This is a genomic window from Vibrio sp. 10N.286.51.B11 (assembly GCF_041469245.1).
In the GTDB taxonomy this organism is placed as follows: Bacteria; Pseudomonadota; Gammaproteobacteria; order Enterobacterales; family Vibrionaceae; genus Vibrio; species Vibrio crassostreae_C.
In genome coordinates this window covers 115,343-198,845 of the sequence record NZ_JBFRKI010000002.1, presented here as the reverse complement: position 1 = coordinate 198,845, position 83,503 = coordinate 115,343, and the positions used below count along the sequence as shown (strand labels likewise).

Genomic DNA, 83,503 nt, shown 5'->3' with positions numbered 1-83,503 from the left:
TCCGACCGCACCATTATTTCTCTTTCATTAGAGAACAAATAGTGAATCGATTAGATTTATTATTGGCTACTTAGCTCAGTTGGTTAGAGCACATCACTCATAATGATGGGGTCGCAGGTTCAAATCCCGCAGTAGCCACCACTTATACAACGTTTTATTGAATCACCAATATTCAGTATGACTATAAAGATTTGCTGCGGTCGTGGCGGAATTGGTAGACGCACCAGATTTAGGTTCTGGCGCCGAGAGGTGTGAGAGTTCAAGTCTCTCCGACCGCACCATTATTAAATAGAACCCAGCTTTTTAGCTGGGCTTTGTTTTATCTGGAATATGCAAATCTGCTAGCCAAGTCACCAAGTATTCTCTTCTATAACCTCACTTTTAATACGATTTTATAAGACAATGTCAGCTCCATTTTCTAATTGAGTATGACTAGCCTATGAAACCCCTCCCCTTAACGATCGGTTGCTACACAGATACACCAAGTAAAAGCCAAGGTGTTTATCAAACTCAGTTAGATCTAGAAACAGGAAAACTATTACCTCTAGAGCTGATCATCAAATGTACTAACCCCTCTTTTATTACTGTAACAAAGACTGGGATCTACACTGCATCGGAAGTGGACCAGCAAAAACAGCCCCAGCTCATTCATATACCTAATGTTGATTCACAGCTAACACACAATACAAGCCTCATCTCGGGAGATCACCCTTGTCACGTCGCGATAGATCCACACAATAAGTTTGCTATCACGTCGCAATACTCATCAGGCACATTCGATATTTTTAGCTTAAGTATCAACGGCAGCATCGATAAACGACTCAAAACAATCCAGATGGTTGGTTCCGGGCCAAACAAAGAGAGACAAACTAGCCCACACGCCCATCAATGCCTGTTCTTACAAAACTCACCACAGTTTGTGACTGTCGATCTCGGCACCGATCGCATCAACTTCTATTGCTTTGATGAAGAGCAAGAAGAGTTCCTTGATGAGCCAATGCAGTCTATTAAGGTGCCCGCCGGCAATGGACCTCGTCATTTAATCTTTAACAAAGCTGAAGACAGAGCCTATGTGGTCTGTGAACTCTCTGAAACGTTGCTGACTTTGGAAAAGGTTTTAGGCATTTGGAATGTAGTGGAAGAGATTGATGCATTGCCTAATATGGAGAAGGGAGAAGCCGCAGCTGCGATTAAGCTATCGCCTGATGAGCAATTCCTTTATGTGTCATGTCGACACCAATCAAGAATCAGTAGCTTCAAAATCGACTCTGAGACTCAAAGGCTGACTTTCATTGATAGCTACGACACTGAAGGCAAATTCCCAAGAGACTTCCATATAACGAACGATGGGAAATGGCTTATCGCCGCCAACCAGCACTCCAACAACATCACCTCATTCAAGCGAGATAATGAAGATGGGTCTTTGGTTTATACAGGGTACTCTTTAGAGATCGATGCACCGGTTTGTGTGACGCAACAGCGATAGTAGTCATCTGATACAAAAAAGGAGAGCATTCGCTCTCCTTCTTTTCATAAGCAGTCTTAAACGCTCAATTAGAGACCCAAAGCGTATTTCAATACTTGAGCTTTAATCGGGCCTGAATTTTCAGCTAGTTTTAGAGCAGCATTACGTACAAATTTCAGTGGGCCAATGTCGTTGCTGAATGTCTTGTAGAAGAAATCCATGCCACTTTGCATCATTAGATTGTCGCCTCTTCTTATCACTTCATAGCGTCTTGCTACAGACTGGTTCAATTCACCCTTTTCTTTGGTGACATCCAGCAGTACTGATACATCTTTGAAGCCTAAGTTAACACCCTGCCCAGCCAAAGGGTTGATGGTATGCGCAGAGTCTCCGACCAAAATACAGTTATTCTTCGAGTATGATTGAGCATGACGTCGTGTCAGAGGAAAAGAACCCGAATTCAAGACTTTGATATCACCTAACTCTTTAGGAAAGTGAGTAAGTACTTCGTTACGTAGTTTTTCAGGGGCCATTGCTGACAGTTGCTTAATACGCAGTGGAGAATCATACCAAACTAACGAGCCCAGCCCGACTTCTTGACCGTCAGAGGTTAGAGAACACAAAGGCAAAAATGAACGAGGGCCACTTGGTAGAAATTGCTGCCAAGTAATATCTTGCTGAGGTTGTTCTGTTTCTACATTGATAAGCATACAGTGTTGTCGATAATCCCAAGCCGTGATGCCAATTCCAGCTTGTTGGCGAACGGCTGAATTCGCACCATCAGCACCAACCACCCACTTCGCAGACAACTCAGCCCCTGATTGAAGCTTTACGATATTGATTTCACCAAACTCAATCACATCGAGCTTTTCTGGGCATAACAGTTCGAGATTGTCGTAGGCATCAAATTGAGACCATAAACCTAATTGAATGAGTCTGTTCTCAACGATATAGCCCAAACGAGGAAGGTCTAGTGAGGCAGCATCAAATCGAGTACGACACTCTGGGTGCTCCCACGTCTCTAAACGTTTATAAGAACACACTCGCATTGCTGCAATACTTTGCCATGCACCAAGATTTTCAAGCAAATCGACCGATGCTTGAGAAATCGCTGACACACGAATGTCCATCGCTTGCGATTCATCAAAAGCTTGTGGGGCAAAACCTTCGATCACCGCAACACTCAGACCTTGCTTTGCAAAACCGATTGCTGTTGCTGCGCCAACCATGCCGCCACCGACTACTACAATATCGTAACTGTTCATATTTCGTACTTATCAGTTTGATTCTTTGACTGTTTTTGATTGTACTTTTTCATAACTAACTTGTAACCAAAAACCTTATTCGAAAAAAGGGTTATCCCTTATGGCATATGGCGTTAACGATAATAAAAACCACTACATAAGAGATTTGTTCAGACTACTAGTCAGTCGGTTTTGAAACCAGTACAATACGCCGCTTGCCGCTAGAGCCTGTCATAAAATTGAATACCGAATTATGACAAACGGGGCTAGCGGATGAATAATGGGCGATTTGCTCCCTTAAATTAAACTAACGATCGAGCGAACATATAATGAGTAAGAAACTGCTAATTAAAACTTGGGGCTGTCAGATGAATGAATATGATTCATCAAAAATGGCCGACCTGCTTAACGCTGCAAATGGCTATGAGCTAACTGAAGTACCTGAGGAAGCAGACGTACTACTATTGAATACTTGTTCTATCCGCGAAAAAGCGCAAGAAAAAGTATTCCACCAGCTTGGTCGTTGGAAAACGCTTAAAGATAAAAAAGAAGGTGTGGTGATCGGTGTGGGTGGCTGTGTAGCGACTCAAGAAGGTGATCACATTCGTCAACGTGCACCTTACGTAGACGTTATCTTTGGCCCACAAACATTACACCGTTTGCCAGAGATGATTAAATCATCACTGTCTAACGAAAAGCCAGTAATGGATATCTCTTTCCCAGAGATCGAAAAGTTCGATAACCTGCCAGAGCCAAAAGCTGAAGGCGCGACGGCGTTCGTTTCTATCATGGAAGGTTGTTCTAAATACTGTACTTACTGCGTTGTACCATACACACGTGGCGAAGAAGTTAGCCGTCCAATGGATGATGTACTTTTCGAAGTTGCTCAACTTGCAGAGCAAGGCGTACGTGAAGTTAACCTGCTAGGTCAAAACGTAAACGCATACCGCGGTCCAACACACGAAGGCGATATCTGTTCATTCGCAGAACTGCTTCGTCTTGTTGCTTCTATCGACGGTATCGACCGTATTCGTTTCACAACAAGCCACCCGCTTGAGTTTGGTGACGACATCATTGAAGTTTACAAAGACACACCAGAGCTAGTGAGCTTCCTTCACCTACCAGTACAAAGTGGTAGTGACCGTATTCTTACGATGATGAAGCGCCCACATACGGCTATCGAGTACAAATCTATTATCCGTAAACTGCGTAAAGCTCGCCCTGACATTCAAATCAGCTCTGACTTTATTGTTGGTTTCCCTGGTGAGTCTAAGCAAGACTTCGAAGATACAATGAAGCTAATTAAAGACGTTGATTTCGATATGAGCTTCAGCTTTGTTTTCTCTCCACGTCCAGGTACGCCAGCGGCAGATTACCCATGTGATGTACCAGCACAAGAGAAGAAAGATCGTCTGTACGAACTGCAGCAAACGGTAAACACACAAGCTATGCGTTTCTCTCGTCTAATGTTAGGCACAGAGCAACGTATCCTTGTTGAAGGCCCATCAAGAAAGAACCTAATGGAACTTCGCGGCCGTACAGAAAACAGCCGTGTTGTGAACTTCGAAGGTTCTGCAGACCTAATCGGTCAATTCGTAGATGTGAAGATCACTGAGGTTTACACCAACTCACTACGTGGTGAGCTAGTTCGCACAGAAAAAGACATGGGTCTACGCGTTGTTATGACTCCAGCAGAAATGATGGAAAAAACAAAACGTGAAGACGAGCTAGGTGTAGCGACATTTACGCCATAGGCAATACAACTGTTTGAGCACAAAGCGCAAACACAAAGCTTGAAATTACCTAACTAAGTGACCATCTTAGAAATAGGGATATCACCATCAGAAGCCCGGTCTAAATCGGGCTTTTTGCTCTTTGTTTTATTTAAGAGTGAGTGGCACAAAATGAGAGGCTAATTTGAGCAATAAAATCGTTACCTTAGAGATAAATCTAGAACCAGCAGACAACAAGCGCTTGGCAAGTTTATGCGGACCATTTGACGACAACATCAAGCATCTTGAGCGTCGTCTGGGCGTTGAGATTAATTACCGTAGCAACTTTTTCACCATTGTTGGTAAGCCTCACACTACAGCCGCAGCTTTAGACATCATCAAACACCTCTATGTTGAAACGGCTCCAGTTAAAGGCAACATAATCGATATCGAACCAGAACAAATACATCTGGCGATCACCGAGTCAGGCATTTTGGAGCAACACGTCGAGTCTGAAATTGACTACGGCAAAGAAGTGACCATTAAGACTAAAAAAGGCGTCATCAAACCTCGAACGCCAAACCAAGCACAGTACCTAATGAACATGGTGACTCATGACATCACCTTTGGTATTGGGCCAGCAGGTACAGGTAAAACCTACTTAGCCGTTGCTGCAGCAGTTGATGCACTTGAACGCCAAGAGGTTCGCCGAATCCTACTGACTCGTCCTGCTGTTGAAGCCGGTGAGAAGCTTGGTTTCCTACCGGGTGATTTAAGCCAAAAAGTAGACCCATATTTACGTCCACTTTACGATGCGCTGTTTGAGATGCTTGGCTTTGAGCGAGTTGAGAAGCTGATTGAACGTAACGTAATTGAAGTTGCGCCACTGGCTTACATGCGTGGTCGTACATTGAATGATGCGTTTATCATTCTTGATGAGAGCCAAAACACCACGGTAGAACAGATGAAGATGTTCTTAACCCGTATCGGTTTTAACTCACGCGCTGTGATCACAGGTGATATTACGCAAATCGATTTACCTCGTGGTGCAAAATCAGGCTTACGCCATGCGACTGAAGTGCTCAATGAAGTCGACGACATTAGCTTTAACTTCTTCATGTCTGAAGACGTCGTTCGTCACCCTGTAGTTGCTCGTATCGTCAACGCATACGAGAAGTGGGAAGCAAAAGACCAGAAAGAGCGCAAAGAGTTTGAAAAGCGTAAACGTGAAGAGCGTGAAGCCAAACTTCTTGAGGCTCAGCAGGTAGTTACGACACAATTAGCAACACAAAATAGCTCTGTAATTGCAGAACAAGGTGATAAATAGATGTCTATTGAACTAGACCTGCAATTAGCGGTCGAAAATGAGCAAGGTCTTCCAACTGAGCAAGATATTCAGCTTTGGTTGGACAAGACAATTCCTCAGTTTCAAGAGAACGCTGAGTTGACGGTTCGTATCGTTGATACACAAGAAAGCCACCAGCTCAATCATGAATATCGTGGCAAAGATAAGCCAACTAACGTGTTGTCTTTTCCATTCGAGGCTCCTCCAGGGATCGAGTTAGATCTACTGGGCGACCTCATTATCTGCCGCCAAGTTGTCGAAAAAGAAGCAGAAGAGCAAAGTAAGCCTCTGCTAGCACACTGGGCTCATATGGTTGTACATGGCAGTCTGCATCTGCTAGGTTATGATCATATCGAAGATGATGAAGCTGAAGAGATGGAGTCACTCGAGACAGAAATCATGCAATCTATGGGGTTTGAAGACCCTTACATTCTAGAAAAGTAAATTGATTCTAGTAAAGTAGGTTGCAGAGAAACAATAACTCATCGAACCTGTGATTTTCACAGGAATCTGAGTTGTAACGTGTGCTATCACACTTCTGATAGCGTTATTTTTTGAGAAATCATGAACGAAGGTAACCCCCCCACTTCTGAGGGAAGTAAAAAATCTGAAGGTCCGAGTAGAAAGTCCTTCTTTGAACGCCTAGGCCAACTATTTCAAGGTGAAGTAAAAGATCGCCAAGAGCTCGTAGATGTAATCCGCGACTCAGAAATTAATGACCTAATTGACCACGACACACGCGACATGCTCGAGGGTGTTATGGAAATTTCAGAGATGCGAGTACGCGATATCATGCTGCCTCGCTCTCAAATGGTTACAGTTGAACGCACAGATGATCTAGATACATTGATTGCGCTCATTACTGATGCTCAACACTCTCGCTACCCAGTGATCAGTGAAGATAAAGACCATGTTGAAGGCATTCTATTAGCGAAGGACCTACTTAAGTATTTGGGTTCAGAAAGTGCTCCATTTGATATCGAACAAGTGATTCGCCCTGTCGTGGTTGTTCCTGAAAGTAAGCGAGTTGATCGCCTGCTTAAGGAGTTCCAAGAAGAGCGTTACCACATGTCTATCGTTGTCGATGAGTTTGGTGGAGTTTCTGGCCTGGTAACCATTGAAGATATCCTCGAAGAAATCGTTGGTGAAATTGAAGACGAGTTCGACGATGAAGAAGAGCTAGATATTCGTAAGCTGAGTAAGCATACCTTCTCTGTAAAAGCTTTAACCACTATTGAAGAGTTCAACGATACGTTTAACACTGCCTTTAGTGACGACGAAGTGGATACGGTAGGCGGCATGGTTATGACAGCACTCGGCCACCTGCCGGTTCGTGGCGAAATTGTAGAAATCGAAAACTACCATTTCAAAATAACATCAGCAGATAACCGTCGTGTGATTCAGCTACAGGTAACCATTCCTGACGAACAGCCTCTTCCGACTATCGAAGAATAACAACTTCTCTCTAAAGAGATGACAGAAATTAGATGACTAATACCTTTATTCATCGCCTATTACGGCCGCTTGCGGCCGTTTTTGTTGGCGCTATAACCACCCTTTCATTCGCTCCATACTCTATATGGCCTCTTGCTATTCTCAGCCCAGCTTTGCTGCTGTTACTGATCCACAACCGCTCTCCTAAAAGTGCGCTTTGGATTGGCTACGCATGGGGTTTAGGTCAATTCACCACAGGTATCAGCTGGGTATACGTCAGCATTGATGGTTTTGGCGGCATGCCACTGGCAGCCAACCTATTTTTGATGGCATTGCTTGTTGGCTACCTAGCCGTTTATTCAGGGCTATTTACCTGGGGTTTGAATAAATTCTTCCCTGCCAATAACCTAAGCCGCTTTTTCCTTGCAGCTCCTGCATTCTGGCTAGTCTGTGATTGGCTGCGTGGCTGGGTAATGACGGGCTTCCCTTGGCTTTGGTTAGGCTACAGCCAAATCGATTCGCCATTGGGTTCATTTGCACCGATTGGCGGCGTAGAGCTAGTAACTTTAGCGATCATTGTTTCAGCCTCTGCATTCACTTATGCGATTGTTAACCGAGCTTGGAGCATCGCTCTCATTCCCGCCGTCGTATTTAGTGCAGGCTTTGGTATTCGCAACATCGACTGGGTCACGCCGAACCCTGAAAAAACCACGTCAGTCGTCTTAATCCAAGGCAACGTCGATCAAGACAGCAAATGGCTGCCGAGTCATCGCTGGCCGACCATGATGAAGTACACCGACCTAAGCAGAGAAAACTGGGGAGCGGATATCATCATCTGGCCTGAAGCGGCTATTCCAGCATTCGAAGTTGAGATCCCATCTTTCCTACGTAACTTGGATAGCGCAGCGAAGATGAACAACAGTTCGATCATTACCGGTGTGCTGAATCAGTCTGAAGATAAGAAATACTACAACAGTGTTCTTTCTCTCGGTGTGAATCCATACGGTGAGTACAGCTACGATCCAGACGAACGCTACCATAAACACCACCTGTTACCATTTGGTGAGTTTGTGCCGTTTGAAGATATCTTGCGTCCATTAGCACCTTTCTTTAACTTGCCAATGTCATCATTTAGCCGTGGCGACTTTGTTCAACCAAACATAGTGGCAAATGGTCGTCACTTAGCGCCGGCACTGTGTTATGAGATCATCTTTAATGATCAAGTTAGACAGAACGTAACCGACGAGACTGACTTTATTTTAACGCTCTCTAACGATGCGTGGTTTGGTCGTTCGATTGGCCCTCTGCAACATATGGAAATTGCACAGATGCGTGCTCTGGAGCTTGGTAAGCCGGTTATTCGCTCGACCAACAACGGTGTGACGGCAGTTACTGATTACAAAGGCAATATAATCAAGCAAGTGCCTCAGTTTGAAACGGCAGTGTTAAAAGCTGAACTCATTTCAACGGATGGTCAAACGCCTTATCACACAGTAGGTACTTGGCCACTGTATATCTGGGCGATGCTCAGCTTGGTGATTGGTTGGGTAATTAGAAAGCCAAAAAGCTAGATTCGACGAAAAGTGATTTGAGGGTTGACTGATCGGGTCAACCCTTTTTCATTGCTGTGGTTTTTCGTTGATACGCTATGGTTCAGAAGCTTACGGTTTAAGGGCTTTACGACTAAACCCTTTAGAACCACATTTAATGCATGGAATGATATTGGTTGGGTGGTTATATTCGGTTTGGTGACCACACTCGTCACATACTAAGGTTCCCAAGCCAATGACTTCACCCGCTTGATACAAGCCTTGGTGTTCTAAGTCTTGGAACAGTTCAACCCATTCCACCTTAGTACGATCAGTAATATCCAACAGCCCTTGCCAAATAGAGTTCGCAATCATCAAATAGAATGGACCGCTTTTACTCTCTTCATAGCTTTCGGAAAACTCTTTTAAGTCCGACTTCACGTAGGCAGAGATCAATGAAAGCTCATCTTTAGTCATATCATTAGCTGCTTTCGCAAACTTGCCCGACGTTTCGATTTTGTTGTTGAGCTCTTCAGGGCTATGCTTCAGCGTTTCAATCACCTCTTCGACGACTTCTTCATAGAGCGCTTTTTTCTTCGGCATAACAACCTCCTTAAGATAACCAACCTTTTAGTGAGCAAACGGATGCGCTGCAATGCACTCCCGCTTACAAACAAATGCAATTCATACTCTTAAGTATAGTTGCCCTGCGAAATTCAGTGAAAATTACACAATCTACTAAGCGGCAACTGCAAGTATGAAGGGTATAACTATTGTTGTACTCAGCTCCTTTAGGTATTCTATGACGATCTGTAAGATTCTGTTCTAACCGAACTCACAAATTCCAAGATAACCGGATACCATCGATGCAAGAACAATATAACCCGCAAGAGATTGAACAAAAGGTTCAACAACACTGGGATAACAGCGAGACTTTCGTTGTAAGTGAAGACCCAAACAAAGAAAAATTCTACTGTCTTTCTATGTTCCCTTACCCAAGTGGCCGACTGCACATGGGTCACGTGCGTAACTACACCATCGGTGATGTGGTATCTCGTTTCCAACGTCTACAAGGCAAAAACGTAATGCAGCCAATTGGTTGGGATGCATTCGGCCTACCTGCAGAAAACGCCGCTGTTAAAAACAATACAGCACCTGCACCATGGACTTACGAAAACATTGAGTACATGAAGAACCAGCTTAAGCTTCTAGGCTTTGGTTACGACTGGAACCGTGAATTCGCAACGTGTACGCCTGAGTACTACCGTTGGGAACAAGAGTTCTTCACTAAGCTTTACGAAAAAGGCCTAGTTTACAAGAAGACATCTTCAGTGAACTGGTGTCCGAACGACCAAACTGTACTTGCAAACGAGCAAGTAGAAGATGGCTGCTGCTGGCGTTGTGATACTCCAGTAGAACAAAAGAAAATCCCACAGTGGTTCATTAAGATCACTGAGTACGCTCAAGAGCTACTAGACGATTTAGACAACCTTGAAGGTTGGCCTGAAATGGTTAAGACCATGCAGCGCAACTGGATCGGCCGCTCTGAAGGTGTTGAGCTATCTTTCGCTGTTAACGGTGAAGAAGCGCCACTGGAAGTGTACACAACTCGTCCAGACACACTAATGGGTGTTTCTTACGTTGGTATCGCTGCAGGTCACCCACTTGCAGAGAAAGCATCTCAAAACAACCCTGAGCTTGCAGCATTCGTTGAAGAGTGTCGCAACACTAAAGTTGCTGAAGCTGAACTAGCAACGATGGAAAAGAAAGGCATGGATACTGGTCTAACGGCTATCCACCCTCTTAACGGTCGTGTTGTTCCTGTATATGTAGCAAACTTCGTTCTTATGGATTATGGCACAGGTGCGGTAATGGCGGTTCCTGCTCACGATCAACGTGACTACGAATTCGCAACTAAGTACGGCATCGACATCATCCCAGTAATCAAGCCTGAAGACGGTTCTGAGCTAGACGTTTCTGAAGCGGCTTACACAGAGAAAGGTGTATTGTTCGATTCTGGTGAATTCGATGGTCTTGCTTTCCAAGAAGCATTCGATGCAATTGCTGCGAAGCTTGAAGCTGAAGGCAAAGGTAAGAAGACAGTAAACTTCCGTCTACGTGACTGGGGTGTATCTCGTCAACGTTACTGGGGCGCTCCAATCCCAATGGTAACCACTGAAGACGGTGAAGTTCACCCAGTACCAGCAGACCAACTGCCAGTCATTCTTCCTGAAGATGTAGTAATGGATGGCGTAACGAGCCCAATCAAGGCTGACAAGTCTTGGGCTGAAACAACATTCAACGGCGAACCCGCTCTACGTGAGACTGACACGTTCGATACGTTTATGGAGTCTTCTTGGTACTACGCACGTTACTGTTCACCGCAAGCAGACGACATTCTAGATCCAGAGAAAGCAAACTACTGGCTACCAGTTGACCAATACGTTGGTGGTATCGAGCACGCTTGTATGCACCTGCTTTACTCTCGTTTCTTCCATAAGCTTCTACGTGATGCTGGCTACGTGACGTCTGATGAACCGTTCAAGCAACTACTATGTCAAGGCATGGTTCTGGCTGACGCGTTCTATCACGAAAACGAAAAAGGCACCAAAGAGTGGATTGCACCGACTGACGTAACGGTTGAACGTGACGGTAAAGGTCGCATCGAAAAAGCAGTCGACGATCAAGGTCGTGAAGTTGAACACTCAGGCATGATCAAAATGTCTAAGTCTAAGAACAACGGTATCGACCCACAAGAGATGGTAGACAAGTACGGCGCTGATACAGTACGTCTATTCATGATGTTTGCATCACCTGCAGACATGACGCTTGAGTGGCAAGAGTCTGGCGTTGAAGGGGCTAACCGCTTCCTTAAACGTGTTTGGAAATTGGTTCACGCTCACTCTTCTAAGGGTGCTGCTGAATCTGTTGATGCTTCTGCGCTATCTGGCGACCAAAAAGCACTTCGTCGTGATATCCATAAAACTATCGCGAAAGTAACGGACGATATTGGCCGTCGCCAAACGTTCAACACGGCAATCGCTGCAATCATGGAACTGATGAACAAGCTGGCGAAAGCACCTCAAGAATCTGCACAAGACCGTGCAATCCTTGACGAAGCGCTAAAAGCGGTAGTACGCATGCTTTACCCAATGACGCCACACATCTCTTACGAAATGTGGATTGCACTGGGTGAATCAAACGTAGACTCAGCAACATGGCCAACTTTCGATGAGAAAGCGCTAGTTGAAGACGAGAAAACTATCGTTGTTATGATCAACGGTAAGCTACGTGCGAAACTAACCGTTGCTGCTGATGCAACAGAAGAGCAAGTTCGTGAGCTTGGTCTAAACGATGAGAACGCTAAGAAGTTCCTAGATGGCTTAACTATCCGTAAAGTTATCTTCGTACCAGGTAAGCTTCTAAACATCGTTGCTAACTAATTTCGTTAGCACAATGCAATTGCTAAAGAATTAACGAACTTAATTCATCAAAAGCAGTCTGTAGACAGGGTAGCTAATTGCCCTGTCTACTTATTTAAGCGCTTTAGACTTGAGCCTAACCACTCAAACGAACTAAAGCCTTTAAATAAGTATTCTACCTTCATGAGAGCCATCAAATAATGCGCCTGATTTCACTATCTTCATTGAAAGTTACTGTTGTTGTTTTAACCGTCAGCCTATTAAGTGCGTGTGGTTTCCACCTACGTGGTGATTACTCCGTACCAGAAGAACTCAACAAGATCTCCGTAACCAGTTACGACCAATACAGTACGTTTACACGTATGATGAAAGGTCAACTGCGTATGAATGATGTAGAAATTGTGCCACCGGCTGAGAATACACCTAACCTGCATATTATTAGTGAGAGCGTAGGTGAGCGAACTCTGTCTCTATACCAAAACACTCGTGCAGCAGAGAAAGAACTGACATTCCGCGCTTCATACCGCGTAACTGTCCCGGATCTAGGCTCAAAGACGTTCTCAACCAGCGTAACCCGTAGTTACCTAGATAACCCGCTAACTGCACTTGCGAAGTCGGTTGAACGAGACATGATCGAAGATGAGATGCGTAAGTTGGCAACAAGCCAAATCCTTCGTCAGATGGCTCGACTAAAAGCGAACATTGCAGCTGATAGCATGGACCTAGATGCACTAGAGCACGTTCAAGTGAAAGAACTCGAAAAGCAATACAACATCAAGAATGTTGAGATCGTACCAGCTTCAGAAGAACAACCAACACTTAGCGATTCGGCTGAGTAATAGGTTTATTTGATGCGTATTTTTGCTGACCGCTTATCAGAGCAACTTATTAAACAGTTGAGTAATGTTTACCTAATTTTTGGTAACGAACCGCTACTGTTGCAAGAGAGCCGAGAAGCGATTCAAAAGGCTGCAAAACAGCAAGGCTTTGAAGAACGTCACCGCTTTGCGATTGATAGCAGTCTCGACTGGAATCAAGTCTACGACTGCACTCAAGCACTGAGCCTATTCTCTAGCCGTCAGGTCATCGAGCTTGAACTGCCAGAGTCAGGCGTCAATGCCGCAATAGCGAAAGAGCTACTCGCAATCTCCGAGCATATCCACAGTGATATCTTGTTAATCTTGGTGGGCACTAAGCTCACCAAAGCTCAAGAAAGCGCTAAGTGGTTTAAGGCTCTTTCGAATCAGGGTCACTGGGTCAGTTGCCTAACGCCAGATGTCAGTCGGTTACCTCAGTTTGTCCAAGCGCGTTGCCGTCAAATCGGTTTAACGCCAGACCCTGAAGCGATTCAAATGCTGGCGCAATGGCATGAGGGTAATCTATTTGCTCTCACCCAAAGCCTAGAAAAACTGGCTCTCCAATACCCAGATGGAAAACTCACGTTAGTACGCTTAGAAGAATCGCTGAGTCGACACAACCATTTTACTCCATTCCATTGGAGTGATGCGTTATTGGCAGGCAAAGGTAACCGAGCACAACGAATCCTGCGTCAGCTAGAAGCTGAAGGTGTCGAACCCGTCATTTTATTACGTAGCATACAACGAGAGCTTGCTCTGCTATTACAAATGCAGCAACAAATGAAACAGATGCCGATTGGTCAGGTCTTCGAAAAACACCGTATCTGGCAATCTAAAAAGCCTCTTTATAACGCCGCGCTAACAAGAGTTTCGATTTCTCAATTACACTCTTTGTTCGCGTTGCTCACTCAAGCTGAATTGATGACAAAAACTCAATATGAGCAGTCGCCTTGGCCACTAATTCATCAGTTAAGCGTAGAGTTTTGTATCCCTTCAGCTTCAATACCATTCCACGCATAAAAGCGTGTTATATTCTAGGGTCAACAAGCCCTAAACAAAGCTAAATTCAGATTAAAGGAACACCCAGTGTTACGTGAAGAACTAAAAGATTTTCTTGCAGACAAAGCCGACGACATGAAAGCAGAATCGATTGTAACTATCGATGTAGAAGGCAAATCAAGCGTTACTGATTACATGATTGTTTGTACTGGCACCTCTAAACGCCATGTTGCCTCTATTGCACAGCATGTTGCTGATGAAGTGCGTAAAGCGGGTATGCAACCTCTAGGTATGGACGGCCAGCAAGAAGGTGAATGGGTTGTTCTAGATATGGGCACAAGCATGCTTCACGTTATGCAAGAAGAGCATCGTGAGCTGTACCAACTAGAAAAACTTTGGGGCTAAGCTTTGAAGATCCAGTTAATCGCAGTTGGCACAAAAATGCCAAAGTGGGTTGAAGAAGGGTTTCAAGAATACAAACGCCGCTTCCCTCACGATATGCCATTAGAGCTCATTGAAATTACTGCAGGAAAGCGCGGTAAAAATGCAGATATTGCACGCATTCTTCAAAAAGAAGGTGAAGCGATGCTGGCTGCAGTTCCAAAAGGCAACCGTATTGTCACGCTCGATATCCCAGGTAGAAAGTGGGATACACCTCAACTTGCTGAGCAATTAGAAAGTTGGAAGCTGGATGGACGTGACGTATCTATCCTAATTGGCGGGCCTGAAGGATTAGCACCTGCATGTAAAGCGGCCGCAGACCAAAGTTGGTCTCTGTCTGCGCTTACTCTCCCTCACCCATTAGTACGCGTTATCATGGCTGAAAGCTTGTATCGAGCTTGGAGCATCACTGCTAACCACCCTTATCATCGAGAATAAGCGTTAATGTTACGTAAACGTAGCCAAATCCGCGATTACAAAGCAGAAGCACGACTATTTACTAGCCGTGCTTTTGTTGCGTTTGCGGGGATCATAGTCATGATGTCGATGTTGGTTGTTAACCTGTACAACATTCAGGTCAATCAATACCAAGACTATAAAACTCGTTCTAACGACAACCGTATCAAGGTCGTTCCGATCGCCCCTAACCGTGGTTTGATTTACGATCGCAACGGTATACTTCTTGCCGAAAACCGTCCTGTTTTCAATCTAGAAATCATACCCGAAAAAATTAAAGATATGGATGACACGCTTGCTCGTCTGCAAGCATTAATTGAGATCCCGCCAGAGCGTATCGAGCGCTTTAATCGTGATCGTCGTAATTCACGACGCTTTAAATCAGTACCTATTCTTAATCAACTGTCTGAAGAACAAGTTGCCGTCTTCTCTGTAAACCAACACAAATTCCCAGGTGTTGAAGTTACGGGAACTTTGAAGCGTTTCTACCCTTACGGTGATGTGCTCACTCACGTAATAGGCTATGTATCGCGCATCAATGACCGTGATATGCAGCGCTTGATGCGAGAAGAAAAAGACGCCAATTACCAAGCTACACGTGATATCGGTAAGTTGGGTATTGAGCGTTATTACGAAGATATGTTGCACGGTACAGCTGGCTACCAAGAAGTCGAAGTTAACAGTCGTGGACGAGTGATTCGTACCCTCAAATTTGTCCCTTCGGTTCCAGGCAAAGATATCGTACTTAACTTAGATATCAAGCTACAGCTATACGTACATAAGTTACTTGATGGCCGCCGTGGTTCAGCTATCGTTCTCGATCCGAAAGACAATGGCGTGTTAGCCATGGTATCGAGCCCAAGCTACGACCCAAACGCATTCGTGCATGGTATCTCGTCTAAAGGCTATAACGCGCTACTTCAAGACAAAAACCGCCCTTTGGTTAACCGTGCCACGCTAGGGATTTACCCACCAGCATCGACGATCAAACCCTTCATTGCTGTTGCTGCTCTGCAAGAAGGTGTTATTACACCAAACACTACGCGCAATGACCCAGGCTATTGGAAGATACCAAACTCAAAAACGAGACCATTCCGTGACTGGTTGCGTTGGGGACACGGTGTCGTGGATATAGAAAAAGCGATTGAAGAGTCGGTGGATACCTTCTTTTACCAAATTGCTTATGATCTCGGCATTGATCGCATATCCAAATGGATGATGATGTTCGGCTTTGGTGATTATACTGGCATCGATATTTATGAAGAAAGCAAAGCCAATATGCCAACTCGTGATTGGAAGATGGCAAGACACCGTGTGCCTTGGTACCAAGGTGACACCATCCCAGTTGGTATTGGCCAAGGCTACTGGACTGCAACACCCATGCAGATTGCAAAAGCCACATCAGTTTTGGTCAATGAAGGTGAAGTAACCGCACCTCACCTACTTCGTTCAACCATTGATAACGGTCGTCCATTCGATGAACAAATCATGTCGGACATTGAAACTTACCCACCGCTAACCGGGGTTAAGAAGAAGTATTGGGATATCGCTCAGGAAGGTATGAGGCTGGCTAACCACGGTAAGAAAGGTACGGCAAGACGTTCATTCCAGAAGATGTCTTACCAAACCGCTGGTAAATCGGGTACCGCACAGGTATTCGGTTTAAAAGAAGATGAAGAGTACAACGCGGATGAAATCGCAGAGCACTTACGCGATCACGCCCTCTTTACGGGTTACGCGCCTTTTGAAGATCCTGAAGCCGTCGTGACTATCGTTCTAGAGAACGCAGGTGGCGGTTCTTCTAACGGCGGCCCAGTAGTAAGAAGGATTTTAGACCATATTATCCTTGCAGAAGATTATCAAAGTGAGCCAATTAAATAATGAAACTTGATCCTTCAACTGGACGAAATAGAGCCCTATTCGAAAGGCTGCATATCGACCTGCCGCTTTTGCTTGGCATTCTGGTTTTAATGGGCTTTGCCCTGCTGATCATGTACAGCGCAAGCGGACAAAGCCTTGCGATGATGGACCGCCAGGCGATGCGCATGGCTCTGTCTTTAGGTGTGATGATCTTCCTAGCGCAAATCTCACCTCGTACTTATGAAACCTTGGCACCACTGCTATTTGTAGGTGGTGTCATCTTGCTATTGGGCGTGTTGTTCTTTGGTGAAGCCTCTAAAGGCGCCCAGCGTTGGTTAAACTTCGGCTTTGTTCGATTCCAACCGTCAGAGCTATTAAAGCTCGCGGTGCCTTTGATGCTGGCACGATTTATCGGTAAGCGCTCACTTCCACCAACATTCCAAACATTAGCGATCTCGCTAGTGATGGTGTTTGTACCGACGATTCTAATCGCAAAGCAGCCTGACCTAGGTACATCTATCCTTATCGCCGCATCTGGTATCTTCGTGATATTCCTGGCTGGTATCAGTTGGAAAATCATTGCTAGCGCGGCAATCGCATTAGGGGCATTTATCCCAATCCTATGGTTCTTCTTGATGCGTGAATATCAAAAAGTGCGTGTTAGAACCCTCTTTGATCCTGAATCAGATCCATTAGGTGCGGGTTACCACATCATTCAAAGTAAGATTGCGATAGGTTCAGGTGGTATATCAGGAAAAGGTTGGCTGCAAGGCACTCAATCTCAATTAGAATTCATTCCAGAGCGCCACACCGACTTCATTTTTGCGGTCATCGCCGAAGAGTGGGGCATGATTGGTATCTTGTTCTTGCTTGCTATCTACCTGTTTATTATTGGACGTGGCTTAGTGCTTGCGAGCCAAGCTCAAACCGCATTCGGTCGAATGATGGGCGGCAGTATTGTACTGAGCTTCTTCGTTTATATTTTTGTAAACATTGGCATGGTAAGTGGCATTCTACCTGTGGTTGGTGTTCCTCTTCCTTTAGTCAGTTATGGTGGTACTTCAATGGTTACCCTTATGGCTGGTTTTGGTATTTTAATGTCGATCCATACACACAGAAAAGCATTCTCAAAGGCGACCTAATCGATGTCTATTACAACGTTTCCAAAAAAAGCATCCTTGGTTGATGAGCTGCCAATCAAAAAAATAGCCTCTATCTTAGGGCTAGCGATTTTAATCAATGGTTGTTCTTCAAAGCAGCCAACAGGCCGCTACGATATTGATTCAGATATTGCACCAGACGCACCGATCTCAGTAGAGCATCTCGAGGATGCTCACCCTCAGTATGAACCTTATAGTTTAGGTGGTAATACGGATTACACTTTGCGTGGCGAAGACTACAAGATCGTAAAGAAAACCGAAGGTTTTACTGAGAAAGGCAAAGCCTCTTGGTACGGTAAGAAGTTTCATGGTCACTTAACGTCTAATGGCGAGATCTACGACATGTATTCGATGTCTGCGGCGCACAAAACATTGCCAATTCCAAGCTATGTAAAAGTGACGAATACCGACAATAACAAAACGACGATTGTTCGTATCAATGACCGCGGCCCATTCCATGAAGGCCGAATCATTGACCTTAGTTATGCGGCAGCTTACAAGCTCGATGTGTTAAGAACCGGCACGGCAAATGTTGAGATTGAAGTCATTACTGTAGCTATGCCAACCGACGCAAATAAAAAGGCTGCTTTACCGCAATTTATTATTCAAGTCGCGACATCTCCGCATGAAGATAGAACAGAGAAGTTAGCAAAAGATCTAGCCGAAAAGCTAGAAGTAGCAACGTTCTTGCAGCCAAATGATGACAACTACCGTCTGATGATTGGGCCATTTCATGACTATGCTCTGACTCAAGAGAAATTAGAACAAGTTAAGCTGATGGGTCACCCGTCAGCTTATATAAAAAAACACACCCTAACTCGCTAATTAATCTAACAGTTACTTCTGGTAATCAGCGCTCTGGTGTGACAGAGTGATTCTGTTAATATATGAATAGTTCACCAAATAATTGCATTCAAAATGATTAAATCTAATAAACTTGTTAAATCGATTTTTGCTACTTCTGTTGCTCTTTCTGCAACGATAGCTACATCGTCATTCGCCGCTCCTATTGTTGTTCCTGATGCACCTCAAATCGCCGCTAAAGGTTTTGTTCTGATGGATTACCATTCAGGCAAAGTACTAGCAGAGAAAGAGATGAATACTCAGCTTTCTCCAGCAAGTTTAACCAAGATGATGACGAGCTACGTGATCGGCCAAGAGCTCGACCGTGGCAACATCAACCTAAACGACGATGTTGTAATCAGTGAAAATGCTTGGGCTAAAAACTTCCCAGATTCATCTAAGATGTTCGTTGAAGTGGGCACTACGGTTAAAGTTGAAGAATTAAACCGCGGTATCATCATTCAATCAGGTAACGACGCATGTGTTGCTATGGCTGAACACATCGCTGGCTCTGAAGATGCATTCGTTGACCTAATGAACGCTTGGGCAAGCTCTATCGGCATGAAAGACACGCACTTTGCTAACGTGCACGGTCTAGACAACCCGAACCTATACTCAACGCCTTACGATATGGCGCTACTTGGTCAGGCGCTGATTCGCGACGTACCAGACGAGTACCGTATCTACTCAGAGAAGAAATTCACATACAACGGCATCACCCAATACAACCGTAACGGTCTGTTATGGGATAAGAGCATGAACGTTGATGGCATCAAAACGGGCCACACAAGCAATGCAGGTTACAGCCTAGTAAGCTCAGCGACAGAAGGCAAAATGCGCCTAGTGGCTGTAGTTATGGGCACCAAGAATGCGAATGCTCGTAAAACAGAAAGCAAAAAACTGCTTAGCTACGGCTTCCGCTTCTTTGAAACAGTGGCACCACACACAGCCGGTGAAACCTTCGTAGAAGAGAAGATCTGGATGGGTAGCAAGGACACAGTTGCACTGGGTGTCGACGAAGATACTTTCGTAACGCTACCTCGTGGTCAAGCTAAGAACCTGAAGGCAAGCTTCGTTCTTGAGAAAGAGCTAGAAGCGCCAATCAGCAAAGGCGATGTAGTTGGTAAACTATTCTACCAAGTAGACGGTGAAGACGTTGCTGAATACCCACTACTAGCACTTGAAGATGTAGACCAAGGCAGCCTATTCAGCCGTCTATGGGACTACCTAGTTCTTCTGTTCAAGGGTTTATTCTAAACAAGCAAAAGGTTTGTTCTAGGTAAAACCCAAGCTTGTTGTATAGCTAACCTAATGAGTAAGTTCATGATTTACTCATTAGCGAACCAAAAGCCGCCATGTGCGGCTTTTGTTGATCTTGAGTTCGGTGATATTTACACGTAATATTCCGCCTTATTACTCGTGTCTGTTGACCGAACACGCTTTTTATCGACATTTCGCCAATTTGCGAGAGTCTAGCCTTTTGGAGCTAATCATGAACATCAATTCTGATGCAAAACTAAAAGACCTCTTAGAGTTCCCTTGTTCATTCACTTACAAAGTAATGGGCCACGCTAAGCCAGAACTGACTGAGCTAGTACTAGAAGTGATCCAGCGTCATGCTCCTGGTGACTACAGCCCAACGCTAAAACCAAGTGCGAAAGGTAACTACCACTCTGTTTCTATCAATATTACTGCGACTTCAATTGAGCAAGTAGAAACTCTTTATAAAGAATTGGGCGAGATCGAAATCGTTCGTATGGTTCTGTAATCTCCGATTACACATGAAAAACAGCGGCTTATTGCCGCTGTTTTTGTTTAAAGCGCCCTATCTAGCTCAAATTCATTCAACTTAATTTTCAATAAATACAAAGAAAGTTGAAAAACCTTGCAGTCCGTCTGTAGTTAGAATCATGTTTCGCGTTTATAATGCGTTCACTTTATTAATCCTTGAGGGAGTGCAGCTTTGCAAAATAAGCTAATCGTAAAAAAATTAGGCCGTCAGGATTACGAACCTGTATGGAAAGCCATGCATAAGTTCACAGACGAACGCACGGAAGAAGACCTAGACCAAGTTTGGTTGGTTGAACACAACCCTGTCTTCACTCAAGGACAAGCAGGCAAAGCTGAGCATGTATTAAATGCCGGTGATATCCCTGTAATACAAAGCGATCGCGGTGGCCAAGTGACTTACCACGGCCCAGGCCAATTAGTGGCTTACTTTCTGATTAACATCCGCCGCAAGAAATTCGGAGTACGTGATTTGGTTACTCATATCGAGAACCTCGTAATCAATACTCTGAAAGCTTACAATATAGATTCAGCTGCCCGACCTGACGCTCCTGGTGTTTATGTCGATGGCAAGAAAATCTGTTCACTTGGATTACGTATTCGACGTGGCTGCTCGTTCCACGGGTTAGCACTCAACGTCGATATGGACCTGTCTCCATTCCTACGTATTAACCCATGTGGTTACCAAGGTATGGAAATGGCGCAGGTAAGCCAACTCGGCGGACCAAGTGAACTAGAAAACGTTGAGCAACAGTTAATACAAGAGCTCGTAGAGCTACTCGGCTATGACCAAGTAGACATTCAAGCCACCAGTAACATTACAGCAGAAGCATAAAATCATGAGCAAACCAATCCAAATGGAAAAAGGCGTTAAATATCGTGACGCTGACAAAATGGCATTAATTCCCGTAAAGAATATGCCTGCTGAACAGAAAGAAGTTCTACGTAAGCCTGAATGGATGAAGATTAAACTTCCTTCAGACAGCCATCGTATTCAAGAAATCAAATCAGCAATGCGTAAAAACAACCTGCACTCAGTTTGTGAAGAAGCGTCTTGCCCTAACCTAGCCGAGTGTTTCAACCACGGTACGGCAACGTTTATGATTCTTGGCGCTATCTGTACTCGTCGCTGCCCGTTCTGTGATGTTGCCCATGGTCGTCCTGTTGCTCCTGAAGCTGAAGAGCCGAAGAAACTGGCTAAAACAATTCAAGACATGAAACTGAAGTACGTTGTAATCACTTCAGTTGACCGTGATGACTTGCGTGACGGCGGTGCTCAGCACTTTGCTGACTGTAACCGTGAGATTCGCGAACTCAACCCAAATATTCGTATCGAAACACTGGTTCCAGACTTCCGCGGTCGTATGGACGTTGCGCTTGACCTAATGAAAGACAACCCGCCAGATGTTTTCAACCACAACCTAGAGACAGCGCCACGTCTATACCGTAAAGCGCGTCCAGGTGCGAACTACAAGTGGTCTCTTGATCTACTGAAGAAATTCAAAGAGCAGCACCCTGATATCCCAACAAAATCAGGTGTGATGATGGGTCTTGGCGAGACAAAAGAAGAGATCGTTCAAGTACTGAAAGACCTTCGCGAACATGGTGTGACTATGCTGACACTAGGTCAATACCTAGCACCAAGCCGTCACCACTTACCAGTAGAACGCTACGTGCCGCCTTCTGAGTTCGATGAGCTGAAAGAGATTGCTCTAGAGCTAGGCTTTACTCACGCAGCGTGTGGCCCGTTTGTACGTTCTTCTTACCATGCGGACTTGCAAGCTCAAGGTATGGAAATTAAGTAATCACGATTGCTTAACGAACAATGCAAAGGCGCTGAATATTATGTTCAGCGCCTTTTTTCTATCTTGTTCGTGCCGCTATAGCTTTATATTTCGTGCCACTAAGCTTTATATAAAAACAACAAAGCCACTCTTTATGAGTGGCTTTGTGCTTAATATTTCAAGTTCAGAGGAGGTAATTTCAAAAAGCCCAGATAGGGTTCTGCATTAACCGAAAGATGCCCAGATAACCGTTGCTACCAAAATTGGGCACACAAACTTCACATACATTGGCCAAACCTTACCAAACCAACCAAGTTGAAAATCAGGACTGCCTTGTTCAAGCTCTTTCACTTTTGAAGCTCGGCTCCATACCCAACCACCAAACACACAGAACATCAGTGCAGCGACTGGTTGAAGATACTGAGTTGCAATCATCGCTACCATGCCAAACATCGCAGCAAAGTTGTAAACAATCACCACACTAAACAGCGCGATAGCACCACCAATCACCCAGCTTGTTGGCGTTCGTCTAGTATTGAAACGCTCACTCACTAGCGCAACCGGGCCTTCAAGCATCGAAATCGAAGAAGTCAGTGCAGCAATCGTTAGTAGTAAAAAGAACACAATCGCAAAGATCTGTCCAAGCACACCTAAACTATCAAACATCAACGGCAAAACCGTGAATACTAGAGTGTCAGAGCTTAATAGTGAGCCGTCTTCAGCGTAGATTTGAACGCCTTTTTGCATCGCAACAAACATTGCTGGCATCACCACTAATCCAGCAATAAAAGCGACAGCAGTATCCACCAGAGTTACGTTCATCGCCATTTTTGGTAGGTTCTCTTTCTTGCTTAAGTAAGAGCCATAAACCAACATCGAGCAACCGCCAATAGTGAGTGAGAAGAACCCCTGTCCCATTGCCGCCAGAATCAGTTTTCTATCCCACACTTTCTCAAAGTCTGGAATAAGGTAATGTTTTAGGCCTTCCATCGCGCCAGATTGCGTCATGATGTAAACAAACAATAAGCCAAATAAAACAAACAGCGCAGGCATCAAACGAGTCGACCATTTCTCGATGCCTTGCTTAACACCGCCCTGCACAATCAAGATAGTCAGTACATAGAACGCGACGGTACCAAATACGTTGCGCTCAACACTGAAGCCCTTAAACCAATCAGCAATCGCTTCTAGGCCGATAAGATCCGCGACCGCACCAATTAGGAAACAGATCAACCAGCCACCAACAATACTGTAAAACGCCAACACTGCGCTTGGTACACTCAGTCCAACCCAACCGACAAACTCACCGACTTTCTTACCCAAAGGGTTTGTCGTCAAAGATCGCATGCTATCAACTGGGTTTGCTTGGCCGTGACGGCCTATAGCCATCTCAACCACCAACATAGGGAAAGCAACCACGAAGATCATGATCAAATAGACTAAAAGGAAAGCGCCACCACCGTTGCTAGCAACTTGAGTCGGGAAACCCCAAATATTACCCAAGCCAACCGCTGCACCAGCCGCTGCTAAAATAAAACCTAAACGAGAGCTAAAGTGCTCTCTTGAAGAGGAAGATTGTTGGTCCATATCGCCCGCATTAAAAATCAGTGAACTAGTTGAGAAGTACAGTAATAAAAAGCAATGATAGGCACAACCAATAAATGAACAATTCTCTGATTTTTACAATCAATGCGCTATTTAGAACAACAAAATTAACAAAAAACCAGTCTTATCGTTCAATTATAAGCAACAAAGCGAAGCAGTAGGCTTAAGAAGGAAATGGATTGAATTGAGATAAATACTCGCCGTGTGGTTCCATTTATACAAACAAAAAGAGCACCGACCGGTGCTCTTACTATTCATCACTAGACTCGAATTAAATTGTGAAGACTTGGTAATCTTTTAAGTTCGGAATGATTTCATGCAGTTCTTGCTCTTGTTCTGCCATCTCATCAAGTGAATCACAGAACTCATTCGCTTCCTCCTGTACTTGTTGAGAGTGTTCTTTCATTCGCTCTTCAACTTTCAGCTTTAATTCAGCCATACTGTCAGCCAGTTCAGTCAGGTTTAGGCCACCGTCTTGTTTCATTTTTTCTGACATCGCATTAAAAGCGCTAGAGATAAATTCTTGGTTAAAGATTTCTTTCGCCTTCTCGAAATCTTCAGACCAGCCATTGGCCATCGAATCAAAGCTTTCTGCAGGCAACACTAATTCGCCATCTTTGTAATAACGCGCTTCCAGTTCTGCAAAGTAGGTTTTCATTGATTCTTTTACATTATCAAATGACTCAGGTGAATCCAGGCTAGCCGCGATATCATCAATCACGTCATTGGCTAACGCTAAGCTATCGTTGGCCATTTGTTTCGCTCGAGGTAAGTACTCACTCATGTTTTCGCGATATTTCTCAATCGCCGCTTGTTGGTCGGCATCAAGCTCAACCTTCTCACCATGAATATAGAGGTCGTTGTTATCATCAAAAACGGCCGTATCACCATTCACTTGATGGATTTCGACTTTTTGGTCATCAATTCGTAGTTCATTCTTCAAATCAACTCGACACTGAGCAGCAAACGTTGGCAAGCTCACAACAGCGATAACCGCTGTTAGTGATGCAATTAATACACTGTTTTTCATAAATACATTGTTTTTCATAACATCCTCTCATCAATCTGACAGATTACTATACCCTTGGTATATGCTCCTTTGTCAGAGAAACGTTTTATATCTATTAGTCAGTTAGTTAGTCGATAGAGATAACTTCGTAGCAAAACTGTTTATCTGCGACCTTAAACTCAATCTCATCACCAACTTCTTTACCCATTAGAGCCTGGCCAAAAGGTGCATTTGCCGTCACGATGGCAATCTCATTCTCATTCCACGTGACAGAAAGTCCGCCGACTCTCGGCCCCATAAAGAAATGTTTATATTGATCATGCTCGTCAATGACCACAACGTAACTGCTCACCGTAACCTTCTCACTATCACGCAACACTAAGTTACGATAACACTGAATATCGTCTTCACACTCTTGTACCCTCACCGCTTGACCATGGGCGAGATACGAAGCTTCTAATGCCAATGTATCGTACTTATGTTCAGGCACAGTCTCTTCATCGGTCGCAGCATCAATCGCACGCTGAGTCGCAGATTGTGCGATACGTAATCGGGATTCGAGTTGCTCTATGATTATTTGGCGAAGCTCAGACTTATTCATACTATTGGGGTGCTTTTCTATAGGAGCTACAGAATAGAATTAGGTACAATCAGGTGCAAGACATTTGATTCATCAAGCGACGCTATCATGAATAGGCGCCCGCTTTAGCATCAATACGACACTTAATAACTCAGGTAGAACATAAATGATTGAGCAGAAGCTAAAACAAGTATTCGGATTCGACTCACTGCGCAATGGGCAAAAGCAAGTCATTGATAACGTTCTATCTGGTCACTCGACTGCCGCGATATTCCCGACAGGCTCAGGTAAATCGCTGTGCTATCAATTACCAGCATTAGAGTTACCGCACTTAACCTTGGTGATATCGCCACTGTTAGCCTTGATGAAAGACCAACTCGCTTTCCTGCACAGTAAAGGTATTAGCGCAGCGGCAATCGAATCAAGCCAAGACCGACAAACCACACAACAGGTTATGCAGTCAGTGCGTAACGGTGACACCAAGATCCTCATGATCTCCGTCGAGCGCTTGAAGAACGAACGCTTTCGTCAGTTTATCTCCCAAGTGTCGATCTCACTGCTTGTGGTCGATGAAGCGCACTGTATTTCAGAATGGGGACACAACTTCAGACCCGACTACCTGAAGCTTCCTCAATACCAAAAACAGCTCAATATTCCTCAGGTTCTACTACTGACAGCCACTGCGACTACAGCGGTTATCCAAGATATGAAGTCAAAGTTTGAAATTGATGAGGAGCGCGTTGTGGTTACGGGTTTCTATCGTCAAAATCTCGATCTGTCGATTCAACCTTGTGAACAAACCAGTAAGCTAGAAACCTTGTGCAATGTGGTTAACCAAGCTTCTCTCGCTCCGACTATTGTTTATGTCACCCTTCAACAAACGGCAGAGATGGTGGCTCAGCAGCTTCGCAATGCTGGCGTTAATGCAGTGGCTTACCATGCGGGTCTTAAGCCTGAAAATAGAGATGCTATTCAACACCAATTCATGAATGATGACGTGAGCTGTATCGTCGCAACTATCGCGTTTGGTATGGGCGTGGATAAGTCCAACATTCGCCGAGTGATTCACTTTGACTTACCAAAATCGATCGAAAACTACTCACAAGAGATCGGCAGAGCTGGTCGAGATGGGCAAGCGTCTGAATGTATTTTACTGGCTAACAAACACGGTTTAAGCACACTCGAGAACTTCGTTTTTGGTGATACGCCAGACAACATATCGATCCAAGCGGTATTAAAAGAGATCTACGAAAATCAAAACATTGGCGCTTCTGGCTCGAATCAATGGGAGATCATGCTTAATCAACTATCACGTGAATCCAACATTCGTCAGTTACCGCTAAAAACACTACTGGTGTATCTCGAAATTGAAGGTGTGATTGAGCCCAAGTACAGCTACTTCGCAGACTACAAATTTAAGTTCATTCGTCCGAAACAGCAGATCACAGAGCAATTTCAAAGTGAACGTCGTCAATTTGTCGAAGCGATTTTCCAATGCTCTCCTCAAGCAAGAGTGTGGTGCCAAGTCGACTTCGATGCGCTTTGGACACACTTCCAAGCCGATCGTCAGCGTGTGATTGCGGCTATCGACTACTTCAATGAACAAGGTTGGATTGAACTAGAAAGCAAGCAGATCACCGATGTCTACGCGATCCACAATACTTCTGAAGATATGATGCAACTGTCAGAGCGTCTAACTGAGTTGTTTAAAGCAAAAGAAAACAGCGAGATAAACCGCCTTAACCAAATGCTGAATTTCTTTGAGGCGGATACTTGCCTAAGCTCACGCCTTGCGAGTTATTTTGCCGATGATAAAGCACCAACAAACTGCGGTCACTGCTCTGTATGTCGAGGAGAAGTGGCAATCTTACCAACCGTTGATGTTGAACCTATCGATGATGAGACGGTGATGACATGGATACATGAGTTTATTTCGGCTAGCCAACAACTGATTACCGACGAGGCAATTACTCGCTTCTTATGTGGAATCGCCACCCCGCTTTCAACCAAACTCAAAGCCAGTAAAATGGTCGGTTACGGCAAGCTAGAGCAGCAACCGTTCAGTGATACCTTAGCGCGAGTAAAACAACTTCCTAGGTAATTCTTACTTATAAAAAACCGACTAGGCTATGAAGCGTAGTCGGTATTCATCTCACTCATTATCTTTAAAAGAAGCTCAACTGACGCATTTGGTCTTTAGGTTGCAGCATTACGCTTAAACCAAGCAGGCGTATTTCTCGCCCCTGTTGTCTTTTCAGTATTTCACTAAGCAGCTCTTTGAAGTGTTCACGATCGAGAGAGGCATGGATGTGTTCAATCGTGGTTTGTTGAAAGTCGGCGAACTTGAGCTTAATGCCCTGCTTGATGATCGCTTTGCTTGGGCTAGCCTTTTCTAAGCGAGTCTCGAGTTCAGGAAATAGCTTATCTTCGATTACCTGCCAACATTCTGCGTAGCTTGAAATGTTTTGGGTAAAGGTGCGCTCTACACCTACCGATTTTCGCTCGCGCTCGATGATAACTTCTCGATCATCAATGCCATGACTGCGCTTCCAGAGTGATGCACCTTGACGGCCAAACTTGAGTAGCAGGTCTCGATAGTCAGACTCTTTGATATCCTTACAAGTAAAGAAACCCGCTTGGTGCAGCTTTTCTATGCTCACTTTGCCGACACCGGGAATCTTTTCAAGTGGTAGCTCATCGATCACTGATTGCACGTCTTGTGGAGGGATAACAAACTGACCATTGGGCTTATTCAGATCTGAGGCCACTTTCGCCAAGAATTTAATCGGTGCAATTCCTGCAGAAGCTGTCAGGTTCAGTTCGTTCCAAATATCACGGCGAATAGACTCGGCAATAAGTGTTGCTGAACCGTGACACCGCTTAGAATCGGTGACATCAAGGAAAGCTTCATCCAAGGAAAGTGGTTCAATGATTGATGTGTATCGAGAGAAGATTTCACGGATCTTTTTAGATATCTCGACATAGACCGACATTCTTCCCGGCACAACCAATAGATTAGGACAAAGCTGTAGGGCCTTTCCGGTAGGCATTGCAGAGCGAACACCAAACTTGCGGGCTTCATAATTACAGGTGCTCAAAACGCCGCGTTGCTTTTCATGCCCACCAACAGCTAACGGGCGATTTCGGTAAGCAGGGTTATCACGCATTTCTACAGCCGCGTAAAAACAATCCATATCGACATGGATTATTTTTCTGACTTTCTCTTGGTCCGAACTGCACATTTGGAAATAACTCAACCTTACAACTGTATCTATGAACAGTATAATCAATTATTCTCAGATTTAAAATGATCTGGAGTCCAGCTCAACAGGTTTCACTTCATTCGCCGCCCACTATTCTGATAGTATTGTTAGGAGTATTTAGTCTATAAGTAGGGATAGCTTTTGAGTGAAAAAATACTAGTGGTAGAGGATAGTCGCGCATTCAGAAACTATCTTTACCAACAATTTAAGAACGATGGCTATGAAGTTGCGTTGGCGGAATCTGTAGAAGAAGCCAAAGCGATCTTGGAACAAGAGACGGATTTCTTGTGTGCCGTATTGGATTACTGCTTACCTGACGGGCAAGACGGTGAGATCATTGACCTCGTCTTAGGCTACCAACAGAAAATCATTGTTCTGACCGGGATGTTCGACAATCAACTGCGAGAGCAAGTCCTAGCCAAAGGCGTTATCGATTACATACTTAAAGACAGTATGTCGTCAGTAAGCTACCTACTCCCTCTAGTTCAAAGAATTTCGAATAATCGCCACCACAAAGCACTGGTTGTCGATGATTCAGCGGTCGTTCGCCGTTACATAGTTCAACTTCTAGAACACCAATATATCCAAACAATCCAAGCCGAAGATGGCGAACAAGCATTAAAGCTTCTTCATAACGACCCTGATATTACATTCGTTGTTACAGACCATGATATGCCGAAGAAAGACGGTATAGCGATGATCCGTGAGATTCGACGCGATCACGACAGAAACCAGTTGGCCATTCTAGGATTATCCGGGAGTGATGATCGCACTATGACAGCGCGATTCCTTAAAGCGGGTGCCAACGATTTCCTTTACAAACCTTTTAACCAAGAAGAGTTTTTCTGCCGTATCCATCAGCTGCTTGATATGAAAGAAGCGGCTAATGAGCTATTTCGACATGCCAACGAGGATGCTCTTACTGGCTTATGGAATCGTCGCTACCTGTTCAATCATCCTTGTAAAGGCTGCGATCAACGAAACATCGCGATGATGGACATCGACTTCTTTAAGAAAGTGAATGATACCTTTGGACACGATGGTGGTGATGCCGTGCTGATCGATGTAGGGAAAATAATCAAAGATCATTTCAAAGACGATGTCGCTGTGCGCTTTGGTGGCGAAGAGTTTTGTATTCAGTCGTGCGGCGCATTTGAAAGCTTTGTTGACAACTTAGAGTCCATGAGAGAAGCCATTGAAAGCCATGTTGTTGAGCATGACTCTCAAAGAATCAAGGTCAGTATCAGTATCGGCGTAACCGATTTAGACGCGAAGTTAGATGAACAGATCAAAGCCGCTGATGAGCTTCTTTATACGGCAAAAGAGCAAGGTAGAAACCAACTAGTGTTTGCGCGTAACAGCATGCAAATCGAACAATAGTCATTCGCTTTTGTTTCCATTTTGGTATGCCAAGATTAATTGCTAGACCTCAAAACTAAAAAAGCTCAAGACGATAATCTTGAGCTTTTCAATTTGAGGGCATAGATAACTCTATCCCCTATGACTGTCACCCATTAAGCGATACGGTCTTTACTCCAAGCCGCTTCTTTTTGTTGACGCTCAGCCAGCTTCTCTTCACGGTAAGCTTCACGTGCTTCACGCTTCTTACGCGCGTCACAAGGTTCAGGGCAGTTACATACTTTATCAATACCAACAGCACCCAAACCGCCACAGCTACCTTTCACAACTTTCTTTTGGATAATGTAGCCAATTGACATCGCTGCGATTACTGCAAGAAAAACACCAAATGTAATCAGAAATGTATTCATAATTATCTCGCTTACCTTATTTACCTAAGTATGGCTTAAATGCTTCAGAAGCAATTTCTTTAAAGCCATCTGCTGTTTTTACCACCATGAACACTGGGATGTTATGTTGGTTTGCGACTTCCATTCCTTTTTCCTCACCTAAGACCATAAGGCCCGTAGATAAGCCGTCTGCAGTCATTGAAGACGGGTTTAAAACAGTCACAGAAACCACTTTATGGTGAAGAGGCTTTCCTGTTTCAGGGTTGATGATGTGTGAGTAACGAACACCATCACGTTCAAAATAGTTACGGTAATCACCAGAGGTTGCGATAGCCATATCACCCGGCTCGATGATCTCTTGGATATTACGCTCATCAACGCTTGGTTTCTCAATCGCGATACGCCAGCCCACGTTCTCACGGTTTAAACCTTTCAGACGAATTTCGCCACCGACTTCAACCATGTAGTTGTGAATACCGATAGAATCAAGGTAGTCAGCGACGACGTCAACACCCCAACCTTTTGCAATCGTGGATAGATCGACATACAGGTTAGGTAGGTCTTTCTTCAACATGTTGCCTTCAACACTAAGATGATGGATACCAATCTTAGCCTTGCGAGCAGCAAGCTCTTCATCTGATGGCACAACTTCAGGACGAGCTTCAGGACCAAAACCCCATAAGTTAACTAACGGACCAACCGTTACATCCAGAGCTCCTTCAGTAAGACCGTTCAAACGAATCGCTTCTTTCACAACCGTCGCTGTTTGCTCAGATACTTCGAACGCATCCGCACCTTTATGCTGGTTGAAACGGCTTAATTCGGAATCTTCACGGTAAGTCGACATCTGGTCGTTTACTTCTTCAAGTAGACGATCGATCTCTGTATGAACTTCATTAGACTCAGGAAATTCATCACCATTGATGTATTTAATATTGTAACTCGTGCCCATCGTTGGGCCACTCAAATGCACTTGCTCTCTTGACTGCTCACAGCCCGCAAGAAAAATCAAAGAAGTTAATGCAACAAGCCAAATTCTCACTTGCTTACTCCTGTCTAATGTTGAGGATTTATATAAGGAAAAATAAGAGTAAAAAATAGGTATTTTGAATGCCTTACTCTTTCTTATATAAGCCAGTATGTTGTCAAAAGCTGTCTTAGAAAAACAAATGGCTGACTCGTAGGAGTCAGCCATAATATCAATCACTTAAGTGGATTAACCACCGAAGTCATCTAGTAGGATGTTTTCATCTTCTACACCAAGATCTTTCAGCATGCCGATAACAGCAGCGTTCATCATCGGTGGACCACACATGTAGTACTCACAATCTTCAGGAGCTTCGTGATCCTTCAGGTAGTTTTCGTACAGTACGTTGTGGATGAAACCAGTGTAACCGTCCCAGTTGTCCTCTGGTTGAGGATCAGACAGTGCACAGTGCCACACGAAGTTTTCGTTTGCAGCCGCTAGGCCATCGAAATCTTCAATGTAGAACATCTCACGCTTAGAACGCGCGCCATACCAGTAAGACATCTTACGAGTAGACTTAAGACGCTTAAGTTGGTCGAAGATATGAGAACGCATAGGCGCCATACCTGCACCACCACCGATGAATACCATTTCATTGTCTGTGTCTTTAGCAAAGAACTCACCAAATGGACCAGAAATAGTACATTTGTCGCCTTCTTTAAGAGACCAGATGTATGAAGACATAACACCAGGAGCTACGTCAGGGTTGTTTGGCGGCGGAGTTGCGATACGCACGTTAAGCTTGATGATGCCTTTCTCTTCTGGGTATGAAGCCATAGAGTAAGCACGGATCGAATGCTCTTTAACGATAGACTCATAACGGAACAAGTTGAACTTATCCCAGTCACCACGGTATTCCTCAGGAATATCGTAATCTGCGTATTTCACGTGATGTGGTTCAGCTTCAATCTGAATGTAACCACCCGCGCGGAACGGAACTTCTTCACCTTCAGGGATCGCTAGAGCAAGTTCTTTGATGAAAGTAGCTTCGTTGTTATTCGAGATAACAGTACATTCCCACTTTTTAACACCAAAGATATCTTCGTCTAGTTCAATCTCCATGTCAGTTTTCATAGCAACTTGACATGCAAGACGTTCGCCTTCGCGAGCTTCACCTTTTGTGATGTGATCAAGTTCAGTTGGAAGGATGTCGCCACCACCAGACTTAACTTTTACACGACACTGACCACAAGAGCCACCGCCACCACAAGCAGAAGATACGAAGATACCAGCGCCAGCCAGGGCACCAAGTAGCTTGCTACCAGGTTGAGTAACGATCGCCTTTTCAGGGTCGCCGTTTACTGAAATAGTGATGTCACCTGATGGTACTAACTTAGACTTAGCGAAAAGAATCACTAGTACTAGAGCCAGTACAATAATGGTAAACATCGCTACGCCAAGAATAATACTAAACATTTGTTATTCCTTATTACTGGGTGCTTACCCTACAGTTGAACACCAGAGAAAGACATAAAGCCTAACGCCATCAGACCAACAGTAATGAACGTGATACCAAGGCCACGAAGACCTGGAGGTACGTCAGAGTACTTCATCTTCTCACGGATACCCGCAAGAGCAACGATAGCTAACATCCAACCCACACCAGAACCGAAGCCGTAAACAACAGATTCAGCAAAGTTGTAGTCACGAGTTACCATGAAAGATACACCACCAAAGATTGCACAGTTAACTGTGATCAGTGGAAGGAAGATACCTAGTGCGTTGTACAAAGGTGGGAAGAAACGGTCTAGAACCATCTCTAGGATTTGTACAAGTGCCGCGATAACACCGATGAATGCGATGAAGTTAAGGAAACTTAAATCGACACCGTCAACAAGCGCGTTTTCTTTCAGGATGTGTGTGTAAACAAGGTTGTTTACAGGAACAGCGATTGTAAGTACTACAACTACCGCAACACCAAGACCAAAAGAAGTTTTAACTTTCTTAGATACCGCTAGGAATGTACACATACCTAGGAAGAAAGAAAGCGCCATGTTTTCGATGAAAATCGATTTAACTAGCAGACTAATATAATGTTCCATGACTACCTTACCCCTTCGCTTCTACTTGTTCTGGTTTGAACACACGAATTGCCCAAATCAAGAAACCAATTAGGAAGAATGCAGAAGGTGCTAGAAGCATCAAGCCGTTTGGCTGATACCAACCACCGTTGCTCACTAGAGGTAGTACTTCCATACCAAATAGTTTGCCAGAGCCTAGAAGCTCACGGAAGAAACCAACAGTGATAAGAACGAAACCGTAACCAAGACCGTTACCAAGACCATCGATTAGAGATGGGATTGGCGCAGACTTCATTGCGAATGCTTCAGCACGACCCATTACAATACAGTTAGTAATGATTAGGCCTACGAATACAGATAGCTGCTTAGAGATATCGTATAGGTATGCTTTAAGCACTTGGTCTACCACGATTACTAGTGATGCGATAATTGCCATCTGAACGATGATACGCACACTGTTAGGAATGTGGTTACGGATCAAAGAAACGAAGAAGTTAGACAGAGCAGTAACGAACATTACCGCGATAGTCATAACAAATGCTGTTTCTAGCTTAGTGGTTACCGCAAGAGCAGAACACACACCAAGAACCTGTAGCGCGATTGGGTTGTTGTCCAACACCGGCGCTAAGATGCTCTTTTTAATTTCTTTTGCACTAGACATTAGTTCAGACCTCCGTCACGAACTTTTGCTAGGAACGGACCAAAGCCCATATCACCTAACCAGAAGTCAAATGTATGTTGAACACCAACGCTAGTCAGTGTTGCACCAGAAAGGCCATCTACACCGTGCTCAGAACCTTGAGGAGCGCCACCTTTAACAACCTGAATAGCAGGTTTGTGGTTTTCGTCGAATAATTTCTTACCAACGAATTGAGCGCGCCAAGATGGGTTCTCAACTTCACCACCAAGTCCAGGAGTTTCACCTTGCTCGTAGTAAGTGATACCAGAAACTGTGTTGCCATCAGTTTCTACCGCAACGAATGCGTACATCATTGACCATAGACCGTTACCGTGAACAGGGATGATAACTTTAGAAGTTTCAGCGCCATCTTTCACAAGGTATACAGTACCCGTGTTAGCACGACGAAGGATCTTAGCGATGTCATCTTCAGCTGAAAGCTTGATTGACTGAGCTGGATCTTTTGCCGCTTTACGTTGGTCGTATGCAGCAGCATCGCCGTCAACGAAATCGCCAGTAGCGAAATCAACTAGACGAGGTTCAATGTTCTCTGCGTACAGTTCAGGGATATTACCCGCAAGTTCAATGCCCGCAACTTCAAGGATCTTAGTTTGCTGATCTAGAACCGCGTTAGCTTGTTGCTTAGGTTTAAGAACAACTGCAGCTGTTGAAACGATGATTGAGCACACTAGGCTCAATGCGATAACAACAAACAGCGTCTTTTTAATGCTATCGTTATTACTTGCCATAGCGCGCTAGTCTCCGCTTAATGTTCTTCTCGATTACAACGTGGTCAAACAGAGGAGCAAATAGGTTTGCGAATAGAATCGCAAGCATCATGCCTTCTGGGTATGCAGGGTTAACTACACGAATCATTACACACATTGCGCCGATTAGGATGCCGTACCACCACTTACCACCATTGGTAAATGACGCTGATACAGGGTCTGTTGCCATGAAGAACATACCAAATGCGAAGCCACCTAGAACTAGGTGCCAGTGCCAAGGCATGCTGAACATTGCGTTAGTGTCAGAACCGATCACATTAAACAATGTTGATACAGCAATCATACCGATCATAACACCAGCAATGATGCGCCATGAAGCAATGCCCATGTATACGATCATTGCAGCACCGATCATAAGTGCAAGCGTTGATACTTCACCGATAGAACCTGGAATGTTACCAATGAATGCGTCCATCCAAGTGATCGTCTCACCAGATACCGTGTTCATTAGCGCGCTACCACCGCCTTGAGCCCATTGGCTAAGCGCTGTTGCACCAGAGAAACCATCAGCTGCAGTCCAAACTACGTCACCAGAAATCTGAGCAGGGTATGCAAAGAATAGGAACGCACGGCCAGCAAGTGCAGGGTTTAGGAAGTTACGACCCGTACCACCAAAAATCTCTTTAGCAACAACAACACCGAAGGTAATACCTAGTGCAGCTTGCCATAGAGGAAGTGTTGGCGGAACAATAAGCGCGAACAAGATAGAAGTAACAAAGAAACCTTCGTTAACTTCGTGCTTACGCACCATACAGAACAGTACTTCCCAGAAACCACCAACGATAAAGACCGTCGCGTAGATAGGTAAGAAGTAAGTCGCACCCAAGAGCATCTTACTGCCCCAACCTGCATCGGCTCCTAAGGAGGCTCCAAGCATTTCGGTTAGCCAGTAGTGCCAGTTACCATCAATGATAGAAACTAGTTCTGCACCTGAATACATGTGGTTTAGTGCTGCAATAGCTTGACCACCTGCGTTGTACATACCCCAGAACATTGCTGGGAATACCGCAAGCCAAACCATGATCATGATACGTTTTAAGTCAACGCTATCACGGACATGCGAGCTTTTCTTTGTAACTGTACCTGGTGTGTAGAAAAGTGTTGCTGCAGCTTCGTAAAGCGCAAACCACGTTTCGTGTTTACCACCTGGTTCAAAATGATGCTCGATGTCTTCAATAAACTTTTTAAGGCCCATGAAAATTACCCTTCCTTCACAATTGTATCTAGGCATTCACGAAGTAACTGACCGTACTCGTACTTACCAGGACATACAAAGGTACACAGTGCTAAATCTTCTTCATCTAGCTCTAGCGCACCAAGTGCTTGTGCACTATCAACGTCGCCAGCACATAGATCGCGAAGCAGCAAAGTAGGCTCCATATCTAATGGCATTACTTTCTCGTAGTTACCAATTGGAACCATAGAGCGATCACTACCGTTTGTTGTCGTTGTCATGTTGAACAACTGACCTTTAAACACGTGACCAAGGAATGAACGAGTAACAGAGAACTTGTTCTTACCAGGCATAGCCCAGCCAAATAGCTCTTTATCACGACCTTCACGAAGAACCGAAACCTGTTGATGGTAACGGCCAAGGTAAGCATGTGGACCTGAAGCGTGAACACCAGATAATACTGAACCTGAGATCAGGCGAACTTCACCTGGCATCAACTCGCTGTCCGTCAACTCTTCAAGGCTAGCACCAATTTGAGTACGAACTAGGCGTGGGTTATTAACTACTGGACCAGCCAGAGAAACAACACGCTCAGAGTAAATCTCACCAGTAAGGAACAACTTACCGAATGCGATAACGTCTTGGTAGTTAATGCTCCACGCTACATTTTGTGCATTTACCGGGTATAGGTAATGCATATGCGTGCCTGCAAGACCTGCAGGGTGTGGGCCATCAAAAACATGTTCTTCAACGTTAGACTGAGCTGAACGAGGTAAGCTAGTACCTTTTTTACAAACGTACACTTTACCGTTAGTCAGAGTTGAAAGAAGATCTAAACCAGCAACGAAAGCATCAGACTGCTCGTTAATGATTAATTCTGGCTCAGCTGCTAGCGGATTAGTATCCATAGCAGTAACGAAAATAGCCTGAGTTTCAGAATCAACTGCTGGAACCTTGCTGAACGGACGAGTTCGCAAAGCGGTCCATGCGCCAGACTCAACTAACTGAGCTTTAACCGTTTCACGGTCAAGACTTGCTAGTTGGTTAGCTTCATAGCTATTGAACGTGATTTGCTCATTGCCTGCTACTTCAATCACTACTGATTGAAGAACACGCTTAGCACCACGGTTCACTTCAATAACTTTACCGCTTGCTGGAGAAGTAAATACAACACCTGGGTTCTTTTTATCTGCAAAAAGAACTTGGCCTTTCTTCACTTCATCACCAACGCGAGCATGCATCGTAGGACGCATACCAACGTACTCTTCGCCAAGCAAGGCGACTTTAGTGATGGACTTACCATCATTAATCACCTGGGATGGAGTTCCTGCGATAGGAAGATCCAAACCCTTCTTTATTGTAATCATACGCACTTGCACTACTTTATCGGGAAAAAGATTCTTTTAATTGCGTAAATTCAGGACGTTTTAAAATCGCCCTTAGACACGACATTACAGTGTCCGGTTTTGGTAAATTTGAGATACCAAAATCGCAACATTACATTAATAAACTCATCACAAATATTATGTGAGATTTATCAGGTGCGATATTCTAGCATTTTTTGACAACTCGATGCCATGACCAATAACTTGAATACAGCCTTTATTTGGTGAGATTTGAAGCATATGGCCTCTCAAATATGTATAAATTTGACGAGCCGCACAGATAAAATGGCTTTTGAATCGTGTTTTAAACAAGAGATTAATACTCTGTCACAAACTAATATTTTACTAGTTATGTTGAAACACTGTTAATAAAAACATTACTCATTGTAGGTATTTTTAGTCGTTCAAATTGCCATCAGTTTGAGTGATATAACAACGAAAAACACATAGGTTTGGCGACAAAAAAGGCGGCATCACCACCTTTTGTCAATATGCTCGCTGTGTTACTTGCCACCACCCATACACATAGGGCTGTCTGGCACGTTATCGAGCTGCTTCATCCATTCATCTTTTGTATAAGTGTGAATGGACAGTGCGTGAATATTATTCGCTAGCTCTTCTGAAAGAGCTTTATTTACCGCTCGATGACGAGCAATAAGACGCAAACCTTCAAACACATCGCTGACAACAATCACTTTGAAATGACTCTCAGAACCAGCCGGAACATTGTGCATATAGCTCTCATTGACCACGTTTAAATGACTTGGTGAAAACTCATTGTGCAATTTTGTTTCGATAACTTCTTGGATCATTGTGATTCCTTAATAACGTATTGGCATTATCCGTGGGCTGAGTATAAACCCTAACAGGTCGAGTGTCTGAGTATTTCATAGCGAATGGCATAGGTTTGGTTGAGTTTTTTCTATCTTGTTCAGCCTGCATTTGAGACAATATCTTTGTTATTTCTTACATAAGTATCTCAAGCAATGAAAACCGAACTTACCCTTCACGACAGAACTTTGACCTTACATCGTTTCCCGAAACGTTCAAATGAAACCCTTCAAGCTTGGGATGCGGGCGACGAATACATTATTAGCCATGTTGAAGAGATGAACCTTGAACCTGGTAAACACATCCTGATCATGAACGACAGCTTCGGTGCCCTATCGACTTGGTTCTCGAAAGATCATGATGTCACTATGATGAGCGACTCATTTATCTCTCACCGTGGCGCCCTGAAAAACTTGCAGCGCAATCAAAGTAACCGAGTGAACTTCTTGAACACGATGGATGATATCCCACACGGTATCGACCTTGTGATCATGCAGCTGCCAAAAACAAATCGTCACCTAATCTGGCAACTGAGCCAGCTACGCCAAGCATTGCCTGTAGGCTGCCAAGTGATTGGCGTCAACAAGGTAAAAGAGATTCACACTTCTACGCTTAACCTGTTCGAAAAGTACCTAGGCGAAACCAAAACATCACTAGCGAAGAAAAAACACCGCTTAGTATTCTCGTCTCCAAACTGCCAGCCTATTCAAACAGTAGAGCCTTTTGTTGAATGGGATGTGGACGGTGAAGATATCCGTCTGAAAAATTTACCAAATGTTTACTCAGGGGAAGCACTCGATCAAGGCGCTCGCTATATGCTAGAGCACATCCCACAAGATCCTGAGCTACGTCATATCATCGATCTAGGCTGTGGCAACGGTGTATTGAGTGTAAAAGCAGGGCAATTGAACCCACAAGCTCGTATCACCTGTGTGGATGAAAGCTTTATGGCGGTGGAGTCGGCGCGCCAAAACGTCAAGGATAACCTTGGTGAAGAAGGCAACTTCCAGTTCATCGCCAATAACTGTTTAGATGGCTTCAAGAAAAACAGCACCTACCTAGTGATGTGTAATCCTCCATTCCATCAGCAACAAGCGATTACGGATCACATTGCGTGGCAAATGTTCTGTGATGCAAAGCATGTTCTAAGCAATGGAGGCAAATTAATTGTTATTGGCAACCGACACCTCGGATACGATGTCAAACTAGCAAGACTATTTGGTGAAGCTAACGTTGAAACGCTTGAACTAAACCAAAAATTTGAGATATTACAAGCAACAAGAGAACCTGCGAATTTTAATAAATAAGCAGAAACGACTTCACAAGAATTTAAGATACCGAGCTTCTGGTGTGAATTTAGAAAGGATAAAGGAATGAAAAAACTGATTTTGGCTGCTTCTATTATGGCTTTGACAGCATGTTCAGCCCCTCAGCAAGAACAGATCAATGTAATGCCAGAAGCTTCACTAAGCTCAAGCAACCTTGTACAAGGCAAAACATACACACTAACCAGTAAAGATGTTCGTGCCGCTCAATATGTTGCATTGGTTGATAGTGGCCGTTCAAACATTCAGCCAATTCACGCTAAGCAAAACATGCGTATTTCTCTAGAAAATGCTGTTGCACAGCAGTTAGAGTCTCAAGGTTTTCGTGCGAGCGTAAACAGTGAAAACTCGATTGTTTTAGAGATTCAAGAAGCACTCGTTACCGTAGAGCACACCATTATGGAAAACAAAATGGACGGTAAAGTAACGCTTGAAGTTACCGCTGAAACACCTGAAGGCAAACTAGTTAAAACATTCAACGGCACTGCAACACGCACTGGTGCATTGAGTGCATCTAACGACGACATCTCTATGGTTCTTAATGACGTGATCAACTTGGTTCTTACTGAGATCGCTAACGACCAAGAGCTACAAACTTACATGAAGGAACGTTTCTAATGGGTCGTATTTTATCTTCTATCGCATTAATGCTAGTGAGCGTGAGCGTTTGGGCTGGTCCTAAAGTAAACGTGGAAACAACATTAGGCGACTTCACTATTGAGCTTAACCAAGAACAAGCACCGGTTAGTGCGGAGAACTTCCTAAAATACGTTGCTGACGGCAGCTACGAAGGCACTATCTTCCACCGTGTTATTCCTGGCTTTATGGCTCAAGGTGGCGGCTTCGATCAAGAGATGAATCAACAAGCAACTTACGCTCCTATCAAGAATGAAGGCAGCAATGGCTTGAAGAACGATACAGCAACAATCGCGATGGCTCGTACTAATGCGCCAGATTCTGCAACTCGTCAGTTCTTCATTAACTTTTCAGATAACGACTTCTTGAACGCAAAAGGTAGCAACCCAGGCTACGCTGTATTCGGCAAAGTAACTGAAGGTTTTGATGTTGTTCAAAAGATGGCAACGATTCCAACCAAGCGAATGGGCCGCATGTCAGACATACCAGTTGACCCAATCGTCATCACTAAAGTGACCCTTCTTAAGTAATCCAATCTAACGCCCTTATTTCTTAAGGGCGTTTTTCTACACAAGGACGCCCTATGTCATCAGGCACTCCCTCTCTTTCTTGGATGCAGACTTTCCGCAGCTACCTAGATAAACGCCTACTTTGGGTGTTTATGCTCGGCTGTTCGAGTGGCTTCCCATGGGTTCTTATTGGATCCAATATGTCTGGTTGGCTAAAAGATGCAGGTTTAACGCGTGCTGCCATCGGCTACTTTGGCAGTGTGTTTGCCGTGTATGCGATTAACTTTCTATGGGCACCATTGGTAGACCGAGTAAAACTGCCGGTGCTTCACGCAATACTCGGCCAGCGACGCAGTTGGATCTTTTTCTGCCAATCCATTGTTTTAATCGGTACCTTATTCATCGCAGGCGTCAATCCCGCAGAGAACTTGGCGTTTACTTCAATGTTGGCGCTCGCTATTGCCATTGCCTCAGCCACGCAAGACATCGCGATTGATGCATTTCGTATTGATACCTTCCCAAAATCCGAAGCATCAAAACTGCCGCAAGCTTCTGCAATGGCCGTAATTGGTTGGTGGACGGGGTATTCTCTACCAGGCTACCTTGCCTTTATTAACGCAGACTCAATCGGTTGGAATGGCGTGTATTACGGAATGGCAGGCGTCGTTGTCGTACTAATGCTGTTTACTCTTTTTGTCGGAGAGCCAAATACACAACGCGAAGCCCTGCAAGAACAGGCTCAGCAACGCCACAATAAGGTTGTCGGTTCGAAAGTCGTGGCTTGGTTCAGTGTTACCGTGTTAGAACCGTTTTATGACTTCTTCAAACGAAACGGAGTTCAAGTTGCCATCACCCTACTGCTGTTCGTATTCCTATTTAAGATAGGTGAAGCCTTCCTAGGTCGCATGTCGATCACCTTCTATAAAGAGATAGGTTTCAGTAACGAACAGATCGGCCACTATTCGAAGTTAATTGGTTGGGGCGCAACCATATTCTTCACTTTGGTAGGCAGCGTCTTCAATGTAAAATTCGGCATTGTACGCGGACTGATGATTGGCGGTGTTGCCATGGCAGCCAGTAATCTAATGTTTGCATGGATCGCTCAAGCAGGCCCAAGTGAAACACTGTTCTTGGCAACGATTATTGTCGATAACTTCACTACCGCCTTTTCAACAGTAGCTTTTGTCTCTTTCTTAACACTATTAACCGGGCAGGCCTTCTCTGCAACCCAATATGCATTACTCGCATCCTTGGGTAACTTCGGTCGAACAACACTGGCTTCATTTAGTGGTGAATTGGTCGATTACCTCAATGATTGGTCAACCTTCTTTATACTGACCGCACTTATGGTGATTCCAAGTTTGATCATGCTCTACTCGTTACGCCACTTTTTCACGGATTTATTAGAGAAAGCCAAAACTAACCAAGAATAGAGTCAAAGAAAACAAATAAGAAGAGGGTAGCATTGATCTACCCTCTTCTACGTTCTGTCTTCAGATCTAGTCTGTTGTTTCACTGACAATTAGGTTAAAACCCGTACCCATCGAATCATCAATCGCCACGACTTGATACACCACACCATCAGCTAAGGTTGCGGGCGCAGAGTCGATAGCCACAACTGACGGCTGACCCGCTACAGTAATCGTCACAAAGTAAGACCCCGCCGTAACATAAATGCCATTCGCATAATCTCTGAATTTCACATCACTTAGCGCCGGAGTGCTACCAGAGATCCCCGCGTTTTCTGTTAAGTAGATATCCACCGATGCCGCAATTGGGTTAGCAGCGGCGTGGGTAATGTTTAACACCGCACTGGTCGCAACCGGACGACGGTTTTCAGGAACAACCAAAGGTTCCAAATTCAGTGGACTTACTGTCCCTACCGCATAGATGCTGTAATCCATGCCAGCAAATACAGCTAATCCATCAACATCAATAAATGACGGAGACGTCGTTCCCGTTTCGTATATATCAATATCATAACTGTCTGCTGCTAAATCTAAGAAACCGCGAATTTCTTTAAACATTAAACCATCAAGAGGAGCAAACTTAGCAGAATTAACAAATACATCTACAGCTGGTGCGCCATCGACCAAATGCCCGACTCTTACTTCGGCAGTTTCTGCCATGTCGTAGATTAACGATGATCCACTACCGTCCATCACCATCAACTTCACCGGAGATACACTGTTTGAGTCAGCTCTTGGTACCGCTGCAATAGTTAGCTCGCTACCGCCAGAAAGAGTGATTTCTCCAGAGTCAAAAGCAATAGCACTACCGCTCACGGTTTCTAATCTCACTCGGTATTGCCCTTCTGGGATATTGAGTACGTCAGTAAAGTCCTTATAACCGAGAGTACCAAGCGGAGCGCCCAATGGATCACTAGGACCAGTGACATACAGATTTACATCGCCAACACCTGTTGCCGCGTGTACTACTTGCACATCTAGGCTTGAACTTGTTGCCGTTCCTGCAGCAGGGCGAGTAACAACCAAAGCCTCTACAGGATTGTTGGATCCATCGGCGTCGCCTACAACCATCACGGTGTAATCTAATTCACCGCTTAAATCGAATTGGCTTGGAGAAATAACAGTAGCAACAGCGTCACCTGGGAGTTGAACATCGACTTGAAGAGTTGTCTGTCCTTGATCTACTGAGGCGTATCCGGATGCCTGAGCATAATCGACACCGCTCCAACGAGCCTGGCTATTGACTAAAACGTTAGCTAAAGGCGCATCTGGCGATGCATGTACAGCTTGTAGTTGAGTTGTTGGTTCATCGTCATCATCACACCCAACAATGAAAAGGGCTGATATCGCTACAGCGAGTATAGGTGAATATTTCATCGGTCTTCTCTCCAAAAAAGTTAGACCAGTTCGTCACACAAATGATTAGTCCAATAACTAATCTTTAAAAAGTATTTCAAAATCTAGTGCAGTGAACTGTCTTTAATTCTCCGTGATTCAAAAAGTAGCTAGGTTCAAATCCCTAGGCAGTCATCACATGAGTTGTCCATCAATTGATTCCAACTCCACTACGCTGTTGGTCAAAAATAGATCAAAGACGAGATTAAGAGGTGGTTTGAATGAGTCATTTTTTAAGAGAAAACGCTTAGAAAAGAATACTGTTGATTTTGATATGCATATCACTCTAATTAGTAGAATCGTTTGCTTAGCACAGTATTTCACCTATTTATCCACAAAATAATCGAGTTTCACAAAATCAATAGAATTAGAGGTGCATCAAGATGCATTGCCACATTAAAGTTCCATCATTTAGATCATTAGTGTGATCAGCTTCACCTTAATAATTGTAATTTTCACTCCGTCTCACTTTTATTTGAGAACAAAATCGCTATTATGCTCGGCATTCGGACATCATAAACACGCACGGATTAGCGGGTTACTTATTTCAAACATAGAGAGTTCCATTATGCGTAAATCACTTTTAACTCTTGGCCTACTTGCAGCAGTATCTGCTCCAGTAATGGCAGCGGATTATTCTGACGGCGACATCCACAAAAACGATTACAAATGGATGCAATTCAACCTTATGGCTGCAATTGACGAACTTCCAGGTGAGTCTTCACATGATTACCTAGAGATGGAATTCGGTGGCCGCTCGGGAATCTTCGACCTTTATGGCTATGTTGACGTATTCAACCTAACGTCTGATCCAGGCAGCGATAAAGCTGGTGCTGAAAAGATGTTCATGAAGTTCGCTCCTCGTATGTCTCTAGACGGACTTACAGGTAAAGATCTTTCTTTCGGTCCAGTTCAAGAGCTTTACGTATCTACACTTATGGAATGGGGTGGTAACTCTGGCGTTAACACTCAAAAAGTTGGTTTAGGTTCTGACGTAATGGTTCCGTGGTTAGGCAAAATTGGCCTAAACCTTTACGGTACATACGATTCAAACAACAAAGATTGGAACGGTTACCAAGTTTCTGCAAACTGGTTTAAACCTTTCTACTTCTTCGAGAACGGTTCATTCGTCTCTTACCAAGGTTACATCGATTACCAATTTGGTCTGGAAGACAAGTACTCTTCTGCAAGTAACGGTGGTGCAATGTACAATGGTATCTACTGGCACTCAGATCGTTTTGCTGTTGGTTACGGCCTAAAAGGTTACAAAGACATCTACGGTATTAAAGATACTGATGGATTCAAATCAACAGGCTTCGGTCACTACGTTGCAGTAACTTACAAGTTCTAATCGAACTTCTAAGAAAGTTTCCTAAATGGCACCCTCGGGTGCCATTTTTTATTGCTTTCATTTAATGCCTCGCTATCCTTGCAGCATCACTTTCTTATCTCGGTATTGCTGTGAACATCACTATTGTTGGGCCAGGGGCCATCGGCTCTTTATGGGCAATAAAACTACTTCAAGCTGGTCATAATGTGTCTTTGTGGAGTCGTTCTTCCGACCACTCCATTGAGCTATCACTTGATGGACAACCCTCTCTCCCTATCAGTAACAACAATATCGAACGATTAGCCGCGAGTGATCTGGTTATCTTCACCGTCAAGGCTTGGCAAGTCGAAACCGCAACCACTCCGCTCCTCCAACATCTCGACCCAGACACCATTCTCATATTCATGCATAACGGAATGGGCGCGGTTGATGAGATAGCCACTCAAATTGATGCTTACCCAATAATATTGGCAACCACTACTCAAGCTGCATTCAAACCCGACCGCAATAATGTGTCTCACACAGGAATCGGACAAACCCAGTTGGGTGCTTTCAACCAAATCGGCCAACAGTGTGCGTTTTTAGTTGATGTCTTAGATGATGCTCTCCCTGCTGTGCGTTGGAACCCACAAATAGAAACCGCGCTTTGGACTAAGCTCGCCATCAATTGTGCGATCAACCCACTCACGGGCCTTGAACAAATCAAGAATGGCGAACTTGCAGATAAAAGATTTGAGGGTATTTTGAATTCTATCGTTAAAGAGCTCACGCAGGTTATGCAAGCCGAAGGGATCGTTTGTTCATTCGATGAATTGGAAGCAAGCGTCAAACAGGTTATCCAAGCCACGGCACAGAACAATTCATCCATGAAGCAGGATATGTTTTACCAACGTAAAACAGAGATCGACTTCATTAACGGCTACCTTATTAAGACTGCACTCAAGCATCAGATAGACGTTCCTGTTAACCAAAGACTGTTCGCTCAAGTCAAAGGGCAAGAAAATCGCTGGAATCATCAAGATTAGTCAGCAACGGTTAACAAGTCGCGATAAAATAACAATACCGCTAAGCACAACGCTAGCACCAATTCCCAAGATTTTAGGTAAGAATAGATGCTTGATATCAATCACATCCGAGAGCAGTTTCCTGCGCTATCACAAACCATCAATCAACAGCCGTTGATTTATTTAGACAGCGCGGCAACGACACAAAAACCTCAGGTGGTTATTGATGCCATTAGCCAATATTACTCCAAACAAAATGCCAATGTTCACCGTGGTAGTCATAGCTTAACAGCGAACGCGACCAGTCAGTTTGAAGCGGCAAGAGATAAGGTCGCTCAGTTTATTGGTGCAAGCTCTTCAAAAGAGATCATTTGGACTCGCGGTGCCACCGAAGCACTCAACCTAATTGCTCAAACGTATGCAAGAAGTACCCTTCAGCCTGGCGATGAGATCTTGGTTAGCGAAATGGAGCATCACGCCAACATTGTGCCTTGGCAAATTGTTGCAGAACAAACCGGGGCTAAAGTCGTTAAAGTACCGATGACATCGGATTGCGAATTTGACCTAGTCGCGTTTGATACGCTTTTAAATGGACGAACCAAGATTGTTGCATTGGCTCAGATAACCAACGTGACGGGTTCTCGTCAGCCAATTGAAGCTGTCATAGAAAAAGCACACAAGATGAATGCGATTGTTGTGGTCGATGGCGCACAAGGCATCGTTCATGAGCCAGTTGATGTTGCTGCTTTAGGGGCGGATTTCTACGTATTCTCAGGGCACAAGCTCTATGCCCCTGCGGGTATAGGTGTACTTTATGGCAAACTTGAATTGCTCGAAGCGATGCCACCTTGGCACGGTGGTGGAAAAATGGTTGAGCGCGTCTCTTTTTCTGGCACTACTTTTTCACAGTTACCAGGGAAATTTGAAGCGGGCACGCCAAATGTGGCCGGAGCGATAGCATTAAGCACTGCAATAGAATGGTTACGTGGTTTTGCACAGCAAGATGTCGAAAATCATATCCACCAGCTACAGAACGAGACCTACCTTGCGCTCTGTAAACTGGATGATATTCAAGTATTGGGTTATCAACCTAACGCAAGTGTGATTACTTTTGTGATGGATGGTGTTCACCATCAAGATATAGCGACCCTACTGGATCAGCAGGGCATCGCGGCACGTGCAGGACATCATTGTGCTCACCCATTAATGGATGCACTTAATGTGAAAGGAACGGTTCGAATTTCATTTGGTATTTACAACAACATGGATGACGTTGATAAGCTTATAGCTGCGATAGAAAAAGCCGTTGATATGCTTTAGGGTGTGGCGAGATTATTTAGGGTTGGCGTTTAGCGTCAACCCTTTTTGTTTCTGTGTATCTGAGTGATATTAAGCACTTAACTCTTGGATTTGAGCAACAATCGCTTTTAATCCGTTTCCGCGAGATGGGCTTAGGTGGGTGATTAAACCGATGTTTTCAAAGTAACCATCAATATCGAACGCTTGAACCTGCTCTGATGTTTTTCCATCATACGCAGCCATCACTAATGCAATCAGACCGCGCACGATACGAGCATCAGAATCAGCACAAAAATACCAAACACCGTCGATGTTCTGAGAAACTAGCCAGACTTGGCTTTCACAACCAGAAACTACAACCTGCTCACTCTTCAGCTCATCAGGCATGCTAGGTAATTTCTTACCCCATTGAATCACTTGGCGATAACGATCTTCCCAGCCGCTGAATGTCTGCATCTTCGCGACAATATCATCACTGGTAATTTCAGTGCCGAATGGAGAGCTTGGGAATGACATCATTTTAATATCCAATAGATTATGACTAAATGTACAGGTGACAATGGTTTAGTGTTCTCAAGCAAATAATAAAGAACTACTTAGAGTGCTTTTGAATCAGCTTTTCAACAATACGTGAAACAGCCACAAAACCAAAAGTCGCAGTGACCACTGTCGCAGCGCCAAAACCCGTCGCACAGTCCATGCGTTTTGGACCTTCCGCTGTTGCTTTCGCAGCACATACACTGCCGTCAGCTTGAGGGTATTTCAGCTGTTCAGTCGAGAACACACAATCGATACCAAACTTACGCGCAGGGTTCTTAGGGAAATTATGATGACGACGAAGGGTGTCTTTTAGCTTCTTCGCTAGCGGATCTTGAATCGTCTTAGTCAGATCGGCCACTTTGATTTGAGTCGGGTCGACTTGCCCACCCGCGCCACCGGTGGTGATCACCTTAATTTTGTTACTACGACAATATGCCAACAGTGAAGCCTTAGCTTTCATACTATCAATCGCATCTAATACAAAGTCGAACTCTTTCGACAGGTATTCAGCCTGATTGTCTGGGCCGATGAAGTCGTCAATCAGGTTAACTTTACACTCAGGGTTAATCAGCTTAACGCGCTCTGCCATCACTTCAATTTTGCTTTTACCAACGGTACCCGACATTGCGTGGATCTGACGGTTGATGTTGGTCACACACACATCATCCATATCGATCAAAGTCAGCTCACCTAAACCAGTACGAGCAAGCGCTTCAACCGCCCATGAACCGACACCACCAATACCGATCACACACACGTGTGCTGCTCTAAGTATGTCGACTTCACTATTGCCATATAGGCGACGGGTGCCACCAAATCGTTGGTCATAGTTTTCTGAAGCTGGAGTGGTCAATTCACGCATTGTTGCCGCCAATTTATTTCTGAGAAAAAGAAAAGAGTGCGTTTTATACGCACTCTTGAATAAAAAGTCTAGGGGATTAGCGATTCGCTTTCAATGCCCTATTTTATTGTAGCTTACTCAACCTTTTCAGGAGGCAAAGCCCAAGGCGCTTCAGTTGCGCTGCCATCTAAACCGAGCTTCCACACACGACCAAAATGCTTGTAATGGCCCGCTTCTGTACCCGCTCGAGGGCCCATGCCGTGGTAAAGGTCCAAATGGTTTTGCTTAACCGCGCCGCCCGTATCCAAAACCAATAGCAGTCTTAGTTGATGAGCGCCGCTCCAAGTACCATCAGCATTCAGTAGTGGAACCTCAGCAAGAATCGGTGTTCCCATAGGTAAGATAGAGCGATCGCCCGCTACCGCCGCCATCGGTAATAGAGGAATGCCCGCGCTGCCCATTACCGATAGGTCGTCTCTCGCTTCAAAGAAAACGAAAGAAGGGTTTTGCTCAAGCAGCTCTTTCACTACTTTAGGATCGTTTGCCAATACCCACTCTTTGATTGCTTTTAGCGACATTTTTTCGCGTGGAACTAAGCCTCGTTCAATCAGAACACGGCCAATGCTCACATAAGCTTTATTGTTCTTACCCGCGTAGGCGAAATACTGCAGCGTGTCATCATCACCGAAGTGCACAAATCCACTGCCCTGCACTTCCATCATAAATGGGTCGATGCGGTTTGCTGAATAACCTAACTCAAGGCCCTGACCTTCTAGTGCGCCGTTGTAAATCTCTTGGCGTGTTGGACACTCTTTGCCACACTCAGGAAGCCCGTAAACAGGGTAACGATATTCTTCATTCGCTTCGTGGCGCAGCTCCATCACAGGAGAAAAGTAGCCCGTGAACAAAACATTGCCTTGTTTATCACCACCACCTAGTTGAGCGGTTTGAACGCCAAAATTCGCTAGCTCGCTTGGATCTCCACTCAGCATCGCCCACTCATTGAGTTGTTGATAAAGCGGCTCATAGATTTTAGCCATCGAAGGGGATTTAGAAACCACCATCTCAGCTTGTTCTGCAAATGCGGTGTAGTCTCTTGGTTTATTGGATTCAACCTGATCGACCTTATTCAAGGTGCGAGGAAATTCGTCATCAAGGTGTTGCTGAGCAAGATCAGTGGGTTGAGCACAGCCAAATAACAAAGAGGCAGCGACAAGGGGAAGCCATTTTTTAATCACAAGAGTCATCCTAAAAATTCTATGCATCGAGGATGACAAAAACAGTCAGATAACACAATCTTAGATTGTAAGAGTTTACAAGAAGATAACCTATCGGACGGAGTTATCGATATGGCCCTTAAGGCGAAAAATGGGATTGTAGTGACTGTCAGAATCGAGCACCATTTCTGTATTGTCAGAATTGGTCATGCGGAAGCGATAGGTTTTATCACCCGCCTTGTATTCAAAGTAGTTTCCATCAAAGTCAAAGCTCGTCGAAACAACAGACCCACGAACTGACACACCATTAGCATTCAGAACAAACTCATCGGTCGCATAATGTGCAACATCTTGCTCTATCCAAGTGCCGTATATCAGATTGTCGGGCGTCGCCGCATTTTGCACTCGGGAAAGCACATCGCCGAACAAAGAAACCACCGCAAACGAACCCACTAAGGCTAGAACCATTAAACAGCGTTCAATGATCTTACGCTTCAACTTAGATTGATTGCGCTGATCAGCTTCGCTGTAGAGACCTTTGGTTATCTCATCGATTTTGTTCTTTGTTGCTGGAGCTTGTTGCATTCGGTGACTACTCATAAGGATGCTATGCGCATTCTACACTGAGACAGTTTATATATTGAAGCCTAGATAAGAATAGTTTGCGCTTTATTCCAAAAAGGTGTTGTTTACATTTGAATTTAAATGCTAAATTATCGAATAAATAAACAAAATGGACTTGTTCTGTGAAATTAAGAAGTACAGCGCTAGTAAAAGGTTTCAGACAATCAACCCCTTACGTAAATGCTCACCGTGGCAAAACCATGGTCATTATGCTGGGAGGCGAAGCCGTTGCCGACAGGAACTTTGGTAACATTATTAGTGATATAGCCTTGCTCCACAGCCTTGGAGTAAAGATTGTTCTCGTTCACGGGGCAAGACCGCAGATCAACCAATTGCTCGCCAAGCAAGATTGCCATACGCCTTATCACAAGAATATTAGGGTCACTGATGAATATTCTTTGGGCGTCGCTATGCAGGCTGCTGGACAGCTTCAACTTGCCATCACCGCACGCCTCTCAATGAGCTTAAACAACACGCCGATGGCAGGCACTCAACTCAATGTTATGAGTGGTAACTTCATTACGGCTCAACCGCTTGGCGTGGATGACGGTACGGATTATTGCCATAGCGGGCGTATTCGTCGAATCGATATCGAAGGGATCAATCGCACGCTTGACCAAGGTTCAATTGTACTGCTTGGCCCTATTGCCAGCTCCGTGACAGGCGAAAGCTTTAACCTACTTTCTGAAGAGGTCGCTACCCAAGTTGCTATTCGTCTAAAGGCCGACAAGCTGATTGGCTTCTGCTCCGAACAAGGGGTAACAGATGAACGCGGTAACGTGCTCGCCGAACTCTTCCCTAAAGATGCCAAGCAAATTCTAGAACGATTAACGGAATCTCAAAATCCTGCCGAAGACATGAGCACAGGAACACTGCGCTTCTTGAAAGGAGCGATCTCCGCTTGTCGAGCTGGTGTGCCTCGTTGTCATCTAATCAGCTACAAGGTAGATGGCGCATTAATCCAAGAGTTGTTCTCTTTTGACGGTATTGGAACCCAAGTGGTCATGGCTAGTGCCGAGCAAGTAAGACAAGCTCAGATTGACGATATTGGTGGCATATTTGACCTTATTCGTCCTTTGGAAGAACAAGGCATTCTCGTTCGTCGCTCAAGAGAACAATTGGAACAAGAGATTCACCGCTTTACGATTATCGAAAAAGACGGACTGATTATTGGTTGCGCTGCACTATATGCGTATCCGGAAGATCACATGGCAGAGATGGCGTGTGTGGCGATTCACCCTGACTATCGCGATGGAAACCGTGGGCAATTGTTGCTGGATTACATGCGTCACCAATCAAAATCTCGTGATATCGACCAGATTTTTGTCCTTACTACGCACAGCCTTCACTGGTTCCGTGAACAGGGTTTTTACGAGATAGCGGTTGATGAATTACCGATGGAAAAACAAGGGTTATACAACTATCAGAGAAACTCAAAGATCTTGGCGCTCAACGTATAAATAAAGTTTTGGAGCACAATCTCACTTCGACAGAAAAATAATTGCAAATGTAATCGTTTTCTATATGAGATTTATTAACTATGCACTTTCACTCACACGTATAATTGTATAGAATTTAGACGCTTTAATAATCTTAACAAATGTTTTTATTGGAATTGCCATCTCGATAGTCATGTCGAACTCATTGAGGTGGTCACTGCACGGATTGCTATACCCGTTGACGACCAGCACGCTAACATTAGCTCTGCTCGTTAATATAAACAGCAAAAAGAGCAATATTGATATGAGAACCATTGTTTGTAACTCGCTGCAAAGTTTTTGGGATATGGCTGATAACCAATTCTTAGAAGGGCTAGACGTACACTGCGTGTTCCCTGTTAGCGAGAATCTAAAAGAGTTTATTTTGAATTGCCAAGCAAAGTACAAGATAAACCACATATCGTTTACTCGAGCGTTTTTAGGCTCTGATTCCTAATAACGCTCAAAGCAACCAAGGATGGTTGCTTTGTGTTTATCTAGCCCTAAGTTCAAAACCTTCTCTAGCCGTCCATAACGACTAATTCGTTAAGCGACTGCCTAAACCACTCACTCGCTCTGTTTTCACCTTAATCCCACGCTTCAACACATTTGTATCGCTGAACATCATCAGTCGTTTCTTCGCACGTGTAATACCTGTATAGATAAGCTCCCGCGTTAAAATAGGGCTGAAATCTGGCGGCAAGATCATTAAGGTCAGATCAAATTCACTACCCTGAGATTTGTGTATTGTCATTGCATAAGCCGTTTCATGATCGGGCACTCGGCTTGGTAGCACAGCTTTTACGCTGCCATCGGGCAACTCAAAATAGACCTTCAAACGAGGGGTTAAGTCAGGTTGACTAGAACCCGCCTCAAGCATACAGATACCAATATCACCATTGTACAAACCCAAGCCATGATCATTTCGCGTCACCATAACAGGACGTCCGTGATACCACAGCTCATCATTATGAGGGCTCACCAAACGCCTTGCGGCCAGTGCTCTTTCAATTCTGTGGTTGAGGCCTTTAACACCAAAATCCCCTTCACGAATGGAACACAACAGTCGGCATTGGCTGAACAAATCGAGTACCGATTTCGCTCTCGCTTCTTGAGTTTCTAACTCTTCCAACGGCACATTCATTCTATTGAGGTACGCACCATACTCGTTAACCAAAGTACGCAGCATCAGGTTATAGCTGTCACTCGACAGAGGGTGGTTTTCGATATCGCCAAAACCTTTGGCAAACACTTGGTCTACTTGATTCGCAGAACCATTATTGATTGCTTTTGCCAGCTGACCGATACCGGAGCGCGCATCGAAACGATAACTCTTCTGCAGCATACACAAGCTATCCGCAATCGCAGGCGGATTCACCGCTCCAGCTTTGTCTTGTCTTGGTTTAGCTATCGCATCAAAACCTGTCATCTCTGCAATCAAATTGCCTTGCGCTGTGCTGTACCCTGCAGAGTTGAATGAACAGATATCACCGAGCACAGCACCTGCCTCTACTGAAGCGAGTTGGTCTTTATCACCCAATAAGATGAGCCTTGCGTGCTCAGGAAGTGCATCCACCAGCTTATACATCATCGACAGATCAACCATTGAAGCTTCATCCACTACCAAGATATCAAGGTGGAGTGGATTGCGTCGGTTATGCCTAAACTCAGCACGGTTAGGAATCGCGCCGAGTAATCTGTGTAAGGTGCTCGATTCGGTCGGTATGTTGGCTTTCACTTCAGGCGCTAATGGCAGCTGTTCAATTGCTTTACCGATCGACTCGGTTAAACGCGCCGCCGCTTTACCCGTTGGTGCCACTAGCTTAATCGTTGGTGTTTTACCTTGGCTGAGAGATTGCTCGACCATCGCCGACAGTAATTTGGTTACCGTGGTTGTTTTACCAGTACCCGGCCCACCAGAAATCACCGCAAAACGACGACTCAACGCTACCGCTGCCGCGACCTTTTGCCAGTTCAAACAGACAGATAACGGCACGAGGCTATCCAGCGCATCTAAATCTGTCACTTGCTTGGCTTGAACAATCGCTTGGTCGATTGATCCCCAATCTAAAGCCTGCTCATTCACAATATCAAGATGGTCACACACCAATTGTTGGCGTAATACCTGAGACGTTTGTTGGCTTGCTTCAGCCTTGGCTAAGGCGTTAAACAGAAAATGATAGCTACGTGCAAAAAGCAGATTGAGCGTTTCAGTCAGCGCTTTTTTCTGCTCAGTATTGAACTCTACCGGCTTACTTAAACGGTTTAAGGTCTCAGCCAACACAACTTCGTAGTTCCAATAACGCTGTAAATAGACACGCTGCCCATCGAACATTAGAGGCTTAACACAATCGTTGGTCGTTCCCACTAAGTTTGATGATTGAAGTACCGCCACCCAATCAATACCCAACAGTTTTTGGTTCAATTGCAGTGCAGTTTCACCGTATAACCCAAGTAACTGAGCAAGATCTGCCGCTAGTTCAGGGCCTGTCGTATGCTGCTGTATAAGCTGAGTACAAATGTGTCCTTTGCCTAATTCATGGCTCACTACCCCCGCGAGAAAGCCGATCTCTTGAGGGTAGCTCGTGGCTTGCTGAGCAAGAAAACGGGCAAATTGATAATCCAACTGACGAATAGAACCCTTATCCGCAAGAAACTGGAGTACATCCATCAGTTGCTCAGGAATAAGTGAAACTGGCTTTGCTGTGTTCGCAGTATCTATGCCGGTATTAGTGGTCGTTGTTGTCATTATAAAAGCCCCATCTGTCCAGTTTCATCGTCATTCAATTGTGCCGAACGTCTGTCTATCACTTTACCGTCAATCAATTGATCCATTTCATCAAGTAAAACCAGTGTTGGTTTGGCCGAGAAAATACCTTGCTGAGATTGGCCGTCCATTCCTCGTAAGAACAAGTAGTACACGCCACCAAAATGTTGTTCGTAGCTGTAATTGGCAACGCGGCTGCGTAAGAAACGGTGCAACGCCAATGCATAGATTTGATATTGCAAATCATAGCGATGGTCGGCCATCGCCGATTTCAATGCCTCGCCATGGTAGACAGCAACATCATCTCCTAAGTGATTCGATTTCCAGTCGAGTACATAGTATTTACCTTGGTGCTCAAACACCAAATCGATGAAGCCTTTCAACATACCTTGCACGGTTTGGAAACCTAGATCGCCCGCTTTGGCTGACAATGGATCGTGATATTGAATGGTTTGATTCAGTTCAGATGCAGCCAATACTTCGATCGGCAGTAAGAATTCCATCTCAACTAAACGTTGCGTCGAGTCTTTCTCGCTTAGCTTTAAGTTCTTGCCGTCTAATGCGGTGTTCAGCACTGTATCGACCAGTTGCTGAAGCACAGGTAGCCACTCTAATTCATATTGCTCTGATTCTAATAAGTGAGTGATTACTTGCGTGTTATGTTCACTGGTTGCTGGCTCGGTAAATTCAACCTCCTCAAACAAGGTGTGTAAGAAAGTACCTGGGCGAGCACCACGAGGGAACGTAAAGATAGAGCGTTCAGGCTCAATCAACTCAGACTCATCCTGCTCATCAGCCGAGTCAATATCAAAACCAGACACCTCAATGGTCGCGTCATGACTCGCACCGTGACTGCCCTGTTTGACAAGCCCCGAGTAACTGGTGATACGCCAAGCTCGGTCAATTGAAGCCTTAAGTTCACTGGCCTGTAAGTCGTCACTCACTTGCTCTGTTTGCACAAAAATTTGTTCGTGAGCGGTAGGTGTTTCGGCTAACAGCACACTGGAATTCTTACCCTCAATAGCCGATAGAGCTTGATGCAACTCGGCGATGCCTTGCTCTTGTCCGTTTTGAACCAAATAGCCCATGGCACTCAAGTGCACGCCGGTCGGCTCTTTGGTTGAACGCCCTTTACGTAGCGGTGCCATGCCAATAAAACATCCATAAACAGCACGAGTCAGCGCCACGTAAATCAAACGTAAGTCTTCCGCCAATCGCTCTTTGTCGGCTTGCGCTAAGGCACTATCGCTACCCGTAATATCAAGTACCGTGGTATCTGAGTCATGGTCGTAGAACTTGCCTTCGCTCGCTTCTCGGTAACTCGCGACAAATGGGAGGAATACAAGGTCATATTCCAAGCCTTTCGATTTATGAATGGTAACGATTTGAACCAAGTTTCTTTCTGATTCAAGGCGTTGAATGTCGTCGTCACTGCCACCTAAACCATTTTGTGCATCTGAGATTGCTTCAGCCAGCCAACGCAACAAGCCATAGTCACTGTCGAGTTCTTGTCTTGCTTGTTGCAACAATTCGCCAATGTGCATTAAATCAGTGAGTGAGCGCTCACCATTTTCTTCTTCCAGTAAGCGTTCCGCGAGATGTCGTTTACTAATCACGCTGCGAAGCATTGGCAACACGCCGCGCTGAAGCCACAACTTACGATATTCTCTAAACTCGTTAACGACGTTTTCCCACACCACTTCATCGTTGTTGAGTTCATCCAATGATGCGGCATCCAGAGCAAACAACTCCGACGCTAAACTGGCGCGTAATGCTCGGTCATTTTCAGGTGTCAGCACCGCCTGCAACAAACGTTGAATATCTTGTGCGACCAAGCTGGTGAACACACTGTCTCGGTTGGATAAATACACGCTCGCAATGCCTTGTTCCGACAACGCGTTCTTAATCAGACGACCTTCACTACCGGTTCGAACCAAAACAGCAATATCACCCGCATTCACGGCATGTTGTTTTTTGCCGTTATCAAAATAGGCTTGTTGATTTTGAGAAGCGGTCAGAATAGTTTGAATTTGACTCGCTGTCGCTTCTGCCATGGCCTTGTGATATTCACCTTTCGGCAATGGCTTATCTTCAGCCTCTTGCAGCCAAAAGGTGAGTGCGTGCTGAGTTTCTCCGTTCATCACCCATTGGCGTTTGTCGGCTGATGGACTGGCAGCAACGGGCAAAAATGGAATGTCTTGATCGTAGATAAACGGGCTGTCCGAATTCATAAAAACTTGGTTTACTGCACTGACCATATCGGCACTTGAGCGCCAGTTAGTGCCTAAGGTGTAGTGAGCACTAACTTGGTTTCTCGCCTTGATATAGGTAAAGATATCTGCGCCACGGAAGCCATAAATCGCCTGCTTTGGGTCACCGATCATAAACAAGCCGCACTGCGGATTATCAAGATAGATTCGGCTAAAAATACTGTATTGCAGTGGGTCGGTATCCTGAAATTCATCGATCATCGCCACCGGGTAGAGCGTGCGAATCCTTTCCACCAGCAGTGACTGCTCATCGACATCGATCGACGCAGATAACTGAGTCAACAAATCATCAAATGATAACCACTGCTTTTGCTGTTTCGCCTTGGCGAGCATAGTTCGACAATGAGTAATCGCATGCGCCAGCAATGGAGCTTTTAGATCTGCTGGAGAATTTAAGAAGTCCTCAATCGCTTCGAAAACGGCGTGCTGAGGTGCAGTGCCTTTCGGTGTTTTTTCAATTAAAGTGGCTTGTGAGAACTTCTCTAGTTTATCTGGAAACTGGTAATCATGAGTGTCGCTCTGCGCCCATGCCGTGACCGCTTCTAACCAAGTCGGCAGAGACTTCTTGGTGTAGCTACGTTTGTTCACATCTGAACCTGAAATCAAAGCCAAAAAGTCCGCTTCGGATTCGCACCACAACGCCTTAAGTTGCTTCACTTTATCTAGGTTTTGATTGTGCAGAGTTTGCAGGTCGCCCGACATTGCTTCGACGGTTAGCTTTAGTGGAGATCCTGTCAGATAACGATTTACGTCTGCTAATAATGCAGCCGGTGAACCCCAGATATTACGAACCTCACCAGCCAGTTGAATGGGCAGCGGGTAAAACTGTTTACGCCAATAGTCAGCAACTACTTGTGCTTTTAGGTGGCTTTCATCGGTCACAAATTCGTTATCAAAGCGGCTTCCAGACTCAAAAGCATTTTGAGTCAACATTCGCTGACAGAAACCGTGAATGGTGTATACCGCAGCCTCATCCATTTGTCTTTCAGCGTTAAGCAGAGTTTTAGCCGCGCCTGCGTGGTCTTCGATCTCTTGCAACAGAGGCGCAATCACTGGGTCATCACTTTGCCCGCGAGCAAACGCAATGCGTGCATCATGGATTCGTGCACGGATACGATCTCGCAGCTCAGCCGTAGCTGCTTCAGTAAAGGTCACCACCAGAATTTGGTCTACGGTTAGCGGCTCATGGTGTCGAGTGGCTTCAGTCAGATCACCTTGTGGAGCGGCCGTGCCATGCCCGAGCAGTAGGCGTAAGTACAAGCCAGCGATGGTAAATGTTTTACCTGTACCCGCTGATGCTTCAATTAAACGCGCGCCATGAAGTGGAAACGTCATGGTATCGAGTGTCTGTGGAGCGATTACCTGAACACTGCTTGTGGTCGTCATGCCTTACTGCCTTCTGATAAATATGTTGTTACAAATGTGACCTAGCGTGGAAAACGTCATTCAATTTACGTCCTACGCTGATTTGTTAATAGTTAGTGCGATCTCTCTCACGGATCAATTCGGATCGCCTCGCTACTATGCGCCCACGAGTTCAGGAGCGCGTACGAGTTTTGTACTTTACGGCGTTACTTTGAACCACAGAATAATGGTCCCTCTGACCTGTGGCCGTACAGCGAACGCCCTACACTAATAATGATTTACTGGCGGCCACTTTATTTCCTGTACCTTGCTTCTATTCACCTTGATTCCCTTCATCTTGAAAGCAAGCGTACCAAACGCTTACCAGCGACTCTCTTTTGTCTTTCATTAATTCAGCGCACTCGCTATTGATCTTGTCGATCACAGCCACCTACTCCTGATCTTCCAGATCGGCAGCAGCCAACCTTGCCGCCTGTAGCACAAGCGTTGAATACATACGCGACTCAGTAGCCAATTCATCGTCCCATTTAGACCAGATTCGTGAGATGTAGGTATCTCTACCCTCGCCCGTGAAGGCGAAGCTGTCATTAAAGGTATCGGCCATTTTCTTGAGTGACTTTTCTTCATCATCGACCCACTTACCACGGCTAAAGCCCGCTTCAACACCAGCTAATGCCGTTTTCGGGAAGTATGGCAATGGTGCAGTCATACCTTGATAAAACAGCCGTACTAACTCAGCTAATATACTCTTCGCTTGCTGCGCATCGCCGATAGGTTGTAGCGTTTGGTGAACCACGCCCTCTTTTCTGTCATAGCCAATAATATGGGTCGTTTTTCCGTGTCCCATAACAGCGCAGGATAGATGATCAATCCACGCAGCCAAGTAATCTTGAGAGCGTATTTTGCCGCTACGGAAACGCACTAGACCTGATTGATAGTTTTGAGTTAACCACCCCATCAAGCGAACAGGCTTACCTTCGCCTAACACGTCAAACTCGATATTCACTTCGAGATCTTGCTGCGGTGATCCGCTCACAAATCTAATCTCTTTGGCTAAGTCTTCCGCTTGAACACGATTGGTTTCAAATTCGATGTCACCAAAGGCGCCGACCGGTAATCGACCTTGGGCTTTTTGCTCAGAGACAAACAGTCGCACCGCTTCGTCTGCACCTTCTGGGTGGTCCAGCAACACTTGCAGCAGCGCATCTTTAAGCTGGAAGCTCTCTAGTCCATTGAGTACGAATGGCTCATCGTCTTCCATTACAGGAAGTGGCGGTTCAAACACCACTTTTAGACGGCGATTAAAGAAGTATTGCACTGGCAAACGCCAGAAACGCTGTAGCTCAACCAAATCGAGTTCTAACGGATAGCACGCACCAAGCAAATAGTCATCCAAAGCGCGATTGAATTCACCACTGCGCTCACCAGAACGATTTGCCGCAGGAAGCCATTCTTTGGCGTAGCTCAATACATGACCTGCATCACCTTGGGTAAAGGCTGCTGGGCTAAATGGTGTCATGGTGTGTTCAAAGCTGATTGCTTGAGTCAGTTTGATACCAGAATCATCACTTGGTAGTGCTTGATCTGCACTTAGGCAGTAGTTCTGGTGGCAGTACTCAATCAACTCAGAAACCAATACCGACGGTACTCGCTCAGTATTATCTTGAATCGAACGGCCGACATAGCTGATGTATAAACACTCTTGTGCTGACAGCATTGCTTCTAGGAATAGATAACGGTCATCATCACGACGAGAACGATCACCAGGTCGAGTGCGCCCGTTCATCAAATCAAAACCTTCCGGCGGCATTGAGCGTGGGTAAACACCGTCATTCATGCCTAATAGACAAACAGTTTTGAACGGGATAGAACGCATCGGCATCAGGGTACAAAAGTTCACTTGCCCCGCTAAGAAACGCTGACTGATACGCGCGCCCGACAGTTTATTGTTTAAGTACTGATAAATGATGCTTGGCGATAGCTCTTGTTCGTACAAGGCATCATCAAGCTGTTCATTCAGTTGAGAAAGTGCATCACGAATCGACTTAAGCACCACCTCGCCTTCTAGCTCAACGGCAAAGAAATCGTCAATCATTTGCAGCAAGGTTTCACGCCACATGTCGATAGATTGCGTCTCAGCAAGGCGTTGACGGTAATGAGCAATGCGGTCAATAAAATGCGCTAACTTACCTGCAAGTTCGGCGTTAATACCCTGAACTTCGTTATAAGCGGCAATTGGAGAGTGTTCAGTTTCAAACAAACCTGCAGAATCCGACATCGCATAGCCCAGTAGCATTCGCTGGATACCAAATAGCCAGGTATTTTGTTCAGTAGCAGGTAAGTCAAACTCAGTTGCGGTAGACGAATCGACACCCCAACGGATGCCTGCTTCTTCAACCCACTGCTTAGCTTGCTCGAATTGAAATTCATCAATGCCAAAGCGTGCCATCATCGCTGGGATTTCTAGTAGCTCTAACAACTCAGACGCTAAACAACGCGTATTCGGTAGCGCGACCAACTGCATGAACGCGGTCAGAATCGGGCTCTCTTGGTCTGCCGTTCGATCCGAGATCGAGTAAGGGATATAACGCTCACCCGGAGCATTACCAAATACCGCCTGAATCGCAGGGCTGTAAGCATTGATGTCTGCCACCATCACGATAATGTCGCGTGGCTTTAATGTCGGGTCAGCGTCAAACATTGCTAACAGCTGATCATGAAGAACTTCAACCTCACGCATTGGGCTGTGACAAGCATGTACCGTCAATGAGCGATCACCCAGCTCAACCACTTGTTTGTGGTTGCTGGAGTCTAAGATGTGATCATCTTGGTGTTCTTCTAACTGGAGAATGTCGGCTTGCAGTTGATGCAGCAGGTTATCTCTCTCTACATCAATAAAGAACTCATGCTCTTCGCTGTCTGATTGAGATAGCAAGAACAGGTTATCTCTACCTAACTTACCCATAGATGCGAGTAAGCTATTGCCTACCGCTTGGCTAGTATGCAGTTCGTCTTCAATATTGGCTTCAATGCCATCTTTTAATGGTGAGACTTCGCCTTCTAGCTGAGGTAAACCATCAACCAAAGCAAACTGCTTACGACGCTGCGCTTCCACTCTCGCCAAGTATTTACGGTCACGAATATCGCCCCAGTAATGTTGGCAAGGGTTGGTAAACATCAGGTGGACATCAATCTGCTCGCCAAGCGCTTTCAATGCGTCCATATAACGAGGAGGCAGTGACGAAATACCAAACACAAACAGACGCTTAGGTAAGTGTTGTAGCTGACCTTGTTGATTGGCTAACGCTTCAATAAAGTCGTGATACAAGTTACCACGGTGATACTTCGATTGGCCTTGAGACAGGGTTTGCTCATAGAGTGTCTTCCACAAAATTGGCTGCCAAGGATGTTCTTGTTGCCCCCCATCATCAATTAACTCGGCAACGGGCTCTCCCGCTTCCCACATCGCCATCCACTCCGGTCGATACACCAAGTAACCATCGAAGATGTCGGCAATTTTCTCTGCCAATTGGTACAACTTCGAATCATCTTCGTCGTTTTCAAGATAGCGTTGTAAGGGTAAGAAATCAGGGTGGTCAAGCTTCGCAGGTAGCAAACTCATTAGCTTCCACGTCATCGCTTCTTTGTTAAAAGCACTGCGTTTCGGTACGTCAGGAAGCACTTGGGTAAACATATCCCAAATGAAGGTTGCTGGAAGAGGAAAATCGATATTTGCTGCTACACCAAACTCTTTGGCGAGTTCCATCTTAAGCCATTGAGACATACCTGGGCTCTGAACCAAGATCTGCTCTTTTTCGAAAGGATTGGCTAAAGGGTCACTTTTGATTAAGTGAACGAGAAGAATTTTTAAAGTATCAACTTTATTGGAATGGTAAACAGTAAACAAAGTGCACTCACGCTAATCTTGCCACAATATACTGCCAGATTAGCATAAGTGCTGAGTTTGGATGAGGAATATAAGCTTATGAAATACCGAAAGCTTAAGGTCCGTTTATCTTTTGAACTATTGCCCTTTACAATCTGCCCGCTACCGCACTTAAAACACGGTGAGGTTTGTAGTTCATGTAGTAACGAATCGCGACATAACCGACGACGAAGGTTGCCACAATCAGTTCTAGGTACGCTAGATTGAACACTTGGCTGATGTAGTGCGCTTCAACACCTTGTGCTTGCATCCACGCAGCCAGTTTGAACAAGGCTGTTGCACCAATCACGATTGGGAAAGTAAACGCTGCATAACCAGGGCTAAATGGCAGACGAAGTAGTTTGAAAAACGCCATATAGATAATGAACGTCATCAACACTGCAATACCAAATAGTAAACCAATGATCACAGGTGAAGGGTTAGCAGTAACGGTTAAGTAACCCGCCAAAGATAGGCTTGCCGGTGCTGCCATAATCGCAATCGTTGGTTTTGCAGCATCTGGCACTTCGTGAGAGAAGATCAAACGGTAAACCATGATTGGTAGCATTACTGCGTAAACCAATAAGCCGAATACCAAAGTCGCGTTAGCTACTGGCTCTAAAACTGGATTACCTGAGAAAGAGACGTCAGCGACGATAATACCGATCGGTGGCACAAACCAGCTTGGCACCATGTGGTGAATCTCAAAGTTTTTAGCTCTGTGGTACAAAAAGCTCATTAGAAACACAACATGCAAAGCCACAGAAGCCAACCACATAGCTTCTTGTAAGAATTGAGAGATTGGCGCCAAAGACGCTGACACCACCATGCACCCCATTGCAAATGTTGGTACCACACTGCCGACAACAGGGTGAGCAAGATCTTCACGCAATAGGTGACCATGAATCAAAAATTTCACAGCTAAAACAAGAAGTAATACCGCCGCAATGCCAGCACTGATCCACTGCACCAAACCCGGTGTGTGTAAGATACCTTGTGCGACTAGAACACCATCCCAACACCAGCCTAAGCTTGCAATTGCGAGTGCTAACCCTGCCATGGGTGTTGGAGCTCCTGTTAATCTATATTTAATACGTTGAATCATGTCAGCCTCTCTTAAACCTAATTCACTAAACTTGTGAACTCATCAGCTTGTTGAAGCCATAATACGCTTGCGCTTCGTTAAACAATATCCAATTATATATAACAAGTGTTCATCAATACTGAACAGAATCCATTTTCACCAGCAGAGTAAAACTAGGAATCTGATGGCTAATATTTCAATAAAACAGCTCAAAGTGTTCGTCACTATTACTCAGCACTCGACATTGACTGCTGCCTCTGAGGCTCTGTTTCTGTCTAAAGCTGCGGTCAGCATGGCACTAGGCGAAATGGAGAAACAACTCGGCCACTCTCTATTTGACCGGGTCAACAACCGATTAATTCTCAACCAAGAGGGACATAAGTTACTTCCATTGGCGGATGAAATATTACATCGTGCTGCTGGTATTGATGTTTTGTTCCGTGATGATCAGCCTTTAAGTGGCAATCTAAAGGTCGGCGCGAGTGACACGATTGGTAATCAGGTCGCACCGTTTATTTTGTCAGGCTTTCGCGAACGAACTCAACATCAGGATCAAAGCTTGTTCATTTCAAACAGTGCACTGATCTGCCAAAAGTTGGTGGATTATGAACTGGATATCGCGCTAATTGAAGGAAAAACATTACACCCTGAACTCATTTCGAGTCAGTTTAGCAGCGATGAAATGTGCATTATTGTTAGTAATCAACATCCTCTCGTTGCCAAAGAAAAAGTGATTTTAAGCGATTTAGAAGACAGCCATTGGATTTTACGTGAATCAGGCTCAGGGACTCGCGAGTTTTTCCTTCGTGCCGTCGCACCGCGCATCGAACATTGGTATGAATCTTTTGAACTCAACACCACAGAAGCAATCATCAACTCTGTTTCTGCCGGTCTTGGCTTTGCCTGTTTGTCTCGTTTAGCTGCTCAGCGAGCGATCGATTCAGGCCGAGTAAAAGCGCTTAATGTGCCACTTGATATGAAACGCCGATTCTGGATGCTGGTCCATAAAGACAAATATCAAAGCCCACTGCTGAAATCTTTCATGAGTTATTGTGAAGACTGGGCGGCACATCAAGATTGAGGCCGCATAGTACGGGCTCCAACTGGACTTTTAACATCAGAAACTGTATAAAAAGCCAGTAAAATTTATCAAACTTAGAGGATTAACCATGGCTGTTATCGTCAAGTACGTGGTGGAACGCAACGGAGAAGAGAAAATGACTTTTACCTCTAAAGCCGAAGCTGACGCATACGACAAAATGCTGGATATGGCTGATGAGCTTTTTGAACTGTTAGGCAAAAGCGATTTAGTTGAAGATGAAGGCAAGCAAGAAGAACTTGCAATGTACCTAGCGAAGAACAAAGAAGAAGTTCTTTACGCATTAGGTGCTAAGCGTAAGCCAGCTCCGAAAAAAGCTAAGAAGCTTGAAGCTGTTGAAGACGCAGAAGAAGATGCAGCTTAACTAGCTGATACCTTTCTAAAAAACGTCAATGACGCCTCTAATCAGAGTTCGTTATTGGCGTTTTTTTATACTTATCGAAATATAATGAAGCTTGTTTATAGTCGAAATCGCTCTAAACATTCGCTTGCATGAAAGTGTGAGGAAGATCTAATCTATAGCCATCAGGTGATGGGGTTCCACCTAAGCTTTTGCTTCAACCGCCCGTTCTTTCCGAACAGTGCTAATGACTCCTACAGAATCGAAAACAGGTAATACTGTTGGACGTATCGCTATTCCTCCATTTTGAAATGGACTTAGTCTATTAAGACCAAGTTCCATGACACCTTTGGATTATCGATACTCAAGATCTGTAGTGAATTAGCCGCACCTCTTCCAACACGTCCTGTTTTCTCAACGCCCTAGGCCTTAAATGGCTCTATAAGTGAGAAAACATTATGCACTACTCTTCAGAAATTCAATCAATGTGCCCTATTCAAAGGGGTGATCTTCACAATTCAGCTCCAATTCCAGTTGAAGGCGCAATGGTTAGCCCAAAAGATGTCATCGCTATTTCTGGCTTAAGCCACGGTGTTGGCACTTGTGCACCACAACAAGGTGCTGCAAAACTGACTCTTAACGTAAAAAACGGCATCATCGAAGAAGCATTAATCGAAACGATTGGTTGTTCAGGTATGACTCAATCTGCCGCGATGGCTGCGGAAATCCTCACCGGAAAAACCATTCTAGAAGCGCTGAATACTGACTTGGTATGTGACGCGATTAACGTCGCGATGCGCGAAATCTTCCTGCAGTTTGTTTACGGTCGAACCCAGTCTGCTTTCTCTGAAGGTGGCCTAGAGATCGGCGCAGCACTAGAAGACTTAGGTCAAACACAGCGTAGCCAAGTCGGCACCAGTTATTCAACCTCAGCGAAAGGCGTTCGTTACCTAGAACTTGCAGAAGGTTACGTAACTAAGCTTGCACTTGATGATCACAGCGAAGTGATTGGCTATGAATATCTCAACCTCGGCAAAATGATGAAGGCGATTAACCAAGGCGTACCAGCGAACGAAGCTGCTGACCTTGCGACAGGGACTTATGGTCGCTTCGACGAAGCCGTGACCACCATTAACCCACGTCAACAATAATTTTTGCCAATAAAAGAGGAAAGATATGATGAACACTCAATTTAATGAATCAGTAACTCGCGTATTGGCAGAAATGAACTTCGACTCTTTAGAGCAAGCAAACCAATACTGTTTATCACACAATGTCGATCCAAAAGCATTAGTGATGGACACTCAACCTATCGCATTTGAAAGCGCAGCTGACGCTTACACTCTTGGTGCAGCATTGGCTCTGTTCCGTAAAGCGAACAACGCAGAACAAGCAGCGAATATCATTGGTGAAGGCCTTCAAGCATTCACAAAACCCGGCAGTGTTGCGGAGCAACGCCAAGTCGGTATCGGCCATGGCGCACTGGCTGCTCGCCTTCTCAATGAAGAGAGCCACTGCTTTGCTTTCCTTGCAGGCCATGAGTCTTTTGCTGCTGCAGAAGGTGCGATCAAGATTGCACTGAACGTCAACAAATCACGCAAAACACCATTGAAAGTTATCTTGAACGGTCTAGGTAAAGATGCCGCTTACCTAATCTCTCGCATCAATGGCTTTACTTATGTTCGCACTCAATTTGATTACCAAACGGGTGAGCTAGTTGAAACAGAACGTCGCCGCTTCTCACAAGGCCCTCGTGGCGAGATCTTGTGTTACGGCGCTGATGATGTACGTGAAGGTGTAGCGATCATGCACAGAGAAGAAGTGGATGTGAGTATCACGGGTAACTCAACCAACCCAACACGCTTCCAACACCCTGTTGCTGGTATCTACAAAGCAGAACGCACTCGCCAAGGTTTGCCATACTTCTCAGTTGCTTCAGGTGGCGGTACAGGTCGAACATTGCACCCAGATAACGTAGCAGCAGGCCCAGCGTCTTACGGCATGACCGATACCATGGGCAGAATGCACGCTGATGCTCAGTTCGCAGGTAGCTCTTCAGTTCCTGCTCACGTGGCGATGATGGGCTTCATCGGCATGGGCAACAACCCAATGGTCGGATCGACGGTTGCATTGGCTGTGGCAGTGAGTGAATCTCAACACGCATAACGACAAAGTGAGTCCCACAATCTGCCTGTTATGTAGAGTCTGTTAGTTGAGAATCAAGCAATAACGGACGACTAAAACTCTACACCTATCACTAAAACCAAACAGCCAGCCTTATGCTGGCTGTTTTTTATTCACACTTGCTCTACTATCTATTTCTAATAATTATTTGTATCTAAGATTAAATACATTCTGCTGTCGTATTTAACTACATATTTTCAAAGGAATAATATGAAAGAGCTCATCATTCATACCATTACCGTGTTCATGGGCTTTTTTGCCATCATGAACCCTATCGCCAACACACCGATCTTTCTTTGATTAACAGGTGATAATGATAGGGAAACGGTCAAGTCTATCGCTTTCCGCTCAGTGTTCATCGCCTTCATCATCGTCAGCACCTTTGCTGTCTCGGGTAAACTCATCTTCGACCTCTTTGGTATCACGCTTTACGCGCTTCGTATCACCGGCGGGATCCTCGTGTTCTTGATTGGCTTTCATATGCTGCAAGGTGACTCAACACACTCTAAAGCAAAAGAGAAGGTCAACTCAGACGCTCAACAAGATGCGGCGCTCAGTATCGCCGTCTCGCCACTGGCAATGCCAATATTAGCCGGACCGGGCACCATTGCCACCGCGATGAACTTTGCCAGCACCGAAGGCATCTACGAAACCATCATCACCATCGTCGCCTTTGGCCTACTATGCGCCTTAACCTACGTATTGTTTGTATTTGGCGAGCGCTTCGTTAAAGCCGTTGGACCAAGTGCATTGAATGTAATTACCCGAATGATGGGTTTGATACTCGCCGTTATTGGTATGCAGATGCTGATTGAAGGTATTGAACAAGCTCATAAGGCGCTGTTTGTTTAAGCTCAGAACAACAAATTTCTGATACAAAAATAGCCAGCGATTCGCTGGCTATTTTCTTTGGCGCTTTTGTTTACGAATTATAAATTAGTTCGCAGGGCAGCCTTTTACTTCTAAACCTTTACTCATGTAGATTAGATCACCATCCGCTGGTGCGTAATTCGCTGCAGTGACATCAGGGTTCTTAACAAAGAATTCGCGCAGTACCGAGGCATCCGTTAACTGTGTCGATTCAACGTCAATTACTGGGTAGTCATCACCACCAGCCGCACTGAAACTGATCACGGAGAACGTGTAAGTGTCTGCTAAATCAAAACCTTTGCCATTGATGTCTCGAATGGTCACATCACTCAAATCGCAGTCAACCGTTAAGCTGATATTGTCGAGTTGGGCATAAGCGCCGGATCCTGCAGTCTTCGTCGCAACAACGTCCAAATACGCTTTTACTTCAGCACCTGTCATCGTTGCTTTAGTCACGAAGTTCCCGAAAGGTTGAACCGTCAGTACATCACGATAAGCAATGTCTCCTGCCGCAATTGAGTCACGGACACCACCAGAGTTCATTACACCAAAGTCAGCATTCACCAATTCATAAGTGCGGTATGCTTCTCCTAACAAGTGACCAAGATTAGTTTGTTCTGAACGAACAACATCACGATCACCTTCCAGTTTTGCATCTGTCTTTGAGATGATGACATCGAGGAGATCTTGCCCTTGTTGTTGATATGGGTAGAGAGTAGCTTTTACAGCTGCATCAGGCTTTATTTCAGATTGAATAAACTGATAATCACCATTTTCATCCTTCTCTTTTAGGTTCACAGGAACCAGATCGTACTTCGCTAAATGCAGTTTGCCGTCATAAAACTCAAAGTCAGCTCTGCCTACATACTTACCCCACTCGTGAGCTTGCATGATGTAGGTACCATTTTGCTGATCAGGTTTGCAGTCATCCCCTGGGTTGAAGTCGGCGTATTCATTGCCTTCCATACAAACAGGGTTTTGAGAGTGTCCACCAATAATTGCATCTAGCTGACCTTCTTCTAGAGAGCGAGCAAGCAATACATCGCCAGGCGCTTCACTACCATGCTGACCATCTGCGTAATGCCCCATATGCGTGGTAGCAAAAATCAGGTCAACCGTTTCATTGGCCTCTATTTCTTTTATGGCTTTTTTGATTTCAACTTGTGGGTCGGCAAAGTGAATTGTCGCGACGTTGTCAGGATTAACTAATTTAGCCGTATCTTTGGTTGTCAGGCCAATAACAGCAATCTTTAAACCATTAATGGTGAATACTTTATATGGAGAGAAAAGGCGTTCATCAGTAACTGTGTCTCCATCTTTGATATAAATATTCGCCGCAAGCATCGGGAAGTCAGCTAGCTCAGATTGCATCTCAAGCACATCCAAGGTGTTGTCGAATTCATGGTTACCTAATGCCATCGCATCGTAACCAAGAAGGTTCATGCCAACAAAATCTGGTATCGCATCCTGCATATCAGACTCTGGAACACCAGTATTAATGTCACCACCGGACAGTAGGATCGTCTCACCACCGTTTTGAGTCACTTCCGCACGAATACTATCAATCAACGTCTTACGAGCCGCCATTCCATACTCACCCTTACTATTTTCCCAGAAGCGACCATGGTTATCGTTGGTATGTAAAACAGTAAACTTGGTACAAGAAGCGGCAGTGTCACATGTCACTGCGATATCGTCACTGTCCGAGCCACAACCAACCATCGCTACGCCGATAGATAACACCAGTAAAGACTTAGTAAAATTCATAGAAGATCCTTTATTAATCGTTTTAATGTCGTTATGGCAGGCAATATACTGACATCTTGCAGGGTTTTAGTGATCGTTCTCTTAATTACATGTCTGGAAAGTTGAGTATTTACCCTAACTGTAGGCACAAGCGATTAATCAACAGAAGTCGAATAATTCTGATAATAAACATGAATTTATAAAGAAAGTGTGACTCACTCTATTGATACGGCTAACAAGAGGATGGACTAAAGATAAGTGTCAGGCATGGAAATGAAATGGCACCGCGCTACTTAAGTAAGAACGCCCATATTTAAGAGCGAGGTATAATATCCGGATAATGAAAACTATCTCTCAAAAGACAAGCAATATCATTTTACAGACTTTATCCCGATACGCCCTTTCATAACGAGGGCGCTCTCTTTATGATGAACGCAATTAAATTAACTTTGCTAACGGCAGCGCTTGTTATTCGAGTCGTTGTTTTGGAATAGCAAAATCAAGACTCAACACATGGAGATTCAACATGGCTTACTTTTCACTAGCCTTCGGTACGGCAACCAAAAACCGCGACAATAAAATCATTGAAGCGTTCTTCCCTAACCCACTTCTAAACCCAAGCGACGCTCTTGTAGCGGCTGTGGCAGAAGTATCAGGTTACTCTGAAGGCAACCAAGCTATCGAAATCTCTGCTGCACAAAGCGCAGAACTGGCGAAGGCATTCGCAGCAAACGATGATGCAGCTAACGCATCTTTAGCAGAAAAAGCGGCAGCGTCTGAACAGCCACTTGTTCTTGTTGTTCTTGCTACTGACGAGAAGCCAGCATCAGTTGCTGAAGGCTTCCTAAAGCTACAACTTATCTCTAACCGCCTAGTACAACCACACGGTACGGTACTGGACGGCATCTTCGGTCTACTGCACAACATCGCATGGACAAACGAAGGCCCTATCGACCTACCTGAGCTGGCTGAGCGTCAAATCGAAGCTCGCCTTGCAGGTCGTGCTCTGTCTGTAGATTGCGTAGACAAGTTCCCTAAAATGGTGGACTACGTAGTACCAACAGGTATTCGTATTGCTGACACTTCTCGTGTTCGTCTTGGCGCACACGTAGGCGAAGGCACAACAGTAATGCACGAAGGTTTCATCAACTTCAATGCTGGTACAACTGGCGTGAGCATGGTTGAAGGTCGTATCTCTGCGGGTGTTGTTGTAGGTAACGGTTCAGACATCGGCGGCGGCGCTTCTATCATGGGTACTCTGTCTGGTGGCGGTACGATGGTTATCTCTATCGGCGAAAACTGCCTACTAGGCGCAAACGCTGGTCTTGGCTTCCCTATGGGCGACCGTTGTACGGTTGAGTCTGGTCTTTACGTGACTGCGGGTACTAAGGTTCGCATGTTAGATAAAGAAGGCAACGAAGTAGAGATCATTAAAGCTCGCGATCTAGCTGGCGTTTCTGATCTTCTGTTCCGTCGTAACTCAATCACTGGCCAAATTGAATGTCTTGCGAACAAGTCTGCTGTTGAGCTAAACAGCGAGCTGCACAGCAACAACTAATCTAAGCGCTAGATGCTAGATGCTAGATGCTAGATGCTAGATGCTAGAAAATAATAAGCCGCTGGGGTTCAATCCAGCGGCTTTTTTGTATGTTCTGGTAATCATTATTGCCCCATTACCAGTCAGAGTTAACAGAATGTTAACATGTATTTGCCCTACTAAAAGTAATCCCTTGTCTGTTGGATATTTGCAAGGCAAACTGCTGGGCAAAAGTTCGAAAACACTCTGAATGTCTAAAAATCGCCATATTTTTCGAAACTAGGGATTTTATATCATTGGCTTTTCGGTTTCGGTGGCTGAAAGTTTGGGATAATTTGAAAACCATTTGGACATAGCTATGCCTGTACTCTTACCAGAGTACTAGCGGCAGAAGTTTCATAATTTCTGTTGCGCTGCGCTTACAAACCGATAAGAACATAAATCGATATCTACTTAGCCATCTTTACATACCTTTACATCACATGACGTTATCTTACTTACATTAGTATATTCTTAAGTAGTGAAACAAAGAGAAGGAAAACGTCATGAAAATCAAAAGCATGATAATCGCGTTACTCGGTATCGTTATTGCCTTCGGAGCAATGGCTGGTGGAATGAATAAAGGCATGAATAACAATATGTCACGCCCAGTATTTTCACAGTTTGATCTCGATGGTGATGGCAAGATAACCGAAGCCGAGTTCAATCAAGCACGCTCAGAACGTATTGCCCAGCGAGCAGAAGAGGGACGTACGTTGAAAAATATCAATCAAAGCCACAGTTTTGCTTCGTTAGATAGCAACGCGAATCGCGCTATCTCTCAACAAGAGTTTAATGCTCATCAAGGCATGGTGAACCCCAAAAATACCATGGGCAAAGGCAAAAACAATCAGTAGCTCAATTCAATCAGGCCTCCATTTGTGAGGCCTGACTTATTTTGAGATCAAGGAAGCAAATCCGCTTATGTTGGTGTGCTACCTTTTGCTTAAGGAAAAGCTAATATATAGTAAGGGAATCGCTATGACTAGGTATAGCTGGTTACAAAGGGCTCTGTTTGTTCCTCCTGTTTTGTTGGGCATCGCGTTATTGGTGATCGCACCAGGGATGAAGGCTGAACCGCCTAATGCGAGTAATACGGCTGCTAAAAAGGTGGTTCGGGTGTTGAAAGTCGAGCCGCGAAATATCCAACCTTCTGCCATCGGATATGGACATACCGAGTCTGTTCAAGACTGGCAGGCACAGTCTGAACTTGACGGCGCGGTTGTGTGGGTTTCTGAGCAATACAAAACGGGCGCTATTATCCGCAAAGACAGCGAACTCCTTAGAATTGACCCCACCGCTTATCAACTTACTATTGCCCGTTTGCAAGCTGAGCTTGAAGTGCTAATGCTAACGAATCAGACCATTATCGATTCGCTCAAGATTGCAGAGAAAGAGTTTGAGGTACAACAGTCAGAATATGCCCGCTCAATCAAATTGAGTGAAACCGGGCATATCTCCAAAACAGAGAAAGACCGCGCGACCAAAGACTTGCTCAGCAGCCAGCAACAGCTCCAGACACAGAAAAACCAACTGGCAATTAATCAAGCGCAGCAAAAGGTTTTGCAAACGGAACTAGCACTTGCAAACCGAGATCTCGAACAAACCGTAATTAAAGCCCCATTTGATATTCGCATTGTCGAAACCTTGGTTGGACTCGCCGAGTATGTCAACAAGGGGGAATTGCTGCTCAAAGCGGATGACATCGATGCCGTTGAGGTTCGCGCGCAGTTTCCGCTTGGTAAAATGCGTCCGCTAAGAAATTCCAATCGCTTTGACTCGCTTGACGAAGATGTTCATAGCAACTTGAGCGCGACAGTCGAGCTCCAAGCAGGCGATAAAGTAATTACTTGGCCTGCCGAGATCAGCCGATCCGGCGGTGAAATCGATGCTCAGACTCAAAGCCAAAGCCTGGTTGCACAAGTAAATCAGCCCTATCAGCAAGCCATTCCCGGGGAGAAGCCACCACTTATTCGTGGGACTTTCGTTAAAGTCACGATTAAAGCACCAATGATGGAGCAACAAGTCTTGCTACCGATAAACGCCATCCATGATGGTAAAGTTTACACTGTCTCTGAAGGTAAACTGAAAAGCAAACCTGTCAGGATAGATTTCGTCCAAGGGCAGGTTGCGGTGATCAAATCTGGCGTGGAATTCGGTGATGTGGTTGTGCTAAGTAAACTTTCACCCGCCGTTGAGGGGATGGCTTTACAACCGCAACCGGATGAGAAAATCGGCCTTTGGTTGGATACGCAGAGCGGATTTAAAGCCCTAAACGCGATTCAGAAAGAGGGCAAATTATGATCGCTTTTTTTGCTCGGCACACCACTGGCGCCAATGTCCTGATGATGGCGGTACTGCTGTTAGGGGCTTTTGCCTTGCCCAAACTGCAGAAAGACACTTTTCCGTTGACGCCGACCAAAAATATTGAGGTTCGGATCGTTTATCCGGGCGCGTCACCTTTTGAGATGATGGAAGAAGTGTGTTACCCGTTGGAAGATTCTCTCGATAAGCTGAGTGGAATTAAAGAGTTAAGCTGTGATGCCCGAGAGAGTTTGGTCATCGCCAATGTGGAAATCGGCGATGATGAAGACATTGACACTTTAACCAGCGATATTCAACAGCAGGTTAACGCCATCAGTGATTTTCCGGATCGAGTTGAGCAGATCACGGTGTCGAAACTGGACCGAGTGGCAACGGTGGCCAGTGTCGCGATTACCGGCAATATGTCAGATAGGGACTTATATCTCTATGCCCAACAAATTAAGCACAAGTTAAAAGAGAGCTCATTGATCGCTCAGGTGACCGTGAGCGGTTTTGCGGATCAAGAAATAGAAATTCGCGTATCGCAGTGGAAGTTGCAGCAGTACGGCCTGAGTGTGTCCGACTTGTCCAATCTAGTACAACAGCAAAGTATCAGCACTCCTGCTGGCGTATTTAGTAATGACTTGGAAGAGATCAGCGTCCGCTTCGACCACTTAGGCAGCAACGTCAGAGACTTCGAAAATATCGTGATTAAATCCAGTGAGACGGGGACTCAGGTTCGCCTCGGTGATGTTGCCGTTATTCAGCAGAAGTTCACTAGCGATGAAAATCAAATCCTGTTCAATGGTCAGCGTGCCGCTTTGCTTCAGGTGTCCAAAACGCAATTTCAAGATACCTTAACGGTCAAAGATGCGATCGTCAGCATCGTTGAAAAAGAACAGGCGAGAGCCCCTGAAGGCGTCGCTTTAACCATCACCCAAGATTCCAGCACCAATATTATTGAGCGTCTGAGAATCCTCACCAGCAATGGCGCACAGGGATTAGCACTGGCATTTTTGATGTTGTGGGCGTTTTTTAATATTCGCTTTAGCTTTTGGGTCACCATGGGGCTGCCGGTTTCATTCCTTGGCGCCATTTTTGCGATACAACTTCTCGGTTATACCCTGAATATGATGACGCTGGTCGGGCTGATTGTCGCGATTGGTCTGCTAATGGACGACTCGTTGATCATTGCAGAAAACATCGCTGCCAAGAGGCAACAAGGGCTACCCGCGTTTGACGCTGCAGTTGAAGGTACCAAACAAGTCTTCCCAGGTGTGATTGCATCGTTTGCTACCACCATCATGGTGATAGGGCCGCTGATGTTTCTCACAGGCAAGATGGGCGAAGTACTACGCTATATTCCCATCGTGTTATTGATTACCTTGCTTGTTAGTCTGATAGAAGCTTTCTTGATCTTGCCGTCTCATTTGGCACATAGCCATACTGAATCTCGCTCTAATCCTATACGGGACAAGTTCATTGCCGGTTTTGAAAACATCAGAGACAGATTCTTTGTGCCAGTGAGTGTCAAGGCGATGAATGCACCTTATCTTTCAGTAGGGATATTGGTGATGGTGGTGATGATTTCAACCGCTTCCATTTCGTCAGGTTGGCTGAAATTCAAAGCCATGCCTGCCTTGGAAAGTGATGTGCTGCAGGCGCGTATCTTGCTCCCTCAAGGCAGTTTACTGAGCCAGACAGAGGCGGTGGTGGAGAAGGTTTCAAACGCGCTTGATGAACTCAACCAAGAATACGCAGAGAAATACCCAAGCTCAAAACCTTTGGTCGCGAGCACCACGATCATGTTCAACTCAAATGCTGATGCTAATGAGTCGGGGCCGCATATGGCAACCGTCAGTGCCGATCTATTGCCAGCGCAATTTAGGCAGCAGAGCATTAAAGATCTGATCCAAGATTGGAAACAAAAAGTAGGCCCTAAGGCGGATGTGGTTTCACTCAAGTTTACCGATAAAGAACGGGGCATTGCTGGCAATGGCATTGATATTCGGGTTCAGGGTGAGTCGTTACAAGAGCTCAATCAAGTCAGCCGCTCGCTGATGAAATGGTTGAAGGGATTTGACGGTGTCTATAACCTCTCCACCGATCTGCGTGAGGGCAGAACCGAATTTCACGTTAACCTTAAAGATGAAGCTGGCGTGATGGGAGTTAATGCTTCCAACATTGCTCAAACGCTGCGCAGCGCGGTAAAAGGCAGTACTGATCTGACGGTTTTCCAACAAGGCGAGCTGGTGGATATTAGTGTGAGACTGGATGAGTTTACGCACCAAGCTAGCCTGTATGAGTTGAATAACTTGATGGTGACGGCAGGCAATGGAACCCTAGTTCCATTATCAAGTGTTGCGACGTTTGACAGAAAACAAGCCTTCTCGCGAATTCACCGCATTAATGGGATGAACACTGTGGTTGTGCAAGGCAATATCGATACGCGGGTTGCCAATGCGCGTGAAATCATGCTGCAGTTCAATAGCGAATTTGTCTCGCAAACTCAACACAAATTCCCAGACATCACCTTCACCTCGCAAGGTCAGGATAAAGAAAGCTCAGATACGGGCTCCTCGCTGGCGACCTTCTTTGCTCTTGGCGTGGTGGGGATTTATCTTATTTTAGTGTTCCTGTTACAAAGCTACACTCAACCGATTGCTGTGCTGCTGGCAATCCCTATGGGCTGGATTGGTGTGGTATGGGGGCACTTGGGCATGGGGTTCGATTTGACTATTCCAAGCTTGGTTGGCTTTGCTACCTTAGCGGGTATCGTCGTTAACGATAACATTCTGTTGGTCAATTTTATTAAGAAGAATATCGCCCAAGGCGAGCGCTTGATAGACGCTTGTCGAGAGGCGGTACGTGACCGATTTAGAGCGATATTTATCACCTCGTTAACCACATTTGCAGGATTGCTTCCACTGTTAACCGAAACCAGTACGCAAGCGCAATTTCTGATCCCGTTAATTGCCAGTATTGCGTTTGGCTTAGTCTCGGCTACGTTACTAGCGTCAATTGTTGTGCCTTGCGTGCTGCTTATTTTGGACGATTTAAAGCTGACCAAATGGGCAGAAGGTGCTCAATCTTCCCTTTGAGGCCCTTGGGAGTGCATGCTGAACCATGTCATTTAGCCCGGCATGAAAATGGTAGTTTGCGTAGAATTTATTTGGCGATTAAACCCTATCACTGACTGCTGTTTTTTTGCGTACAAAAAACAATAGGGTCAGGTCTTGTCTTTTGCTCTTTGGTGGCAGTTTTTCTATCAGGTTTAGTTATTTGTCATACCTGAAGTTATTAGTCATTTGCTAATGTTTGATTTTCCAAAACTCATTTCTGTCCAAAAGTTTGTTATACACACATCCACTATACGGTGATCCCTACACCACACTCACCACCAAAAAAAGCGCAGACCTTTCGATCTGCGCTTGTGGTTATTGTCCCGATAACACTGTTTAAATCGTTTTCAATTAACCCACGTTCTTACGTGCGTTTTGGAACATACGCATCCAAGCGCCATTCTCGCCCCAACCTTCCGGAGACCAAGAGTTTGCAACCGTACGGAATACACGCTCTGGGTGAGGCATCATAATTGTCACGCGGCCGTCAGTCGTTGTTAAACCTGTGATAGCGTTTGGCGAACCATTCGGGTTATTCGGGTATTGCTGCGTTTGGTTACCGTTGTTATCAACGTAACGTAGAGCAACCGTACCTGAGTTTTCAATCGCGTTTAGGTGGTCGTTATCACGTACTTCTACGCGGCCTTCACCGTGAGAAACAGCGATTGGCATACGAGAACCTTCCATGCCGTTGAAGAATACAGAATCTGACTTCTGAACTTCTACTAGGCTGAAACGTGCTTCAAAGCGCTCAGATTCGTTGCGAACGAAACGTGGCCAGTACTCTGCACCAGGGATAAGTTCACGTAGGTTAGACAACATCTGACAACCGTTACACACACCTAGAGAGAAGGTATCTTCACGCTTGAAGAAGTTTTCAAACTGGTCACGAGTCGAGTCATTAAACAAAACCGACTTAGCCCAACCTTCACCAGCGCCTAGTACGTCACCGTAAGAGAAGCCACCACAAGCCACAAGGCCGTTGTACTCTTCTAGAACTGCTTGACCCGTAAGGATGTCGCTCATGTGAATATCAGTTGCTTCGAAGCCTGCACGGTCGAATGCTGCTGCCATTTCAACGTGAGAGTTAACACCCTGCTCACGTAGAATCGCCATCTTAGGCTTAGCACCTGTGTTGATGAACGGTGCTGCGATGTCTTCGTTTACGTCAAAGCTCAGTTTCACGTTCAGACCTGGGTCCGAGTTGTCTTTCTTCGCTTCATGTTCTTGGTCAGCACATACTGGGTTATCACGCAGACCTTGCATCTTGTGCGTTGTCTCAGCCCAGATTGTACGTAGTTCAGTACGGTTACGTTCAATCACTACAGACTCGCCAGACTTAATCACTAGTTCATCTGATGCTTCCCCTTCACCAACAACGCAGCCAATCACATGAGAACATGCTTCTAGACCGTTAGCTGCAAGAGTAGAAAGTACTGCGTCTAGGTCGTCGTTACGGACTTGGATTACTGCACCTAGCTCTTCGTTGAACAGTGCTGCTAGCGTGTCTTCACCTAACGCTTCAATGTTTGCATTAACACCACAGTGACCTGCGAATGCCATTTCTGCTAGCGTTACGAATAGACCACCATCGCCTTTATCGTGGTAAGCGACAACTTGGTCGTTCGCTACAAGTGCTTGAACGCCTTCGTAGAAACCTTTTAGTTGCGCTGCGTTGTCTACGTCTGCTGGCTTGTCACCAAGCTGCTTGTAAACCTGTGCAAGTGCTGTTGCACCCATACGGTTTTTGCCGTTACCTAGGTCGATAAGAACTAGGCTTGTATTACCTAGTCCTTCAAGGTTATCAGGGGTGCGAAGCTGAGGAGTAATCGTCTTACGAACATCTTCAACACGTGCAAACGCAGTGATAACAAGAGATAGCGGAGACGTTACTTCTTTCTGCTCGCCATTCTCTTCCCACTTAGTCTTCATCGACATTGAGTCTTTACCCACTGGGATAGTTAGACCCAGAGCTGGACATAGTTCTTCACCAACCGCTTTAACCGCTTCGTAAAGACCTGCATCTTCACCTGGGTGACCTGCTGGAGACATCCAGTTAGCCGACAGTTTAATGTGTTTGATATCGCCGATGTTGGTCGCTGCGATGTTAGTAATTGCTTCACCAACCGCTAGACGAGCCGATGCGCCGAAGTCTAGAAGTGCCACTGGCGTACGCTCACCAAGAGACATAGCCTCACCGTGGTAAGAGTCGTAGCTTGCCGCTGTTACTGCGCAGTTAGCAACAGGAACCTGCCATGGACCAACCATTTGGTCACGAGCTACAAGGCCTGTTACCGAGCGGTCACCGATGGTGATAAGGAATGTTTTCTCAGCGACTGTTGGCAAGCGAAGAACACGGTCAACCGCTTCGTTCATCTCGATGCCAGAACGGTCAATCGCAGGGTTGTTAGCTTTTAGCGTTTTCGCGTCACGGTGCATCTTAGGTGTTTTACCTAATAGGATGTCCATTGGCATGTCGATTGGCGTGTTGTCGAAGTGTGAATCTTCTAATTTCAGATCACGTTCTTCAGTTGCTTTACCAACCACTGCGTACGGTGCACGTTCACGCTTACAAATCGCGTCGAACGTTGCCATGTCTTTATCAGCAACCGCCATTACATAACGCTCTTGAGATTCGTTACACCAGATCTCAAGTGGGCTCATGCCCGGCTCATCGTTTGGCACGTCACGTAGATTAAAGATACCGCCACGCTCGCCATCGTCGACTAGCTCAGGAAGAGCATTAGAGATACCGCCCGCGCCCACATCGTGGATAAATGCGATTGGGTTCGCATCACCAAGCTGCCAACAACGGTCGATAACTTCCTGACAACGACGCTCCATCTCTGGGTTTTCACGTTGTACAGAAGCGAAATCAAGATCTTCAGAAGAAGAACCAGAATCCATTGAAGATGCCGCACCGCCGCCAAGGCCGATGTTCATCGCAGGACCACCTAGAACGATTAGGCTTGCACCTACCGGGATCTCTTTCTTCTGAACGTGCTCATCACGGATGTTGCCAAGACCACCAGCTAGCATGATTGGTTTGTGGTAACCACGCACTTCTTCACCTGCGTGAGAGTTTACTTTCTCTTCGTAAGTACGGAAGTAGCCAAGTAGGTTTGGACGACCAAATTCGTTGTTGAATGCCGCGCCACCAAGAGGACCTTCAAGCATGATATCCAGAGCAGTAACGATACGGCTTGGCTTACCAAAGTCAGTTTCCCAAGGTTGAACGAAGTTCGGGATCTTAAGGTTAGATACAGAGAAAGCAACAAGACCCGCTTTGGGCTTACCACCAATACCGGTTGCGCCTTCATCACGGATTTCACCGCCTGAACCTGTCGATGCGCCTGGCCACGGTGAGATTGCCGTTGGGTGGTTGTGCGTTTCAACTTTCATCAAGATGTGTGTTTTTTCTTGGTGGTAGTTGTACTGGCGAGTTTCTGGATCTGGGAAGAAACGACCAACTTCAGAACCAGTCATTACCGCTGCGTTATCTTTATAAGCAGACAGAACGTGCTCTGGTGTCGTTTCAAAGGTGTTCTTAATCATCTTGAACAATGATTTTTCTTGCTTAACGCCATCGATAGTCCAATCAGCGTTAAATATCTTGTGACGACAGTGCTCTGAGTTCGCTTGTGCAAACATCATTAGCTCGATGTCAGTCGGGTTACGACCTAGCTTCTCAGTGAAGCTTTCAAGAAGGTAATCAATCTCATCTTCTGCAAGTGCAAGACCTAGGGTAACGTTTGCTTTTTCAAGCGCTTTACGTCCACCAGTTAGTAGGTCAACTTCCGCATAAGGAGCAGGCTCAGCAACGGTAAATAGTGCCGCCGCTGATTCGAAGTCAGTGAAAACCACTTCCATCATACGGTCGTGCAGGATTGCTTTCAGCTCAACAAGTTGAAGTTCAGAAAGTTCAGCAGAGGTTTCAATGTAGAAAGCAGTACCGCGCTCTAGACGTGACACTTTAGCCAGTCCGCAGTTGTGTGCGATATCTGTTGATTTTGAAGACCAAGGCGAGATAGTGCCTGGGCGTGGCGTTGCAAGCAGCAGTAAACCTTCAGGTTCATGCTCTTCAATCGTTGGACCGTAAGTCAGTAGCTTTTCTAGCTTCTCAACTTCAGACTCATCTAGGTCTGCCGTTAGATCAGCAAAGTGGGCAAACTCAGCGTAAATACCTGTTACAGGTAAGCTTAATTCACGACAAAGCTCTAAAAGCTTGTTAACACGAAACTCAGATAGAGCTGGGGAGCCACGCAAAATTCTCATGTGCTTACGTCTCTTATGCAGTTGATTAAGGTAGTATTGGAATAAATTCAGTGGGTTAAAGGAAAAACCTAACTGTTTTCTTCGAAGCTATTCCCGAAGGTTTAAAAACCTATGCCGATCCCACCTCTTCAATGCGAGCGCATTATAAAGCATTTCTTTTTGTGACGTAACACCAAAAGCAACCGTTTGCGTGATTTTTTTTATCTTTCTGCGTAAATGGTACTTTTGCTGCATTTATCACCACTTTTACAACTGTTTAATTAAACCTGCTTTGCCAGCCTTGCGGGGTTTGGTATAAAGGAGCTTCCACTTTTCGAGATTTCATTTTGATGCCTAAATTTACGCTCATCTTTTCGTCTAAGTTCCTTCTGCTCGCCATCGCCCTATTTGGGTTGGCTGGATGCCAGATTGAATCTGAACCTAAAAGTGTCCTTGAGCAGATACGAGATCGTGGCGTTCTTCGTGTCGGCACCCTAAATAACCAACTCTCTTATTACATCGGTCCTGATGGTCCTGCTGGCTTGGATTACGAATTAGCTCGTGAATTTGCGCAGGAGCTTGGTGTAAAGCTTGAGGTTAAACCCGCTTACCGTTTGTCTGGCTTGTTCCCTGCACTGCAGAAAGGCGAAATCGATCTTATCGCGACCGGCTTAACGCAAAACAACAAACTGACACGAGCTTATCGCGCCGCACCTGCTTATTACTATGTAAGCCAACAGGTCGTGTACAAAAAGGGCCAATGGCGCCCAAGAAACCTTGAGCAATTGATCAATTTTGAGAATGAGCGTCAGGCTGAGTTTGTAAAAGCACAAGCTGAATCAGAAGCTGCGGTATCAAGCGAGACGCTGACGCCCTCTTTGGTTGTGGTGAAAGACTCGCACTTTGAGCCAACACTAAAGCAGCTGCAGAAAACACACGATGACTTTATCTATGATGCGGTCGGCAATGCTGATATCAACGACCTGCTCAAAGAAGTATCGACTGGCGAGCGCTTATTTACGGTTGCGGACTCAATTGAGCTGTCACTGGCACAACGTTTATACCCAGACGTAGCTTTGGCTTTTGAACTGACAGAAGACCAACCTATCTCTTGGTACCTAAATAGATCGGAAGATGAAAGCCTGTATGCTTTGCTGATTGAGTTCTTCGGTAACCTAAAACAGTCTGGTGAACTGGCTTCACTAGAAGAGAAATACATCGGCCACATCGGCACTTTTGACTACGTTGATACTCGTGCCTTTATCCGCGCACTGGACAGCAAGTTGCCAAAATGGTCGCCGCTATTTCAAAGGTACTCTCAAGAATTTGATTGGCGCTTGATTGCCGCTTTGGCCTACCAAGAATCACACTGGAACCCTGTTGCGCGCTCACCAACGGGTGTTCGTGGCATGATGATGTTGACACTGCCCACCGCGAAGAGTGTTGGGGTAACCAACCGTCTCGACCCGAACCAGTCGGTACAAGGCGGTGTTGAGTACCTGCGTCGTATCGTGAACCGAGTACCAGATTCAATCACTCAACACGAAAAGATCTGGTTTGCACTTGCTTCATACAATGTCGGTTACGGGCACATGATGGACGCGCGTCGCCTCACGAAGGCACAAGGAGGAGATCCTGATGCTTGGGGCGATGTGAAAGACAGATTACCTCTGTTAAGACAGAAGAAGTACTACAGCCAAACTCGATATGGGTATGCGCGTGGTGATGAAGCGAGAAACTACGTTGAAAACATTCGCCGTTATTACCAAAGCATTATTGGCCATGTAAATAAGCGCAATAAAGAACAAGAAGCGACCCTTGAAGGTTTGGTGGTGATCCCACCTTTAGAAACCTCAGGTGCTGAATCGAGTATCAGCGCAGCTCAGTCGACAGTAAGCAGTTCTGAGCCTTCACAGTAAAACCCAAAAGAGCAATGCCATCTAGCATTGCTCTTTTTTATTGTCTTTTTTCGACTCTTCTTTCGTCACTAAGGGATAAGGGAAGCAGGCAAGAAAATGATGATGAGATCTAGAGTGTCATATTGCAGTAACAATCGAACCTTATAACGGCACACCACAATCAAGATTATGCTCTGTTGCACTGCAATGCTGGCTTTAGACTAGAACTGCTTTTCTATTTAAGCCAAGCGTGCGACAGGCCAAACAAACGAATAACACTATAATTAAATCGTTAGTCCAAACTAAAAAGTCAGACGACAAATAGGAAATCATTGAAATGATGAAGAAACTGAAATCGAAACGCCTTGATAAGACCGTTGCTGCAAACCGTCGTAAGCGTATGCTTTCAAATAATAAGAAGAAGATCATTTGGCGCAATCGCGCTTTCATGCAGATGATTGCTGAGTAAATGTAGTTACTCAGTCAGTTTGCTTGGCACTCTTGCGATAGAGAGTGCCGAAAGTACGCTGCTATTTCTTATTGCCAGCCTTCATCTCTGCTTCTAAACGCTGCTCTTCCAACA

General features: G+C 45.1%; 65 protein-coding genes, 2 tRNA genes, 2 pseudogenes and 1 riboswitch (1 of these 70 only partly in view). Of the genes and pseudogenes, 42 read left to right on the top strand and 27 right to left on the bottom strand.

Translation table 11 applies throughout. The annotated features are described in order from the left end of the window. Positions 1–64 precede the first annotated feature (64 nt). From AB4154_RS01135 to AB4154_RS01125, 3 genes are all read left to right on the top strand, one after another. Positions 65–141: transfer RNA gene (locus AB4154_RS01135), tRNA-Met, on the top strand. 55 nt (positions 142–196) lie between these two features. After that, a tRNA-Leu gene (locus AB4154_RS01130) sits at positions 197–281 on the top strand. Between the two features lie 158 nt (positions 282–439). Beyond that, the gene (locus AB4154_RS01125; RefSeq protein WP_017071286.1) at positions 440–1,486 is read left to right on the top strand and encodes a lactonase family protein; all 1,047 of its coding nucleotides are present in this window, start codon (positions 440–442) and stop codon (positions 1,484–1,486) included. 68 nt (positions 1,487–1,554) lie between these two features. On the opposite strand, the gene AB4154_RS01120 is transcribed toward AB4154_RS01125, so the two are convergent. Further along, positions 1,555–2,730: a 2-octaprenyl-3-methyl-6-methoxy-1,4-benzoquinol hydroxylase gene (locus tag AB4154_RS01120; RefSeq protein WP_102333782.1), complete on the bottom strand. Its 1,176-nt coding sequence runs from the start codon at positions 2,728–2,730 to the stop codon at positions 1,555–1,557. A 308-nt stretch (positions 2,731–3,038) separates the two neighbouring features. Here AB4154_RS01120 and miaB point away from each other — a divergent pair, with 308 nt between their 5' ends. The 5 genes from miaB (at position 3,039) to lnt (ending at position 8,771) form a co-directional block, all read left to right on the top strand. Next, complete coding sequence (gene miaB, locus AB4154_RS01115) at positions 3,039–4,463, top strand: tRNA (N6-isopentenyl adenosine(37)-C2)-methylthiotransferase MiaB (protein WP_017062326.1); 1,425 nt, start codon at positions 3,039–3,041, stop codon at positions 4,461–4,463. A 163-nt stretch (positions 4,464–4,626) separates the two neighbouring features. After that, a complete protein-coding gene (locus AB4154_RS01110) occupies positions 4,627–5,748 on the top strand; it encodes a PhoH family protein (protein WP_017064169.1) in 1,122 nt (373 codons plus the stop codon). Next, entirely contained in the window at positions 5,749–6,210 is a 462-nt protein-coding gene (gene ybeY / locus AB4154_RS01105) for an rRNA maturation RNase YbeY (protein WP_012603383.1), read from the top strand. Between the two features lie 120 nt (positions 6,211–6,330). After that, a complete protein-coding gene (corC, locus tag AB4154_RS01100) occupies positions 6,331–7,221 on the top strand; it encodes a CNNM family magnesium/cobalt transport protein CorC (protein ID WP_012603382.1) in 891 nt (296 codons plus the stop codon). Positions 7,222–7,253: 32 nt separating this feature from the next. Next, positions 7,254–8,771, top strand: a complete 1,518-nt coding sequence (gene lnt, locus AB4154_RS01095; RefSeq protein WP_017064170.1) for an apolipoprotein N-acyltransferase — start codon at positions 7,254–7,256, stop codon at positions 8,769–8,771. 90 nt (positions 8,772–8,861) lie between these two features. Here the strand turns inward: lnt and AB4154_RS01090 are convergent, their stop codons facing one another. Further along, positions 8,862–9,332, bottom strand: a complete 471-nt coding sequence (locus AB4154_RS01090) for a zinc ribbon-containing protein (protein WP_372122005.1) — start codon at positions 9,330–9,332, stop codon at positions 8,862–8,864. A gap of 263 nt (positions 9,333–9,595) precedes the next feature. Here AB4154_RS01090 and leuS point away from each other — a divergent pair, with 263 nt between their 5' ends. From leuS to lipA, 12 genes are all read left to right on the top strand, one after another. Beyond that, positions 9,596–12,172: a leucine--tRNA ligase gene (gene leuS / locus AB4154_RS01085; protein ID WP_372050899.1), complete on the top strand. Its 2,577-nt coding sequence runs from the start codon at positions 9,596–9,598 to the stop codon at positions 12,170–12,172. A gap of 179 nt (positions 12,173–12,351) precedes the next feature. Next, complete coding sequence (gene lptE / locus AB4154_RS01080) at positions 12,352–12,990, top strand: LPS assembly lipoprotein LptE (protein WP_017068504.1); 639 nt, start codon at positions 12,352–12,354, stop codon at positions 12,988–12,990. 12 nt (positions 12,991–13,002) lie between these two features. Then, positions 13,003–14,028, top strand: coding sequence for a DNA polymerase III subunit delta (gene holA, locus AB4154_RS01075; protein WP_017068505.1), 1,026 nt, complete (start codon positions 13,003–13,005; stop codon positions 14,026–14,028). Positions 14,029–14,094: 66 nt separating this feature from the next. Next, positions 14,095–14,412, top strand: coding sequence for a ribosome silencing factor (gene rsfS, locus AB4154_RS01070; RefSeq protein WP_004735247.1), 318 nt, complete (start codon positions 14,095–14,097; stop codon positions 14,410–14,412). Positions 14,413–14,415: 3 nt separating this feature from the next. Beyond that, complete coding sequence (gene rlmH / locus AB4154_RS01065) at positions 14,416–14,886, top strand: 23S rRNA (pseudouridine(1915)-N(3))-methyltransferase RlmH (RefSeq protein ID WP_017068506.1); 471 nt, start codon at positions 14,416–14,418, stop codon at positions 14,884–14,886. A gap of 6 nt (positions 14,887–14,892) precedes the next feature. Then, the gene (mrdA, locus tag AB4154_RS01060) at positions 14,893–16,785 is read left to right on the top strand and encodes a penicillin-binding protein 2 (protein ID WP_017068507.1); all 1,893 of its coding nucleotides are present in this window, start codon (positions 14,893–14,895) and stop codon (positions 16,783–16,785) included. Then, positions 16,785–17,906 (top strand): rod shape-determining protein RodA, encoded by a 1,122-nt coding sequence (gene rodA, locus AB4154_RS01055; RefSeq protein ID WP_017062334.1) that lies wholly within the window; start codon positions 16,785–16,787, stop codon positions 17,904–17,906. The genes mrdA and rodA overlap by 1 nt, the downstream gene beginning before the upstream one ends. 3 nt (positions 17,907–17,909) lie before the next feature. Further along, complete coding sequence (locus tag AB4154_RS01050) at positions 17,910–18,749, top strand: septal ring lytic transglycosylase RlpA family protein (protein ID WP_372122003.1); 840 nt, start codon at positions 17,910–17,912, stop codon at positions 18,747–18,749. Between the two features lie 93 nt (positions 18,750–18,842). After that, positions 18,843–20,024, top strand: a complete 1,182-nt coding sequence (locus AB4154_RS01045; protein ID WP_017068508.1) for a serine hydrolase — start codon at positions 18,843–18,845, stop codon at positions 20,022–20,024. Between the two features lie 232 nt (positions 20,025–20,256). Beyond that, entirely contained in the window at positions 20,257–20,535 is a 279-nt protein-coding gene (gene ybeD, locus AB4154_RS01040; RefSeq protein WP_026084358.1) for a DUF493 family protein YbeD, read from the top strand. Positions 20,536–20,730: 195 nt separating this feature from the next. Next, complete coding sequence (lipB, locus tag AB4154_RS01035) at positions 20,731–21,390, top strand: lipoyl(octanoyl) transferase LipB (protein WP_017068510.1); 660 nt, start codon at positions 20,731–20,733, stop codon at positions 21,388–21,390. 4 nt (positions 21,391–21,394) lie between these two features. Next, positions 21,395–22,360 carry a lipoyl synthase gene (gene lipA / locus AB4154_RS01030; protein WP_017064177.1) on the top strand — a complete coding sequence of 322 codons (966 nt, stop codon included), beginning with the start codon at positions 21,395–21,397 and terminating at the stop codon, positions 22,358–22,360. 204 nt (positions 22,361–22,564) lie between these two features. Here lipA and AB4154_RS01025 read toward each other — a convergent pair whose 3' ends face one another. The 3 genes from AB4154_RS01025 to AB4154_RS01015 form a co-directional block, all read right to left on the bottom strand. Continuing rightward, entirely contained in the window at positions 22,565–23,926 is a 1,362-nt protein-coding gene (locus AB4154_RS01025) for a sodium-dependent transporter (RefSeq protein ID WP_017059919.1), read from the bottom strand. A gap of 289 nt (positions 23,927–24,215) precedes the next feature. Further along, positions 24,216–24,992 carry a YggN family protein gene (locus tag AB4154_RS01020; protein WP_137001977.1) on the bottom strand — a complete coding sequence of 259 codons (777 nt, stop codon included), beginning with the start codon at positions 24,990–24,992 and terminating at the stop codon, positions 24,216–24,218. An 88-nt stretch (positions 24,993–25,080) separates the two neighbouring features. Further along, a complete protein-coding gene (locus AB4154_RS01015) occupies positions 25,081–25,554 on the bottom strand; it encodes a GreA/GreB family elongation factor (protein WP_017059917.1) in 474 nt (157 codons plus the stop codon). Between the two features lie 145 nt (positions 25,555–25,699). Here AB4154_RS01015 and AB4154_RS01010 point away from each other — a divergent pair, with 145 nt between their 5' ends. Next, entirely contained in the window at positions 25,700–27,634 is a 1,935-nt protein-coding gene (locus AB4154_RS01010; RefSeq protein ID WP_017059916.1) for an ATP-dependent DNA helicase RecQ, read from the top strand. Positions 27,635–27,698: 64 nt separating this feature from the next. Here the strand turns inward: AB4154_RS01010 and dinB are convergent, their stop codons facing one another. After that, positions 27,699–28,775 (bottom strand): DNA polymerase IV, encoded by a 1,077-nt coding sequence (dinB, locus tag AB4154_RS01005; protein ID WP_029235195.1) that lies wholly within the window; start codon positions 28,773–28,775, stop codon positions 27,699–27,701. 162 nt (positions 28,776–28,937) lie between these two features. Here dinB and AB4154_RS01000 point away from each other — a divergent pair, with 162 nt between their 5' ends. Beyond that, positions 28,938–30,176, top strand: a complete 1,239-nt coding sequence (locus AB4154_RS01000; RefSeq protein WP_017059914.1) for a response regulator — start codon at positions 28,938–28,940, stop codon at positions 30,174–30,176. Positions 30,177–30,310: 134 nt separating this feature from the next. On the opposite strand, the gene nqrM is transcribed toward AB4154_RS01000, so the two are convergent. From nqrM to bolA, 9 genes are all read right to left on the bottom strand, one after another. After that, positions 30,311–30,565, bottom strand: a complete 255-nt coding sequence (nqrM, locus tag AB4154_RS00995) for a (Na+)-NQR maturation NqrM (RefSeq protein ID WP_009848378.1) — start codon at positions 30,563–30,565, stop codon at positions 30,311–30,313. Positions 30,566–30,581: 16 nt separating this feature from the next. Then, positions 30,582–31,586, bottom strand: coding sequence for an FAD:protein FMN transferase (locus AB4154_RS00990; RefSeq protein ID WP_017059913.1), 1,005 nt, complete (start codon positions 31,584–31,586; stop codon positions 30,582–30,584). Between the two features lie 174 nt (positions 31,587–31,760). Next, positions 31,761–32,987 (bottom strand): NADH:ubiquinone reductase (Na(+)-transporting) subunit F, encoded by a 1,227-nt coding sequence (nqrF, locus tag AB4154_RS00985; protein ID WP_017059912.1) that lies wholly within the window; start codon positions 32,985–32,987, stop codon positions 31,761–31,763. Positions 32,988–33,016: 29 nt separating this feature from the next. Continuing rightward, positions 33,017–33,613: an NADH:ubiquinone reductase (Na(+)-transporting) subunit E gene (nqrE, locus tag AB4154_RS00980; protein ID WP_372122000.1), complete on the bottom strand. Its 597-nt coding sequence runs from the start codon at positions 33,611–33,613 to the stop codon at positions 33,017–33,019. 7 nt (positions 33,614–33,620) lie between these two features. Beyond that, entirely contained in the window at positions 33,621–34,253 is a 633-nt protein-coding gene (locus tag AB4154_RS00975) for an NADH:ubiquinone reductase (Na(+)-transporting) subunit D (RefSeq protein ID WP_008223083.1), read from the bottom strand. After that, positions 34,253–35,020, bottom strand: a complete 768-nt coding sequence (locus tag AB4154_RS00970) for a Na(+)-translocating NADH-quinone reductase subunit C (RefSeq protein WP_017059911.1) — start codon at positions 35,018–35,020, stop codon at positions 34,253–34,255. Before AB4154_RS00970 ends, AB4154_RS00975 begins: the two co-directional genes overlap by 1 nt. Continuing rightward, a complete protein-coding gene (locus AB4154_RS00965) occupies positions 35,010–36,254 on the bottom strand; it encodes an NADH:ubiquinone reductase (Na(+)-transporting) subunit B (protein WP_010439046.1) in 1,245 nt (414 codons plus the stop codon). Before AB4154_RS00965 ends, AB4154_RS00970 begins: the two co-directional genes overlap by 11 nt. Positions 36,255–36,259: 5 nt before the next feature. Beyond that, positions 36,260–37,600, bottom strand: coding sequence for a Na(+)-translocating NADH-quinone reductase subunit A (locus tag AB4154_RS00960; protein ID WP_032545690.1), 1,341 nt, complete (start codon positions 37,598–37,600; stop codon positions 36,260–36,262). A gap of 521 nt (positions 37,601–38,121) precedes the next feature. Further along, complete coding sequence (gene bolA, locus AB4154_RS00955) at positions 38,122–38,430, bottom strand: transcriptional regulator BolA (protein WP_017064186.1); 309 nt, start codon at positions 38,428–38,430, stop codon at positions 38,122–38,124. Positions 38,431–38,604: 174 nt separating this feature from the next. On the opposite strand from bolA, the gene AB4154_RS00950 reads away from it, so the two are divergent. The 4 genes from AB4154_RS00950 (at position 38,605) to AB4154_RS00935 (ending at position 42,352) form a co-directional block, all read left to right on the top strand. Then, positions 38,605–39,756, top strand: a complete 1,152-nt coding sequence (locus tag AB4154_RS00950) for a methyltransferase (protein ID WP_136974112.1) — start codon at positions 38,605–38,607, stop codon at positions 39,754–39,756. A gap of 66 nt (positions 39,757–39,822) precedes the next feature. Then, positions 39,823–40,392: a YajG family lipoprotein gene (locus tag AB4154_RS00945; protein ID WP_017059907.1), complete on the top strand. Its 570-nt coding sequence runs from the start codon at positions 39,823–39,825 to the stop codon at positions 40,390–40,392. Continuing rightward, the gene (locus tag AB4154_RS00940) at positions 40,392–40,940 is read left to right on the top strand and encodes a peptidylprolyl isomerase (protein ID WP_017059906.1); all 549 of its coding nucleotides are present in this window, start codon (positions 40,392–40,394) and stop codon (positions 40,938–40,940) included. Before AB4154_RS00945 ends, AB4154_RS00940 begins: the two co-directional genes overlap by 1 nt. Positions 40,941–40,993: 53 nt before the next feature. Then, positions 40,994–42,352, top strand: coding sequence for an AmpG family muropeptide MFS transporter (locus tag AB4154_RS00935; RefSeq protein ID WP_017059905.1), 1,359 nt, complete (start codon positions 40,994–40,996; stop codon positions 42,350–42,352). Positions 42,353–42,418: 66 nt separating this feature from the next. Here the strand turns inward: AB4154_RS00935 and AB4154_RS00930 are convergent, their stop codons facing one another. Continuing rightward, entirely contained in the window at positions 42,419–43,765 is a 1,347-nt protein-coding gene (locus AB4154_RS00930; RefSeq protein WP_372121998.1) for a DUF4397 domain-containing protein, read from the bottom strand. Between the two features lie 586 nt (positions 43,766–44,351). Between AB4154_RS00930 and AB4154_RS00925 the strand changes: the two genes are divergently transcribed. The 3 genes from AB4154_RS00925 (at position 44,352) to csdA (ending at position 47,437) form a co-directional block, all read left to right on the top strand. Beyond that, positions 44,352–45,134, top strand: a complete 783-nt coding sequence (locus AB4154_RS00925) for an outer membrane protein OmpK (protein ID WP_059021295.1) — start codon at positions 44,352–44,354, stop codon at positions 45,132–45,134. A 110-nt stretch (positions 45,135–45,244) separates the two neighbouring features. Next, positions 45,245–46,138 carry a 2-dehydropantoate 2-reductase gene (gene panE / locus AB4154_RS00920; RefSeq protein WP_372121996.1) on the top strand — a complete coding sequence of 298 codons (894 nt, stop codon included), beginning with the start codon at positions 45,245–45,247 and terminating at the stop codon, positions 46,136–46,138. A gap of 87 nt (positions 46,139–46,225) precedes the next feature. Further along, on the top strand, positions 46,226–47,437 hold the full coding sequence (csdA, locus tag AB4154_RS00915; RefSeq protein ID WP_372121994.1) for a cysteine desulfurase CsdA: 1,212 nt from the start codon (positions 46,226–46,228) through the stop codon (positions 47,435–47,437). A 69-nt stretch (positions 47,438–47,506) separates the two neighbouring features. Here the strand turns inward: csdA and csdE are convergent, their stop codons facing one another. From csdE to AB4154_RS00895, 4 genes are all read right to left on the bottom strand, one after another. Further along, on the bottom strand, positions 47,507–47,935 hold the full coding sequence (csdE, locus tag AB4154_RS00910) for a cysteine desulfurase sulfur acceptor subunit CsdE (protein ID WP_102445259.1): 429 nt from the start codon (positions 47,933–47,935) through the stop codon (positions 47,507–47,509). A 73-nt stretch (positions 47,936–48,008) separates the two neighbouring features. Next, positions 48,009–48,818 carry a tRNA cyclic N6-threonylcarbamoyladenosine(37) synthase TcdA gene (tcdA, locus tag AB4154_RS00905; protein ID WP_017079921.1) on the bottom strand — a complete coding sequence of 270 codons (810 nt, stop codon included), beginning with the start codon at positions 48,816–48,818 and terminating at the stop codon, positions 48,009–48,011. Positions 48,819–48,931: 113 nt separating this feature from the next. Next, complete coding sequence (gene mltA / locus AB4154_RS00900) at positions 48,932–50,044, bottom strand: murein transglycosylase A (RefSeq protein WP_372121992.1); 1,113 nt, start codon at positions 50,042–50,044, stop codon at positions 48,932–48,934. 81 nt (positions 50,045–50,125) lie between these two features. Further along, positions 50,126–50,599, bottom strand: a complete 474-nt coding sequence (locus tag AB4154_RS00895; RefSeq protein ID WP_017064193.1) for a DUF2850 domain-containing protein — start codon at positions 50,597–50,599, stop codon at positions 50,126–50,128. 161 nt (positions 50,600–50,760) lie between these two features. On the opposite strand from AB4154_RS00895, the gene argA reads away from it, so the two are divergent. Both argA and AB4154_RS00885 read left to right on the top strand, forming a co-directional pair. Next, a complete protein-coding gene (gene argA / locus AB4154_RS00890) occupies positions 50,761–52,098 on the top strand; it encodes an amino-acid N-acetyltransferase (protein WP_017065782.1) in 1,338 nt (445 codons plus the stop codon). Between the two features lie 283 nt (positions 52,099–52,381). Then, positions 52,382–52,573 carry a hypothetical protein gene (locus AB4154_RS00885; RefSeq protein ID WP_046224581.1) on the top strand — a complete coding sequence of 64 codons (192 nt, stop codon included), beginning with the start codon at positions 52,382–52,384 and terminating at the stop codon, positions 52,571–52,573. An 81-nt stretch (positions 52,574–52,654) separates the two neighbouring features. Here the strand turns inward: AB4154_RS00885 and recD are convergent, their stop codons facing one another. From recD to AB4154_RS00865, 4 genes are all read right to left on the bottom strand, one after another. Then, on the bottom strand, positions 52,655–54,865 hold the full coding sequence (gene recD, locus AB4154_RS00880) for an exodeoxyribonuclease V subunit alpha (protein WP_017059894.1): 2,211 nt from the start codon (positions 54,863–54,865) through the stop codon (positions 52,655–52,657). Continuing rightward, entirely contained in the window at positions 54,865–58,539 is a 3,675-nt protein-coding gene (gene recB, locus AB4154_RS00875; protein ID WP_372121990.1) for an exodeoxyribonuclease V subunit beta, read from the bottom strand. Before recB ends, recD begins: the two co-directional genes overlap by 1 nt. Positions 58,540–58,948: 409 nt before the next feature. Continuing rightward, positions 58,949–62,425 carry an exodeoxyribonuclease V subunit gamma gene (gene recC / locus AB4154_RS00870; RefSeq protein WP_372121988.1) on the bottom strand — a complete coding sequence of 1,159 codons (3,477 nt, stop codon included), beginning with the start codon at positions 62,423–62,425 and terminating at the stop codon, positions 58,949–58,951. 127 nt (positions 62,426–62,552) lie between these two features. Next, positions 62,553–63,503, bottom strand: a complete 951-nt coding sequence (locus AB4154_RS00865; RefSeq protein WP_372122006.1) for a TDT family transporter — start codon at positions 63,501–63,503, stop codon at positions 62,553–62,555. 208 nt (positions 63,504–63,711) lie between these two features. Between AB4154_RS00865 and AB4154_RS00860 the strand changes: the two genes are divergently transcribed. The 5 genes and pseudogenes from AB4154_RS00860 (at position 63,712) to AB4154_RS00840 (ending at position 68,002) form a co-directional block, all read left to right on the top strand. After that, positions 63,712–64,608 carry a LysR family transcriptional regulator gene (locus AB4154_RS00860; RefSeq protein ID WP_017059889.1) on the top strand — a complete coding sequence of 299 codons (897 nt, stop codon included), beginning with the start codon at positions 63,712–63,714 and terminating at the stop codon, positions 64,606–64,608. A gap of 88 nt (positions 64,609–64,696) precedes the next feature. Then, complete coding sequence (locus AB4154_RS00855) at positions 64,697–64,990, top strand: YebG family protein (RefSeq protein ID WP_008223840.1); 294 nt, start codon at positions 64,697–64,699, stop codon at positions 64,988–64,990. Positions 64,991–65,145: 155 nt separating this feature from the next. Continuing rightward, positions 65,146–65,230: riboswitch (Fluoride riboswitch) on the top strand. A gap of 194 nt (positions 65,231–65,424) precedes the next feature. Next, the gene (locus AB4154_RS00850; protein WP_017068533.1) at positions 65,425–66,117 is read left to right on the top strand and encodes an iron-sulfur cluster assembly scaffold protein; all 693 of its coding nucleotides are present in this window, start codon (positions 65,425–65,427) and stop codon (positions 66,115–66,117) included. Between the two features lie 25 nt (positions 66,118–66,142). Then, positions 66,143–67,132, top strand: coding sequence for a GGGtGRT protein (locus AB4154_RS00845; RefSeq protein WP_017067817.1), 990 nt, complete (start codon positions 66,143–66,145; stop codon positions 67,130–67,132). Positions 67,133–67,360: 228 nt separating this feature from the next. Continuing rightward, positions 67,361–68,002, top strand: a pseudogene (locus AB4154_RS00840) (MarC family protein). An 84-nt stretch (positions 68,003–68,086) separates the two neighbouring features. Here the strand turns inward: AB4154_RS00840 and ushA are convergent. Next, the gene (gene ushA / locus AB4154_RS00835; RefSeq protein WP_017064205.1) at positions 68,087–69,787 is read right to left on the bottom strand and encodes a bifunctional UDP-sugar hydrolase/5'-nucleotidase UshA; all 1,701 of its coding nucleotides are present in this window, start codon (positions 69,785–69,787) and stop codon (positions 68,087–68,089) included. Positions 69,788–70,292: 505 nt separating this feature from the next. Between ushA and dapD the strand changes: the two genes are divergently transcribed. From dapD to AB4154_RS00815, 4 genes are all read left to right on the top strand, one after another. After that, positions 70,293–71,324 (top strand): 2,3,4,5-tetrahydropyridine-2,6-dicarboxylate N-succinyltransferase, encoded by a 1,032-nt coding sequence (gene dapD / locus AB4154_RS00830; protein ID WP_371725094.1) that lies wholly within the window; start codon positions 70,293–70,295, stop codon positions 71,322–71,324. Positions 71,325–71,848: 524 nt separating this feature from the next. After that, positions 71,849–72,199: an EF-hand domain-containing protein gene (locus AB4154_RS00825; protein ID WP_372121986.1), complete on the top strand. Its 351-nt coding sequence runs from the start codon at positions 71,849–71,851 to the stop codon at positions 72,197–72,199. 124 nt (positions 72,200–72,323) lie between these two features. After that, the gene (locus tag AB4154_RS00820) at positions 72,324–73,646 is read left to right on the top strand and encodes an efflux RND transporter periplasmic adaptor subunit (protein WP_032545691.1); all 1,323 of its coding nucleotides are present in this window, start codon (positions 72,324–72,326) and stop codon (positions 73,644–73,646) included. Then, positions 73,643–76,747, top strand: a complete 3,105-nt coding sequence (locus AB4154_RS00815) for an efflux RND transporter permease subunit (protein WP_372121985.1) — start codon at positions 73,643–73,645, stop codon at positions 76,745–76,747. Before AB4154_RS00820 ends, AB4154_RS00815 begins: the two co-directional genes overlap by 4 nt. 372 nt (positions 76,748–77,119) lie before the next feature. Here the strand turns inward: AB4154_RS00815 and purL are convergent, their stop codons facing one another. Continuing rightward, entirely contained in the window at positions 77,120–81,043 is a 3,924-nt protein-coding gene (gene purL / locus AB4154_RS00810) for a phosphoribosylformylglycinamidine synthase (RefSeq protein ID WP_372121983.1), read from the bottom strand. A gap of 329 nt (positions 81,044–81,372) precedes the next feature. Here purL and mltF point away from each other — a divergent pair, with 329 nt between their 5' ends. Together mltF and AB4154_RS00800 are read left to right on the top strand one after the other, a co-directional pair. Further along, a complete protein-coding gene (mltF, locus tag AB4154_RS00805) occupies positions 81,373–82,941 on the top strand; it encodes a membrane-bound lytic murein transglycosylase MltF (RefSeq protein ID WP_372121981.1) in 1,569 nt (522 codons plus the stop codon). Positions 82,942–83,257: 316 nt separating this feature from the next. Beyond that, the gene (locus AB4154_RS00800; protein ID WP_017059878.1) at positions 83,258–83,389 is read left to right on the top strand and encodes a hypothetical protein; all 132 of its coding nucleotides are present in this window, start codon (positions 83,258–83,260) and stop codon (positions 83,387–83,389) included. A 61-nt stretch (positions 83,390–83,450) separates the two neighbouring features. Here the strand turns inward: AB4154_RS00800 and tadA are convergent. Then, positions 83,451–83,503: pseudogene (gene tadA / locus AB4154_RS00795) on the bottom strand (tRNA adenosine(34) deaminase TadA); it runs 552 nt beyond the window's last position.

Coding starts and splice junctions, on each gene's coding strand:
- ushA (WP_017064205.1), bottom strand. CDS start 69,787: ATGAATTTTACTAAGTCTTTACTGGTGTTATCTATCGGCGTAGCGATG.
- mltF (WP_372121981.1), top strand. CDS start 81,373: ATGCCTAAATTTACGCTCATCTTTTCGTCTAAGTTCCTTCTGCTCGCC.
- AB4154_RS01120 (WP_102333782.1), bottom strand. CDS start 2,730: ATGAACAGTTACGATATTGTAGTAGTCGGTGGCGGCATGGTTGGCGCA.
- AB4154_RS01010 (WP_017059916.1), top strand. CDS start 25,700: ATGATTGAGCAGAAGCTAAAACAAGTATTCGGATTCGACTCACTGCGC.
- corC (WP_012603382.1), top strand. CDS start 6,331: ATGAACGAAGGTAACCCCCCCACTTCTGAGGGAAGTAAAAAATCTGAA.
- AB4154_RS01090 (WP_372122005.1), bottom strand. CDS start 9,332: ATGCCGAAGAAAAAAGCGCTCTATGAAGAAGTCGTCGAAGAGGTGATT.
- AB4154_RS00935 (WP_017059905.1), top strand. CDS start 40,994: ATGTCATCAGGCACTCCCTCTCTTTCTTGGATGCAGACTTTCCGCAGC.
- AB4154_RS00895 (WP_017064193.1), bottom strand. CDS start 50,599: ATGCAACAAGCTCCAGCAACAAAGAACAAAATCGATGAGATAACCAAA.
- mrdA (WP_017068507.1), top strand. CDS start 14,893: ATGTTACGTAAACGTAGCCAAATCCGCGATTACAAAGCAGAAGCACGA.
- csdE (WP_102445259.1), bottom strand. CDS start 47,935: ATGATGTCATTCCCAAGCTCTCCATTCGGCACTGAAATTACCAGTGAT.
- bolA (WP_017064186.1), bottom strand. CDS start 38,430: ATGATCCAAGAAGTTATCGAAACAAAATTGCACAATGAGTTTTCACCA.
- tcdA (WP_017079921.1), bottom strand. CDS start 48,818: ATGCGTGAATTGACCACTCCAGCTTCAGAAAACTATGACCAACGATTT.
- AB4154_RS01025 (WP_017059919.1), bottom strand. CDS start 23,926: ATGGACCAACAATCTTCCTCTTCAAGAGAGCACTTTAGCTCTCGTTTA.
- holA (WP_017068505.1), top strand. CDS start 13,003: ATGCGTATTTTTGCTGACCGCTTATCAGAGCAACTTATTAAACAGTTG.
- csdA (WP_372121994.1), top strand. CDS start 46,226: ATGCTTGATATCAATCACATCCGAGAGCAGTTTCCTGCGCTATCACAA.
- AB4154_RS00975 (WP_008223083.1), bottom strand. CDS start 34,253: ATGTCTAGTGCAAAAGAAATTAAAAAGAGCATCTTAGCGCCGGTGTTG.
- AB4154_RS00850 (WP_017068533.1), top strand. CDS start 65,425: ATGCACTACTCTTCAGAAATTCAATCAATGTGCCCTATTCAAAGGGGT.
- AB4154_RS01050 (WP_372122003.1), top strand. CDS start 17,910: ATGTCTATTACAACGTTTCCAAAAAAAGCATCCTTGGTTGATGAGCTG.
- AB4154_RS00860 (WP_017059889.1), top strand. CDS start 63,712: ATGGCTAATATTTCAATAAAACAGCTCAAAGTGTTCGTCACTATTACT.
- dinB (WP_029235195.1), bottom strand. CDS start 28,775: ATGTGCAGTTCGGACCAAGAGAAAGTCAGAAAAATAATCCATGTCGAT.
- nqrF (WP_017059912.1), bottom strand. CDS start 32,987: ATGTTTAGTATTATTCTTGGCGTAGCGATGTTTACCATTATTGTACTG.
- AB4154_RS00960 (WP_032545690.1), bottom strand. CDS start 37,600: ATGATTACAATAAAGAAGGGTTTGGATCTTCCTATCGCAGGAACTCCA.
- AB4154_RS00885 (WP_046224581.1), top strand. CDS start 52,382: ATGAGAACCATTGTTTGTAACTCGCTGCAAAGTTTTTGGGATATGGCT.
- miaB (WP_017062326.1), top strand. CDS start 3,039: ATGAGTAAGAAACTGCTAATTAAAACTTGGGGCTGTCAGATGAATGAA.
- AB4154_RS00845 (WP_017067817.1), top strand. CDS start 66,143: ATGATGAACACTCAATTTAATGAATCAGTAACTCGCGTATTGGCAGAA.
- ybeY (WP_012603383.1), top strand. CDS start 5,749: ATGTCTATTGAACTAGACCTGCAATTAGCGGTCGAAAATGAGCAAGGT.
- purL (WP_372121983.1), bottom strand. CDS start 81,043: ATGAGAATTTTGCGTGGCTCCCCAGCTCTATCTGAGTTTCGTGTTAAC.
- recD (WP_017059894.1), bottom strand. CDS start 54,865: ATGACAACAACGACCACTAATACCGGCATAGATACTGCGAACACAGCA.
- AB4154_RS00930 (WP_372121998.1), bottom strand. CDS start 43,765: ATGAAATATTCACCTATACTCGCTGTAGCGATATCAGCCCTTTTCATT.
- AB4154_RS00815 (WP_372121985.1), top strand. CDS start 73,643: ATGATCGCTTTTTTTGCTCGGCACACCACTGGCGCCAATGTCCTGATG.
- mltA (WP_372121992.1), bottom strand. CDS start 50,044: ATGACTCTTGTGATTAAAAAATGGCTTCCCCTTGTCGCTGCCTCTTTG.
- lnt (WP_017064170.1), top strand. CDS start 7,254: ATGACTAATACCTTTATTCATCGCCTATTACGGCCGCTTGCGGCCGTT.
- nqrE (WP_372122000.1), bottom strand. CDS start 33,613: ATGGAACATTATATTAGTCTGCTAGTTAAATCGATTTTCATCGAAAAC.
- lipA (WP_017064177.1), top strand. CDS start 21,395: ATGAGCAAACCAATCCAAATGGAAAAAGGCGTTAAATATCGTGACGCT.
- AB4154_RS00820 (WP_032545691.1), top strand. CDS start 72,324: ATGACTAGGTATAGCTGGTTACAAAGGGCTCTGTTTGTTCCTCCTGTT.
- AB4154_RS00925 (WP_059021295.1), top strand. CDS start 44,352: ATGCGTAAATCACTTTTAACTCTTGGCCTACTTGCAGCAGTATCTGCT.
- lptE (WP_017068504.1), top strand. CDS start 12,352: ATGCGCCTGATTTCACTATCTTCATTGAAAGTTACTGTTGTTGTTTTA.
- AB4154_RS00800 (WP_017059878.1), top strand. CDS start 83,258: ATGATGAAGAAACTGAAATCGAAACGCCTTGATAAGACCGTTGCTGCA.
- AB4154_RS00825 (WP_372121986.1), top strand. CDS start 71,849: ATGAAAATCAAAAGCATGATAATCGCGTTACTCGGTATCGTTATTGCC.
- AB4154_RS00865 (WP_372122006.1), bottom strand. CDS start 63,503: ATGGCAGGGTTAGCACTCGCAATTGCAAGCTTAGGCTGGTGTTGGGAT.
- leuS (WP_372050899.1), top strand. CDS start 9,596: ATGCAAGAACAATATAACCCGCAAGAGATTGAACAAAAGGTTCAACAA.
- AB4154_RS01125 (WP_017071286.1), top strand. CDS start 440: ATGAAACCCCTCCCCTTAACGATCGGTTGCTACACAGATACACCAAGT.
- AB4154_RS00970 (WP_017059911.1), bottom strand. CDS start 35,020: ATGGCAAGTAATAACGATAGCATTAAAAAGACGCTGTTTGTTGTTATC.
- AB4154_RS01020 (WP_137001977.1), bottom strand. CDS start 24,992: ATGAAAAACAATGTATTTATGAAAAACAGTGTATTAATTGCATCACTA.
- AB4154_RS00940 (WP_017059906.1), top strand. CDS start 40,392: ATGGGTCGTATTTTATCTTCTATCGCATTAATGCTAGTGAGCGTGAGC.
- dapD (WP_371725094.1), top strand. CDS start 70,293: ATGGCTTACTTTTCACTAGCCTTCGGTACGGCAACCAAAAACCGCGAC.
- recB (WP_372121990.1), bottom strand. CDS start 58,539: ATGACGACCACAAGCAGTGTTCAGGTAATCGCTCCACAGACACTCGAT.
- AB4154_RS00945 (WP_017059907.1), top strand. CDS start 39,823: ATGAAAAAACTGATTTTGGCTGCTTCTATTATGGCTTTGACAGCATGT.
- rodA (WP_017062334.1), top strand. CDS start 16,785: ATGAAACTTGATCCTTCAACTGGACGAAATAGAGCCCTATTCGAAAGG.
- nqrM (WP_009848378.1), bottom strand. CDS start 30,565: ATGAATACATTTCTGATTACATTTGGTGTTTTTCTTGCAGTAATCGCA.
- AB4154_RS01015 (WP_017059917.1), bottom strand. CDS start 25,554: ATGAATAAGTCTGAGCTTCGCCAAATAATCATAGAGCAACTCGAATCC.
- AB4154_RS00950 (WP_136974112.1), top strand. CDS start 38,605: ATGAAAACCGAACTTACCCTTCACGACAGAACTTTGACCTTACATCGT.
- AB4154_RS01045 (WP_017068508.1), top strand. CDS start 18,843: ATGATTAAATCTAATAAACTTGTTAAATCGATTTTTGCTACTTCTGTT.
- AB4154_RS00965 (WP_010439046.1), bottom strand. CDS start 36,254: ATGGGCCTTAAAAAGTTTATTGAAGACATCGAGCATCATTTTGAACCA.
- AB4154_RS00855 (WP_008223840.1), top strand. CDS start 64,697: ATGGCTGTTATCGTCAAGTACGTGGTGGAACGCAACGGAGAAGAGAAA.